Origin of the sequence: Cryobacterium sp. Hb1 (genome assembly GCF_004403585.1) — a bacterium.
Classification (GTDB): Bacteria; Actinomycetota; Actinomycetes; order Actinomycetales; family Microbacteriaceae; genus Cryobacterium; species Cryobacterium lyxosi.
In genome coordinates this window covers 1-114,050 of record NZ_SOHI01000008.1, presented here as the reverse complement: position 1 = coordinate 114,050, position 114,050 = coordinate 1, and the positions used below count along the sequence as shown (strand labels likewise).

At 64.3% G+C, this 114,050-nt stretch carries 106 protein-coding genes, 1 pseudogene and 1 riboswitch (1 of these 108 running past the window's edge); of the genes and pseudogenes, 61 read left to right on the top strand and 46 right to left on the bottom strand.

The genetic code is table 11. The features are described 5' to 3' along the window. The 4 genes from ribA to E3T38_RS02440 form a co-directional block, all read right to left on the bottom strand. Positions 1 to 792, bottom strand: the 5' portion of a protein-coding gene (ribA, locus tag E3T38_RS02455; protein WP_134545925.1) for a GTP cyclohydrolase II. The gene continues 468 nt to the left of window position 1, outside the view; the window shows 792 of its 1,260 coding nt (coding positions 1-792); its start codon is at positions 790 to 792; its stop codon lies beyond the left edge, outside the window. Beyond that, positions 789 to 1,448 (bottom strand): riboflavin synthase, encoded by a 660-nt coding sequence (locus E3T38_RS02450; protein WP_134545923.1) that lies wholly within the window; start codon positions 1,446 to 1,448, stop codon positions 789 to 791. The genes ribA and E3T38_RS02450 overlap by 4 nt, the downstream gene beginning before the upstream one ends. A gap of 8 nt (positions 1,449 to 1,456) precedes the next feature. Further along, entirely contained in the window at positions 1,457 to 2,500 is a 1,044-nt protein-coding gene (gene ribD, locus E3T38_RS02445) for a bifunctional diaminohydroxyphosphoribosylaminopyrimidine deaminase/5-amino-6-(5-phosphoribosylamino)uracil reductase RibD (protein WP_134545921.1), read from the bottom strand. A gap of 88 nt (positions 2,501 to 2,588) precedes the next feature. Beyond that, positions 2,589 to 2,730, bottom strand: a riboswitch (FMN riboswitch). A gap of 84 nt (positions 2,731 to 2,814) precedes the next feature. Further along, positions 2,815 to 3,702 (bottom strand): sugar-binding transcriptional regulator, encoded by an 888-nt coding sequence (locus tag E3T38_RS02440; protein ID WP_241984278.1) that lies wholly within the window; start codon positions 3,700 to 3,702, stop codon positions 2,815 to 2,817. A 209-nt stretch (positions 3,703 to 3,911) separates the two neighbouring features. Here E3T38_RS02440 and E3T38_RS02435 point away from each other — a divergent pair, with 209 nt between their 5' ends. The 4 genes from E3T38_RS02435 to E3T38_RS02420 all read left to right on the top strand — a co-directional run bounded on the left by E3T38_RS02435 (position 3,912) and on the right by E3T38_RS02420 (position 9,560). Further along, the gene (locus E3T38_RS02435) at positions 3,912 to 5,654 is read left to right on the top strand and encodes a glycerol-3-phosphate dehydrogenase/oxidase (protein WP_134545918.1); all 1,743 of its coding nucleotides are present in this window, start codon (positions 3,912 to 3,914) and stop codon (positions 5,652 to 5,654) included. 182 nt (positions 5,655 to 5,836) lie between these two features. After that, complete coding sequence (locus E3T38_RS02430; protein WP_104127485.1) at positions 5,837 to 6,571, top strand: MIP/aquaporin family protein; 735 nt, start codon at positions 5,837 to 5,839, stop codon at positions 6,569 to 6,571. A gap of 83 nt (positions 6,572 to 6,654) precedes the next feature. Continuing rightward, positions 6,655 to 8,169 (top strand): glycerol kinase GlpK, encoded by a 1,515-nt coding sequence (glpK, locus tag E3T38_RS02425; protein ID WP_134545916.1) that lies wholly within the window; start codon positions 6,655 to 6,657, stop codon positions 8,167 to 8,169. A gap of 467 nt (positions 8,170 to 8,636) precedes the next feature. Then, positions 8,637 to 9,560 carry an endonuclease domain-containing protein gene (locus E3T38_RS02420; protein WP_166805389.1) on the top strand — a complete coding sequence of 308 codons (924 nt, stop codon included), beginning with the start codon at positions 8,637 to 8,639 and terminating at the stop codon, positions 9,558 to 9,560. A gap of 79 nt (positions 9,561 to 9,639) precedes the next feature. On the opposite strand, the gene E3T38_RS02415 is transcribed toward E3T38_RS02420, so the two are convergent. The 9 genes from E3T38_RS02415 to E3T38_RS02375 form a co-directional block, all read right to left on the bottom strand. Beyond that, positions 9,640 to 10,461 carry an HAD family hydrolase gene (locus tag E3T38_RS02415; protein WP_194088088.1) on the bottom strand — a complete coding sequence of 274 codons (822 nt, stop codon included), beginning with the start codon at positions 10,459 to 10,461 and terminating at the stop codon, positions 9,640 to 9,642. Then, positions 10,458 to 11,063, bottom strand: coding sequence for a GNAT family N-acetyltransferase (locus E3T38_RS02410; protein ID WP_134545912.1), 606 nt, complete (start codon positions 11,061 to 11,063; stop codon positions 10,458 to 10,460). Before E3T38_RS02410 ends, E3T38_RS02415 begins: the two co-directional genes overlap by 4 nt. Further along, a complete protein-coding gene (gene trpS / locus E3T38_RS02405) occupies positions 11,063 to 12,067 on the bottom strand; it encodes a tryptophan--tRNA ligase (RefSeq protein ID WP_134545910.1) in 1,005 nt (334 codons plus the stop codon). Before trpS ends, E3T38_RS02410 begins: the two co-directional genes overlap by 1 nt. Continuing rightward, on the bottom strand, positions 12,064 to 12,921 hold the full coding sequence (locus tag E3T38_RS02400; protein WP_134545908.1) for an exodeoxyribonuclease III: 858 nt from the start codon (positions 12,919 to 12,921) through the stop codon (positions 12,064 to 12,066). The genes trpS and E3T38_RS02400 overlap by 4 nt, the downstream gene beginning before the upstream one ends. Positions 12,922 to 12,934: 13 nt before the next feature. After that, entirely contained in the window at positions 12,935 to 14,005 is a 1,071-nt protein-coding gene (locus E3T38_RS02395) for a YihY/virulence factor BrkB family protein (RefSeq protein ID WP_134545906.1), read from the bottom strand. A gap of 76 nt (positions 14,006 to 14,081) precedes the next feature. Beyond that, on the bottom strand, positions 14,082 to 15,749 hold the full coding sequence (locus E3T38_RS02390) for a glycoside hydrolase family 13 protein (RefSeq protein ID WP_134545904.1): 1,668 nt from the start codon (positions 15,747 to 15,749) through the stop codon (positions 14,082 to 14,084). Between the two features lie 33 nt (positions 15,750 to 15,782). Beyond that, complete coding sequence (locus E3T38_RS02385; protein WP_134545902.1) at positions 15,783 to 16,688, bottom strand: carbohydrate ABC transporter permease; 906 nt, start codon at positions 16,686 to 16,688, stop codon at positions 15,783 to 15,785. Next, positions 16,688 to 17,620 (bottom strand): carbohydrate ABC transporter permease, encoded by a 933-nt coding sequence (locus E3T38_RS02380; protein ID WP_134545900.1) that lies wholly within the window; start codon positions 17,618 to 17,620, stop codon positions 16,688 to 16,690. Before E3T38_RS02380 ends, E3T38_RS02385 begins: the two co-directional genes overlap by 1 nt. Positions 17,621 to 17,640: 20 nt before the next feature. Beyond that, positions 17,641 to 18,879: an ABC transporter substrate-binding protein gene (locus E3T38_RS02375; RefSeq protein ID WP_241984253.1), complete on the bottom strand. Its 1,239-nt coding sequence runs from the start codon at positions 18,877 to 18,879 to the stop codon at positions 17,641 to 17,643. Positions 18,880 to 19,043: 164 nt separating this feature from the next. On the opposite strand from E3T38_RS02375, the gene E3T38_RS02370 reads away from it, so the two are divergent. Further along, positions 19,044 to 20,246 carry an ROK family protein gene (locus E3T38_RS02370; RefSeq protein ID WP_134545896.1) on the top strand — a complete coding sequence of 401 codons (1,203 nt, stop codon included), beginning with the start codon at positions 19,044 to 19,046 and terminating at the stop codon, positions 20,244 to 20,246. Between the two features lie 77 nt (positions 20,247 to 20,323). On the opposite strand, the gene E3T38_RS02365 is transcribed toward E3T38_RS02370, so the two are convergent. The 5 genes from E3T38_RS02365 to E3T38_RS02345 form a co-directional block, all read right to left on the bottom strand. Next, a complete protein-coding gene (locus E3T38_RS02365; RefSeq protein ID WP_134545894.1) occupies positions 20,324 to 21,085 on the bottom strand; it encodes a succinate dehydrogenase iron-sulfur subunit in 762 nt (253 codons plus the stop codon). Beyond that, on the bottom strand, positions 21,085 to 22,911 hold the full coding sequence (gene sdhA / locus E3T38_RS02360) for a succinate dehydrogenase flavoprotein subunit (protein WP_134545892.1): 1,827 nt from the start codon (positions 22,909 to 22,911) through the stop codon (positions 21,085 to 21,087). The genes E3T38_RS02365 and sdhA overlap by 1 nt, the downstream gene beginning before the upstream one ends. 17 nt (positions 22,912 to 22,928) lie before the next feature. Then, positions 22,929 to 23,381, bottom strand: a complete 453-nt coding sequence (locus E3T38_RS02355; RefSeq protein WP_134545890.1) for a succinate dehydrogenase hydrophobic membrane anchor subunit — start codon at positions 23,379 to 23,381, stop codon at positions 22,929 to 22,931. An 11-nt stretch (positions 23,382 to 23,392) separates the two neighbouring features. After that, the gene (gene sdhC, locus E3T38_RS02350) at positions 23,393 to 23,806 is read right to left on the bottom strand and encodes a succinate dehydrogenase, cytochrome b556 subunit (RefSeq protein WP_104127400.1); all 414 of its coding nucleotides are present in this window, start codon (positions 23,804 to 23,806) and stop codon (positions 23,393 to 23,395) included. A 110-nt stretch (positions 23,807 to 23,916) separates the two neighbouring features. Beyond that, positions 23,917 to 25,101, bottom strand: coding sequence for a glycosyltransferase family 1 protein (locus E3T38_RS02345; RefSeq protein WP_134545888.1), 1,185 nt, complete (start codon positions 25,099 to 25,101; stop codon positions 23,917 to 23,919). Between the two features lie 96 nt (positions 25,102 to 25,197). On the opposite strand from E3T38_RS02345, the gene E3T38_RS02340 reads away from it, so the two are divergent. The 10 genes from E3T38_RS02340 (at position 25,198) to E3T38_RS02295 (ending at position 36,949) form a co-directional block, all read left to right on the top strand. After that, entirely contained in the window at positions 25,198 to 26,319 is a 1,122-nt protein-coding gene (locus tag E3T38_RS02340) for a mannose-1-phosphate guanylyltransferase (RefSeq protein ID WP_134545886.1), read from the top strand. 63 nt (positions 26,320 to 26,382) lie between these two features. After that, entirely contained in the window at positions 26,383 to 27,444 is a 1,062-nt protein-coding gene (locus tag E3T38_RS02335; RefSeq protein ID WP_134545884.1) for a BMP family protein, read from the top strand. Positions 27,445 to 27,586: 142 nt separating this feature from the next. Next, on the top strand, positions 27,587 to 28,687 hold the full coding sequence (locus tag E3T38_RS02330) for a BMP family protein (RefSeq protein WP_134545882.1): 1,101 nt from the start codon (positions 27,587 to 27,589) through the stop codon (positions 28,685 to 28,687). 161 nt (positions 28,688 to 28,848) lie between these two features. Beyond that, a complete protein-coding gene (locus E3T38_RS02325) occupies positions 28,849 to 30,411 on the top strand; it encodes an ABC transporter ATP-binding protein (RefSeq protein ID WP_134545880.1) in 1,563 nt (520 codons plus the stop codon). Continuing rightward, positions 30,408 to 31,703: an ABC transporter permease gene (locus E3T38_RS02320; protein ID WP_134545878.1), complete on the top strand. Its 1,296-nt coding sequence runs from the start codon at positions 30,408 to 30,410 to the stop codon at positions 31,701 to 31,703. The genes E3T38_RS02325 and E3T38_RS02320 overlap by 4 nt, the downstream gene beginning before the upstream one ends. Beyond that, on the top strand, positions 31,700 to 32,986 hold the full coding sequence (locus E3T38_RS02315; protein ID WP_134545876.1) for an ABC transporter permease: 1,287 nt from the start codon (positions 31,700 to 31,702) through the stop codon (positions 32,984 to 32,986). The genes E3T38_RS02320 and E3T38_RS02315 overlap by 4 nt, the downstream gene beginning before the upstream one ends. After that, on the top strand, positions 32,983 to 33,411 hold the full coding sequence (locus E3T38_RS02310) for a cytidine deaminase (protein WP_134545875.1): 429 nt from the start codon (positions 32,983 to 32,985) through the stop codon (positions 33,409 to 33,411). Before E3T38_RS02315 ends, E3T38_RS02310 begins: the two co-directional genes overlap by 4 nt. Next, a complete protein-coding gene (locus tag E3T38_RS02305; RefSeq protein WP_134545873.1) occupies positions 33,408 to 34,712 on the top strand; it encodes a thymidine phosphorylase in 1,305 nt (434 codons plus the stop codon). The genes E3T38_RS02310 and E3T38_RS02305 overlap by 4 nt, the downstream gene beginning before the upstream one ends. A gap of 301 nt (positions 34,713 to 35,013) precedes the next feature. After that, the gene (locus E3T38_RS02300) at positions 35,014 to 35,916 is read left to right on the top strand and encodes a hypothetical protein (protein WP_134545871.1); all 903 of its coding nucleotides are present in this window, start codon (positions 35,014 to 35,016) and stop codon (positions 35,914 to 35,916) included. Positions 35,917 to 35,962: 46 nt separating this feature from the next. Further along, complete coding sequence (locus tag E3T38_RS02295) at positions 35,963 to 36,949, top strand: aldo/keto reductase (protein WP_134545869.1); 987 nt, start codon at positions 35,963 to 35,965, stop codon at positions 36,947 to 36,949. Positions 36,950 to 37,359: 410 nt separating this feature from the next. On the opposite strand, the gene E3T38_RS02290 is transcribed toward E3T38_RS02295, so the two are convergent. Both E3T38_RS02290 and E3T38_RS02285 read right to left on the bottom strand, forming a co-directional pair. Continuing rightward, the gene (locus tag E3T38_RS02290) at positions 37,360 to 38,175 is read right to left on the bottom strand and encodes an aldo/keto reductase (RefSeq protein WP_134545867.1); all 816 of its coding nucleotides are present in this window, start codon (positions 38,173 to 38,175) and stop codon (positions 37,360 to 37,362) included. Positions 38,176 to 38,198: 23 nt separating this feature from the next. Continuing rightward, positions 38,199 to 39,407: an MFS transporter gene (locus E3T38_RS02285; protein WP_104198257.1), complete on the bottom strand. Its 1,209-nt coding sequence runs from the start codon at positions 39,405 to 39,407 to the stop codon at positions 38,199 to 38,201. A 150-nt stretch (positions 39,408 to 39,557) separates the two neighbouring features. Between E3T38_RS02285 and E3T38_RS02280 the strand changes: the two genes are divergently transcribed. The 8 genes from E3T38_RS02280 to E3T38_RS02245 all read left to right on the top strand — a co-directional run bounded on the left by E3T38_RS02280 (position 39,558) and on the right by E3T38_RS02245 (position 47,498). Beyond that, complete coding sequence (locus E3T38_RS02280; protein ID WP_134545865.1) at positions 39,558 to 40,535, top strand: siderophore-interacting protein; 978 nt, start codon at positions 39,558 to 39,560, stop codon at positions 40,533 to 40,535. Then, the gene (locus tag E3T38_RS02275; RefSeq protein ID WP_134545863.1) at positions 40,532 to 41,584 is read left to right on the top strand and encodes an iron ABC transporter permease; all 1,053 of its coding nucleotides are present in this window, start codon (positions 40,532 to 40,534) and stop codon (positions 41,582 to 41,584) included. Before E3T38_RS02280 ends, E3T38_RS02275 begins: the two co-directional genes overlap by 4 nt. Further along, the gene (locus tag E3T38_RS02270; protein ID WP_134546401.1) at positions 41,584 to 42,639 is read left to right on the top strand and encodes an iron chelate uptake ABC transporter family permease subunit; all 1,056 of its coding nucleotides are present in this window, start codon (positions 41,584 to 41,586) and stop codon (positions 42,637 to 42,639) included. Before E3T38_RS02275 ends, E3T38_RS02270 begins: the two co-directional genes overlap by 1 nt. Then, complete coding sequence (locus E3T38_RS02265; protein ID WP_134545861.1) at positions 42,639 to 43,493, top strand: ABC transporter ATP-binding protein; 855 nt, start codon at positions 42,639 to 42,641, stop codon at positions 43,491 to 43,493. The genes E3T38_RS02270 and E3T38_RS02265 overlap by 1 nt, the downstream gene beginning before the upstream one ends. A 63-nt stretch (positions 43,494 to 43,556) precedes the next feature. Beyond that, on the top strand, positions 43,557 to 44,558 hold the full coding sequence (locus E3T38_RS02260) for an iron-siderophore ABC transporter substrate-binding protein (RefSeq protein ID WP_134545859.1): 1,002 nt from the start codon (positions 43,557 to 43,559) through the stop codon (positions 44,556 to 44,558). Positions 44,559 to 44,832: 274 nt separating this feature from the next. Further along, positions 44,833 to 45,726, top strand: coding sequence for an ABC transporter substrate-binding protein (locus E3T38_RS02255; RefSeq protein ID WP_134545857.1), 894 nt, complete (start codon positions 44,833 to 44,835; stop codon positions 45,724 to 45,726). Positions 45,727 to 45,747: 21 nt separating this feature from the next. Then, positions 45,748 to 46,731 (top strand): amino acid ABC transporter permease, encoded by a 984-nt coding sequence (locus E3T38_RS02250; RefSeq protein WP_104127418.1) that lies wholly within the window; start codon positions 45,748 to 45,750, stop codon positions 46,729 to 46,731. Between the two features lie 14 nt (positions 46,732 to 46,745). Continuing rightward, positions 46,746 to 47,498, top strand: coding sequence for an amino acid ABC transporter ATP-binding protein (locus tag E3T38_RS02245; RefSeq protein ID WP_158252531.1), 753 nt, complete (start codon positions 46,746 to 46,748; stop codon positions 47,496 to 47,498). Between the two features lie 119 nt (positions 47,499 to 47,617). Here E3T38_RS02245 and hrpA read toward each other — a convergent pair whose 3' ends face one another. Continuing rightward, entirely contained in the window at positions 47,618 to 51,715 is a 4,098-nt protein-coding gene (gene hrpA / locus E3T38_RS16990) for an ATP-dependent RNA helicase HrpA (RefSeq protein ID WP_241984252.1), read from the bottom strand. A gap of 101 nt (positions 51,716 to 51,816) precedes the next feature. Here hrpA and E3T38_RS02230 point away from each other — a divergent pair, with 101 nt between their 5' ends. Further along, positions 51,817 to 52,650 (top strand): aldo/keto reductase, encoded by an 834-nt coding sequence (locus tag E3T38_RS02230; RefSeq protein ID WP_134545853.1) that lies wholly within the window; start codon positions 51,817 to 51,819, stop codon positions 52,648 to 52,650. Positions 52,651 to 52,813: 163 nt separating this feature from the next. Beyond that, positions 52,814 to 53,479: a nicotinamide riboside transporter PnuC gene (gene pnuC, locus E3T38_RS02225; RefSeq protein WP_134545851.1), complete on the top strand. Its 666-nt coding sequence runs from the start codon at positions 52,814 to 52,816 to the stop codon at positions 53,477 to 53,479. Here pnuC and E3T38_RS17265 read toward each other — a convergent pair. Further along, positions 53,463 to 53,594: a hypothetical protein gene (locus E3T38_RS17265; RefSeq protein WP_255452718.1), complete on the bottom strand. Its 132-nt coding sequence runs from the start codon at positions 53,592 to 53,594 to the stop codon at positions 53,463 to 53,465. The genes pnuC and E3T38_RS17265 overlap by 17 nt on opposite strands. 278 nt (positions 53,595 to 53,872) lie before the next feature. On the opposite strand from E3T38_RS17265, the gene E3T38_RS02220 reads away from it, so the two are divergent. The 3 genes from E3T38_RS02220 to E3T38_RS02215 all read left to right on the top strand — a co-directional run bounded on the left by E3T38_RS02220 (position 53,873) and on the right by E3T38_RS02215 (position 58,385). Continuing rightward, positions 53,873 to 56,113 carry a thioredoxin domain-containing protein gene (locus E3T38_RS02220; RefSeq protein WP_134545849.1) on the top strand — a complete coding sequence of 747 codons (2,241 nt, stop codon included), beginning with the start codon at positions 53,873 to 53,875 and terminating at the stop codon, positions 56,111 to 56,113. Between the two features lie 46 nt (positions 56,114 to 56,159). Next, positions 56,160 to 56,321 carry a hypothetical protein gene (locus E3T38_RS16565; protein ID WP_166805388.1) on the top strand — a complete coding sequence of 54 codons (162 nt, stop codon included), beginning with the start codon at positions 56,160 to 56,162 and terminating at the stop codon, positions 56,319 to 56,321. Positions 56,322 to 56,588: 267 nt separating this feature from the next. Continuing rightward, entirely contained in the window at positions 56,589 to 58,385 is a 1,797-nt protein-coding gene (locus E3T38_RS02215; RefSeq protein WP_134545848.1) for a stealth family protein, read from the top strand. Here E3T38_RS02215 and E3T38_RS02210 read toward each other — a convergent pair. Continuing rightward, complete coding sequence (locus E3T38_RS02210; protein ID WP_134545846.1) at positions 58,315 to 59,253, bottom strand: phosphodiesterase; 939 nt, start codon at positions 59,251 to 59,253, stop codon at positions 58,315 to 58,317. The two genes, E3T38_RS02215 and E3T38_RS02210, sit on opposite strands and share 71 nt — an antisense overlap. 438 nt (positions 59,254 to 59,691) lie before the next feature. On the opposite strand from E3T38_RS02210, the gene E3T38_RS02205 reads away from it, so the two are divergent. The 6 genes from E3T38_RS02205 (at position 59,692) to E3T38_RS02180 (ending at position 66,200) form a co-directional block, all read left to right on the top strand. Continuing rightward, positions 59,692 to 60,564: a phosphatase PAP2 family protein gene (locus E3T38_RS02205; RefSeq protein WP_241984277.1), complete on the top strand. Its 873-nt coding sequence runs from the start codon at positions 59,692 to 59,694 to the stop codon at positions 60,562 to 60,564. A 50-nt stretch (positions 60,565 to 60,614) separates the two neighbouring features. Further along, the gene (locus E3T38_RS02200) at positions 60,615 to 61,835 is read left to right on the top strand and encodes a type III polyketide synthase (RefSeq protein WP_134545842.1); all 1,221 of its coding nucleotides are present in this window, start codon (positions 60,615 to 60,617) and stop codon (positions 61,833 to 61,835) included. Continuing rightward, the gene (locus E3T38_RS02195; RefSeq protein ID WP_134545840.1) at positions 61,836 to 62,672 is read left to right on the top strand and encodes a class I SAM-dependent methyltransferase; all 837 of its coding nucleotides are present in this window, start codon (positions 61,836 to 61,838) and stop codon (positions 62,670 to 62,672) included. It abuts the gene before it with no gap. Further along, positions 62,665 to 63,852, top strand: a complete 1,188-nt coding sequence (locus E3T38_RS02190) for an NAD(P)/FAD-dependent oxidoreductase (protein WP_134545838.1) — start codon at positions 62,665 to 62,667, stop codon at positions 63,850 to 63,852. Before E3T38_RS02195 ends, E3T38_RS02190 begins: the two co-directional genes overlap by 8 nt. 40 nt (positions 63,853 to 63,892) lie before the next feature. Then, entirely contained in the window at positions 63,893 to 65,500 is a 1,608-nt protein-coding gene (locus E3T38_RS02185; RefSeq protein WP_134545836.1) for a methyltransferase, read from the top strand. Between the two features lie 220 nt (positions 65,501 to 65,720). After that, positions 65,721 to 66,200, top strand: a complete 480-nt coding sequence (locus E3T38_RS02180) for an SDR family oxidoreductase (RefSeq protein ID WP_134545834.1) — start codon at positions 65,721 to 65,723, stop codon at positions 66,198 to 66,200. On the opposite strand, the gene E3T38_RS02175 is transcribed toward E3T38_RS02180, so the two are convergent. The 3 genes from E3T38_RS02175 to E3T38_RS02165 are packed head-to-tail and all read right to left on the bottom strand — an operon-like array spanning position 66,197 to position 68,267. Next, entirely contained in the window at positions 66,197 to 66,979 is a 783-nt protein-coding gene (locus E3T38_RS02175) for a hypothetical protein (RefSeq protein ID WP_134545832.1), read from the bottom strand. The genes E3T38_RS02180 and E3T38_RS02175 overlap by 4 nt on opposite strands. Beyond that, a complete protein-coding gene (locus E3T38_RS02170; RefSeq protein ID WP_134545830.1) occupies positions 66,976 to 67,890 on the bottom strand; it encodes an ABC transporter ATP-binding protein in 915 nt (304 codons plus the stop codon). The genes E3T38_RS02175 and E3T38_RS02170 overlap by 4 nt, the downstream gene beginning before the upstream one ends. Next, positions 67,887 to 68,267 carry a GntR family transcriptional regulator gene (locus tag E3T38_RS02165; RefSeq protein ID WP_198417283.1) on the bottom strand — a complete coding sequence of 127 codons (381 nt, stop codon included), beginning with the start codon at positions 68,265 to 68,267 and terminating at the stop codon, positions 67,887 to 67,889. Before E3T38_RS02165 ends, E3T38_RS02170 begins: the two co-directional genes overlap by 4 nt. 201 nt (positions 68,268 to 68,468) lie before the next feature. Between E3T38_RS02165 and E3T38_RS02160 the strand changes: the two genes are divergently transcribed. Beyond that, positions 68,469 to 69,881: an NAD(P)/FAD-dependent oxidoreductase gene (locus E3T38_RS02160; protein WP_134545828.1), complete on the top strand. Its 1,413-nt coding sequence runs from the start codon at positions 68,469 to 68,471 to the stop codon at positions 69,879 to 69,881. A 59-nt stretch (positions 69,882 to 69,940) separates the two neighbouring features. Here the strand turns inward: E3T38_RS02160 and E3T38_RS02155 are convergent, their stop codons facing one another. Beyond that, on the bottom strand, positions 69,941 to 70,864 hold the full coding sequence (locus E3T38_RS02155; protein ID WP_134545826.1) for a Pr6Pr family membrane protein: 924 nt from the start codon (positions 70,862 to 70,864) through the stop codon (positions 69,941 to 69,943). 44 nt (positions 70,865 to 70,908) lie between these two features. Here E3T38_RS02155 and rraA point away from each other — a divergent pair, with 44 nt between their 5' ends. Next, on the top strand, positions 70,909 to 71,376 hold the full coding sequence (gene rraA / locus E3T38_RS02150) for a ribonuclease E activity regulator RraA (protein ID WP_134545824.1): 468 nt from the start codon (positions 70,909 to 70,911) through the stop codon (positions 71,374 to 71,376). A 59-nt stretch (positions 71,377 to 71,435) separates the two neighbouring features. Here the strand turns inward: rraA and E3T38_RS02145 are convergent, their stop codons facing one another. Together E3T38_RS02145 and E3T38_RS02140 are read right to left on the bottom strand one after the other, a co-directional pair. Further along, complete coding sequence (locus E3T38_RS02145) at positions 71,436 to 72,020, bottom strand: PepSY domain-containing protein (RefSeq protein ID WP_134545822.1); 585 nt, start codon at positions 72,018 to 72,020, stop codon at positions 71,436 to 71,438. A gap of 175 nt (positions 72,021 to 72,195) precedes the next feature. After that, a complete protein-coding gene (locus E3T38_RS02140; RefSeq protein WP_134545820.1) occupies positions 72,196 to 73,074 on the bottom strand; it encodes a hypothetical protein in 879 nt (292 codons plus the stop codon). A gap of 261 nt (positions 73,075 to 73,335) precedes the next feature. On the opposite strand from E3T38_RS02140, the gene E3T38_RS02135 reads away from it, so the two are divergent. Then, positions 73,336 to 74,136, top strand: coding sequence for a nuclease-related domain-containing protein (locus tag E3T38_RS02135; RefSeq protein ID WP_134545818.1), 801 nt, complete (start codon positions 73,336 to 73,338; stop codon positions 74,134 to 74,136). Positions 74,137 to 74,220: 84 nt separating this feature from the next. Here E3T38_RS02135 and E3T38_RS02130 read toward each other — a convergent pair whose 3' ends face one another. Beyond that, positions 74,221 to 75,195: a DUF1524 domain-containing protein gene (locus tag E3T38_RS02130; protein ID WP_134545816.1), complete on the bottom strand. Its 975-nt coding sequence runs from the start codon at positions 75,193 to 75,195 to the stop codon at positions 74,221 to 74,223. Positions 75,196 to 75,355: 160 nt separating this feature from the next. Here E3T38_RS02130 and E3T38_RS02125 point away from each other — a divergent pair, with 160 nt between their 5' ends. Beyond that, on the top strand, positions 75,356 to 76,117 hold the full coding sequence (locus E3T38_RS02125) for a hypothetical protein (RefSeq protein WP_134545814.1): 762 nt from the start codon (positions 75,356 to 75,358) through the stop codon (positions 76,115 to 76,117). Here E3T38_RS02125 and E3T38_RS02120 read toward each other — a convergent pair. Continuing rightward, positions 76,114 to 76,329, bottom strand: coding sequence for a hypothetical protein (locus E3T38_RS02120; RefSeq protein ID WP_134545812.1), 216 nt, complete (start codon positions 76,327 to 76,329; stop codon positions 76,114 to 76,116). The genes E3T38_RS02125 and E3T38_RS02120 overlap by 4 nt on opposite strands. A 334-nt stretch (positions 76,330 to 76,663) precedes the next feature. Between E3T38_RS02120 and E3T38_RS02115 the strand changes: the two genes are divergently transcribed. Further along, positions 76,664 to 77,467 carry a nuclease-related domain-containing protein gene (locus E3T38_RS02115; protein ID WP_166805387.1) on the top strand — a complete coding sequence of 268 codons (804 nt, stop codon included), beginning with the start codon at positions 76,664 to 76,666 and terminating at the stop codon, positions 77,465 to 77,467. A gap of 9 nt (positions 77,468 to 77,476) precedes the next feature. Here the strand turns inward: E3T38_RS02115 and E3T38_RS02110 are convergent, their stop codons facing one another. Both E3T38_RS02110 and E3T38_RS02105 read right to left on the bottom strand, forming a co-directional pair. Continuing rightward, positions 77,477 to 78,139, bottom strand: coding sequence for a hypothetical protein (locus E3T38_RS02110; RefSeq protein WP_134545808.1), 663 nt, complete (start codon positions 78,137 to 78,139; stop codon positions 77,477 to 77,479). Positions 78,140 to 78,274: 135 nt separating this feature from the next. Further along, entirely contained in the window at positions 78,275 to 78,745 is a 471-nt protein-coding gene (locus E3T38_RS02105; protein WP_134545806.1) for an L-lactate permease, read from the bottom strand. A 163-nt stretch (positions 78,746 to 78,908) separates the two neighbouring features. Between E3T38_RS02105 and E3T38_RS02100 the strand changes: the two genes are divergently transcribed. Next, positions 78,909 to 80,702 carry an L-lactate permease gene (locus E3T38_RS02100; RefSeq protein WP_134545805.1) on the top strand — a complete coding sequence of 598 codons (1,794 nt, stop codon included), beginning with the start codon at positions 78,909 to 78,911 and terminating at the stop codon, positions 80,700 to 80,702. Between the two features lie 154 nt (positions 80,703 to 80,856). Here the strand turns inward: E3T38_RS02100 and E3T38_RS02095 are convergent. The 4 genes and pseudogenes from E3T38_RS02095 to E3T38_RS02080 all read right to left on the bottom strand — a co-directional run bounded on the left by E3T38_RS02095 (position 80,857) and on the right by E3T38_RS02080 (position 87,368). Beyond that, positions 80,857 to 83,791, bottom strand: a pseudogene (locus tag E3T38_RS02095) (FAD-binding and (Fe-S)-binding domain-containing protein). 50 nt (positions 83,792 to 83,841) lie between these two features. Then, positions 83,842 to 85,620 carry a glyoxylate carboligase gene (gene gcl, locus E3T38_RS02090; RefSeq protein WP_134545803.1) on the bottom strand — a complete coding sequence of 593 codons (1,779 nt, stop codon included), beginning with the start codon at positions 85,618 to 85,620 and terminating at the stop codon, positions 83,842 to 83,844. A gap of 16 nt (positions 85,621 to 85,636) precedes the next feature. Beyond that, positions 85,637 to 86,536 carry a 2-hydroxy-3-oxopropionate reductase gene (locus E3T38_RS02085; protein WP_134545801.1) on the bottom strand — a complete coding sequence of 300 codons (900 nt, stop codon included), beginning with the start codon at positions 86,534 to 86,536 and terminating at the stop codon, positions 85,637 to 85,639. Positions 86,537 to 86,552: 16 nt separating this feature from the next. Next, complete coding sequence (locus E3T38_RS02080; protein ID WP_104127448.1) at positions 86,553 to 87,368, bottom strand: hydroxypyruvate isomerase family protein; 816 nt, start codon at positions 87,366 to 87,368, stop codon at positions 86,553 to 86,555. Between the two features lie 192 nt (positions 87,369 to 87,560). Between E3T38_RS02080 and E3T38_RS02075 the strand changes: the two genes are divergently transcribed. Further along, a complete protein-coding gene (locus tag E3T38_RS02075; RefSeq protein WP_134545799.1) occupies positions 87,561 to 88,322 on the top strand; it encodes an IclR family transcriptional regulator in 762 nt (253 codons plus the stop codon). A gap of 59 nt (positions 88,323 to 88,381) precedes the next feature. On the opposite strand, the gene E3T38_RS02070 is transcribed toward E3T38_RS02075, so the two are convergent. After that, entirely contained in the window at positions 88,382 to 89,698 is a 1,317-nt protein-coding gene (locus E3T38_RS02070) for a helix-turn-helix domain-containing protein (protein WP_134545797.1), read from the bottom strand. A 145-nt stretch (positions 89,699 to 89,843) separates the two neighbouring features. Between E3T38_RS02070 and E3T38_RS02065 the strand changes: the two genes are divergently transcribed. Then, positions 89,844 to 91,634 carry an NAD(P)/FAD-dependent oxidoreductase gene (locus E3T38_RS02065; RefSeq protein WP_104198220.1) on the top strand — a complete coding sequence of 597 codons (1,791 nt, stop codon included), beginning with the start codon at positions 89,844 to 89,846 and terminating at the stop codon, positions 91,632 to 91,634. A gap of 96 nt (positions 91,635 to 91,730) precedes the next feature. On the opposite strand, the gene E3T38_RS02060 is transcribed toward E3T38_RS02065, so the two are convergent. Both E3T38_RS02060 and E3T38_RS02055 read right to left on the bottom strand, forming a co-directional pair. Beyond that, complete coding sequence (locus E3T38_RS02060) at positions 91,731 to 92,708, bottom strand: NAD(P)H-quinone oxidoreductase (RefSeq protein ID WP_134545795.1); 978 nt, start codon at positions 92,706 to 92,708, stop codon at positions 91,731 to 91,733. Between the two features lie 24 nt (positions 92,709 to 92,732). Next, positions 92,733 to 92,927 carry a hypothetical protein gene (locus E3T38_RS02055; protein ID WP_134545793.1) on the bottom strand — a complete coding sequence of 65 codons (195 nt, stop codon included), beginning with the start codon at positions 92,925 to 92,927 and terminating at the stop codon, positions 92,733 to 92,735. Positions 92,928 to 93,043: 116 nt separating this feature from the next. Here E3T38_RS02055 and E3T38_RS17260 point away from each other — a divergent pair, with 116 nt between their 5' ends. Both E3T38_RS17260 and E3T38_RS02050 read left to right on the top strand, forming a co-directional pair. Beyond that, positions 93,044 to 93,166 carry a hypothetical protein gene (locus E3T38_RS17260; protein WP_255452717.1) on the top strand — a complete coding sequence of 41 codons (123 nt, stop codon included), beginning with the start codon at positions 93,044 to 93,046 and terminating at the stop codon, positions 93,164 to 93,166. A gap of 41 nt (positions 93,167 to 93,207) precedes the next feature. Then, positions 93,208 to 94,350, top strand: coding sequence for an MFS transporter (locus tag E3T38_RS02050; protein WP_166805386.1), 1,143 nt, complete (start codon positions 93,208 to 93,210; stop codon positions 94,348 to 94,350). A gap of 110 nt (positions 94,351 to 94,460) precedes the next feature. Here the strand turns inward: E3T38_RS02050 and E3T38_RS02045 are convergent, their stop codons facing one another. The 4 genes from E3T38_RS02045 to E3T38_RS02030 all read right to left on the bottom strand — a co-directional run bounded on the left by E3T38_RS02045 (position 94,461) and on the right by E3T38_RS02030 (position 97,257). Next, positions 94,461 to 94,955: a DNA alkylation repair protein gene (locus E3T38_RS02045; RefSeq protein WP_134545789.1), complete on the bottom strand. Its 495-nt coding sequence runs from the start codon at positions 94,953 to 94,955 to the stop codon at positions 94,461 to 94,463. Next, positions 94,952 to 95,476 carry a hypothetical protein gene (locus E3T38_RS02040; RefSeq protein ID WP_134545787.1) on the bottom strand — a complete coding sequence of 175 codons (525 nt, stop codon included), beginning with the start codon at positions 95,474 to 95,476 and terminating at the stop codon, positions 94,952 to 94,954. Before E3T38_RS02040 ends, E3T38_RS02045 begins: the two co-directional genes overlap by 4 nt. A 260-nt stretch (positions 95,477 to 95,736) precedes the next feature. Then, positions 95,737 to 96,360 carry a LysE family translocator gene (locus E3T38_RS02035; RefSeq protein WP_134545786.1) on the bottom strand — a complete coding sequence of 208 codons (624 nt, stop codon included), beginning with the start codon at positions 96,358 to 96,360 and terminating at the stop codon, positions 95,737 to 95,739. Positions 96,361 to 96,459: 99 nt separating this feature from the next. Then, on the bottom strand, positions 96,460 to 97,257 hold the full coding sequence (locus E3T38_RS02030) for a hypothetical protein (RefSeq protein WP_134545784.1): 798 nt from the start codon (positions 97,255 to 97,257) through the stop codon (positions 96,460 to 96,462). A gap of 344 nt (positions 97,258 to 97,601) precedes the next feature. Between E3T38_RS02030 and E3T38_RS02025 the strand changes: the two genes are divergently transcribed. From E3T38_RS02025 to E3T38_RS01960, 14 genes are all read left to right on the top strand, one after another. Beyond that, entirely contained in the window at positions 97,602 to 97,856 is a 255-nt protein-coding gene (locus E3T38_RS02025; protein WP_134545782.1) for an AbrB/MazE/SpoVT family DNA-binding domain-containing protein, read from the top strand. Then, complete coding sequence (locus E3T38_RS02020) at positions 97,853 to 98,248, top strand: PIN domain-containing protein (RefSeq protein WP_134545780.1); 396 nt, start codon at positions 97,853 to 97,855, stop codon at positions 98,246 to 98,248. Before E3T38_RS02025 ends, E3T38_RS02020 begins: the two co-directional genes overlap by 4 nt. Positions 98,249 to 98,330: 82 nt before the next feature. After that, positions 98,331 to 98,945 (top strand): uracil-DNA glycosylase, encoded by a 615-nt coding sequence (locus tag E3T38_RS02015; protein WP_134545778.1) that lies wholly within the window; start codon positions 98,331 to 98,333, stop codon positions 98,943 to 98,945. 133 nt (positions 98,946 to 99,078) lie between these two features. Then, positions 99,079 to 99,240 carry a hypothetical protein gene (locus E3T38_RS17395; protein ID WP_166805384.1) on the top strand — a complete coding sequence of 54 codons (162 nt, stop codon included), beginning with the start codon at positions 99,079 to 99,081 and terminating at the stop codon, positions 99,238 to 99,240. A 149-nt stretch (positions 99,241 to 99,389) separates the two neighbouring features. Further along, positions 99,390 to 100,484, top strand: a complete 1,095-nt coding sequence (locus tag E3T38_RS02005; RefSeq protein ID WP_134545776.1) for a thermonuclease family protein — start codon at positions 99,390 to 99,392, stop codon at positions 100,482 to 100,484. 97 nt (positions 100,485 to 100,581) lie between these two features. Then, positions 100,582 to 101,376, top strand: coding sequence for a nuclease-related domain-containing protein (locus E3T38_RS02000; RefSeq protein ID WP_166805383.1), 795 nt, complete (start codon positions 100,582 to 100,584; stop codon positions 101,374 to 101,376). Between the two features lie 85 nt (positions 101,377 to 101,461). Further along, complete coding sequence (locus E3T38_RS01995) at positions 101,462 to 101,860, top strand: (deoxy)nucleoside triphosphate pyrophosphohydrolase (protein ID WP_134545772.1); 399 nt, start codon at positions 101,462 to 101,464, stop codon at positions 101,858 to 101,860. Then, the gene (locus tag E3T38_RS01990; protein WP_166805382.1) at positions 101,857 to 104,748 is read left to right on the top strand and encodes a DUF3427 domain-containing protein; all 2,892 of its coding nucleotides are present in this window, start codon (positions 101,857 to 101,859) and stop codon (positions 104,746 to 104,748) included. Before E3T38_RS01995 ends, E3T38_RS01990 begins: the two co-directional genes overlap by 4 nt. A 320-nt stretch (positions 104,749 to 105,068) precedes the next feature. After that, the gene (locus tag E3T38_RS01985) at positions 105,069 to 107,852 is read left to right on the top strand and encodes a UvrD-helicase domain-containing protein (protein WP_134545770.1); all 2,784 of its coding nucleotides are present in this window, start codon (positions 105,069 to 105,071) and stop codon (positions 107,850 to 107,852) included. A 96-nt stretch (positions 107,853 to 107,948) separates the two neighbouring features. Beyond that, entirely contained in the window at positions 107,949 to 108,290 is a 342-nt protein-coding gene (locus E3T38_RS01980) for a hypothetical protein (RefSeq protein ID WP_134545768.1), read from the top strand. Positions 108,291 to 108,475: 185 nt separating this feature from the next. Continuing rightward, a complete protein-coding gene (locus E3T38_RS01975) occupies positions 108,476 to 108,811 on the top strand; it encodes a hypothetical protein (protein ID WP_134545767.1) in 336 nt (111 codons plus the stop codon). A gap of 324 nt (positions 108,812 to 109,135) precedes the next feature. After that, on the top strand, positions 109,136 to 109,429 hold the full coding sequence (locus tag E3T38_RS01970; RefSeq protein ID WP_134545765.1) for a type II toxin-antitoxin system RelE/ParE family toxin: 294 nt from the start codon (positions 109,136 to 109,138) through the stop codon (positions 109,427 to 109,429). Positions 109,430 to 109,454: 25 nt separating this feature from the next. Further along, entirely contained in the window at positions 109,455 to 109,730 is a 276-nt protein-coding gene (locus E3T38_RS01965; protein ID WP_134545764.1) for a HigA family addiction module antitoxin, read from the top strand. Positions 109,731 to 109,946: 216 nt separating this feature from the next. Then, positions 109,947 to 110,357, top strand: coding sequence for a DUF2256 and DUF3253 domain-containing protein (locus E3T38_RS01960; protein WP_134545763.1), 411 nt, complete (start codon positions 109,947 to 109,949; stop codon positions 110,355 to 110,357). A 52-nt stretch (positions 110,358 to 110,409) separates the two neighbouring features. Here the strand turns inward: E3T38_RS01960 and E3T38_RS01955 are convergent, their stop codons facing one another. Further along, on the bottom strand, positions 110,410 to 110,784 hold the full coding sequence (locus E3T38_RS01955) for a YccF domain-containing protein (protein WP_104127476.1): 375 nt from the start codon (positions 110,782 to 110,784) through the stop codon (positions 110,410 to 110,412). Positions 110,785 to 110,793: 9 nt separating this feature from the next. After that, the gene (locus E3T38_RS01950) at positions 110,794 to 111,120 is read right to left on the bottom strand and encodes a hypothetical protein (RefSeq protein WP_134545762.1); all 327 of its coding nucleotides are present in this window, start codon (positions 111,118 to 111,120) and stop codon (positions 110,794 to 110,796) included. Between the two features lie 170 nt (positions 111,121 to 111,290). Between E3T38_RS01950 and E3T38_RS01945 the strand changes: the two genes are divergently transcribed. The 3 genes from E3T38_RS01945 to E3T38_RS01935 form a co-directional block, all read left to right on the top strand. Beyond that, complete coding sequence (locus tag E3T38_RS01945) at positions 111,291 to 111,839, top strand: PadR family transcriptional regulator (protein ID WP_134545761.1); 549 nt, start codon at positions 111,291 to 111,293, stop codon at positions 111,837 to 111,839. A gap of 55 nt (positions 111,840 to 111,894) precedes the next feature. Beyond that, complete coding sequence (locus E3T38_RS01940) at positions 111,895 to 113,550, top strand: AarF/ABC1/UbiB kinase family protein (RefSeq protein WP_134546393.1); 1,656 nt, start codon at positions 111,895 to 111,897, stop codon at positions 113,548 to 113,550. A gap of 138 nt (positions 113,551 to 113,688) precedes the next feature. Further along, a partial coding sequence (locus tag E3T38_RS01935) for a hypothetical protein (RefSeq protein WP_134545760.1) occupies positions 113,689 to 114,050 on the top strand: 362 nt, incomplete at its 3' end.

Sequence of the window (114,050 nt, the reverse complement as noted above, 5' to 3'; positions counted from 1 at the left end):
CCGCACGATGGCGCCGTCGACCGGCGTGCCCGCCACGAGAGCGACGTGGTCAGCACCGGTCGAGCGGTCACGGTAGGCGCGTATCCGAAAAGTTCCGTGCCGGGTGGGCACCGTGGTCTCCACCTCGAAGTCGACCCGTGGCGCCTCGGTGAGCGGGGCGATTGTCGGTAGGGGTTCATTCGGGTGGAACTCATTGAGGTAGCTGATCAGGTCTTTGATCGTGATGACGAGCAGGCCCTCGCGCTCACCGAGTTCGAGCAGGCCGGGGAGGCGCATCATCTCACCGTCTTCGCCGACGATCTCGGCGATGGCCGCGACTGGAACCAGACCGGCCAGTTTCATCAGATCGACACCGGCTTCGGTATGGCCGCCACGCTCCCTCACGCCGCCGTCTTTGGCGCGCAGGGGCAGGATGTGGCCGGGGCGGTGCAGGCTCGCCGGTGCCGACGCGGGATCGGCGAGCACACGCAGGGTGTGGGCGCGGTCGGCAGCGCTGATCCCGGTCGACAGCCGGTCGGCGGCGTCGACGCTTACCGTGTAATTGGTGCCGAGCGGATCTTCGTTGTTCACGACCATCACCGGCAGATCGAGCTGGTCGGCGAGCTCGTTGGTCATCGGGGCACAGATGAAACCGGAGGAGTAACGCACGGTCCAGGCGATCCATTCCTGGGTGGCGAGCTGGGCCGAGATGATGACGTCGCCCTCGTTTTCGCGGCCCTCGTCGTCGGCGACGATGACCGGTCGGCCGAGGCGTAGGGCGTCCAGTGCGGCAGGAATGTCGGCGAGGTTCATGATGCGCTCCTTGGTGCGGTTGCGTGCTGGGGTTCTAGGGTTCTTGCGGCGGCACTGAGGGCCAGCATTCGCTCAACGTGACGGGCCAGGATGTCGGTCTCGATGTTGACCTGATCGCCGACCCGGAGCTCGCCGAGCGTTGTGGCGGCGAGGGTTTCGGGTATGAGGGACACCTCGAACCACTGGGTCGCGTCGGTGGCCGGGCTGATGTTGCTCACCGTCAGGGAGACGCCATCGATTGCGATCGAGCCCTTGTCGACGACGAGTTTGGCAAGCTGGAGACTGACGCTGAATCGCAGCACTCGCCAGGCTTCGCCCGGCGTGACGGCGAGCACGGTGCTCGTGCCGTCGATGTGGCCCTGCACGATGTGACCGCCGAGGCGCCCGCCGACGAGCGCTGCGCGTTCGAGGTTGACCGGGGAACCGACGCGGGCCTCGGACAGTGTCGACATGTGCAGGGTCTGCGCCATCACGTCGGCGGTGAAAGTCGAGGCGGTGCGCTCGACCACGGTGAGGCAGACCCCCGAGACGGCGATCGAGTCGCCGTGACCGGCGCCATCGACCACGAGCGGGCCGTGGATGGTGAAGCGGGCAGCATCCACTGTGGTCTCGATGCGCGCGATCTGGCCGAGTTCCTCGATTATTCCGGTGAACATGGGGTTCCTTAGGTAGTGAGGGGTCTGGCGACGATGAGAACATCGTCGCCAATCCGGTTGAGGGAATGGATGGAGAGGCGGCGCTGCTCGCCGATGGTGGTCACGCCGAAGTCGCCGAGAGCTAGCTGGGGGCCACCGAGGAGCGTTGGTGCGAGGTAGACGAGGTACTCGTCGACCAGCCCGGCGGCGACGAACGCGCTCGCCACGGTGGGCCCGCCCTCGATGAACACGGTGCGCACAGCCCGCTTGTGTAGGTCGGCCACCAGGCCAGGCAAGTCGAGGCCGTCGAAAAGTAGTGGCGGGTGCGGGTGTGCGTGGACCGCAGCGGATGCCGGCAGCGCTCGGCGGCCGACGACCACGGGAATGGGCTGTCGGGCGAGGAGGTCGCCGGCGAGGTCGCGGGCGGTCAGCGCCGGGTCGTCGGCGAGCACGGTACCGGTGCCGACCAGGATCGTGTCGCTGGCGGCGCGACGCCGGTGCACGTCGAGCCGCGCTGCCGCTCCCGTGATCCAACGGCTGGAGCCGTCGGCAGCGGCCGCGCGACCGTCGAGGCTGGAGGCCCACTTCAGCGTGATGAAGGGCCGGCCGAGGCGGGCGGCGACAAGCCAGTCGCCGAGAAGCGCTTCCCCGTCAGTGGCGAGCAGGCCGCCTTCTACCTTGATGCCGGCCATGCGCAGCCGCGAGGCACCGCCGCAGGAGTGCACACCCGGGTCGGTTACGGAATAGACGACGCGGTCGACGCCGGCGTCGATCAGAGCGACCGCGCACGGACCAGTCCGGCCGACATGGTTGCACGGTTCGAGCGTGACGACGACGGTACTGCCGCGGGACAAGCCGGGGGCGAGATGGGAGAGCGCGTCGACCTCGGCGTGCTGGCTGCCGGCACCGCGATGCCACCCCTCGGCGAGGGTGTCGCCGTTGGCGCTCAGGATGACGCAGCCGACCCGTGGGTTCACGCCGGTGGCCGGACCGCGGGCGGCGAGTTCGAGGGCGCGGCGCAGTGCGCTGGCCAGAACAGGGCTATCCAGGCCGACTGCCGCGTTGTTGGTCATCCCGCCCTCATCCATATGGGACGAGCTCCGGGGGGCATGGGGTGTGCAGCATGCACAAACCCGTCGGTCGACCATAGGGGCCAACCAACTCGTGCGCCTCCCGTCCGGACTTTGACCGTCGGTGCTGGAGTTTCACCAGCTCAACCGCTGGTCCCTCGATGGTGCTGGGGGACTAACGGGTCGCGGACTTTAACCGCCGGTTCGGAATTACACCGACCCCGGAGCACGTGTACTGCAAGTTCTTCTTCTAGTTATAGTGCAACAGCCTGCGTGACGTGTTATTCCCGGCGACAAGCGCTGTCATGATAACGACGTCAGGGGGCCTCGACCAACGCGCGGGCGGTGCTCTCATCGACGAAGAGGTCGGTGATGAGCGACGCGGCGAGGGCGCCGCGCAGACTAGCGAGCTTGGAACGGCCAGCCACGACGCAGATGCGGCGCGGCGTGCGGCGCAGCATGGTGAAGTCCGGGCCGGTGGACCGCTCGTTCAAAGCGATACCGTCGGCCGAGCCGTCGGCGCGGTAGAACACTGTCGCCACATCGCCGACCACGCCGGCTGCGCCGAGCGCATCGAATTCGGCCTGTTCAAGGTAGCCGCCTGCGTAGACGCGGCTGACCACTCCAGAGAAAGGAGAACCGAGGCCGAATAAGGCGATGTCCATGATGGCCTGCATCTCAAGCAGGCGACTGACGCTGCGCTCCCGCCACAATGCGTGCTTGGTCGCCGGGTCGTCGAAAAAGGCGGGCACCGGAAACTGCTGCACGTGCGCGCCGAACGCCGTGCCGAAACGGCCGAGAATTTCGCTCGCGTAACCCAGGCCGGTGGTGCGCATGTTTCCGGCACCGTTCAGCTGCACGATCTGCGAGTTGTGGGTCTGCTTCGGGGTGATGTGCCGGCTGATCACGTTCATGGTGGAACCCCAGGCGATGCCCATAGTCATGTTTGAGTCGAAGTATTGACCGAGAATCCGTGCAACCGAGAGGGCGACACGCTCGAGCCGATCGACGTCACTCGCGCTGTCCGGCACCGGAACGACGTGAGCGGTGATCTGAAATCGAGCCTCGATCTGCTGCTCGAGGTGACTCGGGGCATCCAGGGGAGACTTGATCTGAATATCGACCAGGCCGGTCTCGCGCGCGTGGCTGAGCAGGCGAGAGACCGAGGAACGGGAGGTGTGCAGCTCTTGGGCGATGGCATCCATCGTGAGGTCCTGAATGTAATACAGGTGCGCAGCGGTGAGGGCGTCGCGGCTGCGATCAGACTGTGCGGGATCGGTGTCGAAGATCTCGGGGCTCCTTGCACGTATGTTCAATCCAGTTGAGAAATTGTGTCGGACTGTCAGACTACATCTATTCATACGGTTTGCCCCGTGCAGATTATCGGGCAATCCCCGAGACAAAGGTGACAACAATGTCGTTCCTCAACTCACAGACTTCCACCGCAATCGCCGATCGCCCGAGCGCCCAGGTGCTCATCATCGGTGCCGGTATCAACGGCATCGCTACCTTTCGTGATCTAGCCCTGCAGGGCGTCGACGTGGTCATCGTTGAGAAGAACGATTACGTCTCCGGCGCCTCGTCGGCCAGCTCGCACATGATTCACGGCGGCGTGCGCTATCTCGAAAATGGCGAGTTTCGCCTGGTCAAGGAGTCGGTCGAGGAACGCAACGGCCTGCTCAAGATCGCGCCGCACTACGTGAAGCCATTGCAGACGACCATCCCCATCTTCTCGACCTTTTCGGGCGTGATGGCCGCACCGCTGCGTTTCCTCACTCACAAGCAGGGCGCCAAGCACGTCGAGCGCGGCGCGATGCTCATCAAAATCGGCATGATGATCTACGACGCCTTCTCCCGTGACGGCGGATCGGTACCCCGACACGAATTCAGAGGCCGTACCAAGGCACTCGCCGCCCTGCCGCTGCTGAACCCAGGCCTGAAGTACACGGCCACCTACTACGACGCCGCCATGCACGACCCCGAACGCCTCGCCCTCGACGTGCTGCGCGACGGCCTCGACGCCGGCCCGCACGCTCGCGCCGCCAACTATGTCGAAGCGGCCGGCATAACGGAAAACGGTGTGCTGCTTCGCAACAGCATCACTGGCGAAGAATTCTCCTTTCGAGCAGATATCATCGTCAACACGAGCGGGCCGTGGACCGACCTGACCAATGACGCTCTCGGCCAGCCGAGCACTTTCATGGGCGGCACCAAGGGTTCCCACGTCGTGCTCGACAATCCGCAACTACTCGCGGCGACGGGAGGCCGAGAGATCTTCTTCGAGCACGAAGACGGCCGCATCGTATTGATCTACCCGCTCAAGGGCCGCGTTCTCGTCGGCACCACCGACCTCGAGCACGACATCACCCAGCCCATTCGCTGCACCGAAGACGAGATCGATTACTTCTTCGATCTGGTCGCGCACGTTTTTCCAACGGTACCGGTCGATCGTTCGCACATTGTGTTCCGCTTCGCCGGCGTGCGTCCGCTACCGCGACACGACGATGAAACACCGGGTTTCGTCTCCCGTGACTACCGCATCGAGTCCCGTCCGCTGCCCCGCACCGACGCCGCTGATGGCACCCTGCTCAGCCTGATCGGCGGTAAGTGGACCACCTTCCGAGCCCTCGCTGAGAACCTGAGCACGGACATCCTGAAACTGCTCGGCCTGCCGCGCACGGTTTCTACCGAGGGGCTCGCTATTGGTGGCGGCCGCGACTGGCCGGCAACGGATGCCGCCCGCCTGGTTTGGGTCACAGCCCACGGCGACGAGGTGGGCACCGATCGCGCCGCAGCCCTGCTCGCCCGCTACGGTACCAGAGCGAGCGAGGTCATCGACTTTCTCATCGATCCGGTCGGTCCAACGGATGCCCCCCTCGCGCACGACACCGACTACACGCGGCGTGAAATCGAGTTCTTGGCCGGGTTCGAGGGCGTCGTGCGGCTGAGTGACGTGCTGTTGCGCCGCACCAGCATGGCCTTCGTCGGCGCCGTGACCACTCCTCTGATCGAGGAGATCGCCCGCGTTGTCGCCCCTGTTCTCGGCTGGAATGCCGCACGCCGCGCTGAAGAGATCGAGCTGGCCCGCACCACCCTGATGGACGTGCACGGGGTCGACCTCGCCCCGGTTGCCGAAGCCGGTGTTCTGATCGACTGACCCGCTCAGACTGACGATTATTGACAATCTGCACGAACGTGCACGAGAAACCTGCTCGCTCCGGCCCGGTCGCCGCTACGTTTTAGACATCACGCACGACAGCCGGACTCAACAACACTGTTGGGTGCGGTGAACAGCACTCCATCTGAAAGGTCAATGTGGACAATCTCGGTGTCGTCTTTATGTCAGAGGTCGTGGGAACGGCCATCCTCGTATTACTCGGCTGTGGCGTTGTGGCCAACGTCGCGCTCGCCAAGAACAAGGGCTTCGGCGGTGGCTTTCTCATGGTCACGATCGGCTGGGGCCTCGCGGTCTATGCCGGTGTGATCGCCGCGTACAACTCCGGTGCCCACCTGAACCCCGCCGTCACGCTCGGCCTTGTCGCGAGTGGGGCTGATACCTTCGGATCCGGCGTTCCGGTCAATGTCGCGTCGACGCTCGCCTATATTGGCGCGCAGATGATCGGCGCTATTCTCGGTGCCGTCGTGGTCTGGCTCGCTTACAAGCCGCACTTCGACCAGGAGCCGGACGCGGCAAACAAGCTCGGTGTCTTCGCGACCGGGCCGGCCATCCGCTCTTACGGGTGGAACCTCGTCACCGAGATCATCGGCACCTTCGTGCTCGTCTTCGTCGTCATCGGATTCGGCCGCAACGGCGATGCTGGCGGGCTCGCCGCGCTCGGCGCGCTGCCGGTGGCGCTGCTCGTGATCGCCATCGGTGCCTCGCTCGGTGGGCCGACCGGGTACGCTATCAACCCCGCACGTGACCTCGGTCCCCGCATCGCGCACTTCCTGCTGCCGATCAAGGGCAAGCGCGGCAGCGACTGGTCCTACTCGTGGGTTCCGGTTCTCGGACCTATCATCGGCGGTGTGCTCGCCGGAGCATCATCGGGCGTGCTGCTGCCGGTTTTGGGCTAAGCCTTCCGACGCAGTCTGCGGCATCCGCTTGCGTTATCGTTTCAACACCGTATTTCTTACCTGGAACAACAAAGGAGTTACACATGGCCAAGTACGTTCTCGCCATCGACCAGGGGACCACGAGCTCCCGCGCGATCATCTTCGACAAGGCCGGGTCGATTATTTCAACCGGTCAGCTTGAGCACGAACAGATCCTGCCGCAGGCCGGCTGGGTTGAGCATGACCCGAAGGAAATCTGGGACAACACCCGTGAGGCCATCGGGCAGGCGCTGTCGAAGGCGAATATCACCCGCCACGATATCGAAGCCGTCGGCATCACCAACCAGCGCGAAACCGCCGTCGTCTGGGACAAGACCACCGGCGTGCCCGTCTATAACGCCATCGTCTGGCAGGACACCCGTACCCAGCCGATCGTCGACCGGTTGGCAGCGGATGGCGGCGTCGATCGGTTCAAGTCGACCGTCGGCCTGCCGCTGGCCACGTACTTCTCCGGGACCAAGATCGTCTGGATCCTGGAAAACGTCGAGGGAGCACGCGCTAAAGCGGATGCCGGCGACCTTCTGTTCGGCACCACCGATTCCTGGGTGCTGTGGAACCTGACCGGCGGCACCGAGGGCGGCGTGCACGCGACCGACGTCACCAATGCGAGCCGCACCATGTTCATGGACCTCAAAACTCTGCAGTGGGATGACGAGATTCTCAGCATTTTCAATGTGCCGAAGTCGATGTTGCCCGAGATCAAATCGTCCTCCGAGGTGTACGGCACTGCAAGCGGACACAGCCTGCTGCGCGAGGTACCGATAGCCGGCATCCTCGGCGACCAGCAGGCCGCGACCTTCGGCCAGGCTGCTTTCGACCAGGGCGAAGCGAAGAACACCTACGGCACCGGAAACTTTCTGATCTTCAACACCGGCACCGAGATCATCCACTCGAAGAACGGCCTGCTCACCACCGTGGGGTACAAGCTCGGCGATGCCCCGGTGCACTACGCGCTCGAGGGTTCGATCGCGGTGACCGGCTCGCTCGTACAGTGGATGCGTGACCAGCTCGGCATCATCAAGGACGCCTCCGAGATCGAAGACCTCGCCAAGACAGTCGACGACAATGGTGGGGCCTACTTCGTGCCGGCCTTCTCGGGCCTGTTCGCGCCGTACTGGCGGTCGGACGCGCGCGGCGCGCTCGTTGGACTCACCCGCTACGTGAACAAGGGTCACATCGCCCGGGCGGCGCTCGAGGCCATCGCCTATCAGACGCGAGAGGTGCTCGACGCGGTCAACGCGGACTCCGGGGTGCCGCTGACCGAGCTCAAGGTCGACGGTGGTGCCACGGTCAACGACCTGCTCATGCAGTTCCAGGCCGACATCATCGGCGTGCCCGTCGTGCGCCCGGTCGTCGCCGAGACCACCGCGCTCGGCGCCGCCTACGCGGCCGGCCTCGCTGTGGGCTTCTGGAGCGACCTCGACGACCTGCGCTCCAACTGGCAGGAAGACGCCCGCTGGGAGCCATCCATGGAGCCAAAGGAAGCTGCTCGTCTCCTGCGCAACTGGAAGAAGGCCGTCACGAAGACCCTCGATTGGGTCGACGAGGACGTGAAGTAGTTCACACCTCTCTCCCAGCCCGGCCACTTCCCCTTTCCCGGGGCGCATAACTCCTGCAATTTGTCGCGTTAAATTTTCGGAGGTCCGTGTTTTCGCGGTCCGTAGAAACAGCGAGTGCAATCTGCAGGAGTTATGCCTCGGTGATTGCCGGTGATCCGTGATCGGTGATCGGTGATCGGTCAACACGGCTCGATCGCCCTTCTGGGTGATCGTTGTCACTCCGGGATAGCCCAATCGCGTAACTCCTGCAATTTGGTCTCTCCGTCCGGCCGACCCGAGTCCTTCCGGGTTAGATTGCGGACGAGTGCGGAGATTGCAGGAGTTATGCGCTTAGGCGAGAGGTACGACACGAAAGAGTAATCACGGAAAAGTAAGCACGGAAGAGTTATGCACAGGCGGCTGGATTGCTGTCCCCAGATTGCATGCGGGGTGGTCTTCGTGAGTGGAAAATGACGACGATCGTCTGCATGAACCCATTTCTGACCTCCTTCGCTGGCCAGTGCCGCATCGTCAGCCGACAAGACCTATTGAACAGCGGCATGCGAGCCAAACACATCACGGCTGCAGTGCGTAGCAATACGCTCATCCGAGTCCGCCGCGATCACTACGCTCTGCCGGGAACCGATCGCCACACCCTTGAGGCGGTTCGCATCGGTGGGCGCGAAGCCTGCGTTTCGGCGGCCCGGGAGATTGGCTTCTTTGCCTTCGACTCGCAATTCACCCACGTGCATATCCGGCGGGAGGGCTCCCGTCTGCGCAGTCCCCAAAGTCGTCACGTTCCGCTGGCGGCCGCCCCGCGGGACGGCGTCGAGCTGCACTGGTGGCCGCTCATCGACAGAACTGATGGCACCGAGTACTGCGTTGGGCCCCGCGACGCCCTCGCCCAGATCATCCAGTGTCAGGAACCTCGCTTCGCTCTCGCGGCGCTCGACACAGCCCTGCACGAGCATAAGATTCGGGAAGCTGATCTCGATGAGATCTTCGCCCATGTCCCCGATAAGCATGGCGGGCTGCGGTCTCGCATCGATGCGCGAGTGGATGCCGGCCAGGAGTCCGTTCTACGCGACCTGTTCCGGTCCGCCGGGTACCGCTGTGACATTCAGGTGCACATCGACCGGGTCGGCCGCGTCGATGTCCTGGTCGAGGGCTGTGTCGTCGTTGAGGCGGACAGCCAGAGTCATCACAAAGCCTGGGAGGAGCACATTCGCGACCGCACCCGAGACCGGTTGCTGGCAACCCTCGGCTATGTGACGCTCCGCGTGCTGTATCAGGACATCATGTTCGATCCGGAGGGCGTGCTTCGGGCAATTCAGAAGCTCGTCGACATTTGCCGGTATGGGAGCTCCCGAGTCTTCACTGCCGCCCAGACAAGCGGCATCCGCGGCGCATAACTCCTGCAAATTTCGAATGACTCAAGCAGAAGGCCCGCAATTTGAGGCCTTATCGAGCGCAGGCTGCAATTTGCAGGAGTTATGCGCCCGGGAGGGCGGCAAATAGGCCCGGCAGGCTGGCGAGAGTGTCGATGCGGAGAACTCCGAGGCGTGCGGCATCGTCTGTGTCGCCAACGCCAACGCCAACGCCATCGGCAACGCCAACGCCAACGCCAACGCCATCGGCAACACTAACGCCATCGGCAACGGCGGCAGCGGATGCGCCGGCGCGGTCCAGCCAGACCCCCGTCAGCCCCGCAGCGGCCGCGCCCAGGGCATCCGTGCGCAGCCGATCTCCCACGTAAACCGCCTCCTCGACGGGCACGCCAAACAGCGCGCAGGCGTGCTCGAAGATGCGCGTGTCGGGCTTGGCAAAGCTGAGCGCGCCCGAGGCGATGACATGCTCGAACCGGTCAGCCAGGCCGACGCGACGAATCTTCTCGCCCTGAAAAACCGGGTCGCCATTCGTGATGAGGCCAAAGCGCACCGCGGGAATCACCTCGGCCAGCGCATCGAAGCAGGGGAGCGCATCGTCGTGCAGCCGCCACCGGGACCGGTAGCTTTCGAAATATTCGTCAAACCATGCATCTGCTTCGGCGTCGGTCAGCACGATGTCGAACGAGGCCGTGAAATCCTGGGCGCGGGCGCGGCGCTGGCCGGCAAAGGTGAGAGCGCCTGCGAGGTAGGAGTGATAGTGCTCCTCCTCGAGCGCACTCCACAGCACCGTCGCTGCTTTCCGGTCGGCGGTCGCGAAGGCACCGCCGACCCGGTCGAGGTGTAGCAGAATACCGGCAGCGACCGCGTCCCGGTGAGCGAACAGGGTGTCGTCGAGGTCGAACAGTACGACGCGCGGCACGGTCATCGGGCGAGGGCCGGTGCTGGCCATCCGGGCTGCCGGCTGCGGTCATCGCCGGCTGCGAGGTGGCCGTGCCAGGAGTCAGGAAAGGTTCCGTCCCGGTAGGCGGTGACGGATGGGCCCGTGCCGGAATATCGAAATCCCGACTTCCATGCCGCTCGGGCCGACGCGACGTTTCCGACCATGCATTCCCAGTGCAGCACGTCGATGATTCCTGCCGCGAACGCCCAATCGGCGACGAGCCGCTGAGCTTCGAGTATGAGGCCGCGGCCCCGGTACGGGGCGCCCAGCCAGAAGCCGATGGAGCCCACCCGGTGAACGGATGCGTCCGCCGCGACGGATTCCCCGCTGAGGCGCAGGCAGATCACGCCTTGCAGTTCTGGCCCGGCCGGGTCCCGCAACGCCCAGGTATATTCGCGATCCGACATCCATCCGGAGGGGACATACTCAACGAGGAATCCTTCAGCGTGCTCCAGATTGTAGGGCCACGGAACGGTCAGGTAGCGTTCGAAGAGCGGGTCCTGGCAGTATTCGAAGACCCGGGCGGTGTCTCCCACGACAGGCGTATCAAGCAGTACCAGCGGGGAGGAGAGCGAGAACGGCTGCATTAGCGAGGGGGGAGAAAGCCGACGCGGTCGTAGACGGTGGCCAGGGTCTCATTGGCAACATCAGAGGCCCGGGTCGCGTTGGACGCGAGAACCCGGTCGAGCTCGGCCGGGTCATCCAGCAGCTCGGTCACGCGCTGGCGGATCGGATCGAAGGTACCCAGAACCACCTCGACGAGCCCCTTTTTCAGGTCGCCGTACCCGCGGCCAGCGTATTCGCTCTCGATCGACTCGATCGATTCGCCGGCGAGCACGGAGTAGATCGTGAGCAGGTTGGCCACACCCGGTTTGTTCTCGCGGTCGAAGACCACACCGCCGTCGGCATCCGTCACGGCCCGCATGATCTTCTTCTTGGTGACCCCTGGCTCATCGAGCAGCCAGATGACCCCGGCGTGCGACTCGGCCGACTTGCTCATCTTCGACGTGGGATTCTGCAGGTCGTAGATCTTCGCGGTCTCCTTCACGATGGCCACTTCGGGAATCGTGAAGGTGTCGCCGAACCGGGAGTTGAAGCGCAGGGCGAGGTCGCGGGTGAGCTCCACGTGCTGGCGCTGGTCTTCCCCGACCGGCACCACCTCGGTTTGGTACAGCAGGATATCCGCCGCCATCAGCGTCGGGTAGGCGAACAGGCCAACCGACGTCGCGTCGGCGCCGTGCCGCACGGACTTGTCCTTGAACTGCGTCATGCGACTCGCCTCACCGAACCCGGTGATGGTGTTGAGCACCCAGGCCAGCTGGGCGTGCGCGGCGACGTGCGACTGCACATACAGTGTTGACGCCGACGGGTCGATACCGGCCGCAATGTACTGGGCCGCTGTGCCACGCGTGTTCTCGCGTAGCTTGGCCGGCTCCTGGGCGACGGTGATGGCATGCAGGTCGACGATGGAGAAGAACGCGTCGTGCGTCTGCTGCAGCGACTTCCAGTTCAAAAGCGCGCCGATGTAGTTGCCGATCTGCAGGGACTCGGCCGAGGGCTGCATACCCGAATACAGGCGGGGTTTGGTCATGAGTGTGCTTCCTTCGCGAGGTCATAGTCGACGACGACGGGGGAGTGGTCGCTCCAGCGCTGGTCGTACGCAGCGGCCCGGTCGACCGCATAATTCAGAACGGATGCCGCCAGCTGCGGGCTGGCGAGCTGGTAGTCGAGGCGCCATCCGGTGTCGGTGTCGAAAGCCTTGCCACGCTGAGACCACCAGGTGTATGGCCCCTCGACCTCTCCGGCCCACCTACGTCCGACGTCGACCCAGCCCAGTCCGGCACCCGCGTTGTAGTGCGGGTCGCCTTCGCTTCCGAGAATACGGTCGAAGTACTCCCGCTCCTCCGGCAGGAAACCCGCGTGCTTCTTGTTGCCGCGCCAGTTCTTGATGTCGAGCGTGCGGTGGCCCACGTTGAGGTCACCCAGCACGAGCGCGAGCGGGCTGTGCTCGGTCAGCTCGGGCAGCCGGGCTAACATGGCGTCGAGAAACTTGTACTTCTCGATCTGCTTCGGGGTGTCGGTCTCGCCGGAGTGCACGTAGGTGCTCACGACGGTGATCATCTGGCCATCGACCTCGTAGTCGGCTTCGAGCCAGCGGCCGGCGCTGTCGAACTCTTCGGCGCCGAGAGCAACCCGGTGAATGGATGCGCCCGCCCGGCTGGCGAGGGCGACACCGGCCCGGCCCTTGGCGGTGGCGGCGTCGTGCAGAATATTCCAGTCCGGCCCGAGCAACCCCTCGAGGTCTTCGGTCGAGGCGCGCACCTCCTGGATGGCCAGAATGTCCACGTCGCGCTGGTTCAGCCAGTCGCCCATTCCCTTGCGGTACGCGGCTCGTACCCCGTTTGTGTTGATGCTGGCAATGCGGAGCGGTTTGGCAGAAGACATGGGTCAAGTCTAGTTAGGGCGCATCTGCCGAATCGGCCAGGGCGTACTCGGCCACCCGCGCTTTTGCCGCCTTCAGCCGACGGCCGGCGGCCCACCGGGCGTACCACGGCGACGCATCGAGGTCGGCCTTGGCTGCCGTGAGCTCGGCCTGCGCGGTCAACCGGAGGGCGTCGTGCATCCGTTTCTCCTGCCGGTCTGCGGCCTCATCGGCACTCAACGTGTGCGGCGGAATGCCCGCGTCGGCCATGCCGACCGCGATCCACGAGGCGGCGATGAGTGTCACGGAACTCACGAGGTTGAACCAGACCAGCAGACCGATGATCACGGCGAAGGTTGCCAGCAGCGGGTTGCGGCTGGCGCCACCGAGGAGCACTCCACCGAGAATTTTCAGGAGTCCGAGGGCGACACCGCCGAGCAGTGCCCCGGCGAACAGTCGTCGCACCGGAATGCGCACCCGCGACAGCACCCGGAACAGGCCGGCGAGGGTGAGCGTGTCGATGACGAGCACGACGGCCAGGCCGATGCCGCGAGCAGATGCCTCGTAGAAGAACGAATCCTGCGCAATCTGAAAGAGGCGAAACAGGGCGCCGAGCAGCGCGGTGCTCGCGAGGGAGACGAGCGCCGACACGACCAGGGCGAGCCCGAAGACCAGCCCCAGGCCGAGCTCGCGCAGTTTGACCCAGATGAAGAATGTGGTTTGTGGGGGCATTCCGAAGACGGTGCGCACCGCCTGTGCGGTGGTCGAGAGCCAGCCGAGGGCGGTGAGGAGCAGTCCCGCCAGGGCGATGGCGCCGGTCCAGGTGAGTACGCCAGCGGTGGCGAGTACCTTTGGATCGATGATGGCGTCGGTGCCGATCAGGCCCGGAACCGACTGGTTGATGATCGCGTACAGGGCGTTCAGCAGGCCCTGATTCGCGGTGAGAAACAGGCCGGCGATGGAGAACCCCACCCAGACTGCCGCGAAGATGGCGAAGATGGCCTGGTACGACATCCCGCCGGCGAGGATGCCGCCACCCACGTCGGTGAAGTGGGTGATCACCCGCACCGGACGCCACGCTTGGATGCGCGCCAGAAACTCTTTCACGAGCTTTAGCTTAACGACGAGGAAGCCTCGTTCACCAGCGAAGAGTGACTGACGCGCCCGGCAGTGCGTGGGTGTCCTACCGGAGAAGCCAAGCGGTCGCTGCGCCGGGAAGTAATCCAGCAGTCAGGGGCGAGCTGGTCAAAAGGACGGTGCCCTCTGGCAGCGCGACCGGTATGACGCCGAAGTTGGTCACGCTGGTCCACCCGTTTGGCCGGCTGAACGCCAAAACCTCGGGCAGCTCGGTGTCGAGCCACTCGAGACACTCGTCCGTCTGGAACTCGCGGCGCAGCTCGAGCGCTCGGCGGTACAGGGCCAGCGTTGAATTCGTGTCGTGTTCCTGTGCCTCCACGGACAGGCCGTGGAACCATGCCGGTTGGGGTAGGTGCGCGGCACCGGTACCGAATCCGAATGAGGGACCCGTCTTCGACCAGGGCAGCGGAACGCGGCATCCGTCGCGTCCGACATCGATACCCTGACTCCGAAAGAACACGGGGTCCTGGCGGTCTTTGGCTGGGATATCGGCGACCTCGGGCAAGCCGAGTTCTTCTCCTTGATACAGGTAGGAAGATCCCGGCAGCGCCAGTTCGAGCAGTGTGGCTGCTCGAGCTCGGCGAAGTCCGAGTTCGGCGTCGAGGGCCGGCGTTGTTCCGCCGCTGAGTAGCCATTCCGTGCCTTGTTTCACGGTACTTCCGGCACGGGGAGGTAGGCCATAACGCGTCGCGTGGCGGACGACGTCGTGATTGGAGAATACCCACGTCGTCGACGAGCCAGACTCTGCAGCCAGCTCGAGGTTGAATGTGATGACATCGCGGAACGCCGTGGCGTCGAAATCAGCTTCGAGGAGGTCGAAGTTGAAGGCCTGCCCGAGACCTTCTGCACTGGCATAGCGGGCGCGGCGGGAAGGGATGACCCACGCCTCCGCGACGGCGGTGCGAGGAGGATCATAGGAGTTGAACACCGTGCGCCACTCGGCATAGATATCGTGCACGTCGTCACGGTCCCACATGGGATGCGACCCAGCTTCGTGCGGGGCGTCGAGGTCGGCCTGTGACGGTAGCGACTGGGGGAGATCTTTCGCGAGACCGTGTGCAACATCGATACGGAAGCCGTCGACACCCCGATCCGACCAAAATCGCAGTGTGTGCACGAAATCTGCTCGCACCTCGCTGTTTTTCCAATTAAGGTCGGGTTGTTCCGGCGCGAAGTAGTGCAGGTACCACTGGCCGTCACCAACTGGTTCCCACGCCGGGCCGCCGAACGTGGACGTCCAATCGGCGGGTGGCTGAGTACCGTTTGTGCCGAGGCCGTCGCGGAAGATGTATCGAGCGCGGGCCGCTGATCCGCGGGGTGACGCCAGCGCCTCGCGGAACCATTCGTGTCGGTTTGACGTGTGGTTGGGCACGATATCGACGATGAGGCGCAACCCGGCGTCATGGAGGGCCGTGACCATGTCGTCGAAATCGGCGAGGGTTCCCAGTTTGGGGTCGACGTCGCGGTAGTCGTCGACGTCGTAGCCGCCGTCGGCGAGGGCGGATGGATAGAACGGACTGAGCCAGACCGCGTCCACGCCAAGGGTCTGAAGATAGGGAACCCGCGTCGTGATGCCGGGCAGATCGCCGATGGCGTCGCCGTTCGAATCCGCGAATGAGCGTGGGTAGATCTGGTAAACGGCCGCCTGTCGCCACCAGGCGGCGGCGCTGTTGGCATCGATCGTGTCGGGTTGGGCATCGAGGACGTTGGTCATGATTTCCTTTGTGAGGGGTGGTTGGTCAGGTCGTTATTTGATGGCACCTTGCGTGACTCCGGACATCACCCAGCGCTGCGTGAAGAGGTAGACGATGATTGCGGGAGCCAGTGCGAGGAGGTATGAGGCGAACGCAACGTTGTAGTTGTTGCTGAACTGCGTCTGGAAGATGCTTTGCAGAACGGGGAGAGTCTGTAGCGACGGATCGGACGTGATGAGCGATGGCATCATGAAGTCGTTCCACGACACGAGGAACGCGAAAATTCCGACGGTAGCGCTCATCGGTGCCAAAAGCGGAAACACGATTCTCCAAAAGACCTGCCCCGTCGTCGCCCCATCGAGCCGCGCGCTTTCTTCGAGCTCCTCGGGGAGTGACCGGAGGAAAGCCGTGAAGAGCAGGATGCTGAACGACAGCTGAAACATGACGTGCAGGATGGCCACGCCGATCGGGTTGTCCAGCCCGACGAGTCCGGTGAGGGTGACCTGGGACAGGGCGAGAACGGGGAAAGGCAGGAACATCGCTGCGAGGAGATAGTAGAACGACCAGCGAAAGAAGCGACGGTGCCAATTGCGCGAGATTGCATAGGAGGCGAGAGCGCTGAGCAGAATCGTGCCGAGCACTGTGATCGCGGTGACGAACACCGAGATGGCGAAGCCACGCGGAAAGTCGGTGAGACTCCAGGCGGCGAGGAATCCATCGACCGAAAATGGTGACGGAAGTGAGAATGCGTTCCCGTTGACGGCTTGTGCCGTCGTTTTGAAAGCCATCGACACGGTCACATAGAGCGGTGCGAGCACCGCGAGGGAACAGAGTACGAGCACGAGTGTGAGCGTGAGCCGCGGACGCTTTTTGCGGTTACGCCGACGCGGCCTGACCTGGTCGGAATCGGTGCTGCGCCAAACGGTCTCGGTGGGAGCAATCAGCAACTGGCTAGTCATCAGAAGGCCGCCTTTCCGCGGGTGAGGCGCACTTGGATGAGGGCAATCACGAGGGCGATCAGAAAGAAGATCGTGGCATTGGCCATCTGATACGCGTAGTCGCCGCTGGTGAATCCGGAAAAGATCACCATCGCGATGCTTCTCGTCGAGGTCCCTGGACCCCCGTTAGTCAGGCCGAAAATGATGTCATAGGCATTCAGAAAGTTCTTGAAGCCGATGACCAGATTAATGAGGACGTAGCCGGAAATGAGCGGAAGGGTGATCAATCGCAGTTGCGCCCACGCCGACGCCCCGTCGAGCGACGCTGCCTCGTGAACATCACCAGGAATCGACAGGACACCAGCGATGTAGATCAGCAGTGCCGACGGTATCGCCTGCCACGCGGTTACGAGCGCGATGGCGATCCACGCCAAGTCCGGGTCAGAGAGCATGCTGCCGACCAGGGGCGCGAATCCGATCGACTCAGCGAAGGCCGGCAGCGAGTTAGAGAACAAGAAATTGAAGACGAATGCAATGATGATGCCTGATACCACCATGGGCAAGACGAACACGGCGCGCAGGGCGACCGTGCCGCGGATGCGAGCGGTGAGGGCAATCGCGAGCAGGAATGCGATGATATTGACGAGTATCACCGTCACTAATGCCAGCCCGATCGTGAAACCGTAGGAGTTGAGTACGGCCGGATCGGAGAACAGGGCGACATAGTTCGTGAAGCCGGTGAAACTCCACTCCCCGAAGCCGATCGAGTCGGTGAAACTGAAGAAAATACCCATGAGTGCTGGCAGGGTGATCGCGAGCGTGAACAGCACCAGGGTCGGAAAAAGGAATAAGTGGAAAGTCGGGTCGACATGGTCGGCACGCGCCGACTTCGAGCCGGTGTGGGGGACCGCAGTGCCGGGGCTCTTCGCCCGGGCATGGAGTGAGATGGCCATGGGATGTCCTTCGTTGTCGGTCAGGAACGGAAGGCGAGTCGCGCCCAGTCGGCGTCGAGGGTGCGCAGCGTTGCGGCAGGATCGTCGCCGAGTACCATTGCCTGCGCATAATTTTGCACGGGGATGCTCTGGGGAACCAGCTGTGAAGCGCCCAGGGAGAACGCGGCGTCGTCATAGAACGGCTGTAAGTCGACCAGAGTGGGATGGGTGACGGGCGGGGCATCCGTTGTGACGCCGAAGGCGTTGTTGACGGCGTTATAGGCGTTGATAATTTCTGGTTGCATCAGGTACGCAAGAAACTCCCGCGCTGCGGCCTTCTTGGTAGATGCCTCCGGAATCCACAGGGCAAGGTCGACGTTAACTCGGATCTTGCGGTCGGCGGCCACTTCTGTCATCGGCAGAGGGAACGCCCCAACGGGCAGATCAGGAGCGGTTTTGGCGATCTCGCTCAGCGCCCAGGGTCCTTGAAAATACATGGCGGCCTCGCCGTTGGCGAAAGCGAGGTTGCCGTCGCCGTAACTGCGGCTGTTGGCATCTGCGTTCGCGTAGGCGGCAAGCTCAACCATGAGCTTCATCGGATGGGCCAGAGCCTTCTCAAACGACACGGATGATGACGGGCCAACGTTGGTCCCCAGCGATTCAAGTTCGTTGAACAACGATGCAACGTCGACGCTTCCGCCCACCGTGTAGTCGAAGAGCCCCTGTGACACGGTCCAAGGGTCCTTGAAGGTGCCGTAGATCGGAGTGATACCCGCTGCGGTGAGTGCGTCGCACACGGCGATGAACTCGCTCCACGTGGTGGGCACAGTGAGACCCTGTTCGGCAAAGATCTGCCGGTTGTAGAGCACACCCGCCGCCATGAAGGAGTAAGGAATAACGCTCGTACGCCCGGGATAGGTCGCGGTCTGTTCGATCAACGGCACAAGGTCGGCGTTGATCCGCTTCGCCTCGGGCAGGTCGGATAGGTCACTCAGCGCACCGTGCTCGACGTAACGCGCGATCTCGAAGTTGTAGTTCAGGCAGCCGAGGTCAGGTGGGTTGCTCCGCACGAAGCCGGCCGAAAGGTTGGACGAGAAATCGTGCACCACGCGAATGCGATTCTGGGCTGCGTGAAAATTCTCGATCACCTCGTCGAAGTAGCCGATGACCTCCGGCTTACTTTGGTGGAACGTTATCTCGGTAACACCGGATCCAAAACGGGCGGGTGTACACGCACTCAGGCCGAGGCTGACAGCTGCAGCGGCAGCACCACCAAGCACGGACCGTCTGCTGAGAGGTCGAGGGTTGAGAATTTGCGAGAACACGTCTTTGTCTCCTAGATGGATCGCAGCGCACCGGCCGATAAACAACCAGTACTAAATCTAGGATATAGATTTAGTTCGAAAAAACCAGTTTCGTTTCCAGGATCGGTAAAGTCACATCAATGGAGCAATCACTTGGCGCGGTGTCGACGCAATTGCTGCGACGTATTAACGCCGGACGAGTCGTGCAGTTTGCCTGGGACACGGGTGCCTTCACCGCGAGCGACGCAATCGTTGCCTCCGGGCTGACCAGGTCAACCGTTTTACGGGTATGTGACGAGCTCATCGTGAAGGGGTGGATTCACGAATTGAGTGACACCCGCGAGGCCGGGGCGTACAGCAAAGGCCGGCCAGCGAGGCGTTACGCTTTCCGCAGCAGCGCTGCCCACGTTGTCGCGGTCGACGCAGGCCAACATCATGTTTCGGCCTGGGTTACCGACCTGCAAGGTAGCGTGCTGGGTTCCTCGCCCGAGCCGATCACCCCTCGATCTGACAGCGCTCTCGAGCGGCGGCGCGCCGTGGAAAGGGCCGTGAATCTGGCCGTCGACGGCGCCGGCGCATCGGAGCGATCCGTGCTCGCCGCAGTCATCGGCGTTCCTGCACCCACGGATGAAAACGGGGTGTCACCGCGGGGAGATGACGGCTTCTGGGCACGGATGAATCCGGGTTTCGCAGAGCTGTTCGGCCAGCGTGGCTGGAGCGTCGTGGTGGAGAACGACGCCAACCTGGCGGCAATTGCAGAGGGCGCGATCGGGGCAGGAGTCGGGGTGTCCTCCTTTGTGAATCTACTCTCCGGAGCCCGGTTCGGTGCGGGGGTCATGGCGAACGGCGCTCTCGTGCGGGGCGCCCGGGGTGGAGTCGGCGAGCTTCACCTGCTCGACCTCGTCGATGGCGTTGGATCGGCCGATGGACTGGGTCGTCTCGCGGTGGCCTGGACTGACGCGGCACGGCTCAAGGGCACAATCCCGATCACGAGTCCGCTCGCCACGGGGCAGGTGGAAGCTTTGGACGTGTTCGCGGCCGCTCGAGCTGGCGATGCGACCGCAGTGGGTATCGTCGACCGGTTAGCAGCGCGTCTCGCCCGGGTGTGCGCGGTGCTTGGTGGCCTGTTGGACACAGAACGCATCATCATCGGCGGGGCCATTGCGCCGGCTGCGGACATACTGATTGAGCGGGCCGAGCCCATTCTGGCGGCGTTCATGCACGGTCAGGTTCCAACGCTCGTAGCTTCTCCGCTGGGCGCTCGCGCCGTCGGGCTGGGCGCAGTCCACCGCGGCCTCGAACTCATTCGCAGCGACCCCTTGCGCTTTTCCCTCAATACGTAGACTGAAAGTGACCGTCGGCCACGGTGTCACGATTGGGGTGAATGAGATCGAGGCCCGCCAGCGGGCCTCGATGACAGTTACGCCTTGCCGCGCATGATGGCCTGCTTGACCTCGGAGATGGCCTGGGTCACCTGGATGCCGCGGGGGCAGGCCTCCGTGCAGTTGAAGGTCGTGCGGCAACGCCACACGCCCTCCTTGTCGTTGAGAATGTCCAGGCGCACGGCCGCATTCTCATCGCGGGAGTCGAAGATGAAGCGGTGCGCATTGACGATCGCGGCCGGGCCGAAGTACTGGCCGTCGGTCCAGAAGACCGGGCAGCTCGACGTGCATGCTGCGCACAGAATGCACTTCGTGGTGTCGTCGAAACGGGCGCGCTGGGCGACCGTCTGGATGCGTTCCTTGCCCTTGACCGGGGTGACGCTGTTCATGAGGAACGGCTGCACCGCCTTGAACGAGTCGAAGAACGGCTCCATGTCGACGATGAGGTCCTTCTCCAACGGCAGGCCTTTGATGGCCTCCACGTAGATGGGCTTTGTGACGTCGAGGTCTTTCATGAGCGTTTTGCAGGCCAGACGGTTGCGGCCGTTGATGCGCATGGCGTCCGAGCCGCAGATGCCGTGTGCGCACGAGCGGCGGAAGGTCAGCGATCCGTCTTGTTCCCACTTGATCTTGTGCAGCGCGTCGAGCACGCGGTCGGTCGGGTACAGCTGCACATCGAAATCCTGCCAGTGCGGCTCGTCGTCGACCTCCGGGTTGAACCGACGAATAATGAGCGTCACCGTGAAGGACTTGATCTCCTCGGGAACGATGGGCTTCTGATCAATCGTGGCGGAACTCACTAGTACTTCCTCTCCATCGGCTGGTAACGGGTGATGACAACCGGTTTCCAGTCGAGTTTGATGTGGTCGGCGGCATCCGCGCTCATGGCGTCACCCTTGAGGTAGGCCATGGTGTGCTTGAGGTAGTTCTCGTCGTCGCGCACGAGGTAATCCTCACGCTGGTGTCCGCCGCGGCTTTCCTTGCGGTTGCGGGCGGAGTAGACGACAACCTCAGCGAGGTCGAGCAAGAAACCCAGTTCGACCGCCTCGAGCAGGTCGGTATTGAACCGTCGGCCTTTGTCTTGCACACCGATGTTCTTGTACCGCTCACGCAGCAGGTGGATGGTCTCGGTGACCTCGGCGAGGGACTCGTCGGTGCGGAACACCTGGGCCTTCTTATCCATCTCCTCCTGCAGAATCTTACGCAGCACGGCAATGCGTTCGGTTCCAGTCGATGAGCGGATGCCTTCCAGCAGTTCGCGCACCTCTTTGGCCGGGTCTTCCGGCAGGGGCGTGAACGAGGCCGTCTTGACGTACTCGACCGCGTTGTTGCCGGCACGCTTTCCGAACACGTTGATGTCCAGCAGCGAGTTGGTGCCGAGGCGGTTGGAGCCGTGCACCGAGACGCAGGCGCATTCGCCGGCGGCGTACAAGCCGGGAACGACCTCTTCGTTGTTGCGCCAGACTTCGGCCTTCACGTTGGTGGGGATTCCGCCCATCGCGTAGTGCGCGGTCGGCATGACCGGCACCGGTTCGGTGACCGGGTCAACGCCGAGGTAGGTGCGGGCGAACTCGGTGATGTCGGGCAGCTTGGTCTCGAGCAGTTCCTTGCCGAGGTGCGTGCAGTCGAGGTACAGGTAGTCCTTCTCCGGCCCGGCGCCGCGACCCTCAGCGACCTCTTTGAGCATGCAGCGCGAGACGATGTCACGCGGGGCGAGGTCCTTGATGGTCGGCGCGTAGCGTTCCATGAAGCGTTCACCGGAGGCGTTCCGCAAAATGGCGCCCTCACCGCGGGCTCCCTCGGTCAAGAGGATGCCCAGCCCGGCCAGGCCGGTCGGGTGGAACTGGAAGAACTCCATGTCCTCGAGCGGAAGGCCCTTGCGCCAGACGATACCGACGCCGTCACCGGTGAGGGTGTGCGCGTTCGAGGTGGTCTTGTAGATCTTGCCGAAACCGCCGGTGGCGAAGATGAACGCCTTGCCCTGGAAGACGTGCAACTCGCCGCTCGACAGGTCGAGGGCGACCACGGCCGATGGCTGGTCGACGCCGTCGACGTTGGTCATGACGAGGTCGAGCACGTAGTACTCGTTGAAGAAGTTGATGCCGCGCTTGACGCAGTTCTGGTAGAGCGTCTGCAGAATCATGTGACCGGTGCGGTCGGCGGCATAGCAGGAGCGGCGAACCGGGCTCTTACCGTGGTCGCGGGTGTGGCCGCCGAAACGACGCTGGTCGATCTTGCCCTCCGGCGTGCGGTTGAACGGCAGGCCCATGTTCTCGAGGTCGATGACCGCGTCGATGGCTTCCTTGGCCAGAATCTCGGCGGCGTCCTGGTCGACCAGGTAGTCACCGCCCTTGATCGTGTCGAAGGTGTGCCATTCCCAGTTGTCTTCCTCGACGTTGGCCAGGGCCGCAGCCATGCCGCCCTGAGCCGCACCGGTGTGCGAACGCGTCGGGTAGAGCTTGGAGATGACCGCTGTGCTGGCGTGGGGGCCGGCTTCGATGGCGGCACGCATACCTGCCCCACCCGCTCCCACAATGACGATGTCGTGCTGGTGGTAGTGCACGCCGTCTACGACGGTGGACTCCGGAGCCGGATTGGGAACGGCGGGTGAAGTGGAAGAAGTCATATGTGTGTGTGCAGCTCCTAGAGGGACTTACAGAACGAGGCGACGAGGTCGGCGGGCGCACCGGCGGGGCAGGGATCGAAGGTGAACACCACGAGGGTGCCGAGCACGATCAGCGAGACAACACTGACCAGAATGGCAACCTTGAGGATGCCGCGGCTGATTCGCGAGGTCGCGTAGTCATTGACCAGGGTGCGCATACCGTTGCCGCCGTGAATCAGGGCGAGCCAGAGCATGATGACGTCCCAGACCATCCAGAACGGGTTGGTCAGCTTGCCGGCCACGAACGCGAAGTTCAGGGCGCTGACGCCCTCACCGATCATGAGGTTGACGAACAGGTGGCCGAAGATGAGCACGACCAGCACGACGCCGGAGACACGCATGTAGATCCAGCCCCACTTTTCCCAGTTGACACCGCTCTTCTTGGTGGAGCGGCTGTATGGGCTGCGGGGAGCTTCGATTGTTGAAGTCATAATGTCGCCCCCTAGTGGCTGAAGACGTTGATGAGGTGGCGCGGCACGAAGCCCAGCATGGTGACGACCCACAGGCCGATGACGACGTAGAACAGCACCCGCTGGTACTTGGCGTTCCAGAAGTCGATCAAAATGATCCGCAGCCCGTTGAACGCGTGGAACACGATGGCTCCGACGAGTGCGACCTCACCGAGGCCCATGATCGGCGTCTGGTACTGCGCGATAACCGCGTTGTACGCTTCGGGACTGACCCGCACCAGCGCCGTGTCGAGAATATGAACGAGCAGAAAGAAGAAAATCGCGACGCCCGTGATGCGGTGCAATACCCACGACCACATCCCCGTGTTACCCCGATACAGGGTGCCGGCGGGGCGACGTGACGTCGTCTTCTGCTGAGAATCTAGGGTTCCTGCCGTCTGTGGCATGAACAACCCTCCCTGGCTGAATAATGGCTCTCTAATGAGACCGAGAATGCGCTATAAGCACATGCCATTATTCTACAAGCGCGCCGCCCGCTCGTGTCAGTTAGGTAGCCCTAACGTTGCATCGAGGGCGGGACGTGCGTGCCGGCGCGCACGGCCAGTCGCTCGTCGACGGCTTGCTCGTAGTACTCGACCAGTTCGGCGCAGACCGTCGGCCAGGAGCGCCCAAGCACTGCGCGACGCCCGGCTTCGCCCATGCGTGCCCGCAACATCGGGTCCCGTGCGAGCTGGCACACCCAGTGCCGCAGGTCGTGGTCGTCGTCCGGTCGAAACAGGTAGCCGTTCACGCCGTGCGTCACGAGGTCGATCGGTCCGCCAGCGTGCGGGGCCACCACGGGCAGGCCGGCGGCGTGCGCCTCCTGCAGCGTCTGACCAAAGGTTTCCTCGGTGCCCGCGTGCACGAACACGTCAAAGCTCGCGTAGGCAACGGCAAGTTCGCGGCCCGACAGGCGTCCCAGCCAGGTGACGGGCATGCCCGAGAGAGCGCGCCGAATGGACGGGACGCTTGGCCCGTCTCCGACGAGAACCAAACGGATGCCCGGCACCCCGCGCAGCGCACGCAGTCGCTCCACCTGCTTCTCCGGGGCCATGCGGCCGACATACCCGACAATCACGTCAGGCTCAGCGCCATAGCCCGTGGGTGCTTCGTGCTGCGGTGCAATTCGTTCCCGCAGGGCGGCGACCGCCGGGTCATTCTTCAGATTCGGGTGGAACCCGGCGAGATCGACTCCGCGAGTCCACATCGCCAGGCCGGGAACGCCGAGGCGCAACAGGGCAGCCATCGACGACGACGACGGAACGAGAGTGCGGGTGGCGCCCTCGTGCACCCACTTCACGAACCGCCAGGCCAGGGCCGTGGCGGGGCCGAGGTGGTTTCGGTGCGCGTAGCCGGCGACATCCGTCTGAAAGATCGCGACCGAGGGAATGTCGAGCCGGTTGGCGGCGCTGATGCCCTGGGCGCCGAGCAGAAACGGCGAGGCTGCGTGCAACACATCGGGGCGAAAGTCAGCGAGCAACTTCTGCACCTGCGGGCTCGGTATGCCGACCGGAAACTCACGGTAGTTGACCGCCGAGACGGTATGCACCGGAAAACCGGCGTACTCGACGGGGGCGCCGTGGGGGGCGATGACCATGGCCTCGTGACCGGCGGCGGCCAGGTGCTCGAGCACCCGGCAGACGCTCGTGGTCACACCGCTGACGGTGGGGAGAAAACTTTCGCTGATTACTGCGATCCGCATGGTTTGAGAGTAAACAACGAGCATTGCCGCCGAGTAACGGGCGCATGAACAGCGCTCTCGCGCCGTCGTAGTGCGGGCGCCGGATAGTCTGGGCGCATGATTACGTCCACTGAGCCCATCGACCGCTTGTACAGCGTGATTCCCGCCGGCGGCATCGGCTCCAGGCTGTGGCCGCTGTCGCGAGCGGATGCCCCCAAATTTCTGCACGACCTCACCGGGTCTGGACACACCCTGCTGCGCGACACCTGGGATCGCCTCGTTCCGCTTTCGAGCGAGCAGCGCATCATGGTCGTCACCGGGCGGGCGCACCGTGCTGCCGTTGAACAGCAGTTGCCCGAACTGACCGACCCGAACGTCATTCTCGAGAGCGAACCGCGCGACTCGACCGCCGCGATCGGCCTCGCTGCAGCCATTTTGGAGCTGCGTGAACCCGGCGTGATCATCGGGTCGTTCCCCGCCGACCATGTCATCAAGGGCGACGCGCTGTTTCGTTCGGCGGTGCTGGAGGCGGTTGTCGCAGCGGATGCCGGTTATATCGTCACGATCGGCATTCAGCCGACCGAACCCGCGATCGGCTTCGGTTACATCAAGAGCGCCGCTTCTCTGGCAATCGATGGGGCACCGAGCGCCCTGGCCGTTGACTCCTTCGTCGAAAAGCCCAGCCCCGATGTTGCTGAGCGCTACCTCGCCGACGGCCATCACTTGTGGAACGCCGGGATTTTCATTGCCCGTGCCGACCGCCTGCTGGCCGAGATTGAGGCGGCCGAGCCCGAGCTGTACGCCGGGCTTCTCGAACTGGCTGCCGCCTGGGATACCCCGGCCCGCGGCGCCGTCGTCGACCAAGTCTGGCCGCGCCTGAAGAAGATCGCCATCGACTACTCGGTGGCTGAACCGGCTGCCGCCGCCGGCAAGCTCGTGGTGATCCCCGGCCAGTTCGACTGGGACGACGTGGGCGACTTCGCGTCGATCGCCAAGCTGCACTCGGGCGGACGCAAGGCCAACCTGGCCATCCTCGGCGAGGGAGCCCGCGTGCTCGCCGACTCGTCGAGCGGCATCGTGGTCAGCCACACCGGCCGCATGATCGCGCTGATCGGCGTCGAAGACATTATCGTGATCGACACGCCTGACGCGTTGCTGGTCACCACGAGTGCGAACGCCCAGAAGGTCAAGGCGGTCGTCGACGCGCTAAAGCTCTCGGGTTCGAGCGACGTGCTCTAAACCTGTACCGGTGTTCGGCTCGCACTGACTAGAATTCCAGTTCATGCTTAAGGGAGTGTCTTTATGCGTCACTTGATTGCTGTTTCTGCCCTCGCGGCATCCGCTCTGCTGTTGGCCGGGTGCGGACAGGCGCCGACACCGACCGCGACAACGGATGCAACAGCGCCCGACTACTGCGCCCGCATGGTCACGAACTCGGGCGGTCTCGACGACCGGTCCTTCAACCAGTCCAGCTGGGAAGGGTTGCAGGAAGCGGCGACGAAGTACAGCATCGACACCGAGGCGATCGTGTCGACGTCGGAGACCGATCTGGCACCGAACGTGAGTCAGGCCGTCTCGACCGGATGCCAGTTCGTTCTCACCGTCGGCTTTGAACTCGCCGATGCCACGCTCGCCGAGGCGACGGCCAACCCCGACGTACACTTCGCGATCGTCGACGAGGTCGTCGATGCGCCCAACGTGAAACCGATCGTCTTCGACACCGCGCAGGCGTCCTTTCTGGCCGGCTACCTTGCGGCCGGCGTGAGCAAGACCGGCATTGTGGCCACCTTCGGTGGCGGCAACCAGCCGCCCGTCACCCTGTTCATGGACGGTTTCGTCGACGGCGTCGCCATGTACAACGATAAGCACACAGCTGCCGTGCAGGTGCTCGGCTGGAACAAGGACACCCAGGACGGCAGCTTCACCGGCGACTTCGAAGACGTCAACAAGGGCAAGGCCTTCGCCCAGGCGTTCATCGACCAGGGCGCCGACATCATTTTACCGGTGGCCGGGCAGGTCGGGCAGGGCGCCGCCGCCGCCGCCGTCGAAACACCGGGAGTCTCCATCATTTGGGTCGATAACGATGGCTATGTCACCCTGCCGGCACAATTCCAGTCCGTCGTACTCACGAGTGTGCTGAAGAACACCTCGGCCGCTGTCGTGGAAACCATCGGGTCCGACCTTGACGGCACCTTCGACAACACGGCTTTCGTGGGTACGTTGAAGAACGGCGGCGTCGAGATCGCCGACTTCCACGACCTGGCTTCGCTGGTCACGCCTGAACTGAGTGCCGAGCTCGACCAGATCAGAGCCGCGATTGTGGCCGGGATCATCGCCGTAGAGGGCCCCAGCACACCCCAATAGGGAAAGAATCGTCTCGGCAATGTCGCGGCTTGGTAACGACTCGCGCGCGCACCCATAATGCTCATCCGCGCACCGTCACATTGGGTAACGTGGATCGCACCACGCCCGTGCGATCTCGCTGGGCAGCACCCAGGAGGTCCTCTTGACAATTTCGACCCGTAAGACCGCACTTGCCGGTCTTGCAATGTTCGGTACCGTGGCGATGCTGGCCGCCTGTGCTCAGGCGCCCGCTACGACCGACAACAATTCCGCTGCGGCCAGCGACTTTCTTCCCTGCATCGTGTCCGACTTCGGCGGCTTCGACGACAAGTCGTTCAACCAGTCGAGCTTCGAGGGCATAAGCCAGGCCGCCGACGAAATCAGCGGGGAGTTCAAGCAGGCGGAGTCCAAGTCGGCCGACCAGTACGTGAGCAACGTGAGCAGCATGGTCGATCAGGGCTGCAACTTCATTCTCAACGTGGGGTTTGCGCTCTCCAACGCCACCCGCGATGCGGCCAAAGCCAACCCCGACGTGCAGTTTGCCCTGATCGACTCGGCGATCTCCAACGATGACTTCAGTCCGCTCGTGCTCGACAACGTGAAGCCGGTGCTCTATGACACCGCCCAGGCTGCCTACCTCGCGGGCTACCTCGCCGCCGGCACCACCAAGACCGGAACCGTCGGTACCTATGGCGGACAGCAGTTCCCCTCCGTCACCATCTTCATGGACGGCTTCGTCGACGGCGTCGCGCACTACAACGAGGTCAAGGGCGCAGACGTCAAGGTTCTCGGCTGGGACAAGGCCGCACAAGCGGGCTTGTTTGCGGGCAGCTTCGACGACATTGCTAAGGGCAAGACCATCAGCCAGGGCCTCATCGACGCGGGCGCCGACATCATCCTGCCCGTCGCCGGACCGCTCTTCCAGGGCACCGCGCAGGCCATCCAAGATTCCGGCAAGGACGTCGCCATCATCGGCGTCGACTCCGACCTCTTCGAGACTTCGCCCGAGTTCGCCTCCATGTATCTCACCTCGGTCATGAAGCAGATGACGGATGCCACCAAGAAGATCACCGTGGACGCCTCCAAGGGTGACTACACCTCGGAAGCCTACGTCGGCACTCTGGAGAACAAGGGAGTGCTCCTCGCGCCCCTTCATGAGTGGGAGTCCAAGGTCGACCCGGCAATCATGACCGAGATCGACGCCATTACCGCCGACATCATCAACGGCACGATCGTGATCGAGTCACCGGCCACACCGAAGTAAAACACCAACGACGCCGGGGAGGACAGCTCACGCTGGCCTCCCCGGCGTCGTTCCGCGTTCCCGACCGCGGGCGCCGGTGCGACAGAGTCTCCTCGTCACCGGGCCCCCGCTGAACTGAGTCGCCGCGTTGCTGGCGGCGTCCGCTCAATAGAATTGGACTTATGAAGCTCGAACTCCGCGGCATCACCAAGAGGTTCGGCGCCCTGGTTGCCAATGACCGAATCAGCCTCACCGTCGAGGCTGGTGAAATTCACGCGCTGCTCGGCGAGAACGGCGCCGGCAAATCCACCCTGATGAACGTGCTCTACGGCCTGTACCGGGCCGAAGAGGGCGAGATCCTGCTCGATGACGTAGCCCAGCACTTCAGTGGGCCCGGAGACGCCATGAACGCGGGCATCGGGATGGTGCACCAGCATTTCATGCTCATCCCCGTGTTTACCGTCGCCGAGAACGTGATGCTCGGACACGAGGAAACGCGCTCCGGCGGCCGCCTCGATCTTCCCGCCGCCCGCAAGCGCGTGCGTGAGATCTCGGACCGGTTCGGATTCGACGTTGACCCCGACGCGCTCGTGGAAGACCTGCCCGTTGGCGTGCAGCAGCGGGTAGAGATCATCAAGGCGCTTTCCCGGGACGCGAAGGTGCTCGTTTTCGACGAGCCCACTGCCGTGCTCACCCCGCAGGAGACCGACGAGCTCATGGCCATCATGCGCCAGTTGAAGAGCACGGGCACCTCTATCGTCTTCATCACGCACAAACTGCGGGAAGTTCGCGAAGTCGCCGACCGTATCACGGTCATCCGCCTCGGCGCGGTCGTGGGCGAAGCCAGCCCGACCGCGACCAACGAGGAACTGGCCACGCTGATGGTGGGCCGCGCGGTCGACCTCACCGTGGAGAAGACCGAGGCCGCGTCGGGTGAGGCGGCCTTGGTCGTGACCAACCTCACGGTGCACGATGCGCTGGGTCACGTCGTCGTCGACGATGTGAGTTTCACGGTCGCCGTCGGCGAGATCCTCGCCATTGCCGGGGTGCAGGGAAACGGCCAGACTGAACTGACCGAGGCCCTGATGGGGCTCCAGCCCCGGGTCACCGGCGGGATCACCCTCGACGGCGTAAGCCTGCGCGGCCGCACGGTACGCCAAGTGCTCGATGCCGGCGTCGGCTTCGTGCCGGAGGATCGAACCGAAGATGGCCTGGTCGGCGAGTTCACCATCGCCGAGAACCTCATGCTCGACCGTTCGCACACCGAGCCGTTCGTCAAGCGTTTCAACGTGCAGCTCGAGTACCTCTCCCGCTTCGCCACCGAAAAAGTCGCCGAGTTCGACGTGCGGTCGCAGGGAATCGACACCCCCGTCGCTCGACTCTCCGGCGGCAACCAGCAGAAGGTCGTGCTCGCGCGCGAGCTCAGCCGCTCCCTGCGCCTGTTCATCGCCGCCCAGCCCACCCGTGGGCTTGACGTGGGCTCCATCGAGTTCGTGCACGAGCGCATCGTTGCCACCCGGGATGCGGGCACGCCGGTCATCGTGATCTCCACCGAGCTCGACGAGGTGGCGGCACTGGCCGACCGCATCATGGTCATGTACCGCGGTCGCATCGTCGGTATCGTGCCCGGCCTGACCCCCCGTTCCGTGCTCGGGCTCATGATGGCCGGGGAAGTGCCCGATCCGGCTGGTCCCACGAATACGCCCGACACCGATACGCCACGTACAGAAGGAGCTGCCGCATGAGCGACAGTCAGACTCCCGCCCCGAGCACCCCAGCAGCAGGCACTCCCGACTCCGCGACGCGCGGCTCGGCTCCGCAAACGCCGGAACAGTCCCGCTGGCACAGCGCATTCCGGGAAATCACCACGGGAAGCGCCCTCATCTCGGTGCTCGCCGTCCTGCTCGCACTCGTGGTGGGCGCGGTGATGATCGCGTTCACCAATGAAGACGTGCAGGCCGCCTCCGGCTACTTTTTCTCACGCCCCGCTGATACCGTCTCCGCCATCTGGCAGGCCGTGAGCGGTGCGTATTCCGCCCTGTTCCAAGGGTCGATTTACAATTTCCGCCGCCCCGATTTCGCCGACGGCATCAAGCCCCTCACGGAGACGCTCACCTTCGCCACGCCGCTGATCGCGGCGGGGCTCGGCGTAGCTCTCGGCTTCCGGGTGGGCTTGTTCAACATCGGGGGGCGCGGGCAGATGCTCATCGCCGCGGCCATTGGCGGCTGGGTAGCTTTCGCCGTCGACCTGCCCTACGGCATCCACCTCGTTGCCGCGCTTGTGGCTGGCATCCTCGGCGGCGCGCTCTGGGGTGGTCTGGTGGGACTCTTGAAGGCCCGTACCGGCGCCCACGAAGTGATCACGACCATCATGCTCAACTACGTTGCCTTCTACCTCGTCAGCTACCTCCTGCGCGACGGGTTTCTCAAGACACCCGGCTCGAACAACCCGCAGAGCCCCGCCACTAAACCGACCGCTATCTTTCCCGACCTGCTCGGACCCAACTACAATCTGCACTTCGGCTTCGTGCTGGTGATCGGTGCGACGGTGTTCACCTGGTGGCTGCTCAGCCGCTCCAACATTGGCTTCCAGTTTCGCGCCGTGGGTGAGAACCCCAACGCCGCGCGGGTCGCGGGCATCAGCGTGCAGCGCATGTACGTCTACGCCATGTTGTTCTCCGGTGGCCTCGTCGGGCTGGCCGGAATCAACCAGGTGCTCGGTACCACGACGAGCGGTTTCGGCGCCGGAATCGACTCCGGAATCGGCTTCGACGCGATCACGGTCGCCCTGCTCGGTCGTTCCAAACCGTGGGGTGTCTTCGCCGCCGGCATCCTCTTCGGTGCCTTCAAGGCCGGTGGGTTCTCGATGCAGGCCGCCGAGGGCGTGCCGATTGACATTGTGCTCGTGGTGCAGTCCCTCATCGTGCTCTTCATCGCCGCGCCGCCGCTCGTGCGCACTATTTTCCGTCTGCCCACACCCGGCGCTCTTCCCCGCCGCCAACGGCCCATCATCACCAAAGAGGCGGCAGCTAAATGAGCGTCATTGCCCCCGGAGTTCCACGCACCCCGTCGGCCCTGAGCGGGGACACGACGCTGGTGAGCTGGAAAGCACCGATCGCCCTCGCGATCTTCACGGCCCTCGGCATCGTGCTGCTCGTCGTTTTCGCGAGGGACGGGATAAGCACCATGCGTCTCTCGACCTCGACCGACCTCCTCCAGCTGCCCGAGGTCGAGCTGCCGACCCGCGCCACCGGCATCGTCGTCACCCTCCTCCTCGCCCTGATCACCGGCTGGAGCTCGTGGCTCGTGCGCTCGTCGAAGAAGACGCCGATCTGGTTGATCAGTGTGTTCGCGTTCCTCTTCCTGGTCGGCTTTTTGGCCTGGGCATCAGCAGGAAACACCATCCCGGTTCCCGGCCTGTTGTTCGGCTCGCTCAGCCTCGCCGTTCCGCTGATCTTCGGCGCCCTCGGCGGAGTCATTTCTGAGCGCGTCGGCGTGGTCAATGTCGCTATCGAGGGCCAGCTGCTCGCCGGTGCTTTCACGTCAGCACTCGTGGCCTCGCTCACCGGTTCGGCCATCGCCGGCCTGTTCGCCGCCATGGCCGCCGGTATGCTCGTCTCATTCGTGCTCGCTGCGTTCTCCATCAAATATTTCGTCGACCAGGTTATCGTCGGTGTCGTGCTCAATGTGCTCGTCACGGGCATCACCGGCTTTCTGTTCTCGCAGCTTCTAGCCCCGAACGCGGACCGGCTCAACCAGCCTCCGCGCTTCGACCGCATCAACATCCCGCTGCTCAGTGAAATCCCTGTTATCGGACCGGTGTTCTTTCGCCAGACGCTCATCGTGTACATCATGTACGTGGCCGTTGCGGCGGTGTATTACGGCATTTTCCACACCAAGTGGGGCCTGCGCCTTCGCGCCGTGGGGGAACATCCGCAGGCCGCCGATACCGTCGGCATCAACGTGGCGGCCACCCGCTTCTGGAACGTGTCGCTGGCCGGCGCCATCGCGGGTCTCGGTGGTGCCTACTTCACCCTGGGCTCGGTGGGAGCGTTTGGCAAAGAGATGACGGCTGGAGCCGGGTTCATCGCCCTCGCCGCGGTGATCTTCGGCCGCTGGGATCCCATTCGCGCCACCCTCGCCGCTTTGTTGTTCGGCTTCGCGAGCAATCTGCAGAACGTGCTCAGTATTATCGGCTCGCCCGTGCCGAGCGAGTTCATGCTCATGCTGCCCTACCTCGTGACGATATTTGCCGTGGCTGGCCTCGTCGGCAAATCGCGGGGCCCGGCAGCATCCGGCAAACCGTATATAAAATCATGACCCGGGCCGACTTGGTCGACTGGACCGCCCTGCGTGAGGTTGCCCTCGCCGCCATGAAGACGGCCTACGTGCCGTACTCGAAGTTTCCGGTCGGTGTTGCCGCGCTCGTCACAGACGGGCGGGTCATCAGCGGATGCAACGTGGAGAACGCCTCCTACGGCCTCACCCTCTGCGCCGAGTGCGGTCTGGTCTCGGCGCTGCACCGCAGCGGCGGTGGCCAGCTCGTCGCGTTCACCTGCGTCGACGGTAACGGCAACATCCTCATGCCGTGCGGCCGCTGCCGGCAGCTGCTCTACGAACACTCCGCGCCGGGCATGTTGCTCGAAACCGTGTCGGGGGTCAAAACCATCGACGAGGTGCTTCCGGATGCGTTCGGGCCTCGCCAACTCGCCGACTACCGCGCTGCCAAGGATTTTACGCCATGACCACCATCGAAGCGTTTGACGCCGTCGACCTCATTCACACCAAGCGCGATCGCGGTGAGCTCAGCGAGCCGCAGATCAACTGGCTGATCGACGCCTACACGCGTGGTTTTGTCGGTGATGAGCAGATGGCCGCCATGACTATGGCCATCTTTCTGAACGGCATGAGCCGTCACGAGATTCGCGCCCTCACCATGGCCATGCTCGCGAGCGGTGAACGCATGAGCTTCGATGGCCTCGGCAAGCCGACCACCGACAAGCACTCCACCGGCGGTGTCGGCGACAAGATCACCCTGCCGCTGATGCCGCTCGTCGCGGTGTTCGGCGCGGCCGTTCCGCAGCTCTCCGGCCGTGGCCTCGGCCACACCGGCGGCACCCTCGACAAGCTCGAGTCCATTCCAGGATGGCGGGCCAACCTCACCAACACCGAGATGCTCACGCAGTTGCAGGAGATCGGCGGCGTGGTGTGCGCGGCCGGCAGCGGCCTGGCCCCGGCCGACGGCAAGCTCTACGCCCTGCGCGACATCACCGGCACGGTCGAGTCGATTCCGCTGATCGCATCGTCGATCATGTCGAAGAAGATCGCCGAGGGCACCCGTGCGCTCGTGCTTGACGTGAAGTTCGGCTCCGGCGCCTTTCTCAAGGACATCGAGCGGTCGCGGGAACTGGCCCGCACGATGGTCGAGCTCGGCGAAGATGCCGGGGTGGCGACATCCGCTCTGCTGACCAACATGAACGTGCCACTCGGTTTTGCCATCGGAAACGCCAATGAGGTGCGCGAGTCGGTCGAGGTGCTCGCCGGCGGCGGACCTTCCGACGTGGTCGAGCTCACGGTGGCTCTCGCCGAAGAGATGCTGTCCCTGGCCGGAATCACCGGCGTCGACGTGGGCGCAGCCCTCACGGACGGCCGGGCCATGGATAAGTGGCGTGCGGTGATTCGGGCGCAGGGCGGCGACCCGGATGCCGCACTGCCGGTCGCCCGCGAAACCCACGTCGTGCTCGCCGAGAGGAGCGGCGTGCTGGTCGAACAGCAGGCACTGCCTTTCGGCATCGGCGCCTGGCGGCTCGGGGCTGGCCGGGCGCGCAAGCAGGATCCCGTGCAGCATGCCGCCGGAATCGACCTGCACGCCAAGCCCGGTGACACCGTCGTGGCCGGCCAGCCGCTCTTCACCCTCAGCGCCGACGAGCCGGCTCGGTTCGCCCGGGCGCTCGAGGCCGTTGCTGGTGCCTGGCGCATCGGTGATCCAGGGGAGCCCGTGCAGGATGGTGGACCGCTGATCGCGGAACGCATCGGGAGTCGCTAGCGCGGCGCCCGCTTGCGCCCCAGTAGTGGCGTGAGATGCCAACTTTGGCCCCTTCATCTTGGTGAGGTGCCACTTTTGGCCCCTTGACGAGCTTTCATGGGGTTGAAGGTGGCATCTCGCCTGGGTCGGGAGGTGCTCTTGGGGCTAAAGGTGGCATCTCGCCTGGGTCGGGCAGTGCTCGTCGGGCTAAAAGTGGCACCTCGCGTGGCTCACGCGACGTTGCCGGGCGAGATCGCATAAGACTGCCTGCAACCCTGTGGATAACTGCCGGGCCGGTCCCCGACCGTGGCACTCTCAGGCCATGCACATCCAAACTTCCCTCCCTCCCGGCTTCGAGTCCGGAGCGTTCACCTGTGCCGAGGCGCTGGCAGCGGGCATCTCGGCTAAGCGCCTGCGGTCGCGCGATGTTGATCATCCGTTCTGGGGAATCTGCGTTGCGGCTGGCAGCGTTCAGAACCTGCAAGACCGTTGCCGGGCATTTCAACAACGGATGCCTGCAGGCGCCTTTTTCAGCCATGCCACTGCTGCCCGCCTGTACGGGGTACCTCTGCCAGCAGGACTCGAGGCTGACCTGCGTATGCACGTGACAGTGGTGCACCCGGATCGGGCTCCGCGAGCAGCGGTGGTCATTGGACATCATGTGGCGAATCTTCCTGGAGTGGGCACCGTCGCCGGAATTTCGGTGCTCGCGCCGATTTCGGCGTGGTGCCAGTTGGCATCCGTTCTGGAATTGAACGATCTGGTGGCCGCTGGAGATCATCTACTGCGCGCCGAGCTCGGACTTGCGACGGCCGTGGAGATTGCCGCGCGGGTTGTGCAGTACGCGGGGCATGGGGGCGCCCTGCGATTGCGCGCGGCTGAGGCACTGATTCGGCCTCGCGTTGAATCCAGGCGGGAAACTTTCCTGCGCCTGTTTCTTCTGATGTGTGAGTTTCCTGAACCGGAAACAAACATGGATATTCCGCTGCCGCTCGGTAAGCGATGCGTGCGCGGTGACCTCGTCTATTTTCGCTACAAGGTTTTGGTGGAATACGACGGGGAACAGCACCGCACCGACGACGTGCAGTACAACCGCGATGCCGAACGCCTGCACGATCTGCGTGAAGCGGGCTGGCTGGTGATCACGGTGCGGAAGGGGTCGTCAAAGGAATGGGGGCGTGATGCCGTTGATGCGGCGCTGCGGTCGCGAGGGTGGCGCCCATAGCTTCGTCGCCGTCATAAACCGGGGCGCCTGTGCCTAAGCTGGGGGCATGCAAAAACGAATCCTCGGAAGAACCGGCCGCACTGTTTCCGTGGTCGGTCTCGGAACCTGGCAGCTCGGGGGCGACTGGGGCGCCGTGACTGACGCCGATGGGGCTGCTGTGCTGGCGGCATCCGTAGATGCCGGCGTCACGTTCTTCGACACAGCGGATGTCTATGGTGACGGCCGCAGCGAGCGTTTGATCGGGCAGTTTCTTGCGAACGACGCTTCAGGTGCTGAAATCACCGTCGCCACCAAAATGGGTCGCCGGGCCGAACAGCTGCCGGAGAATTTCGTGCTGGCCAATTTTCGCGAGTGGACCGACCGGTCGCGGACCAACCTCGGCATGGACACCCTCGACCTCGTGCAACTGCACTGCCCGCCTGGCGCGGTCTTTGAATCCGGCGAGGTCTACGACGCGCTTGACACCCTCGTCAGCGAGGGCGTCATCAAAAATTATGGTGTGAGCGTGGAGACCTGCGACCAGGCGCTCGCCGCGATCAGCCGCCCGGGCGTCGCCACGGTGCAGATCATCCTGAACGCTTTTCGGCTCAAGCCGCTCGACGAGGTGCTGCCGACTGCGCGCGCCGCCGGAGTCGGTATCATCGCCCGGGTTCCGCTGGCCAGCGGGCTGCTGACCGGCAAATATTCCCACGAGACCGTATTCGCCGAAAGCGACCACCGCAACTTCAACCGCGACGGCAGCCACTTCGACGTCGGCGAAACCTTCTCCGGCGTCGACTTCGAGGTCGGCCTGCAGGCCGCCACCGAATTCGCTGCCCTGGCTCCGGCCGGCCTCACCCCGACCCAGGCCGCACTGGCTTGGGTCGCCCAGATCGACGGCGTGAGCGCTGTGATTCCGGGAGCCCGCTCGGTTGCACAAGCTCAGGCCAATGCCGCGGCCGGCGTGGCCGAGCCGCTGGGCGTCGCCTTCAACGAGGGCGTTCAGGACATCTACGACCGGCTCCTGCGGGAGCAGATCCACCCGCGCTGGTGAATGCGACCGGCCTCGGTTGAGGCCCGGGATCAGCTGGTCACTCCAATGCGTCAGAGTCGCGGCGGCTGTCGACAGGCTGGCTTCGGAGCGATCGCGCCTGCAGGCACGCAGCTCGCAGGCCGCGGAGTCAGCTGGTGGGCCACCGGCAGGATCATGGCCGCAGTCGCCGCGCATGACGTGATTCGGCAGAGCGGCGGGAGAACCACTGCCGTGATGACCAAACCTTGCAATTCACTATGAACGGAGGGCAGTCCGTCTACGGGTTTTGGTTCATTGTGTATCTCGTTTGGCTAAGGCCCGTTGTGCAGACCGGGAACCCCGTCACTGGTTCGATGCCGGTTGAAACATGGATTGATGAGCGGTCGGGCCTGCGACCACCTCCCGCGGTTCCGGGTTCGGCCCGCGGCCGCTCAGTCGAGGTCGTCGGGGTCCTTGCCGGTGCGCTCGCCGCTGTCGAGTGCCGCAATCGCCGCAAGATCCTGCGGGTCGAGCACAATGTCGAACACGTCAATGTTGGCGCGAATGCGCGCCGGTGTGACCGACTTGGGAATGACAATGTTGCCGAGCGACAGGTGCCAGGCGATCACGATCTGCGCCGCCGACTTGCCGTGCCTGGCGCCGATCGCGTCGAGGATCGGGTTGCCGATCGCGCGCCCTCTTGCCAGGGGTGACCACGCTTCGGTACGGATGCCGCGGGCCGCGTCATACACGCGCACCTTGGTTTGCGGCAACCACGGGTGCAACTCCACTTGGTTGAGCACGGGCACGACCTCGGTCTCGGCCAGGAGACGGTCGAGGTGGTGCGGGTGAAAATTGGAAACGCCGATCGAGCGGGCCCGGCCCGTGGCGCGGATCGCTTCGAGGGCGCGATAGGTGTCGACATAGCGGTTCTGCTTCGGGGCCGGCCAGTGGATCAGGTACAGGTCGACGTAGTCCAGGCCCAGCTTGGCGAGGCTCTCGTCGAAGGCTTTCAAAGTTTCGGCGTAGCCATGGCGGTCATTCCAGACCTTGGTCGTCACGAACACGTCTTCCCGAGGCACGCCGGAACGCGTGAGTCCCTGCCCGACGCCGACCTCGTTCTCGTAGAGCGCGGCGGTGTCGACGTGACGGTACCCGGCGTCGAGCGCGACCTGCACGGTCTCGGCGGCGAGGTCATCCGCTACCTTGTACACCCCGAGACCGAGCTGGGGAATCAGGTGGCCGTCGTTGAGGGTGAGTGAGTTCATCCCTTCATGCTAGGAGAACTGGGCTAGGAAACCTGCACCTGAATGGGCTCGGTATCGGGGATGGGGCTGATGTCCCGGCCACGCAGGTCGGGGTGCCAGCGACGACCGAGTGCGGGAATGATGCAGCCGAGCGCGGCGAAGCCCGCTGCGACATAGATCGCGGAGACCGGTCCGGAGTGGTCGATGGAAAAGCCAGCGATGGCCGACCCCATGGCGGCGCCGATCAACTGGCCGGTACCGACCCAGCCGTAGGCCTCGGCGGTGTCGCTGAACTTCACGCTCGCCGAGACGATGCCGAACAAGACCGCGAAGGCGGGAGCGATGCCGACCCCCGCCACGAGCAAGGCCAGGGACAGCCACCAGAAGGTGAGCCACAGGCTCGCCAGGGCCAGCCCGATGGTGACGATGAGCATGCGGGCGGCGAGGGCCCACGGGCCGATCGGGGAATGGCCGAGCGCGAGGCCACCGATGAGGGAGCCGATCGCGAAGATGCCCAGCACCCAGCCAGCGTCGGCGCTGCCGTGCCCGAACACCGCGACCACTCCGGCTTCGACGGCGGCGCAGGCGGCTACGAGGGTGAACCCGACGATGGTGCTGAGCAGCACTGCGGGCTTTTTCAGCACCACACCGAGCTTGCGGCGGCTGCGCGGAATGCGCACCCGTCCCACCTCCGGCAGGGAGACGAACCAGATTCCGCCGGCGACCAGAAAGAATGCGGCGAGCAGGATGCCCGCGGTCGTCGAAACCTGCAGCGCCACGAAGGTCGCGATGACGGGGCCGAGTACCCAGATGATCTCCTGCGCCGAGGCGTCGAGTGAGAATAGCGGGGTGAGCTGGCGAGAGTTGACGATTTTGGGATAAATGGTGCGCACGGCGGGCTGAATCGGCGGCGTTGACAGGCCGGCCACGAATCCGATGAGCATGAGGCTCAGCACCGACAGCGGAACCAGCGCCATAACGACGATCGACACCGCGCAGATGAACATGGTCGCGATGATTACCGGGCGCATGCCGAGCTGTCCCATCAGACGGCTGGTGAGGGGCCCCGCGATGGCCTGGCCGATGCTCATTGCGCCAAGAACCAGCCCGGCAGCGCCATAGGAATCAAAGATCTGCTCAATGTGAATGAGAAAGGCGAGTGAGAGCATACCGAACGGAAAACGGGCCGTCAGCTGCGCGCCAATCAGGCGGGACACGCCGGGTGTGCGCAGGAGCGTCCAGTAACTTTTCACAATGATTTCAGTCTAGGGTCGTGCGCGTCGAAAACCGGGGCGTCGAAAACCGGGGCGATCAGACTGGGCAGTGAAACCGGGGGAGACGGGTGGCCATGCTGGGTCCTCATGCAAAGCCCACTGTGAGGCAAGGCATGCCATACTTAGGTAATGCTTACCTTACCGATTCGAACCGGCTTGGGAGCCCGGGCGGTCACTGACCGACCGGCTTACCGGCCCTACCGGGTCACCGTGGTCGGCATCCGCTTGCTGAGTGATCATTTCACCCGGGTGACGTTTTTCGGTGCGCAGTTCGATACCTTCGGCACGGCGGGGCTCGACCAGCGCATCAAAATAGTGTTGCCGCTGCCCGGCTGCGGCCTCTTTGATATCGGCGAAGATGATGATCGCGTCGGCGCCGACGGCACCTGGTACGACCGCTGGCGTGCGTTGCCCGGCGCCGACCGTAACCCCCTTCGCACCTACACGATTCGAGCAGTGCGCCCCGAACAGCGCGAAATCGATGTGGATTTCGTGACCCACGCCGGCCACGGCGCCCTCGGGCCGGCCGCGCGCTGGCTGCAGGCTGCGTCCATCGGGAGTGACGTTGTCATCATCGGCCCCGACGAACGCAGCCCGGAGCGCGCGATCGGCCTCGACTGGCACCCGGCTCACGCGACCGACCTGCTGCTGGCCGGTGATGAAACCGCCGCCCCCGCTATCTGCAGCATCCTCGAGAGCCTGCCCGCTGGCCGCCGTGCCCGCGCTTTCATCGAAGTGCCTGTCGAAGCGGATGCACTACCCCTCGTGTTACCGACCGGTTGCGAGATCACGTGGCTGGCCCGCGACACAGCGCCGCACGGAGAACGCCTGGATGAAGCCGTGCGCGACTGGGTCGCCGACAACGGCACGCTCATCAATCTGGCGGTCGCCGCACACGCTCAGCCGCTCGCCGAGGTCGACGTGGATTGCGACCCGCTCTGGGAATCACCGAACGACGAGAGCGGCACCGGTTTCTACGCCTGGCTTGCAGGCGAATCCGGCATGATCAAATTGCTTCGACGTTTTCTGGTGAGCGAGACCGGCATCGACCGTTCACGGGTGGCTTTCATGGGTTACTGGCGGCTGGGCCGGTCCGCAGCTCAATGACCCTGGCTCTCGAACGACCTGCACCCGCTGCACCGGCGCCGGCCCGCGTTCACTCGCGTCGCGTCGTCATCGGCTTTATCATGGCCCTCGTACTGCTGGGGCTCAGCATCGCCGCGTCACTCCTCGTCGGCACCCGCGAGATCTCCCCGGTCACCGTGTGGAGCGCGCTGTTCAACCCGGACCGCACCCTGACCGACCACACCGTCATCCTCGACCTGCGCGTGCCGCGCACGGTCGTGGGCCTACTGGCCGGCCTCGCCCTCGGCCTGGCCGGCGCCCTCATGCAGGGCGTCACCCGCAACCCGCTCGCTGACCCCGGCCTACTCGGCGTCAATGCCGGAGCCTCCCTGTTCGTCGTTGCCGGCATCGCCTGGTTCGGCGTGACTTCCTCGCTCGGCTATGTCTGGTTCGCCTTCGCCGGCGCCGCCGTTGCGGCAACGATCGTCTACCTGATCGGATCGCTCGGCCGTGAAGGCGCGACGCCGGTGAAGCTCGCCCTCGCCGGAACCGCGCTGACGGCAGCGTTCACCTCGCTCATCACGATCGTGTTACTGGCCGACTCCGAGGCTTTCGACCGCTACCGATTCTGGGCGGCCGGCTCTCTCGTCGCCCGCGGCCTCGACGCCGCCCTGCCGCTGGCCCCGTTCATCCTGGTGGGGACGATGCTCGCCATCGGGGCCGCCCGCATGCTCAATACCCTCGCCCTCGGCGACGATCTCGCCCGTGGTCTCGGCCAGAACCTGGTCACCGCCCGCATCGTCTGCGCCGTCGCGATCGTGCTGCTGTGTGGCTCGGCGACCGCGATGGCCGGTCCGATCGTGTTCGTCGGCCTCGCAGTGCCGCACGTGGCCCGCTGGATCACCGGCCCCGACTACCGGCTCATCATCGCGTTCTCCGCTTTCTTCGGGCCCACCCTGCTCGTCACGGCGGACGTACTCGGCCGCATCATCGCCCAGCCGGGGGAGATCGAGGCCGGCCTCGTCGTCGCGTTCCTCGGGGCACCGGTACTCATCGCCCTTGTGCGCCGCGTGAAGCTGGCCGGTCTGTGATGACCACCCGCAGCGAGGTGAAAACGGATGTCGCGCCCCTCAGCCACGCGCGCGCCCGGCAGAGCAGGCGCGAGCACCGGCTCGTGCTCGCGCTGCTCGGTGCCCTCGTTCTCGTGGCCGCCTTCAGCCTCGCGGTCGGCGCGTACTCCCTGGGCGTGCCCGACCTGCTAAGCACCCTCACTGGTCAGGGCACCCAGAGCGAGAACTTCATCGTGCTCTCGCTGCGCCTACCCCGGCTGACCCTCGCCGTGCTGGTCGGGGTAGCGTTCGCGATCTCTGGCGCACTGTTCCAGACCGTGCTGCGCAATCCGCTCGCGAGCCCCGACATCATCGGGGTCACCGGGGGAGCGAGCGCCGCCGCGGTGTTCGGCATGCTCATCCTCGGTTTTGGAAGCGTCGCCACCTCCCTCGCTGCGTTTGCCGGCGCCAGCATCGTTGCCTGCGCCATCTACCTGCTGGCGCGCCGCGGCGGCGTGGTCGGCTACCGCTTCGTGCTTATCGGCGTTGGCGTCGCGTTCATGGTGCAGGGCCTGCTCGGCTACTTATTGTCCCGCGCCGATCTCAACGACGCCCAGGGCGCTCTGCTCTGGCTGGTCGGCAGCGTCAACGGCGCCGGATGGCAAGAGATCGCGGTCGTGGCCGTCGTGCTACTCGCGCTGCTGCCCGTCGTTCGTGTTCTCAGCGGCCGCCTGCGCGTACTGCAACTCGGCGATGACCTCGCCACGAGCCTCGGCGTCGGTGCCGAACGCACCAGGCTCGTGCTGCTCGTAGTCGCTGTCGCGCTCGCCGCGACGGCGACCGCCGCCGTCGGACCGCTCGCCTTCGTGGCGTTCGTGGCAGCACCGATCGCCCGGCGCCTGCTCGGCACCGGCGGTCTGGCCCTGACTCCCACGGCGCTTATCGGAGCGCTCATCACGACCGTCGCCGACTTCACCGCCCAGCACCTGCTGCCCGGGCAGCTCGAACTGCCTGCCGGAATCATCACGGGAGCCATCGGCGCCCCATACCTGCTCTGGCTGCTCGCCACCGGCAATACAACCGGAAAGAGCGCCTGATGACCCACCTACTGCGCGCCGAGAGTGTCAGTCTCGGCTATGACCACACTGCCATCATTGAAAACCTCGACCTTGAAATCGTTCAGGGTGCCGTCACGGTCATCGTCGGAGCCAACGCCTCGGGCAAGTCCACCCTGCTCAAAGGCCTCGCGCGCCTGCTGAAACCGGATACCGGCCAGGTCACCCTGGACGGGCGCAACATCGCCGCGCTCCCCGCAAAAAAGGTCGCGACCATCGTGGGCCTGCTGCCGCAACAGCCCATCGCACCCGACGGCATCACCGTGGCAGACCTCATCAGCCGCGGCCGCTACCCGCACCAGGGGTGGTTTCGGCAGTGGTCGAGCACCGACGACGCGATCGTCGCCGCAGCAATGGCCGCCACCAACACCCACGAACTCGCCGCGCGCCGCCTCGAAGACCTCTCCGGCGGACAGCGCCAGCGCGTCTGGATCGCCATGGCGCTCGCGCAGGACCCCGAGATTCTGCTGCTCGACGAACCGACTACGTTTCTCGACGTGACCCACCAGATCGAGGTGCTCGACCTTCTGCTCGAGCGCAACCGTGAGCGCGGCACGACCGTCGTGATGGTGCTGCACGACCTCAACCTGGCCGCCCGCTACGCCGACCACCTCGTCGTCATGTGCGCCGGACGCATCGTGGCCAACGGAACGCCCGCAGAGACGCTCAACGCCGACATCGTGCGTAAGGCCTTCGACCTCGACGCCACGATTGTGTCCGACCCGGTCTGCGGCGCGCCCATGGTCGTGCCGATCGGCCGGTTCCACGGACTTGTTCCGCCGGGCTCACCGAGGCTGAACGTCCCTGCCCTTGAGCATTCGCACATCAGAAATTAGGTTAGGCTAACCTTATATCAGCGGGGTACCCTGTCGCCCGCGCCCGACGAACTGGAGAACTTCGTGACCCGACGCCTGACCCTCACGTTTGTTGCCGCAGCGAGCATCCTTGCCCTGGGCCTGAGTGGTTGCACGGCCGCCAACGATACGGCTGACCCTGCCGACGCCGCGGCATCCGGCAGCTTTCCCGTCACCATCGAGCATGCCTTCGGTGAAACCACGATCGACTCGCAGCCCGCCCGCGTGGTGGCCTGGGGATGGGGCAGCGCCGACGACGCGATCGCGCTCGGCGTGATCCCGGTGGCTATCCCGTTCCAGAGTTACGGTGGCGACGAGAACGGCGTGCTGCCGTGGATCGCCGAGGCCCTCACGGGGGAAAAGATGCCCGTCGTGCTGCCCGATACCCAGGAGCCGCCCTACGAAGACATCGCAGCAGCAGGCCCCGACGTGATTCTCGCCGCCTACTCCGGCATCACCGAGCAGGAATACGACCTGCTCAGCAAGATCGCCCCCGTTGTCGCCTACCCGGGCGACGCCTGGGCCACCCCGTGGCGCGATCTGATCGAGATCACCGGAACCGCGCTCGGCAAGACCGACGAAGCGAGCGCCCTGCTCACGTCGATCGACACCGAAATCGCCGACCAGGCCGCCGCGCATCCCGAATTCGCCGGCAAGACCATTGCCCTCACGAGCGACAGCGCCGGCAGCTTCTACGTCTACAAGAAGCACGACCCGCGCGTCGATTTCACCCTCGACCTCGGCTTCGTCAGCGCGCCCGCCGTCGATGAGCTCGCAACCGACGAGGCGAGCTTCTATTACACGCTCAGCTACGAACAGCTCGACCAGCTCGGCAGCGACCTGCTGGTGAACTTCGGTTCCACCCAGGAGGAATCCGACGCGTTCCTTGCCGCGAGCTACGCGCAGGCTATGCCGCAGGTGCAGGCCGGCACGGTCGCATCCCCGGTCGGCGCATCCTTCATCGCCTCGGTTTCCCCGCCCACGGGACTGTCGTTGTCCTGGGGCCTAAAAGACTACGTCGCCCTGCTCGCAGCCGCAGTCGAGTAGGACTGTTTTCGAAAAGCATGCCGCAGCGCCGGCTTGCTGTGGCATCCGTTGGCCTCGGCTTCGACCAGCGACCCGGTGACGTGTACAAAATGTTCGCTCTGCGGTTGGGCACGTTTCGTGCGATAGATCCGCCGCATCCGCTCGTCAAAATTTCACCGTGGGGTAAACGCTCGAATTTGCCGCGCCGCGCGTGCACTAAGCTCGATAGGTCTTACCCGCGTGTGGGTTCATCGGCGAACTCGCGCATTTTCGACCATCTAGAGAAGGAAGTGCCATGCGCGCACGATATTTTATTCCAGCATTCGCTGCCGTCGCCGTAGTGCTGCTGACCGGCTGTGTCGACAACTCCACTCCTGCAGCCACGACGACGCCCGATGCTGTAAGCACCATTGAAGCGGATCCCGCCGCGGTCGCACTGCTCCCCGCGGACATTAAAAGTGCAGGGGTGCTCGTCGTCGGAACGGACGCGGCCTACCCGCCGAACGAGTTCAAGGACCCGTCCGGTGCACCGATCGGCTGGGGTATCGAGCTCGCCGACGGTATCGCCGCCAAGCTCGGCCTCACCACCAAGTATCAGATCGCGTCGTTCGACACCATCATCCCGAGCATCACCGGTGGCACCGTCGACATTGGCGAATCCTCCTTCACCGACAACCTCGAGCGCGAGAAACAGGTTGACTTCGTCAACTACTACAACGCTGGAATTCTCTGGGCCGCGCCCGTTGGCCACACCGTCGACCCCGACAATGCCTGCGGTCTGACCGTCGCCGTGCAGGACAACACGGTTGAAGAGACCGACGAGCTGCCCGCCAAGAACGCGGCCTGCGTCGCCGCCGGCAAGGAGCCCATCGATGTGCTGCCCTACGGCTCCCAGGACGAAGCGACCAATGCGGTCGTGCTCGGCAAGGCCGATGCCCTCAGCGCCGACTCGCCCGTCACCCTCTACGCCATCAGCAAGGCCGACGGCGAGCTGGAGCCCGCCGGCGAGAGCTTCGACACGGCGCCGTACGGAATCACCGTCGACAAGGGGTCCGAGCTGACGGCGGCCGTGCAGGCCGCCCTGCAGTCCATGGTCGATGACGGCTCCTACGGCAAGATCCTTGACGCCTGGGGTGTCACCGACGGTGGCATCGACACCATCACCATCAACGTCGCCTCCAAAGGCTAGAAAGAGTAAGCGACCCACATCATGACTCACACGACCGCGACCGGCGTCGAGACCGAGCCCGGTATCAAGGCCATCCGCCTGCGCCACCCCTGGCGCAACATCTTCGCGGTCGTGTTACTGATCATCGTTGCGCTGTTCATCACCGATGCGGCGATGCGCCCCGCCTACGACTGGCCGGCGGTCGGCAAGTACCTGTTCGACCAGCGCATCTCGCAGGCGGCGTTCATCACCCTGCAACTCACGGTCTACTCCATGGTCATCGCGATCATCCTCGGAGTGACCCTCGCCATCATGCGGCTCTCACCCAACACGGTCGTCAGCAGCATCGCCTGGGTCTACCTCTGGATCTTCCGTGGTACCCCGGTGTACGTTCAACTCGCATTCTGGGGCCTGATCGGCACGATCTACCAGACCATCGACATCGGGTTGCCCTTCACCGAACCGTGGGTGTCTTTTCCGACCCGCGTCGCGCTGAGCGCGTTCATTCTCGCCATCGTGGGACTGGCCCTGAACGAGGCCGCCTATATGGCCGAGATTGTGCGCGCCGGCCTGCTCTCGGTCGACAGCGGGCAGGAAGAAGCGGCGACCGCGCTGGGTATGAGCTGGTTCCAGACCATGGTGCGCATCATCGTTCCCCAGTCGATGCGGGTGATCATTCCGCCGGCCGGCAACGAGGTCATCTCGATGCTCAAGACCACCTCGCTGGTGACGGCCATTCCGTTCACCCTCGAGCTCTACACACGTTCCCGCGACATCGCCGCAGTGACCTTCGAAACAGTGCCGATGCTCATCGTCGCGTCGATCTGGTACCTGTTCTTCACGTCTATTCTCATGGTCGGCCAGTACTTCCTCGAAAAGCGGTTCGCCCGCGGTATTGGCGACCGTCGCCCAGACAAGAAAGCGGATGACGCGGCCGCGTCGCTCACGGGGGCCACCCCGGTCGTTGGCAGCGGCCAACCCACCGTGGTGCTGCCCCCCACCGACCCGCCCCAGGGAGATCGCTGATGCACGACACACCCATGGTCGTCGCCGACCGCGTCTCCAAGAGCTTCGGCTCCAACGAGGTGCTCAAGAGCATTTCGCTCGAGGTCAAGCGCGGCGAGGTCATGTGCCTGGTCGGCCCCAGCGGTTCGGGCAAGTCCACCTTTCTGCGTTGCATCAACCATCTCGAAGTCGTCTCGTCCGGGCGGCTCAGCGTCGACGGAGAGCTCATCGGCTACCGCGAGACCAATGACAAGCTCTACGAGATGCACCCGAGGGAAGCGGCCCGGCAGCGCCGGGACATCGGCATGGTGTTCCAGCGGTTCAACCTGTTTCCACACATGACCGCGCTGCAGAACGTGATGGAGGCACCCATCCGGGTCAAGGGCCTGTCGAAGGCCGGGGTCGAGGCCAACGCCCGGACTCTACTGGCGCGGGTCGGTCTCGCCGAACGCGCTGACTACTACCCGGCGCATCTCTCCGGCGGCCAGCAGCAGCGGGTCGCGATCGCCCGCGCCCTGGCGATGGAGCCCAAGCTCATGCTGTTCGACGAGCCCACCAGCGCGCTCGACCCCGAGCTCGTCGGCGAGGTGCTCGACGTCATGCAGGGCCTGGCCCGCGACGGCATGACCATGATCGTGGTCACCCACGAGATGGGTTTCGCCCGTGAGGTCGCCGATTCGCTGGTCTTCATGGACGGCGGAGTCGTCGTCGAGAGCGGCGTGCCTACCGAGGTGCTCGCCAACCCGCAGCACCACCGCACCCAGGCCTTCCTTTCCAAGGTGCTCTAGCCCCACCCCCACCCCCGTCCCCGCACCCGCACTTGCACCACCGGACGGGGCCCGGGCCCCATCCGCGGGCCCAGTTTATAGACTGGGCCCGGGTTCATAAGGTGGGCCTGGAGCGCGAACTATCCGGCGAGCGCCTTCTGAATGCGTTGCAGTGAGACGGGCTCCGCCGCCCTGAGCTCCTGCGCGAACAGGCTGATGCGCAGCTCCTCGATCATCCAGCGGGCGCGCAGAACGGATGCCGCGGCATCCGCTTGGAGCGGCATGGTACCGCCAGCGTTCTCGAACCGGGTGGTGGCGGCCTGGGTTTCGTTCATCCAGACCCGGTCGCGGCTCGGGTTGTCGACGAGTTTGGGTACCCGGGCGGTGATGCCACCGAGGTAGCGCGGCAGGTGGCGCAGCTGGGCGAGACCGGTTTCGCTGACGAAGCCGGGATAGACCAGGGCGGTGAGCTGTTGGCGGGCATCGCTGATTCCCGGCAGCAGCGCCATGCTGGTTGCGGCCTTGAGCGCCTTATCAGCCAGGCGCTGAGCGGTGAGGATGCGGGCGACCAATCCGACCGTTTCGAACATGGAATCCATTACCACCCCGGATACCCGATCACGGATGGTGTCGAACTCCGCCTTCATGAACACCTGCCCGTCGGGGCGCACCCGAAACAATACGTCGTCGACCGCGGCGGCTAGGCAATCCTCGAACAGGGCCTGCGTGGTTTTGTATGGGCTCGTCGCGAGGCTGAGCTTTTCGGCGGCGGTGAGGTGCTGCTGTACGTACGCGGCGGGTGACGGCGTCGCGAGCAGCAGTAGCCGGCGCACGCCGCGGGGCAGAGCGCGGGCCTGCTCCAGCTCGGTGCTCATCATGCGAATAGAAACGGATGCCCCATCATCGACGAGCGTCGGATACCCGCGAATCGTATTGTCACCCTGCTTGGTGTCCAGAAAGCGGGGGAGTTCACCGAGGTCCCAGGTCGTGAGGCCGCCGCGCTCGATCGCGTTGCTCGGTGCAGCGGCGCTCGTCGCCTTCGCGACGCTCTCGCGCACCCGGGTGCCGAGCCGGCGTTGCAGGTCGGCGAGGTCCTTGTCGGCGGCGACCGTGCGACCGCGCTCGTCGGTGACGACGAAGGTCATGCGCAGGTGCGCGGGAATTCGGTCGAGCTCGAAATCGCGCATGCTCACCGGTACGTAGGTGAGTTTCTGAATCAGCACCGCGAGCGTCTCGGCGAACGATGCTTCGGGCACCGCTGTCGGCAAGGCCTCGACGATGCCGGGCTCGCCGGGTAGTTCGCCCAGCAGCCGAGCGGCCCAGTCGGCAGCGGGGACGACATTACGCCGGATACTTTTCGGCAGCGACTTGATCATGGCAGTGACGAGTTCGGCGCGGAGGCCGGGCACCTGCCAGTCGAAACCGTTCGGTGACAGGCGGGCCAGTAACGCGAGCGGAATACGCACGGTCACTCCGTCATCCTCTTCGCCGGGCTCGAAGCGGTAACCAAGGTTCAGGCGCTGGTCGCCCTGCTGCCAGCTCGGCGGAAAGAGTCCTTCGTCGATCTCGGGGGAGTCCTCGGCTACGAGGGCGTCGGCGGTCATCGTGAGCAGGTCGGGGGTGTCGAACCTGGCCGTACGCCACCAGCCCTCGAAGCTCTTGGTCGACGACACCTCGGCTGGAATACGACGCTGGTAGAAGTCGAAGACGGCTTCGTCATCAAAGAGGATGTCCCGGCGCCGGGTGCGTTCCTCCAGCTCGGCCAGTTCCTCCCGCAGCCGTGCATTGGCGCGTTCAAACGCCCACATGCCGGGGTCTCCCGCTTGGCCGGGCCGTCCGCCACGGCTCGCGCTCGAGCCGACGGCGGGCGCGCCATCTGATCGGCCGGAACCGCGCCCACTCGACGCTGTGCCGCCGTCGACCGAGATGCCGACGCGTTCGTTGCGCGACGGCCCGCGACCGCCGCGATCCGCTTCCTTCTCCGCCGCAGGCGATTGCGGCCCCGAGGCCCGGTCCCACTCCCCGGCGACCAGCGCGTGCCGGATGAACAGCTCGCGGGCATAGGCCGCGTCGATCCGCGAGAACTGCACCCGACGGCGCGCCACGATCGGCACGCCGTACAGCGTCACACGTTCGTAGACCACGGCGGCGCCCTGCTTCATCTCCCAGTGCGGTTCGGAGTAGCTGCGCTTGCACAGGTTGCCGGCGAGCGGTTCCGCCCAGGCTGGGTCGACGACCGCGTTCATGCGGGCGAACAGCCGGCTGGTCTCGACCAGTTCGGCGCTCATGACCGCGTTCGGCTGCTTTTTGGCCAGGGTCGATCCGGGAAAGAGCACAAAGCGCTGCGCTCGAGCGCCGACATAGTCCTTCTTCGCGACGTCTTTCAGGCCGATGTGCGAGAGCAGCCCAGCGAGCAGCGAACGGTGGACGCCGTCGGGGTTCGCGCTCGGCTCACCGAGGTGCAAGCCGAGCGGCTTGGCCAGCTGGCGCAACTGCCGCAGCACGTCCTGCCACTCGCGCACCCGCAGGTAGTTGAGGTATTCGTTCTTGCACAGGCGTCGAAAGGCGCTCGAACCCAGTTCGGACTGCTGCTTCTCGAGGTAGTTCCAGAGATTGAGCAGGCTGAGAAAGTCGCTCGTGGGATCGGCGAACCGGGCATGGAACTGGTCAGCCTGGGCGCGACGCTCGAGCGGGCGCTCCCGGGGGTCCTGGATGGTGAGTCCGGCCACGATCGCCATGACCTCCCGGCTGGTGCCCTGCGTCTTCGATTCGATCACCATGCGGCCAAAGCGCGGGTCGATCGGCAGTTGCGCGAGTTGCTGGCCGATGCGAGTGAGGCGCGGGGTGGCCGGGCCGGTGGTGACGGCCGGCGCCGCGGCATCCGTTTCACCGTGGGCAGCGCCGCGACCGCTCTTGGTGCGCCCAGCCCCCCCGGCTTCGATGGCGCCGAGTTCGGCGAGCAGGTCGAGGCCGTCCTTGATATTGCGGCTGTCCGGCGGGGTCAGGAACGGGAACGAGGCGATGTCGCCGAGGCCGAGCGAGATCATCTGCAAAATGACGGCGGCGAGGTTCGTGCGCAAAATCTCGGGCTCGGTATATTCCGGGCGGCGCATATAGTCCTCTTCGGAGTACAGCCGAATCGCGATGCCGTCGCTGGTGCGCCCACTGCGGCCGCTGCGCTGGTTGCCGGAGGCCTGTGAGATCGCTTCGATCGGCAGTCGCTGCACCTTGGAGCGCACGCTGTACCGGCTGATGCGCGCGGTTCCGGCGTCGATGACATAGCGGATGCCCGGCACGGTCAGGCTGGTTTCGGCCACGTTGGTCGCGAGCACGATGCGTCGTTTGACCCCCGCCACGGTCGACGGCTGGAACACCCGGTGCTGGTCGGCCGACGACAGTCGACCGTAAAGCGGCAGCACCTCGGTGGGGTTTCGGCTGGCCGAGGAGGCGTACTTGCCCTGCAGGGCGTCGGCGGCGTCGCGAATCTCGGTCTCGCCGGAGAGAAAGACGAGCACGTCGCCGTTGGACTCCCGTTCAAGCTCGTCGAGAGCCGCGGTGATGCCCTCGATGTAGTCGCGGTCGACCGGGGGAGCGGAGTCGGTCGTGTCGTCATCGTCGTCGAGTCCCGGCTCGGCGACGAGTGGTCGGTAGCGAATTTCGACCGGAAAGGTGCGGCCAGACACTTCGACGACCGGTGCCGGGGTGCCGTCGGCGGCGGCGAAGTGCTTCGCGAAACTGGCCGGGTCGATGGTGGCCGAGGTGATGATGAGCTTGAGATCGGGGCGTTTGGGCAGCAACTGCCGCAGGTAGCCGAGTAGAAAGTCGATGTTGAGGCTGCGTTCGTGCGCCTCGTCAATGATGATCGTGTCGTACTTGCGTAACATACGGTCGCGGTGGATCTCATTCAAGAGGATGCCGTCGGTCATCAGCTTGATGCGGGTGTCGGCGCCGACCTTGTCGGTGAACCGCACCTGGTAGCCGACCAGTTGCCCGACTTCCTGCCCGAGCTCCTCGGCGATCCGTTCGGCGATGGTGCGCGCGGCGAGCCGGCGCGGCTGGGTGTGGCCGATGTTCTTGCGGCCGAGCTCCAGACAGATCTTGGGCAACTGGGTGGTCTTGCCCGACCCGGTCGACCCGGCGACGATCACGACCTGGTTATCGCGAATCGCGCGGGCGATGTCGTCCCGACGCTGGCTGACCGGCAGTTCGGGCGGGAAGGTGATATTCAGCGTTTCCATGAAGACTTAATATTACGTCGACTGCATCGCTGCTTTCGCGGCGAGTGAACATTAGGTGTTCGCGGGGGTTGATGCAGAACACCAGCCAATAGGCTGATGGGATGACGAAATCTGTTCCCACCATCACCCTCAACGACGGCCACACGATTCCGCAGCTCGGTTTCGGCGTGTTCAAGGTCGAACCCGACGAAACCACCCGCATCGTGGCCGACGCACTCTCGGTCGGCTACCGTCACATCGACACCGCCGCCATCTACGGCAACGAGGAGGGCGTGGGCAAGGCCCTTGCTTCCTCCGGCATCGACCGCTCCGAACTGTTCATCACCACCAAGCTCTGGAACGACCGTCAGGGCACCCAGTCGGCCTTCGATGCGTTCGAGGAGAGTCTCGAGAAGCTCGGCCTCGATTACGTCGACCTCTACCTGATCCACTGGCCGGCCCCGGCCAACGACAAATTCGTCGAGAGCTGGAGAGCTCTCGAGAAGATTCAGGAGTCCGGCCGGGCCCGCTCCATCGGTGTCTCGAACTTTCTGGTGCCACACCTTGACCGCCTGCTGCATGAGACGAGCATCGTGCCGGCCATCAACCAGATCGAGCTGCACCCGGCGCACCAGCAACCAGAGGTCACTGCTTTCGCCCGCGAGAACGGCATCAACATCGAAGCCTGGGGCCCACTCGGCCAGGGCAAGTACCCTCTGTTCGAGGAACAAGTGATAGCGGATGCTGCCGACGCGCACGGCAAGTCGCCCGCACAGGTCGTCATTCGTTGGCACCTGCAGGTCGGCAACATTCTGTTCCCCAAGTCGAACCGGGTGGAGCGCATGACCGAGAACTTCAACGTCTTCGACTTCGAACTCACCCACACCGAGGTCGCCATGATCTCCGCTCTGGAGCGCGCCGGCCGGGTCTCAGCGCACCCCAACGAGGTGAACTAGCACGCAGCATGCATGTGAGGCCGTGGCCCCGCCGACTCATGGTCGGTGGGGCCACGGCCGTGTGCCCGGCCGGATTCGACCGGCCAGCGGCGTACATTGGGATGCGTTGCGTTTTTTATGAGGCGCGGGTGCGCGCGTGTGCGCCGATAGGCAGAAAGATCCCATGAATCCGATTGAATGGCTGTTCGACGCCCAGTTGCAGATCGGCACCCAGACCATTCTCTGGCGCGAGGTCGTCGGCAACGCTTTTGGAATCGCGAGCGCGGTCGGCGGCATGCGCCGCAAGATCTGGGCCTGGCCGGTGGGCATTATCGGCAATGCGCTGCTGTTCACCGTGTTTCTCGGCGCTGTTTTCGGCACGCCCAACCCGGTGAACCTGCTCGGGCAGGCTGGCCGCCAGATCATGTTCATCGTTGTGTCGATCTTTGGCTGGGTGCAGTGGCGACGCAGCCGCGACTCCACGGTGCAGATGGCCGTTGTGCCGCACTGGGCCAGCAATCGCACGCGTGTCCTGCTGGGCCTCGGCCTCGTCGCTGGCACGCTGGTGCTCACCCCGATCTTTCGTGCGCTCGGCTCCTTCGAGCCGGTCTGGGCGGATGCCTGGATCTTCACCGGCTCCCTGCTGGCGACCTACGGCATGGCCAAGGGCTGGACCGAATTCTGGCTCATCTGGGTGGCCGTCGATATCGTCGGGGTGCCGCTATTGATCAGCGCCGGCTACTACGCCTCCGCCGTGCTGTACCTGTTCTACGGGGCGTTCACTGTCATCGGGTTCATCGTCTGGGTGCGGGTGCATCGCCGCGCCCAAGCGCTCACGCTACGTCGTTGAGCGTCTTCTCCATCGCCTTGAGCCGGCTCTCAATCAGTCGCAACTGTTCTGTAACGTCGCGTTGGGCGGTAATGCCCTCCCGCATCAATTGCAGGGTCTCCTGGGTCGTTGCCACGCTCGCGCCATGTCGTCCCTCATACTCCAATCCACACAAGAACCACGGCGCATCCGGGGATAGCCTGCCCGAACAAAGTTTTGATTGTCAAATAAACATTTAATGTCGATTTTTTCTAGATGAAATCGTCCGACGGTTTATTTTGCGAGCACATGATTGGATTTCTGATTCATCACCAGAACATTTTTCGCTACAGCGTGCTAATTTATTGTCACGTTTGCTGAGGTAGCGACCGAGCGCGGGTACCCTAATCCGCGCGGTCGGAGCACAATGGAAGAATGCCCAACCACCTAGTTGATGCCGTCAGTCCGTACCTGCGTTCCCACTCAGAAAACCCGGTGCACTGGCACAGCTGGGGCATCGAAGCCTTTGTCGAGGCAAAAAAACATGACCTGCCCGTTCTCGTATCGATTGGATACTCGACCTGCCACTGGTGCCACGTGATGGCCAGGGAAAGCTTCAGCGATCCAGACATCGCCGACTATCTCAACGAGCACTTCGTGAGCATCAAGGTGGACCGCGAGGAACACCCCGATGTCGACGCGAGCTACCTCGCGGCCGCGAGCGCCTTCGTGCAGGGCCTTGGCTGGCCACTCAACGTGTTCGTCACGCCCGACGGGCAGGCCTTCCATGCCGGAACGTATTTTCCCCCGGTCGGTCAGCCGGGACATCCATCATTTCGCGACGTACTGTCCGCGGTGACGGATGCCTGGCTCACCCGCCGCGAGGAGGTGACGGCGGGCGCAGCTCGCGTAGCGGAAGTGCTCGCCGAGTCGGCTCGGCAGCTTGCCGCGGGGTCGGAGTCGGTGGGAGGGGACAGTTCCGCGGATGACGCCCGACCCAGCGCGGAAGAACTCGACCACGCCGTTGCGGAGCTCGTCGGCTTCGAAGACACCCTTTTCGGCGGCTTCGGCGGCGCGCCGAAGTTTCCGGCGTCGCCGACGCTCTCCTTTCTGCTCGGGCACGGCAGGGTGTCCGCGCACGGTACCGAGGACGCCCCCGAGTCCGAGCCCGACGCCGCGCCGAGCCGCGCGGCCCTAAGCGACGGCACCGACCTTGCGCTGCGCACGCTCAAGATCATGGGTGCATCCCCGCTGAGGGACCCGATCGAGGGTGGCTTCTTTCGCTACGCGGTCAACCGGGATTGGAGCGATCCGCACTACGAACGTATGCTCTACGACAACGCTCAACTGCTCGGCCTCTACACCCGCGCCTGGATGCTCACCGGCGGGGCGTGGGCTCGCCACGTGGCCGAGGGCGTCGCAGGTTTTCTCACTGATGTGATGCAGCTCCCGAGCGGCGGGTTCGCCAGCGCGCAAGACTCTGAGAGCACGGTTGATGGCGTGCGGGTCGAGGGTGGCTACTACGCGCTCGAGGCGAGTGAGCGCCAGCGGCAAATTCCTCCCGCACTGGATGAGAAGGTGCTGACTGGCTGGAACGGCCTCGCCATCCAGGCCCTGGCCCGGGCCGGTTTCGTCTTCGACCGCCCCGACCTCATCAGCGCCGCCCGTCGTGCCGCTGATTACCTGCACGAGCAACACGAGCGCGCCGACGGTACCCTCGTGCGCGCCTCTGTTGCCGGTGTAGACGCAGCCCGGGTCCAAGCGCACCGCACCGCCCGCGACGGTACTGCTGCCGACGCCACTGCTGCCGGTCGGGCTATCTCCGGCCGCACATCAGCGGCCAAAGCCACGCTGGAGGACTACGGCATGTACTCACGCGGGCTCCTCGAACTCGCACTCGTCAGCGGCGACGTGACCTACGCCAGCCGGGCTCGCCTCCTGCTCGACAGCACGATCTCAAACGCCCCTTCCGCCGCCGAATCGTCGCAATCAGCGGCTCGGGCCGGAGCCAGTGGCACGCACCAATCCGCCATTTTCCGCCCGCCACACGGCGCGGATCCGGTGCTCAGGGCGCAAGGGCTGGTCAGCGCCGTCGATCCCTCCGAAGGTGCCTACCCGTCCGGGCTGTCCGCTAGCGCCGACGCCGCCCTGCTGCTGTACCGCCTCACCGGCGATGATCGCTATCGCCGGGCCGCGCAGGCTGGCCTCAGTCTGGTCGCCTCACTCGCGCCAAAGCAACCGCTCGCCTTCGGCGGCGCACTGCACCTGTTCGACGAACTGAGCACCCCGATTGAGCAACTCGTTATCGTCTCGCCCGACCGAAGCGACGAAAACCAGCAGACCGTCACACCGCACCCCGTCACACCGCACCCCGTCACACCGCACCCCGTCACACCGCACCCCGTCACTCTCGACGACCTCGCGCGGCGGCACCCGGCGCACGTCGTCGCATCCGTTTCAGAGGCGCAGGCCCAGGCCTTCGCCGCCGCCGGCTTTGCCTTGTTCGACCAGCGCACCGCACCGAGCGGCCTGCCCACCGCGTATCTCTGCCGCGATTTCGTCTGCCAGCTGCCGGTGACCGACCCGGGCGAGCTACCAGTACCGGCCGCGACGACCGACCTGATCGCTCGCATTATGGCCGAACGACAACACCCCGGTTCGGCGCCCACGCACTGACGGGGGGGAACCCGTCCCATATCCGGGAAACCGCCGAAAAAAAATCATGGTTTCCGAAATCAACATCTGGGCCGGATTCACCGCAGCCCGCAAGGTCACGCGCGACGCGTTCGGCCGTCGCCCGGCCAGCCTCACCCTCGCCCACGAACGGGTGACGATCTTGTTGATGGCCCTGATCAAGGGCCTCTTCGGTATCGCCGCGCTCTGACCCCGCTAAACCGGCCGAACGGGTGCCACAGCATCCGTTCATGCGCGGCCGGTCGCGGCAACGAATTACCAACGTCAAGACGTACACTGAGTACAAATGCCACCGCGTTTCACAAAACGCCAGTCGCTCATCGAGAACCTCGTCGCTTCTCGAGAAGATCGTCGCTGCGAAACACCCTGAATCATTCATGCCGGCAATTTCGATGCACTCCTCGGTGTCAGCCCTGGCTGGTCCACGATCGAGTGCACCACTTTCTCAAGGAGGACCATGGCGACACGCGATATCCCCGAGGCACAACCCGAGACTTCCAACCAGGGCTATGCCGATACTTTCGACGGTGACATCTTTGACACCGACGCCTTTCGCCCCGACTCCGTCGGATTCGACTCGAGCGACCCTGAACCCCCCACCAACACCGGGCTGATTCCGACCCTGTCCCTCAGCAGTGAACCCGAGTTGGTGTTGATAACACCGGATGCCCGCACCCGTCGCTTCGACCGTGACGATCTCGTCGTGCGCAAGGGCGAGATAGCCCTCATCAACGGCCACTACACGCCGCACGAGTCCATGGTGAAGGACCTCGTGGCCGTGTACGACGCCCTCACCGCTGCTGGCATCGACTTTCTGCTTGTGCGCGGCGACCACAACCGGCCGGTCATCGCCGTCGACCGCAAACGACGCAAGGAAATCACCAAGGTATTGAGCCGGGCGTTCGCCAACGAGCCCTTTTATGCCAAGCCGCTCGACGGCAACGTCAGCCAGCAATTTCTGCTCGCCGACGGCGCTCTCATGACGCTGCGCAAATCCTCCGTGTTTCGCGTCTACCGGCCGCGCATCGAACCGATCGGCCGCCTGCGTTACGGCGCCCAGACCGCGTTCCAGCTGGAACTGTGGCGCTTCGGCGAAGACGAAATAATCGCCCCCGTGGAAAACGCCCTCATGCGCACCCGGCTGCCGCGCTCTGAAGCCCGTGAAACGACGATCGACTTGTATGGGCGCTCCTGGCTGACCCTGCAGAACATGTTCGACGACCTCGCGAGCGACGTTTCTTTCGACATCGACCTTGTGTTCAGCTGGGTCGACGGGTCGAGCGACGAATTTCAGCGGGAACGTGCCAAGCGTATGAAGGCCTACGTCATCGGCGAGGGTGACGATTCCGACGCCCGTTTTCGCCAGATCGACGAGCTCAAGTATGCGCTGCGGAGCGTGTACATGTTCGCCCCGTGGATTCGACGTATCTTCATCGCGACCGATTCGCCCGCGCCGGATTGGCTGGCCGAGCATCCGCGTGTCACGATCATGCGCAGTGAAGACTTCTTCGTTGACACGAGCGTGCTGCCCATTCATAATTCGCACGCCGTGGAAAGCCAGCTGCACCACATTCCGGGCCTGGCCGAACACTTTCTGTACTCGAATGACGACATGTTCTTCGGTCGCCCGGTCGGTCCAGAGCTGTTCTTCTCGCCGGGCGGAGTGACCAAATTCGTCGAAGCAGCCACTCGTATCGGTCTAGGCGAGAACGACCCGACCCGCAGTGGGTTCGAGAACGCCGCTCGGGTGAATCGGGCGCTGTTGCGCGGGCGCTTTGGCAAAGTCACCACTCGGCACCTCGAACACACGCCGGCACCCATGCGCAGGAGCGTGTTGCTTGAGCTGGAACAGGAGTTTCCCGAGGACTTCAGCCGCACAGCCGCCAGCCGGTTCCGCTCGGCGACAGACATCTCGGTCACCAACTCGCTCTATCACTACTACGCCTTGATGACGGGTCGCGCGGTCGCGCAGACGCAGGTGCGCTCCCTTTATATCGAAACGACGCTGCGCATCGCCCTGCGACAGATGAATCACCTGCGCAAGCATCGCGATCAGGACATGTTCTGCCTGAACGACGGCAGTCGCCCGGAAATCTCTACCGAGGTGCGCCGCGCCGCTGTGACCGAATTTCTGGAACTGTACTTTCCGATCGTGGCACCGTGGGAACGGGCCAGCCCGGCGACTAGCGCAGAACCGGGATCGGCCTGGTCATTGGGGGCTCGCGCAGTGCGGGCAGAGTTGCCGACGGCGTAGTCTCGACGCCGGAAGCGTGCAGGCGACGCGCGCTTTCGGCGGCATCGACGTATTCCAGCGTTGGATGCTGGCCGAGTGGCACCACGGAGTGCAGCACGGTGCCCGGGAAGACGTGCACCAGGTTGAATGCGCGAGCGCCGTCCCTGCCGAGGGTGCCGCCGACAGGAACGTTGAGGTCCTGGGTGTAGCAGGTCGCTGATGAAACCGACACGGGGATGCCCGCGAACATCGCCATCGACGAGTAATGCAGGTGACCGGCGATGATGCTGCGCACGTCGGAACCGCGCAGCACCTCGGCCAGGCGCTCCTGATCGCGCAACTCGACGGCGGTGGCCAGGTCGAGCACGCTCGGAATCGGCGGGTGGTGCATGGCGAGAATGGTGCCGTCGGGCGCGGGCACGCGCAGTTCCTCGGCGAGCCAGAGCAGCTGCTGGTTGGTCACGGCGCCGTGGTGGTGGCCCGGAACAGACGTATCAAGGGTGATAATTCGCAAACCATTGAGGTCATAGGACCGGTCGATGGGCGATTCACTGGGCAGTTGGTCGAGCAGTTCAGCGCGAAACGCCGAGCGATTGTCGTGGTTGCCCATCACCCAGATAACACGGGCGCCAAGACGTTCAGCGGCTGGCTCGACGATTGCACGTAGCAGTTCGTAAGCGCCTGGTTCGCCCTTGTCGGCTAGATCACCGGTGAAGACGATGGCCTCGGGGCGGGCACCAGAGGCCTCGACCTCGGCGAAAAGGTCGGCCAGATGGATTTCAGCATTGACGCTGCCATAAAGCTTCGAGCCGCCCGCCAGCAGGTGGGTGTCGCTCAGGTGTAACAGAAAGTGGTCCGGCCGGGGGAATTCAGCCGTTCGAATGCTCACAGAGCGTCCATTCGTTTGTCGCGGGCGTGCTCAATCTGGCGCGTCGTCACGATTGTTTCTACTATTCGATCAGAAGTTCTTGAACAACGGGTGTACGCCACACATCAATCGAACATCGCTGGGGTAAATGGGCAAAAAGTTTGTTTAATCAGTGAAGGTGCTGCGCTGGCGGCCCGGCTGCACCGCGCTACGAGGCGGTTTCGCCCGGCGGCAACGGCAACGATTTCAACGGTGTCGTCGACGCGACGCGCATCCTCACGAAGCCGGCCGCGATCACCGCCATGCAGGCAGGGGGTCTCGACCTTGCGGGACGTGCAGCCGGGGCTAGTGTTGCGGCCCCGACCTGATCGCAGGCGACACCATACCTCCCCGAAACACGTGGCATGCTTGACCGTGCGCAATTGGTTACCTCGAAGCTCCCTCCGGCAGGGATCGGTGATGTACCTCGTCGGGGCGTCGTTGACCGCGTTCGCCTTCTTTGGCCTCTACCTGTTCTTCGTGCGCAGCCACGCCGGCCAGGAGGCCGACCAGCTCGCGTATGACGGCGCCGAATTCGGTCGCCTCGGCATCACGCCGTTCACCGGCCGGGTGCTCGACTCCGTGCCGGATATCGCCGTGGTATTCGGGGTGGTCCTGACTGCGATCATCGCGCGGGTGCGCCGCAACTGGCGCACCCTGATCGTTGCCCTGGTCGCGGCGGCGGCGGCCACGGCGTCGGCCCAACTGCTGAAATACGGGATCCTGGCCCGCCCCGACCTTGCGGTCGAGGGGTATGCCGGAAATTCATTCCCGTCGGGGCATACGACGGTGGCGGCGGCATCCGCTCTCGTGGTATTCCTGGTCGCGAGCCCGCGCCTGCGCCCGATGGTCGCCGGCTGGGGCACAGCCTTCGCCGTGCTGGCCGGTGTGGCAACGCTCGCCAACCAGTGGCATCGACCGAGTGATGTCATCGCAGCCCTGCTCTGGGTCGCCCTATGGGGGTGCCTCGCCGGGGCGGTTCTGGCCTGGCCGCGCCCGGGCATCGTGGCGCGAGCCGGTACTGCGACCCCGGCCCCGGCCCCGACAGCCCGGCGCCGGGCATTCACCGGGCTGCGCCGCTCGACGGTTCGCGTTGTTCGGTGGGTATCGATTGGCTGTGGGGCGTTCTCTGCCGTGGCGTTGATCGCGACCCTCGTGCTGGACAGCAGCCTGTTCGAGCGCGTCGGCACGCTTGGAACCGTCATTGCTTACCTGGGCGGAGTGGCGGCCATCGTGACGGCCGGTCTGCTGCTCGCGCTCAGCGGAACCCGGCTGTTTGCCCGCCTGCACTAGATTCATTGCCGAGGGGTGTACTCAATCAGAGCCACGTGCGACACTGGCTCATGGCCGTCACGCTGAGAGCGCTCCAGACTGTAGTTCCCCCGACGATTCTGATTCAAGAGCAGGTGCGCGATATCTTCGCCGCCCAGCCGGGGCTGAGCCGACTAGCTCAACGGCTGGTCAGCACGAGTTTCAACGTGTCGGGCATCGAGACCCGACACACCGTCATCGCCGAACTCACCATCGACAACGATGCGGCCGAACCACGTTTCTTCGATGCGCGCCAGCAGCTTCTGCTGGTGCCGAGCACCAAAGTGCGCAACGAGCTCTACATCACCGAGGCCACCAAACTCTTCGTTGAGGCTGGCCGCCGGGCGCTCGCCGCCTGCCCCGACATTCGGCCCGACGATGTGACCCATGTCGTCACCGTCTCCTGCACCGGATTTTACGCGCCCGGCCCCGACTACATGCTGGTGCGGGAGCTCGGGCTGAAGGCCAGCACCCAGCGTTACCACCTGGGGTTCATGGGCTGCTACGCAGCAATGCCGGCCCTTCGCACCGCGAAGCAGTTCGTCGAGGCCGACCCGAACGCGGTCGTGCTCGTGGTGAGCGCGGAACTCTGCTCATTGCACCTGCGCACCTCGAACGACCCGGACACCATCGTTGCCTCCTCGCTATTTTCTGACGGTGCCGCCGCCGGCATCGTTAGCGCCAGAGCCCCGCTGCCCGGCGAGAAAGCCCTCGGCCTCGACCTGTTCGAAACGGTGATCACCCCGGTCGGCGAAGGCGACATGGCGTGGAAGATCGGCGATGAGGGCTTCGAGATGATTTTGAGCACGTATGTGCCGCATATCATCGACGAGCACATCGAGGGAGCCCTCGCCCCGCTGTTCGCCCGCGATGCGTCAATTACCGCGCAGCTCGCCGCTCCGCTCCGCGAGGAAACGAGCGAATCAGCTGTCGGAGGTAGCGAGGCCGCCCATGTTCTCACCCTCGCGCCCCCGGCCTCGCTCAGCTCGGTGATCGAGCACTGGGCAATCCACCCCGGCGGCCGAAGCATTCTCGACAAGACCGAAGCAAAGCTCGAACTGCGCACCGACCAGCTGAGTCCATCGCGAGAGACTCTGCGCACCAACGGCAATATGAGCAGCGCGACCATTCTGTTCGTGATGAAGTCCATTCTCGACGGCGCGGCCACCGCCGATGGCGAACGAGTCTGCGCCATGGCGTTCGGTCCCGGCCTCACCGTGGAGTCCGGCCTGATGACTGTGATCGAGGGCTGAATGGCCCTTCCCTCGCTCCGCGTGCGGGCGCACAGGGCCGTGGAACTCATGGATTCTCCGCTGTGCGACCCGGCCATGCTCACCCGCACCTATCAGGATTTTCGCGTGGTCAATGCAGTCGTGTCTGGCTGGTGGAAGATCTATCGCCGCAGCATCCGCCCCGCTCTGTCGACGACGACCGAGATGACGCTGCTCGACGTTGGCTCCGGGGGCGGCGACGTGTCGCGGGCGCTGGCTCGTTGGGCCGTGCGCGACGGCCTGCGGCTCAAGGTGACCGGCATCGATCCGGATGCCCGCGCGCACGTGTTCGCGACCAGTCAGCCGAAAATCGTCGGGCTGTCATTTCAGCGGGCACTGAGCTCTGACCTCGTAGCGGACGGCGAGCACTTCGACTTCGTGGTCTCGAATCACGTGCTGCACCACTTGAGCGTCGACGAGCTGAAAGGGTTGCTCTTGGATTCGGAGGCGCTCGCCCGTCGCCGGGTGCTGCACGCCGACCTCGAGCGGTCGAATTTCGCCTACCTCGGGTTCGCGGCGGCGACGTCGCCGTTCTTTCGGCACTCCTACATACGCCCCGACGGGCTCACCTCGATTCAACGCAGCTATACCGCCGAAGAATTGCGGGCGGTTGTGCCCGCCGAGTGGACCGTGTCGCGCGGCCTCCCCTCTCGGTTGGAGCTGCGCTGGGAAGCTCCGACGCAGCCGGCAACGACCGAGGCTGAGTCCGCGCTGCATGTCGCGCCAGATGCGCCACTTGCGCCAGAGGCGCCAGGGCCTGCGGGCAAACGATCAGGGCCTGATTCGGCGTCAGAGGCGGAGAGCACATCGGATGCGTGACGTGCTTATCGTCGGTGGGGGACCGGTGGGCACGATGCTCGCCTGCGTCCTCGCCGTCGGCGGGCTCGACGTTGAGGTGCTCGAGCAGCGTGCGCAGCCGTCGCTGCGCTCGCGGGCGATCGGCATTCACCCGCCGTCGCTGCGGGCACTAGCCGCAATCGGCGTCGCTGACGCCCTTCTTGAGCGAGCCGTGCGCATCCGCGCGGGGGAGGTGCGCTCCGACGGCCATAGGCTTGGGAAGCTGTCGTTTGAGCGGGCAGCGCCGGGATATCCGTTCGTGGTCGCCCTGCCGCAGTACGAGACGGAGGCCCTGTTGCGCGCGCGGTTCGACGAGCTCCGGCCCGGACGATATCGAAGCGGCGTGACGATGACCGGGGTGCGCGACTGCGGCGACGCCGTCTCGGTGTCCACCGATTCCGGCCCGATCGAGGCTCGCTATGTGATCGGGGCCGACGGAGCGCGCAGCCGGGTGCGCGAGGCGGCGGGCATCCCGTGGCGGCAGCTCGGGCGCAGCGAAACCTATCTCATGGGCGACTTCGTCGACACTGACCCGACGAGCACGCATCCGGGCGACGCCGGTGCGGTGCTCTATTTCGAGCGCGGTGGCGTGGTCGAGTCGTTTCCGCTGCCCGATGGTCGTCGACGTTGGGTGGCGATGACCGATTTTCTCGCAACGGATGCCGACAGCGCCGACCTGGCCGCGCTCATTCGTCATCGAACGGGGGTGCGTGTGGTCGAACCCCTCGGAGCCGCCAGCGCGTTTGCCGTCCAGCAGAGGCTGGCCCGGCGCATGCATTCGAAATCGCTGCGCGTTCCGGGTGGGTCGATCTCCGGTCCCCGGGCTGTGGGTCGTATCGTGCTGGTTGGGGACGCGGCGCACGAGATCAGTCCGATCGGCGGGCAGGGCATGAATCTCGGCTGGCTCGACGCCGTTGCACTCGCGCCGGCGCTGCAGCGGGCGTTGCTCGATCCGGCGGCGGCAGCATCCGTTTTGGAAAAATATGACCGCACCCGTCGCAGTGCAGGGCGTCGCGCTGCCCTGCAGGCCGGGTTCAACATGAATATGGGCCGCCCCGCCCACGGTGTGCGGCTGCGCGCCCGCAACGCCGTCGTGCGCTTACTCACGTTGCCGCCGGCCAACGAGGTCGTTGCCCGCGCGTTCACCATGCGCTGGCTGTGACTGGTGCGGGCGCCGGCCGCGCATCGAGTTGAATAGGTGGGTGACTTCTGCAACTCTCATACCTCGCCTGCGCACCGACCTCGCTGCCGCCCACTTCTCGGTTCCCGGCCTGACCGGCCTGTGGGGGATCGAAGCGGATGCCGCGCTGCGCCGCAACCAGCGGGTTCCGGCCCGGCGGGCGCTCGCCGCCCTTGCTGTCAAACTCGGCCGAAACGAGCCCGCCGCGACCCTGGCCCGGCTATTCCTGCTCGGTGACCCGGTTTCGGTCGCTGACCTCGACGCCGCGCTGCCGTCGCTCGGGGCTGCCGGCGCTCGGGAGCTGAGTCTTGTGGCCACCGACGATGACGCGCGCGTGCGCCCGCTCGTCGACCTGCGCCCGTATAGCTTCATCGACGCCCACGGCGCCGACAGCTGGTGGATCGTGAGCGATCTCGGGGAGCTGGCGCTTGGGCATGCGCTCGGCGAAACCCATGTTCTCGGCATCGGCGGGGCGTCCCTCACCCTGAGCGGACTCATGATGCCAACCCCGGTGGAGCGCGCGCTCGACATCGGCACCGGCTGTGGAATCCAGGCCATGCACGCCTCCCGGAACGCCGAGCATGTCGTTGCGACCGATATCTCGTTGCGGGCTCTCGAGCTCGCGGCGCTGAACGCGACGCTCAACGAGATCGACAATATCGAGTTTCGGTTCGGCAGCCTGTTTGAGCCGGTGGTGGGGGAGAAGTTCGGTCACATCATCTCGAATCCGCCGTTCGTGATCACACCGCGGGCTGAGGGCGTGCCGAACTACGAATATCGCGACGGCGGAATGGTCGGTGACGCGTTGGTCGAGGCCGTCGTGCGCGGTGCCGCCGACCATCTCACGCCCGGCGGCGTCGTGCAGCTGCTCGGTAATTGGGAATACCACGGCGAAATGGATGCCTTCGAGCGGCTCGAGCGCTGGCTCGCGCCCGCGACGCTCCCGGGGGCCGGCGCGCCCGCGACATTCCCGGCGGCCGCACCAGCGGCATCCTCGCCGGCACTCGACGCATGGATCATCGAACGCGAAGTGCAATCGCTTGGCCAATACGCCGAAACCTGGATTCGCGACGGCGGCACCCGGCCCGGCCCCGACTTCGACCGGCTGTACGACGCCTGGTTACAAGACTTCGACGCGCGCGGCGTGCGCCGGGTCGGGTTCGGCTACCTGCTGCTGCGGCTGCCTCATGCGGGTCTTGCCGCCCCCACCCTGCGTCGCCTCGAACGGATGCCCGATGCCCTCGGCCACAACCCGGCCGGCCTCGGCGCGCACCTCGCCGAGTGCCTCGCCGCCCACGACTGGCAGGCCCAAACAGAGGATGCGCGCCTGTTGCGCACGCAGCTCACCGTGGCCTCCGACGTCACCGAGGAACGCCACTACTGGCCCGGTCAGCAGGATCCGACGCTCATGACCCTGCATCAGGGCAGCGGATTCGGCCGTTCGATTCCCCTCGACACGGCCCTGGCCGGTTTGGTCGGCGCCTGCGACGGAGACCTCGCCGTAGGCGCCATCATTGGCGCTCTCGCCCAGCTGCTCGACGCGGACGAGGCAGCGCTCACCGCCGAACTCCTGCCGAAGGTGCGCGAGCTGCTCGTCGACGGCTTCCTGTTGTTGCCCGAGCCCGCCTAGCGCAGCGGCCCCGCCCCGCCCGGCCCGCCCCGACCCGGCCCCGCCCCGCCCGGCCCGCCCCCGCCCATAACTCCTGCAATCTGCACACGCTCCAAAAAATGCGGCCGGAATTCCGGGCATCCGCCTGGCACCGGCCCCAAATTGCAGGAGTTATGCGCCGGGCGCGGGGGCACGGGGCTGGGCGCGCAGGCGCTAAACTGTCACCGTCGGCGACGCTGAGATGGGCTACGGCGACATTCTGACCAGCCCCGCTCGAGTGGGATCGGGGCCTTGCCCTCAACCTGTCCACGGCCTTTCACGCCACGCGCGCCGTGACCAGTTTCTTGCGCGCGGCCGGCTGGGCCGCCTTGTGACGGTGTCGAGCGTGAGCGGAACGATCAGGGCGAGTTGCGGCGATGTCGCCTACGCCGCGGCGAAGGCTGACTTGGTGGGGCTGACCCGAGCCCTCGCCGTCGACGAAGCCGGTGCCGGCATCACCTCCAACGCCCTCGCCCCCGGCTGGATCGCGACCGGCTCCGAACTCACGAGCGAAGCTCTGGAGGGTGCGCTTGTACCGGCTGGTCGCAGCATTACACCGGGACAAGTCGCATCCGTCATTGTATTTCTCGCCTCACCCGGAGCCGCCCACGTCACCGGGCAGGTGATCGTCGTCGACGGGGAAAACTCCGTGGCTGAGCCAGTCGCCCGGCCTGACCCCTAGTTTTTCGGGGTGGCCCGGCGCAGGGCCAGGAAACCGCCGATACCCGCGATAGCGGCCGGGAGCAGCAGCCAGGCGAAGATACCCGCGATGCCCTGCGCGCCGTACCAGAGGCCGACGTCAGGCCAGCTGCTCGTGAATGTGATGATCGTGACGGTACCGACCACGGCCAGGGCCAGCGAGCTCCAGAACACGAGCATGCCGGGCATGCGCCAGCGCATGTAGACGGTCGCGATCGACGCGCCGATGAAGAACACGAGCAGTTGCATGACGAAGAAGGAGAACAGATCGACCCAGAACCCGTCGAGCCCGAGCCAGAGCGCGTTGAACATATAGGTGTCAATCCACCAGCCGTCGGTGAGCTGTTCAATCTGCGTCAGCACGGCGAAAGCCAGTGCGTTCGCGGCCGAGATCAGCACGAACAGCAACGCGGTCCCGAGATAGAAGTCCCGGCGGGTCACACCGAAGCCGAGCGCGAGCGGAAACCCGAACGAGATGGCCTGCACTCCGACGATGACGAGATACCACTGCGGCGAGAGAACGGCCCAGCTGTAGCGCTGACCCTCGATCGCGTCGGGGGTGCCCAGGCCGCCGGTAGTGAAACCGACGATCTGGGCGACGAAAATAGTGACCACGAAAGCCATACCGACGATCAGCCAGGGGATGCCGATATAGGTGCGGCGGTCTACAAGGTGCAGCCGCACCACGTTCCAGATGCGCTCCGGGGCGCTTCGCGGGTGCACGGATGTCGCTGTGTCGGTCACGAAATCGATGGCAGTCATGCGCGTGCACTCCAGGCGTCGGTCTTGATCTCGGGTTCTTGGGTAATACTCGTTGTGCGCTGCACGATCAGCTGCTGCAGCGACACGGGGGAGAGCTCGAGCCCGGCGGCGCGGGCGGCGGCTCGTTCGGCCTCATTGAGGCCCGCGACGGTCACCGAAGCCAGCCCGCCGATACCATCTCGAGAAATGATGTCGCGGCCAGCGACGAAAGCATCGACATCTGTTTTCTTGCCCACGACGGTACTCGCGGAGCCGCGCAGCAGCTCGGCGTCCTGGTCCATGAGAATGCGGCCCTCGTCGATCACGAGAACATGCTCGAGCAGGTTGCTGACCTCATCAATGAGGTGCGTGGACAGAATAATGGTGCGCGGATGCTCGACGTAGTCCTCGAGCAGGCGATCGTAGAAGATCTGCCGGGCGACCGCATCGAGCCCGAGGTAGGGCTCATCAAAGAAGGTGAGCGGGGCGCGGGAGGCGAGCCCCACGATCACTCCGATCGCCGAGAGTTGCCCGCGGGAGAGTTTCTTGATCGGGCGCATCAGCGGCAAGCGAAAGTCGTCGACCAGGCGGTCCGCCAAGGCCGCGTCCCAGTTGGCGAAGAACCACGGCGCGCTCGCTAGTACGTGTTCCGGCCGAAAGCTGTCTGGATACTTCTGGCTCTCCTTGATGAAACACAGCGACTGCAATACCCGCGCGTTTTCGACCGGGGAGGCACCGAATACTTCGAGAGAGCCGCTCGTGGCGAACTGTTGTCCGGAGAGCAGCTGCATCAGGGTGGTCTTGCCGGCACCGTTGCGGCCGAGCAAACCGTAGATCTTGTTGCGTTCGACCGTGAAACTCATATCGTCGATGGCGGTGAAAGCGCCGAACTTCTTGGTGAGGCCGGTGACGCGCACGGCGGTGTCAGTCATGAATTGCTACCCTTTCGTTCGGTACTGGATTCGGTGCGGATCATGCCGGACACCTGCTCGGGGGTGATGCCGAGCTTGGCGGCCTCGCTCAACAACGGTCCGACGAAGTTGGCCCGAAACTGCTCGGTGCGAGCGCCAATGAGTCGCTGCCTGGCTCCGGTTGCTACAAACATTCCTATTCCTCGCCTCTTGTAGAGAATGCCGTCTTCCACCAGACGGTTGACGCCCTTACCAGCGGTGGCCGGGTTGATGCGATGAAAGGCCGCGAATTCGTTGGTCGATGGCACGGGTGTTTCCTCTTCGATGACTCCATCGATAATGTCGTTCTCGATCTGTTCCGCGATCTGCATGAAGATCGGCTTGCCCGCTTCGATCAAGGACTGCCTGCTTTCATTGAGTGGATGCCGCCCGCACGACCACTACCCGGTTCACTGGTTAGTCGGTCATGTAACTAACTAACTACCTTCAGGATAAAATGTCAACCCGCACGGTCTGCGGTAGTTTGGACTCATGACTGGCGCCGTACTGAACAACCACGGGCGCGCGCCCGAGATCAGCCGTTCTGAAACAGACCGATCGTGAATCGGCGCACTTTTCTGCTCGGCACGGCGTCGGGATTTTCGGTCTTGGCGCTCGCAGCGTGCGTGACGCCGCAGCCGGTGCCGTCACCGTCCGTCACACCATCCACGCTGACACCGTCGATCGTGCCCCAGCCGCTCACGGTCTCCCGCACTAACTGGTCGACCGACCCCTTCTCCCGCGGATCCTTCAGTTACGCCGCCGTCGGAGCCACTCCCGAGCACCGTGTGGACCTCGGTCAGTCCGTCGACGCCCGCTTGTTCTTCGCCGGTGAAGCTACCGCGGCTGAGGAGCCCGGAACCGTGCAGGGCGCGCGTGCCTCTGGCCTGCTGGCGGCCAGCCAGGTACAGGACGTCGCGGCCCCGGGAGAACGCATCACCATCATTGGTGCCGGAATTGCCGGCATCACGGCGGCTCGCCAACTCGTCGACGACGGCTTCAGCGTGGTCGTCATCGAGGCGCGGGACCGCATCGGCGGGCGTATCGACACCGTCAGTGGCGACTGGCCGTTTCCGATCGAACGGGGTCCCTCGTTCGTGCATCGCACGTCGGTGGATTTTCTGGACGACGAACTGACCGCCCTCGGGGTGAGGCTCTTACCGTTCGCGCGCACGCCAGAGGTGCGCACCCGGGCCGGGGCTGTCGTGGACGTGTCGCCGCTGGGTACTCAAGCCGTCGCCGGCGCCCTCAGCTGGGCGGCCAGTCAGCAGCAGGATGTCTCGGTCGAACGCGCCCTGATTGATTCGGGCGAAGCAAGCCTGTCGAAGACCCCGGACGCCGAAGGCCTCTCCGATGCCGACTGGCTCGAGTACGAGATCGCTACGAAACTCAAGGTCGAATCCGGGGCCACCCCAAGCCAGCAATCGGCCTGGTACGCAACCGACATTGCGAGTCGCGACGACGATCAAATCGTGATCGGCGGATACTCGACCCTGCTCACCAGCGATGCGGAAGGCCTCGAACTGTTGCTCTCCAAGGTGGTCAACCGTGTGGCCCACGACAACAACGGCGTGAGCCTGCGCCTCGGCACCGGCGAGTCGTTGTCCGCCGATCGAGTCATCGTGACCGTGCCGCTTGGCGTGCTGAAGGATGCGGCGATCGAATTCTCGCCGGCGCTGCCGTTTTCTCACCGAGGTGCGATCGCCGCCCTCGGTATGGGCGTGGTCGATAAGATCTGGCTGCGCTTCGACGTGCCGTTCTGGGACACGTCGGCCAGGCTCTGGACCATCGTGGGCGAAGACGCCGACTTTCCGGTTTGGATCAACATGATGCCGCTCACCGGCGAACCCGTTCTGATGGGCCTGGTCGCCGCCGAAAACGCGACGAGGCTATCCGGGCTCGATGATGACGCCTTCCTCGCGGCAGCGCTCACCGGCCTCGAGCCGTTCCTCGCGGTGCCTGACGCGAAGTAGCCGAACTTCAAGTAGCCGAACTTCAAGCAGCCACACTCCAAGCAGCCGAAGCGGAAGGCTCAGGCGGAGTCGCGCCACGGCGGAAGAAGATGCCGCGGCATCCGCTTCAGCCGGGTGATCCCGGTGAGCAGCGCCGCAATTCCAGTGATGATCATCACGATGATCAAGCAGTACAACACGGTCTCGCCGGGGCCGCTCACCTGCCGGGCGTCGAGAAAAAAGTAGGGGTACCAGCCCACGACTGGCCCACGAATGAGCGTGAAGACCAGCCAGAACACGGGAAAAACGATAGCCCAACCGAGATATTTCCACGGCAGGCGGGCCTTATACGGGTCGACGATCCAGTCGATGAGGGCGAATACCGGAATCACGAAGTGCAGAAACTGGCTCGACCACGGCACCTCGATGGAGTAGTTCGCACTGGAGGACTGCCAGACAATGATGCCGTAGACCACGCCCGAAACCAGAATATAGGTCGTGACCATGGCCCGAAGCATGTCGAGCCAAGCCGGGTCGGTCGGCCGTCGCAGCGCGACAACGGCGGCCGACATAAAGACGAAAATCGATACGATGGCGCTCTGCACCGTGAAATAGCTGAAGAAATTCGCGATCGCGAACGTGGACACGCCGAGCGTGTACTGAAAGTATCCGATGAGGGCAACGAGTCCCGTCGCGGTCAATCCCAGGCGCGCCACACCGAACGCGGTCCGCGCTCTCATTCCCGTACCCCGGCAGGGCTCGTGCGCGCGATCATGCACTAACGCTACGCCAGCGCCGGGGAGCGACCATCCGCAGGAGATGATCTCAAACTCGCCCTCGACGGTGGCAGCGGCATCACTCACCTTGAGGGCGGTCACGGCGGCGCAGCACGGTGCGGTTTTCAGCCAGGGCAGCATGCGCGTAACGGATGCTTTCCGCCCCTCGATCTCGACACTGCCTTCGGGTTGCTGACGAGCGCAGGCGTGCAGGGTGACGGCAGGCACGAGGCCGGGCCCTACTCTGGAAGCACCGAAACCTTGGAGGAACAATGACCGTTTTGACCGCCGATTTGTATGATGAGCGCGGCGACGAGCTGCAATCCGTACCCCTGCAGTTTCAGACGATCGGCGGACGAGCCCGGTTCAGCGGCCCCATCCGCACCGTCACCTGTTTCGAGGACAACGCGTTGCTCAAGTCGATCCTGTCCACGCCCGGTAACGGGGCGGTGCTCGTCATCGATGGCGGCGGCTCACTCAACACGGCGCTCATGGGTGACATGATCGCCGACCTCGCCGTAGCGAACGGCTGGTCCGGCGCGATCATCAACGGTGCCGTGCGTGACCGCATCGCTATCGGAGCCCTCGACCTTGGGGTGAAAGCCCTCGGTAGCAACCCGCGTAAGAGTTCCAAGACCGGGGCCGGTATAGCGGATGCCGTCGTCGAGATCGCTGGCGTCGTCTTCACGCCCGGACGCACCGTCTACTGCGACGAAGACGGCATCCTGGTCGAGCGCTAACGACGTTGAACCGTGTGGCGCTGAGCGAATTCGCTCAGCGCCACACGCGAAAACGGGTCTTACTGCTGCACGTCGTCGATGCTGACGACGACGAAGTTGGCGTCGAGGTCGACGTCGCGGTCGGTGCCGTCGTCGACGGTGACCTCAACCTCGTAGAGGTGGTTCCAGTCGTCGTCCCGGTCGAAGTCGGTCACCCGGCCGCTGCCGATCGCAGCGAGAGCTGCGGCCTCAGCGCTCGCTCGCTCGCTCGCCGCCTGGTCGATGGCACTCGTGTCGGCTTCGGCGCTAGGGGTGGCATCGGGTGTGGATGAGCTGCTGCTGGTGCTTGAATTGTTGGAGTCGTCAGTGTCGAAATCGCCAACCCACACCACATCGAATGCATCGTTGAGCTCAACGTCGACGGTCCTGCCGTCGTCGAGGCGCAACTCAAGGTCATAGGCGCTTCCGCCGTCATCATTGCGTTCGGCCTTGGTCACGGTGCCGGGGCCGACCCCGGCCATGGCTGCATTGCTCGCGCGGTCTAGGGTCTCGCCGGTGAGTGGGCCATCATTGTCGTTGGCGCTCACGGCCAGGGCAGTGCCGGCGCCGGCGAGTAGTAGAACTACGCCTGCGGCGGCAGCGATGAGAATATTCTTCTTATTCATGGTGCAAGTGCCTTACGTCGGTGCCCCCAGAAGCCAGAGACCGAACGGCCGTGCCCAAGTTGCTTGGTTCAGCATAAGCGAAGGAATGTACGCCCCCTTATATGCCGGTGCAAACCTCAGCCAATTCCCGGGAAGATCATGCAGGCGCCGTCGACCTGCCAGCGCGGCCGGCCGGTCAGAGGCGGTTCAACGCATCCGTTGCGGCGAACTGTTCGAGCACGGCCCGCACCTGAATAGACGCCTCGGTGCGCCCCGATCGTACGTCCGGGATGCGCAGGGCCGGAAGCTCGCTCGGCGTCGGAAAATTCGTGTAGGCATCGCGCATGAATCGGTCGAGGCGCTCACCCACCTTGGGATCCTCGGTCCACGTCCGCGGAAGTCGGGCCGGCTGGCTGAGCGGATCAAAACCGAGCAGGGCTACCCGCGTAACGGATGCCGCTGTTGCGCTTGCGTCGTCCAGGGGCAGTGGGCGAGCCATGCGCACTCCGGCGAAGACCACTCCGGTGCCGAGCAGTAGCCAGGCGATGGGAAGGATCGCCTGCATGCTGACTTGACCGCCGGTGACCAGGACAAAGAAGTAGGCGAAGACCCAAACCACCGGGGACAGCAGCATAAGTGCGATACCACCTCGACGAATGGATCGCGAGCGCTGTGATCGAGACGCGGTCGTGCCCAGCTGACTCGTGGTGAAGGCTTCGCGCTGTGCCGACGAGATGACCTGGCTGGTATCGAACCGCCAGGCGGCGACGATGGCTTCATCGCGGGCGGCGATCGCCTGGCTCAGCAGGGCGGCTCGGGGGGCCCAATCACAGTATTTCTGACCATCGAGCGACTGCACCCAAAACCGATAGTTGATGTGCCGCTGCTCGCTGACTCCTTGCTGGGTGGCGTAGGACGTCGCCGAAGCAGCAGCGGTCGCCCGGGCGTTCGTCGTGAACGAGGTTTGCTGGCCCCCCGGTAGCTCCGGTGACGTGCTCGCATTGAACGCGACCACGGCGGCCGCCGCTGCGGCCTGCGTGTTTGTGACAGCGCGCGACAGATCATTGTCGATCATGGACTTCCCCTGGACATTTTTACGACTGGCGGCAACATGCCTTGCTGGTCGTGCCATGGGGTTGCTGTCGAACAACCGGGCCCTGTCATCGTGGCACACCCCTTGGGGTGGCACGCTATCGGGGCCGATGCCTCCCCCCGTACTGGGTGTACGAAGCTCTCGGAACGCGGTAGTTCAGGCACCTGATGCGCGCACCGCCCGATCGGGGGCTGCTCCAACTGGCTGCCGGGCGGTTATATTCAAACACCGAACAGGAGAACCGTGACAATCGATGCGCCCATAATGCGACTGCGGTGCCCCGCGCAGTCGATCATAGAAGTGCTCCTGCTGGAGCAACGGCTGGTTGCCCCCCGCCGGAAGCTGGAGCGACTGGTCGGTCGGTCGCCGCTCGGCGCCGACAGCGTGCGTTGCCTCGACGCCGCCCGGGCGGAAATCGCCGTGGGGCTCGCGCTGGCCGAGCTGCCTCGGGGATGGATCGTCTTCCATTCCCTGCCGGTGGGCGACAGCGGCGCCGACGTCGACCACCTCGTGATCGGACCCGGCGGCGTATTCGCCCTCCATTCTGACCGTCAGGCGCGCAAATCTGTACTGGTCGCCGGACGCAGCGTGCTCGTCGGCGCCCGAAAGATTCCGTATATAAGGGAGGCCGAATTCGAGGCGGTCAGCCTCACCACCCTGCTTTCCAAGCGGATGCCGAGCACAGTATCGGTACGGGGTGTCGTCGTACTCGTCGATACCAAACGTGTGACCGTGCAGACGCAGCCGTCGCGGGTAAAAATCATCGAGGCCTCCGACCTGTGTGCCTGGTTGCAGGGGCTCCCCTCCGTACTAGCTCCCCTCGACCGGTTGGAAATTACCCGATTCGTCGAGAACCCCGCGCTCTGGCAGGCGCTCACAGCACTGAAGCCGGCTGAGATTCTGCAGCGTTTTAGCGAGCTCGAGGCAGAAGTGGCCCGCGCGCGATACACCCGCCTGCGATGGATGACGCTCGGAATAGTTCTCAGCACACTCGGTGCCCTGCACGTGCTACTGCTGCTTCCGCAGATTGCCAGCGCTCGGTAGCCGCGCCGGAACCAAAGGGTCGAGCCTTGCTGAAGTGGCGCGGCACTACGCGGGTGCACGGCGCAAAGCGGCTTCTGCGCGGGACTATTCGCAGCCGGCGCCGTCGCCGTCGCGATCGAGATGGCCGCCGTAGCCGGGGTCACCGACGTGAACCGGGGCCGCACCGGACTCACGGGCCGCGGTGCAGTTGTGAAAATAGACATCGCGCGGAGTCTCGGCGACCGGCGCCGACGTGGGCGCGACGACGGCGTTCGTCGTCGGGGTCGTCGTCGTCGCGAGTTCGTTGGGGCAGTTGGACAGGATGCGCGTCATCGCATCGTGTTCGGCGGCGGTCACCCACAGCGCATAGGTCGCCTTCACCGAAACCTGCCGTGCTACGTAGGCGCAACGGAAGCTTTTCAGCGGCGGCAACCAGGTGGCCGTGTCACCGTCACCCTTGCGTGAATTGGTCACGCCGTCAACGGCGAGCAGATTGAGGGGATCATTGGCGAGCGCCACCCGCTGTTCCTGCGACAGCTGCTGCGCTCCGGTCTGCCAGGCATTGGACAGTGCCACGAGGTGGTCGATCTGCACGAGCGACGAGGTCGCCCGCCCGCGCACGAAGGTGATGGTCAGGCCGGTGTACGGTCCGAGCAGGGTGCCGCCCTGCACCTCGCAGCCGCCGTCAACCACGAGGGCGCTCAGGTCGCGGGCCAGGATGTCGTTGCGGGTGTCGCATCCGTTCTGGTCCACGTCTTGCCAGGCCGATCCGAAGCTTTCCTCGCGGTCGTAGCCGGTCTGGGGCGCGCGCCCCTTCACCGGCAGGGTCTCCAGCACGGAAAGGGCCGCGGTGTCGGGCGTGGCCGTCACTTCGGCGGTCGAATCGGGCGTCGAATCGGGCCTCGAATCGGGCGTCAGTGCGGGTGCGGCTGTCGCTGATGGCAGCGCGCTGGTTGTCGGGACGGCCAGGTTCGACGGAACGGATGATCCCGCCACCGCGGTTCCCACCAGGATCGCCCCGAGCACACCCACGACCAACCCCATCGCTAGAAATGATCGGGTCGAGCGTCGAACGGTCATGATGCTCCTTCTGGCCGCACGGCACGACTCTCCGAATATACGTGGTGTGGCGCGGGCGCCTCGAAACAGGGCAGCATCCATTTCGTGAAACGTCCCCCATTCTGGGGGTCTTGCGGCAGGGATGGCACTGGCAAGATATAAAACCCGGCGAGGAGCACTGATGATTCACATACTCTCCACGTGGCGGCGTCCTTCGACGCCCCCGGAACCACTCGAATCGAATCGCACCGCAACGCCGCGATCATTGGTAGGGCCAGCCTGGCTGCCCGGCTATGCGCCCCGCCCTGCGGTCCCGCCGATCGACCTGGCGTTGGCCAGAGCTCGCAGTGAATCGGCCATCGACACGCTGCTCGCGACGCTTCCCGAAAACTGGGCCGCATTCACGTTGCCCAGGTTCGGCGGTGATGGCGCGGGCGTGATGCGCCTGCTGGTGGGTCCCGGCGGGGTTCTTGCCCTGCATGCACGACTGTTCGACGGCCAGATCGCCTGGGTGCACCGACAGACTGTGCTCGTTGCCGGGCAGCGCTCGCCGGATCTCACGGTGGCCACAGCCGGCGCCAACCGCCTCACGGTGCTCCTGCGCGGTCGACTGCCGCTGCGCACCGCGGTGCAGCCCGCACTCGTTCTACTGGGCACCCGCGCGCTATGGATCACCGGCCGTTCGGGGTGGGTCAAGTCGGGTTTGGGGAAGGCGGGGCCGACCAAAATGGCCTCTGGCCGGACACCATCGGTGCCGGTGCCGGTGCCGGTGCCGGTGCCGGTGCCGGTGCTCGGTGCTGCAGCGCTCGGCGACTGGCTGGTCGCACGCCCACAGGTGCTACGCCCGATCGAACGAATGGAACTCGCCGCCGTGATCGACAACCCGCTGACCTGGGGTATTCGTCCGACGATCCTGCCCCAGCCCGGTAGCGTGGGGGTCTAGCGCACGCGCTTGGCCGGGCCGTGACCCTTGGCCGACAGCAGTCGCGCGCGCACCGAGAACGCGCCACCGACGACGAGCGAGACCACGGCGGCCGGTAGGATCACGTCGACGAACTGGTTGCCCGAGAGCAGGTTGGCCAGCAGCAGAAGCACGGCCAAGCCGCTGAAGGCGAGTCCCGCAATCGCGCAAACATTGAAAGTCAGGTGTTTCACGAGTGAATCCAATCGGTGGGGTGATTTCAGGCTAGTCGACGTTGCCCTACTTAGTGGGGGAGGCCCCGGCAGGGGGCGCCACCTTATATTGACAGCGGATGCTTTGCGCAAGCCTCGGGGGTCGCCTCGGAGCGTGAATGAGCATTACTTACGATTTGCTAACCAAAGCTGTGACGCAGCCGATTGTTAGGACGGAATCGGCAGGTGTCGGTGGCACCCTCATACGATCGAACTCGTAGTAAGGCAAGTGAACGTGGCTATGACAACTCTTGGTACTGGAAGGCAGGCTCATGATCACGAGCCGGCAGTCTCTGTGGCGCGCAACAGGCCCCCGGTGTCCATCGCCCCCGGCCGGTTCGCCGGTCAATCCGTTATCGAGGAACTGCTGCGCCAGCACGAAGACCGGCCGCCGCAGTCCTGGCTGGCACGCACCCTGGGTGTCGCGCCGCTCGATGCGAATGGACTGGGCTGGCTCCGCGCTGCGCAGGCCGAGATGATTGTCGGCGATATTCTCACACGGCTGCCTGATGGCTACACCGTCTATCATTCTCTGCCCATTCGCAGTACGGCGTTCTGGGTCGACCACCTCGTCGTCGGTCCGGGAGGAGTCTTCTCGATCAACGCGAAAACTCACTGGGACCGCGACCTGACCGGGTCGCCGCGCTCCATTCCCATCGGCGCCCACGCCATGCCGTACCTGCGTGACGCTCGGTTTGAATCGGCCCAGATCACCGCGTTGTTGGCGGCGGTGATGCCGGCAGCGAGCGTTGTTGAACCCATGATCGTGCTGGTCAACCCGCACAAAATTCTGCTCGACCGCAAACCCAATGCCGTCACGGTCATTGATTCGCCTCGACTGCGCCGGTGGCTCGTGGCGCGCCCGCGAACGCTCACCCCGGAACAGCAGGCCGCGGTCACCGCGCTCATCGACGACCCCGCGACCTGGCGAGCAGCTCCCCAGCTGATTGCGCCAGCGCACCTGCACGCCCGGTTCACCGCGCTCGAACAGCAGGTCGCGGCCGCCCGAACGCGGCGTACCACGTTCACGGTACTCGCCGCAGCGGCGGCCGCGACCCTGCTTGCCGCCTTCACATCGCCCCTCATCGTCGCTGCCGTGGAGTACCTCGCCGTGCGCTGAGCCAATGGGTCAGGCGAGACGCTCGAGAACCGTGCCCTCGCGCATCCGCTCGACGCGTACGACGTGGTCGCGCAGGTCGCGCACCCCGCGCGCGATGGCGAGTTCGGCGATGTCCTGTCCCTTGGTCACCGCGTGAGAACGGGTGGGGTGCCGGTAGTCTTCGATCGATTCGAAGGTGCCCCGCCCGCGCGGCTCCTTGCTGTGCCGCTGAGCGAAGCCGGAGTTGATGGCACTCAGCTCGATCTCGTCTTCGTGGGCAGCGACCAGGCTCCTGGTGTTCACGGTGATCACCGTGTGGGCATCGTCGCGATAGGAGCGGGCATTCAGCAGGTCGCGCAGCAGCCGTGGCTGCAGGTGAAAGAAGACGCGATCGTTCAGCGCCGCGTACCATTCGGCCAGTGTCATGTCTTCGAGGGCGTCTTCCAGCGACGGCTCATGGATGGCCTTCTGATGACGAATGACCGCGGTGCCGAATTGGGCATGCTCCAGCACGCGCGACTCGCCTCGGCGCTTGCCCAGAATGGCAGCCTGAGGGGCTCCCTGCTTGACACCCCATCGGGTGACGAGTGCGGCTGGACTGAGCAGCCCGTGCCGCCAGATGGAGGGCCAGCTTCCATCGGCGGCCACGTGGTAGAGCTCGGGGTATAGCCGAATCAGATCGCGAGACAACACATTTCGAGCGTACTCGCCGCCGGAGCGGCCCCGAGCCAGCCCGAAAGTTCACCGTCAGTGCTGTCAGCGCAGGCGGCGCAGTCAGCCGGGGCAGTCGGGGCAGTCGGGGCAGGTCGAGCGTCGTGAGCGCCGTCGTCAGGGCACCATCCAGCCGAGCACGGGGGTCGAATGCAGCCAGATCAAGAGGGTCATCAGCACGAGGAGGCCCAGACTCCAACCGATCAGCTTGCGGAGGAGCGCGCTCTCCGCCCCGGCGAGCCTGACAGCGCTAATCCAGCGCAGCTGCATCAGGGTTTCCCGGTAGACCCGCAGTCCCTGGCGGGGCGTGATCTTGTATAAGGCCATCAGGACCGCACCGGAGATCAGCACGGATGTGCCCGCTGCCTTGAGATGGTCCAGTTTGAAGAGCTGAGCGACAACGGGATTGCCAGCCGGGTCGATCACATTCTGCCCCGGCCACCGGAACGTCACGCTGCCGAAAGCGGTTAGCCAGGCCTTGACTATCGGCACTTGGGCAATCGAGAAGATCACGATGATGATCAGGTAGGGGGCAATAGCCGTCCAGACCTGGCGCGCGGCAGGCCGCGTCTCTGGTGCACCGAACATCGTGATGCGCTGGCTCTAGACCGTGGGTGCGGCCTTGTCAGTCATCCCCTGAGCCTAAAGACGGCACATCCGTTGACCCTGAATGAAGCGACGCTCTAGGATGACATCCACAACACAATATTAAAATTTCACCATACGAAAATTGGTCAGAGAGGACCTAATCGTGGACAATCTCGCTGTGCTGAGCCTTCTGGCGCTGGCACCAATTCTGGTGGTGGGCATTTTGCTCGCCGGATTTCGATGGCCCGCCAAGTACGCCATGCCAGTGGGCTACATCGCGACCGTGATCGTAGCCCTCGTGGTGTGGAAGATGGACTCTCGCGGAGTCATCGCCGCTTCGCTCGAGGGAGTGATCATCGCGGCAACCCTGCTGTACATCGTGTTCGGTGCCCTCCTGCTGCTGTCGACGCTGACGGTCGGAGGGGCGATGTCCAGGATCCGTGCCGGGTTCAACAACATCTCGCCCGACCGGCGCATCCAGGCGGTCATCATCGGGTGGCTGTTCGGAAGTTTCATCGAGGGCGCTTCGGGCTTCGGTACTCCCGCCGCGGTCGTCGCGCCGCTGCTGCTGGCGATGGGCTTCCCGGCGATGGCCGCCGTTATGGTGGGCCTCATCATCCAGAGCACGCCGGTGAGCTTCGGTGCGGTCGGCACCCCCATCATTGTGGGCGTCGGCGGCGGACTCGGCGGCGATCCCGCGGTGGCCGAACGCCTCTCCGTACTTGGTGTCACGATGCCTGAGTTCGTGGCCTCGATTGGATTCCAGGTGGCGTTGATCCACGCGATCGTGGGACTGCTCATTCCGCTGATTCTCGTCTGCATGCTCACGGGCTTCTTCGGCCCCGAGCGCCGTTTCCGTGACGGGCTCGCGATCTGGCCGTTCGCGCTATACGCCTCGGTCGCCATGACCATCCCCTCGGTTCTCGTGGCCCGTTTCCTCGGCCCGGAATTCCCCTCGCTTTTCGGCGGCCTCTTCGGACTCATCCTGGTGATGTTCACCTCAAGCAAGGGCTTCTTGATGCCGAAGAAGACCTTTGACTTCGGTCCGCGCGCCACGTGGAGCCCGCGCTGGATGGGCACTATGGAGCCGGCGGCGGCACCCGCCGCATCCGCTCGCCCCATAAGTATCGTGAGTGCCTGGGCGCCCTACGTGCTGATGGCTGTGCTCCTCGTGGGCAGCCGAATAATCGTCCCGGCCAAGGAATTTCTCACCGGCATCACCATCCCCTTCAACAACATTCTGGGCACCGACATCTCCACCGCCGTGCAGCCGTTCTACTCGCCAGCCTTCCTGCTCATTCTGGCGTCACTGTCCGCCTATGCACTTCACCGCATGAACGGCAGACAGATTCGCGAGACCTGGGCTGTCTCCGGCAAGCAACTCGCTGGAACCGCCGTGGCCCTGCTGTTCGCCGTGCCGCTCGTGCGCGTGCTGATCCAATCTGGGCCGGACCTCAACGCGTCCGGTCTCTCGAGCATGCCTGTGACTCTTGCCGAAGGTGCCGCGGCCGTCTCGGGCAGTTCCTGGCCGTTCATCGCCCCGTTCATCGGAGCGCTCGGAGCGTTCGTCGCCGGTTCCAATACCGTGTCGAATCTCACGTTCTCCCAGTTCCAGTTCTCCACCGGTAACGCCATCGGAGTGAACCCCGAGCAGGTAGTGGTCGCACAGGCTGTAGGAGGCGCCGGCGGAAATCCGATCGCCATCCACAACATCGTGGCAGCCTCGGCGACGGTGGGACTGCTCGGCCGAGAGGGAGACCTGCTGCGCAAGACGATCCTGGTCACGCTGTACTACTGCATAGCAGCCGGCTCGATCTCGTTCATTTTCATCTACGGCCTCGGCTTCAACCTCGGCTCAATCATGCTCGTGCTGCTCATGACGACGCTCGGGCTGATCGTGCGCTGGATGTTGCGCCAGAAGGCAGCCGTGCTGGCCCCCGAACCAACACACGTTTAGTACCGTCACCCGAAGAGCGGGCGGCAGCGGAGGCATCCGTTGTCGCCCGCTGTGTTGTTCCGGGCACGCACAAAAAACCGGAGAATGTGAGACACACGAAGCGGGTTGGTTCACCGCGGTATGTCTCACAAACCCCGGTTTCAGGGACGTGGGCCTACGGCCGGGTGACCTCCTCCAGGATCTCGAGTACGTGACGATATGGTTTGCCGGTGGCACGCGTCATTCCGAGTTCGCAGGTGCGGTTGCAGGAGGCGTGGGCGGTGGCGCCCATGGCGACGACGTCCGCGGCCTGAGCGCGGGTTGCGGATGCGGTGAGTTCAGGATGGAGCATTCCTCGGTCGCCGGCGAACGCGCAACACCCCCAATTCTCCGGGATCTCAACACGTTCGGCGATGGCGTCTGCGATGGTGTCGAGGGCCGGGTTGATGCCCAGGCGGGTCGAGGAGCAGGTGGGGTGCAGCGCGAGTGACTCGATTTTTTGATACCCCGGCAGGCTCGGCAGGATGTGGATGGCTGCGAACTCCACCGCGTCGATGACGGTCAGGGGCCGCGCGCTGGTATCGCCCTCGATGATGTGGCGAAGGCCCTCGGTGCAGGAGGAGGCATCACAGACGACGGGCAGGGCGCCCTCATTGGTGGCGGCACGCAGTACGGCAAGGGTTTTGTGGCTCATGGTGGCGAGCCCGTCAGCCATGCCCTTGGACGACCATGGTGTGCCGCAGCACAGCGCGTCGATTCCGGCCGGAACGAGAAGGGTGATGCCGGCGCGTTCGCACAACTGCTCGAAGCCGACCTGCACGCCGCAAGTTCCCGTGGTGGCCGGACCGAACATTGTTTGCACGCAAGCGGGAAAATAGACGGCCTGCGGCGCATTTGTTGGCTGGGTACGCTGCCGGGTGGTTTCCGACGGTGGATTACGCATGTCTGGTTTCGCTTTCTTCGACTGTGATGGACGGGCGTGCCTTGGGCGCAGTCGTCACCGCCCGATGTTTGCGGCTGGCGCCGCCACCGGGCAGTTCGGGGGAATAGAGGGGGACGGCGTCGGTGCCGAGCACGGCGCGGGCCAGCTTGTTGGGCGCGAGGATGACGCCGACGGGTACCGTGCGAACCACATTCAAGGCCACGCCGGCAACCCGGGTCACGGCGCCCCAATTCTTCGCGGCAACATTCCAGATGGCCTTCTCGACCGGATTGGCGTCATCTCGGCGCAGGCGCTTCATGAGGTCGCCGGTGTTGATCGTCACCGGGCAGGCTGTCTGGCACATGCCGTCGGCGGCGCAGGTCTGCACGGCGTCGTACTCGTAGTCCTTCTCCAGCTCGGCCACCAGGGCGAGATTGCCATCGAGCCGGGCCTGTTCGATTGCACGCAGCGACACGATGCGCTGCCGGGGGGTGAGCGTCACATTGCGGCTCGGGCATACCGGTTCGCACCAGCCACACTCGGTGCAGCGATCTACTTCACTTGCCACGGCAGGGATGGCCTTGAGATCTTTGAGGTGCGCGTTCGGGTCGTCATTGATGAGCACACCCGGGTTGAGCAGGCCGGCCGGGTCGAACAACACCTTGATGCGCCGCATGACGTCATAGAGCTCGTCGCCGTATTGGCGTTGCACGTAGGGTGCCATGACGCGCCCAGTGCCGTGCTCGGCTTTGAGCGAACCACCCTCGCCGAGTACGAGGTCGACGAGGTCTTCGGTGAACTGGCTGAACCGTTCCAGCCCGGTCGGGCTGCCGAAATCGTCGGTGAGCATGAAGTGCACGTTGCCGTCTTTGGCATGACCGAAAATCATCGAGTTCTCGTACTCGTACTTGGCGAATAGTCGCATGAGCTCCATGCAGGTGCGGGCGAGCGCCGGCACGGGAACCACGATGTCTTCGAGCAGGGCGCTCGTACCCTGCGGCCGGGTGCCGCCCACGGCTGGGATGATCCCCTTGCGCAGGTACCACAGTTGGCCGCGAATGCCCGCATCGGTCGTGAAATCGGCCGGCAGGGTGAGATCCAGCGTGTTGACGGTCTGCATGCCGGTCTCGAGCAGCTGCGCCAGCTTCTCGGACGACTCGGCGTGGTATTCCACGAGGAGGGCAGCGTGCTCCTGAACAACGAGGTCGAGCACGATGGCCGGGGCACCGGGCATCTGCTGCCCCACAGTCAGCGATAACGCGTCCATCAGTTCCAGGGTGGCCGCGCCGGTCGCCACAAGGGCCGGCAGCGCGGCTGTGGCGGCCTCGAGCCCAGGAAACACGAGCAGCGCCGTCGTCACGTGCGGCAGTTTGGGCACGGTACGAAAAACCGTCTCGGCCACGAACCCCAGCGTGCCCTCGCTGCCCACAATCAGGTGCGCGAGCATGTCCACCGGCCGGTCGAAGTCCAGAAGAGAGTTCACGCCATAACCCATGGTGTTCTTCATCGAGAATTGCTGCCGAATGGTGGCGACGGAGGCCGGATTGCTCCGGGTGCGCCGTGCCAGTTCGAGCAGGCCGTTATATAAAACCGGCTCCCGCCGGAGAAGCTGATCGTCGGCATCCGCTGCACCGGTGTCGACGACGGTGCCGCTAGGCAGCACCACGACGACCGATTCGAGGGTCTGGTAGGTGTTATCAACGGTGCCGCACGCCATCCCGGAGGAATTGTTTGCCACGACGCCGCCGATGGTAGCGGCGGACTCGCTGGCCGGGTCTGGCCCGAACTTGCGGCCGTACTTGGCCAGCCGGGTGTTCACGGCCCGCACGGTGGCGCCCGGCTGCACCCGCACCCGGAGCCCCCCGTCGAGCACCTCGATGTTTTTGAAGTTGCGACGCACATCGACCAGTACCCCGTCGGTGATGGCCTGCCCGCTCAGGCTGGTGCCTCCCGACCGGAACGTGAGGTGTACGCCCTGCGCGGCAGCAACGCGCAGGAGCGCGCCGACCTCCGCAGCGTCCGTGGCTACCACGACCGCCTGCGGGATCAGCAGGAAGTGCGAGGCATCGTGGGCATTGGCGTAGAGGTCGATGGCCCGGGTTTTCACCCGGGCCGGATCGGTCACGGCCGCGCGGAGGGCTCCGAATACGGTACTGCCGGTCTGGGCACTAACGGTTGTTGTACTCACAAGAACTCCTTTGTTCGTGAATTGCACGTGCACTAAGTCAATGGGGCGAGTCAGGCCATAAAAGAAAGCGCGGTGGGCACATCGGCCGCTGTCTCAGCCAGGGCTTCGAACTCGGTCACGGCGTCGATCTCGGCGGCGGCCATGGAGATATTCGTGACTCGCTCGAGGATGACCTCGACGACCACGGGTACCCGGAACTCGGCCATCCATTCCCGAGCCTGGGCGAACGCTGCCTGCAGATCATCGGCTTCGCGCACCCGGATGGCCTTGCAGCCGAGGCCCTCGGCCACCTTGACGTGGTCGACGCCGTACCCCTCGAGTTCGGGCGAATTGATGTTCTCGAAGGCGAGCGACACCTGATAATCCATGTCGAACCGCCGCTGCGCCTGCCGGATCAGGCCGAGATAGGAGTTGTTCACGACGACATGGATGTACGGGATGTGGAATTGGGCGCCCACCGCCAGTTCTTCGATCATGAACTGAAAGTCGTAGTCGCCGCTGAGCCCGACGACCGTTTTCGTCGGATCGGCCACGGCTACACCGAGGGCGGCGGGCAGCGTCCAGCCGAGGGGACCGGCCTGGCCGCAATTGATCCAGTGCCGCGGGTGGAACACGTTCAGAAACTGTGCCCCGGCAATCTGAGAGAGCCCGATCGTGGTCACATAGCGGGTCTCGGTGCCGAACGCCCGATTCATCTCCTCATACACGCGCTGCGGCTTCATCGGTAGGTTGTCGAAGTGGGTCTTGCGCTGCATCGTGTTCTTGCGGTGCACGCAGCTCTCGACCCAGCTCTCCCAATCGGGCAGTCCGCCTTCGGCCTTGCATTCCCGTGCCAGTTCAACCAGACCGCGAAGAGCCGCCCCGGCATCGGAGACGATGCCGAAGTCGGGCGAGAAGATACGCCCGATCTGGGTGGGCTCGATGTCAATATGAATGAACGTACGGCCCTTCGTGTACGTGTCGAGGCCGCCAGTATGCCGGTTGGCCCACCGGTTGCCGATGCCGAGAACGAAATCCGATTCGAGCATGGTCGCATTCCCGTAGCGGTGCGAGGTCATCAATCCCACCATACCGGCTGCGAGCCGATGGTCGTCAGGAATGCTGCCCCAGCCCATCAGCGTGGGAATCACCGGAATATTCAACACCTCGGCGAGCTGCACCAGCTCCTGTGCGGCATCCGCGTTGATCACGCCGCCGCCGGCGATGATCACTGGGCGCTTGGCCAGCAGCAGCATCGCCAGTGCCTTCTTCAACTGGGCAGCCGATGCCGCGGGCCTGGCCACCGCCAGTGGCTCATAGGTGTCGATGTCGAACTCGATTTCCGTAAGCTGCACATCGATGGGCAAGTCGATCAGCACCGGGCCCGGGCGGCCGGAGCGCATCAGATAGAACGCTTTCTGGAAGACGCCGGGAACCTGCCCCGCCTCGAGCACGGTGACGGCCATTTTGGTGACGGGGGCCGCAATAGAGGCGATGTCGACGCCCTGGAAGTCTTCCTTGTGCAGCTTGCTCACCGGCGCCTGGCCGGTGATGCAGAGGATGGCCGTGGAGTCGGCCCACGCGGAGTAGAGCCCGGTCATCATGTCGGTGCCGGCCGGTCCGGAGGTGCCGATGCACACGCCGATGTTGCCGGCTTTGGTGCGGGTGAATCCCTCGGCCATGTGCGAAGCGCCCTCGACGTGGCGGGCCAGGATGTGGTCGATGCCGCCATGGGCGCGCATGGCGGAGTAGAACGGGTTGATGGCAGCGCCCGGAACGCCGAAGGTTTGGGTGGCTCCCTCTTTCTCGAGGATGGCGACGGCAACGTCGACTGCACGCATTTTAGACATGTGGTTCTCCTTGGAGCTAAATAGTTGGTGTGTCGACGGGTGAGCGGCCGGACATCTGCTCGACCAGCAACAGCAGAGCCGAGTGATCGAGCGAACCGTGGCCTTCGGCGCGCAGGGCGCCCATCAGCTGGGCCACCACCGCACCCAGCGGAATGGCGACGCCGGCGGCGCGGGCGGCGGCGGTGACGATGCCCAGGTCCTTGTGGTGCAGGTCGACCCGGAAACCCGGTTCGAAGCGGCGTTCCAGCATCGAGGCGGCCTTGCGGTCCAGGATGCGATTGCCGGCCAGCCCGCCGGCTAGAACCGTGACGGCGGCCTGGGTGTCAACCGAGTGTGCCTCCAGAAAAACGAGCGCTTCGGCGACGAGCTGGATGGTACCGGCGACGATGAGCTGGTTGGCGGCCTTGACCGTCTGGCCGGACCCGGCCGGACCGACGTGTACGACGGTGCTGCCCATCGCGTCGAGCACGCCGCGAATGGCCTCGACGTCGGCGGCATCCCCGCCGACCATGATCGACAGGGTGCCCTCGATCGCACCGGCCTCACCGCCGGAGACGGGGGCGTCGACGGCTTTGAGGCCGGCCTCCCGTGCGGCGGTGGCGAGGCGAACGGTGACGTCGGGACGGATGGTGCTGGTGTCAATCCAGGTGGCGTCGGCGGGGGTGTTGGCGAAGACGCCGTCCGGGCCGCCGACGACGTCCTCGACATCGGGCGAGTCGGGCAGCATCGTGATCACCACATCGGCTTCCCGCACGGCTTCGATGATGTTGGCCGCGCCGCGGCCGCCCGCGGCCACCAATTGATCGATCCGTGCCGGACTGCGGTTGAAGCCGATGACGTTATGGCCGGCCTTGACGAGATTGATCGCCATGGGAAGGCCCATGATTCCCAGGCCGATGACGGCAACATTGGTCATTTTCGTTGTCCTTTTCTCACTGGTGGTGGATGCTTGTGGCCGGTTGGACAGCGTCGAGCCAGGCAAACGGATTCGCTGCGGCCGTCTTGTACTCCAGCCCGATGACGCCCTGGTAGCCGAGCCCCTGACTGTGCGCGAGCCACTCCTGAATGGGCAACGTGCCCGTTCCTGGTTCGCCGCGGCCCGGTGCATCGGCAATCTGGATATGGCCGAATTCGTGGGCGTGCTCGATGATCACAGCGTCGACGTCGTCGCCGTTGACGGCCAGGTGGTAGAAGTCGGCGAGCAATTTGATGTTCGTGTCGCCGGTCTCGGCGCGTACCCGGTCGATGACGGCCAGCACGTCGGCCGCCGTTCGCAGGGGATACCTCGGTGCGCCGCTCACCGGCTCCAGCAGCACGGTGCCACCGATCGGGGCGACGGATCGCGCGGCGAGAGAGAGGTTTTCGACAGCCAGCTCGTCTTGTTCCTCGGCGGTGACGCCGTCGATGCGGTTTCCGTAGAGGGCATTGAAGGACGTGCAGCCGAGGCGCCCGCCGATACCGGCCGCGACCGCCAGGTTGTCGCGGAACTCGTGGGAACGGGCGGGCCAGGAGACCAGGCCCCGGTCTCCGGCCGGCATGTCCCCGGCCGCGAAATTCAAACCGGTCAGCCGAACATCGGCATCCGTGATCGCGTTTTCAAAGTCGGCAATGTCCGATTCGGTGGGAACCGCGGCGGCAAAGGGCCACCAGAACTCGACCGCGTCGAAGCCGGCGGCCTTGGCGGCGGCCGGGCGCTGGAGCAACGGCAGCTCGGTCAGCAGGATGGAGCAGTTTACGGTGTACGGCATGGGCGTCCTTGCTCGAGTCGACAAATCAACGACTTCGTTCCAGATGATTTCGTATCATGGAAGTTAGTTTCTGTTATACGAAAAGAATAGGGTCGGTGCGGCCCCGCGTCAACTGCTGTGTACTCTGAAGAACCCGGCGACGATTTTCGCAGTGCAGAAATCTGTTGTCACACACGGTCTGGAGGATGGCAGATGGCGGAACGCGGCGCTGGTAGCGGTGTGCAGTCGGTGGAACGGGTTTTCGAGCTCCTGGAGCTGATCACGGCTGCCGGTGGAGAGGTGATGCTGAGTGAGCTCGCGGCCTCTACCGACCTGCCGCTGCCCACCATCCATCGGCTGCTGCGCACGCTGATGGCCAAGGGGTACATCCGCCAGCTCGCCAATCGGCGGTACGCCCTGGGCCCCGGACTCATTCGTCTTGGAACGGCAGCAAGCCAGCAGCTTGGCGTTCTCGCCGGCCTGCAACTTCGGTCGCTGGTCGATCAGCTCGGGGAGACGGCGAACATGGCCGTTCTCGATGCCGACATGGCGCTGTACATCGCCCAGGCTCCGTCCAAACACTCCATGCGCATGTTCACGGAGGTCGGCCGACGCGCGCACACTCACGCCACCGGGGTCGGCAAGGCGATCCTGGCGCAGCTGGGCGATGACGCCGTGCGCGCCATTATGGCCAGGACAGGCATGCCGAGGCCCACGACCATGAGCATCGGAACGGTGGATGATCTGCTGGTGGACCTGGCTCGGATCCGGGAACGCGGTTACTCCATCGACGATGGCGAGCAGGAACTCGGTGTGCGCTGCTTCGCGATGGGGGTTCCGAATGCGCCGACGCCCACCGCCATCAGCGTGTCCGGGCCGGTGTCGCGGGTCGATGATGCGTTTGCGCAGCGTGCCATTCCCGCTCTGCGTGCCGCTGCGGACTCCATTTCTCTGGACCTGAACCCCGCAGCCTAAGTGGCCTCGGGAGCGGGGCAGCACCGCACTTCCGCTCGGACGCACCCATTCCTGTCGCTCTAGCCGCCGAGCTCGAGGTCGATGCGGCTGAGGCGGGCGAGCGACGCCAGATAGGCGGCATCGGCGAAACCGACCAGTTGGCCGAGGACCGGCACGGCAGCGCGGTCGTCGCTGCCCATCTCGGTTCCGCACCAGAGACGCAGCAGCTCGGCGTTTCCACTGGCGCGAACGGATGCCCCCACCGCGCTCGTGAGCTCGGCGCGCAGCGGTTCGATGGCCCGGGAGGTCGACCGGGCCAGTAGCGGGGCGGTGTACGCCGCGAGGGCAGCAGCCACCTGCCCGCCGCGCACCAGTCGTAACACCCGCGCCGAGTCAGACGAGCCGCGCAGACTGGGTGCGAGGCGATAGGGCGCAGATTCCAGCGCGTCGCCGAGTACCCGGCGAATACGGTGCATCTCGATGCGGATGGCCGCGGCGGAACCGGTCTCGCCATGAACGGCATAGGCGAGTTCGTCGGCGCTCCAGCCGCGCTCCCGCGACTCGAGCAGGGCCAGAATCTCCGCGCGGCGCAGCGACAACGGCATCCGACTGCCGTCGGCGCCGAGTACCGACGGGCTCTCACCAAGCAGCTCGAGCGAGAGGACAGATGAAATCATCAATGATCGCCCGGCAGCTACCGCCCCGGCCCCCCGCGCCGGTTCTCGTCGCGCCGCCCGCAACAACTCCTCGGCCAGCCGCACCCCGCACTTGACCATTCTCATGCTGTCGGTCGTGACCGTGTTGAGTGGCCCGGACACGTTCAAAACCCCGATCACCACGCCACTATCCGGGTCCCGAATGGGTGAGGCCGTACAAGCCCACTCGTGGTGCGTGCGCACGAGGTGTTCGGCCGAAAACAACTGCGCGGCGCGCCCGCTCAGCACCACTTCGCTGATGGCATTGGTGCCCACGCCGGCCTCGGACCAGTCGGCACCCTCCACGAATTCAAGCCCGTCGGCCTGCCGCATGGCCGAGCGACTGCCGACCCGCCACAGTACTTCGCCGCGAGCGTCAGCGAGCACGAGCAAGTGCTGCCCATCCGTGCTCTCATCGGCCAGAAGTTCGCGAAGCGCCGGCATCACGGTCTCCAGCGGATGCCCGCGGCGCAGCGCCACGACGTCGGCCACCTCGTGCAGATGCCGAGGCAGGTGCCGGTCGGGGTCGATGCCCGCGGCCAGGGAACGTTGCCAGGATTCCCACACGGCGGCGGTGATCGCGGGCGGTGGCGCACCGGCGTGAACGCGTTCGTGGGCCGCGCGGAGCATCCGTTCGTATTCTTCGGGGCAGGAAAATCGCAGGCCAGATGCGAGAACCGGGGTACTCGGCCGGTAGGGCATGCGCTGTCTCCTCCATTGGATCCGACGATGGCGCCAATCAGGAACACCGGGTGTAACGCCGGTGTAACCCCTGTGGCCGTGTACTTGAACATACAGGTCGCGTCCGACGAGGGGCTGACCTTCCGCTGGCTCACAAAGGAGTGACATGCCCGATTCACCGACCACCGTGGTCGACAACTGGCTCGCCCGGTTCGACACGGCCCTACAGAACCGAGATATCGACGGCGCCGTGGCGCTGTTCGCCGACGACTGCTACTGGCGCGATTTCGTGTCCTTCACCTGGAACCTGAAGACCCTCGAAGGCAAAGCCGACATCAAACGGATGCTCGCTGCCACCCTCGACGAGGTGCGCCCGCACAACTGGGCGCTCGCCGAACCCGCGACCGGGGATGCCGGTGCTGCCGAAGCGTGGGTGACCTTCGAAACCGGCCAGGCCCGCGGGTACGCCCACCTGCGCCTGCACGATGGCCGGTGCTACACCCTGCTCACCACAATGCAGGAACTCAAGGGTTTCGAAGAAAAGAAGGGTCGTAACCGCGAGCAGGGCGTCTCCCACGAAATTGCGAAGGGTCGCACCTCGTGGCTCGAGGAGAAAACCGCCCAGGAGGCGCGGCTCGGCTACGAGGAACAGCCGTACTGCGTGATCGTGGGCGGCGGGCAGGGCGGCATCGGCTTGGCTGCGCGCATGCGCCGGCTCGGTGTTCCCACGATCGTGATCGAGAAGAACGCCAGGGCCGGGGATTCGTGGCGTAATCGGTACAAGTCGCTGCACCTGCATGACCCGGTATGGTACGACCACCTGCCCTACCTGAAGTTTCCCGAAGACTGGCCGGTCTTCGCCTCGAAAGACAAGATCGGTGACTGGCTCGAGCATTACACGAGCATCATGGAACTCAACTACTGGTCGAGCACCGAATGCACGAAGGCAACCTTCGACGAGGATTCCCAGGAGTGGGTGGTGCAGGTGGTACGTGACGGCACGCCGGTCACGCTGCGCCCCAAGCAGCTGGTCTTCGCGCTTGGCGTCTCGGGGTATCCGAACACGCCGGTCTTTGCGGGTGCCCGGTCTTTCACAGGTGAACAACACCATTCCTCGAAGCACCCCGGCGGGGGCGACTACACCGGCAGGAAGGCCGTCGTGATCGGGTCGAACAACTCGGCCCACGATATCTGCGCCGACCTGTGGGAGCATGGCGCTGACGTCACCATGGTGCAGCGCTCGTCGACACACATCTCCCGCAGCGACTCGCTCATGGACCTCGCGCTCGGCGGACTCTACTCCGAGGAGGCGCTGGCCAACGGAGTGACCACCGAGAAGGCCGACCTGCTCTTTGCTTCGTTGCCGTACCGCATTCTGCCGTCCGCGCAGATCCCCGTCTTCGAGCAGATGGCACAGCGTGACGCTGACTTCTACTCGAAGCTCAGCGACGTTGGTTTCGATTTGGATTTTGGAACGGATGGCTCGGGCCTGTTCCTGAAATACCTGCGCCGCGGGTCGGGCTATTACATCGACGTGGGCGCATCGCAGCTGCTCATCGACGGCCGGGTCGCCGTGAAATCGGGCCAGCTCGATCACATCACGCCCACCTCCGTGGTGCTCGCCGACGGCACCGAGCTAGACGCAGACCTGATCGTGTACGCCACCGGGTACGGCTCCATGAACGAATGGCTGGCCGACCTGGTGTCACCGGAGGTCGCCGACCAGGTGGGCCGTTGCTGGGGCTACGGCTCCGACACCCCAAAGGATCCGGGGCCGTGGGAGGGGGAGCTCCGTAACATGTGGAAGCCCACGAACGTGCCGCAACTCTGGATTCACGGCGGCAACCTGCATCAGAGCCGGCACTACTCCAACTACCTCGCCCTGCAGATCAAGGCACGCATGGAGGGGCTCGACACCCCGGTGTACGAGGTGCAGGAGTCCCACTACACCCGCTGAATCGCTCGCGCGCTGCACCGGAACTCTCCAAGCTCGGTGCTCGGTGCTCGGTGCTCGGTGGTGTCGTGCTGGTGCCCACGGACAGCCTCGTCGAGGTCAGGGCACCAGCACGATCTTGCCCACGTGAGCGGATGCTTCCAACCGGCGGTGCGCATCCGCTGCATTCGCGAATGAGAATCGATCGTCGATCACCGGTCGAAACTCGCCCGAGGCGATCCACGGCCAGACCGCCGACTCGAGCGAACGCATGATGGCGACCTTTTCGGCGTGCGACCGCGCGCGCAGGGTGGTGCCCCAGTAGCGGGCGCGCTTTTGCATGAGGCGAAACGGGTCGAACGTGGCCGGTTCACCGCTCTGGTTGGCGAGCACCATGATGCGCCCGTTCACCGCGACCGCCTCGATGTTGCGTGCCGCATAGGAGCCGCCCATGATGTCGAGGATCACGTCGGCGCCCCGCCCGTCGGTCGCGGCGGTGATCTCGGCGACGAAGTCCTGCTCCCGATAGTTGATCAGGACTTCTGCCCCGAGGCTCTCACACACGGCGAGTTTCTCGGCTGATCCGGCCGTCACGGCCACGCGCGCATCGAGGAGCCGGGCGAGCTGAATGGTAGTCGTGCCGATTCCGCTTCCGCCGCCGTGCACGAGCAACGTTTCCCCGGGCTGGAGCTCAGCGGCCATGAACACGTTCGACCACACGGTGGCCAGGGCTTCCGGCAGGGCTGCGGCGTCGATGAGGTCCATCGACAGTGGCACCAGCAACGCCAGGTCTTCGTGCACCACAGCTTCGGTGGCGTAACCGCCGCCAGCGAGGAGCGCGCAGACGCGATCGCCGATGCCGAACCGAGTCACGTCGTCGCCCGCCTCGATCACCACGCCAGACACCTCCAGCCCCGGCCACTGGGGCGCGCCGGCGGGCGAGGGGTAGTGGCCCCGCCGCTGCATGATATCCGCTCGGTTCACGCCCGCCGCAGCGACCTCCACTCGAATATCGTGGGCCCCGAGGTCCAGGTCGGGCAGGGTCGAGAGGGTGAGGGCATCCGGCCCGCCGGGGGAGCTTACGATGATTGCGCGCATATGCGCAGCCTACGCGCGAGCAACTCAGGACCTGGGCATGCCGACCGCCGAGTACCCCACTGCGCTCGTGCACACCCCGTAATCGTCAACGTTGGTTCCCCGCCCAGCCCCTACCGAGGCGCCATAGAACTGAAGCGTACCGGCCTGCGCCTCGGCCGCCCGCTCCCGGGTGGCCTCGTACGGCAGCGTGCGATCCGCGAAGTTGCTGGCGTCGCTCATCCGCTTATTCTGCCCCGCGCACCGTGCCAGGGCTGCGCATGGATCATTCACCGGATGCCCCGACCTCGCCGGTCGTGTGGCCCGGACGATGCTGTCCTCCGGCCTACGATGGAAGAATGTGGCTAGAAGTGGTGCCCGCCGACGCGGTCGATTCAGCGAATGGCACCCCGCTGCACAGTCAGGTGGGGGCGAGCATCCGTTCTGGCAGCGCCGACACGCGAGCGCTCGTGCGCAAGTGATGTTCCGGCGCCAGTCGGGCACTCGCGCGGTGGTTCTCGCAATGGGCGCCACCATCACGGGCGGGCTCCCGGTGTTTTTGCTCGGCGCCCTGTTCGTGCGGATCCAGCTCGATATTCCGGCGCCGCAATGGGTGCTGGGCGCGGCCGTGGCCAGTTATTGGGCCGCCGCCGCGATGATGTCAGTGCTCGCCGGGCGCGTAGTGTCCTGGTTGGGAATTCGTTCCACAACGTTGTTCGGGGTGGCGGTCGGCGCGCTGAGCCTGATTGGATCGGCTTTTCTGGTGCCGTCCTGGGCTTGGCTGCTGGTGTGGGCCGCGGTTGGTGGTGTGTGCAACGGCATCAGCCATCCCGCCGCGAATCAGCTGATCAACCTGCGGGTGCGGCGCGGAATGCTCGCGACCGCGTTCGGCATCAAGCAGTCGGCGATTCCGTTTGCCGCGTTCCTGGCCGGGCTGGCGGTGCCGGCGCTCGCGCTCACCTTGGGCTGGCACTGGGGGTTCGGCCTCGCCGGCCTCTTCGCGCTCGCCGTAGGGGGCCTGTTCTGGTGGTCTGTGCCGCGGGGGGAGCTCGCGCGTCCCCGGCTCGGCGGTTCGCACGTGCCGCTGACCCCGCCGCTGATGAAATACCTGCTGCTGATGGCCAGCGTCACCACGCTCTCGGCGGCTGCCACCGGTGCCGTGACTGCGTATGCGGTGATCACAGGCATCGAGCGCGGGCTGCCGTTGGCCGGGGCCGGCATTCTGTTGAGCGTCGCCGGGCTGCTCAGCGTCGTCGTGCGCGTTATCGTCGGCCGAATCGCCGACCGGGCCAACAGCACGTTCGCGCTCGCCACCGTGGCCGCCATGATGTTCATCGGCGGTGCCGGAGTATTGCTCATGGCGGTGGACACCCAGTGGACGTTCGTGGCGGGCATGCTGCTGGCCCTCGGTATCGGCTGGGGCTGGCCGGGGCTCACGCACTTCGTGGTGTCCCGGGTGGCGGGTCCGGCCACCCCGAGCGCGACCGGCGTCGTGCAGATCGGTACCTATGTCGGCAGCGGCACCGGCCCGCTCGCCTTCGGACTGCTCTACGCGGCTCTACCGCAGACGACGTTGTGGATCATCGTCGGCGCGGTGCAGATCATAGCCGGGTACATCGCGTTCGTGCTCGCCCGAAAGACGCCGCCCGCTGTGCCCGTCAGCTAGGGACGATTCACAGCCTCAGTAAAACCCATCCAGGCACTGCCGTTCCGGGGCTTTCTCACGGATCTCGGCGCACCTCAACCCCGATGAGGAGTTCCCCGTGATATCGGTAGTCACACCCGAGCGATTTTCGTGTTGACGCCGTGGGCCGCGCGGAGCAGCCACGGGTCACCATCGCCAGCCCACCGCGCCAGGGAGGCATTTGCTCGGGCACGATTCGCGCCGGTCAGCGCCTGCACCAGGGGCAGCACCACGTCGAAGGTGAGCGGATCCGCGAGTTCTGGCAGCCTCGCTCCGCGCAGAAACCCTTCAATGCGGGTGAGGTCGGTGTTGTCGAGCCGGGTCACGTTCGATTGCAGCAGCACGATCGCGGCGAGGCGGCGCTCGAACACCGGCACGTTCCAGAGCTCGGAACTGAGTGCGGTCACCTCGTCGTGGCTCATGTTCTTATGCCGGCGGGCCAGGTCGCGGATGGTTCCCCGCACGGCGCCCACCGAGGCGCCGTAGAACTCGAGCTCGTTCCCGTACCGGGCCTCTGCCTCAGCCGCCCGCTCCCAGGTTGCTTCGTACTGCAGCGTGCGGTCCACAAAGTCGCCGGCATCGCTCATCCATCTATTCTGCCTCGGTTGGTGTCTCGGGCGGCAGCCGTGCGCGCGGCGCCAATGATCAGCACGATCAAGGTGAGCAGGGCGGCAGCACTGATCAGGTACAGCACGACACCCCACGGGGCGTGATCCCCGCCCGAAATCATGAACGTGTCGGCGATCGACATGCCGGGCCCGAAAGCCACGAAGAAGTGCCCGGGAGCCGCGAACACGAGCAGAACGAGATAGGCCGCGACAACCGGCCCGACCGCACTCACATGTCGCACGATCGTCACCACGAGGACCACGGCGGCGAGCATCAGTCCAATCACCGCCCAGATGACGACGCCGTTCGCGTTGAGCGGTTCATTCGCGAGGGTCATATTTGTACGAATTTGCCCGAGCGTCGCGCCCGGCACCGCCGCCAGCGGATTCCACACCAGTATCTGCAGGGCCCCGGCGACCGCATAGGCCGCAACGACGGTGAAGCCCACGGCCGCCGATAGGACGGCGCGGCGCGGTTGTCGCGTGTCGGTTTTGCTCATCTTGCCAGCGTACCGACCGACCCGCTTACTTCGCAGCGGATCCCGCCCAGCGGCTCGACGCCGCGACCGTATTGCTTTCTCATCGAGCACAGGCCTGGCCGACGTCGAAGACGTCATTACAGAACTGCGCGATAAGACCACGCGCAACCGTTGCACGGTGCACGCTCGCCAGCCCGGCCGGTCAGACGATCTGTTCGCCGCGCGTAAAGCGGCAAGTATGGCCGCGATTCCTGAAAGCGAATGGTGCGGCCGATGGGCGCTCAGTGCACGAGTGCCAGCAGCAGGGCGACGGTCACGAAGAGTCCGCCGAAGGTGCGGTTGAGAATGAGCTGCCCGCGGGCGGTGTTGGTGAAGCGCTGGAACGATTTGGCCGCCACCGCGAAGAAGAACCACATCACGACGATGTCGATCAGTACCACGGTGACGGTGAGTACCAGGTATTGGGGGAGCAGCGGCTGCTCCGGCCGAATGAATTGCGGCATGAACGCGAGAAAGAAGACGAGTGCTTTGGGGTTGAGCAGGTTCACCCAGAAGCCGCGGCGAAACATCGACCTGGCTGGCTCCCGGGTCACCGGCATGGTCGGGTCCCGTTGGGAGCCGGGCTTCTGCAGAATCAAGCGGATGCCCAGATACACCAGGTAGGCGGCACCGGCATAGCGAATGACGTTGAACAGCACGGGGGAACCCGCGACGAGTACCCCCACGCCGAGCGCGACCACGATGATGTGCACGATGAGCGCAGCCTGCTGCCCGAGGATTCCCCAGATCGAGCGCCGAAATCCGCTGGTCAGCGAGTTGTTCATGGTGTTGATCGCGCCGGCGCCCGGGGTGAAGCTGATCAGTACGCCGGCACCCGCAAGGGCCAGCCAGAGGGAAAGTTGCACACGCCAGCGTAGCGCGGGCGGGTCGTGCCGATGGCACAACGGCACCGGCCTCCGCCTTCGCAAGTCGCCCGGTGAGGACGCCACCTTCGGTGGTGCTGTTTATTCGCGGTTAAAAAAATTGCCGAGTGCCGAGAGACCGGGGATCTCAAAGTTCGACCCCAGATCGGACACCTGCTCGCCGAGGCCGGTCGCATACTCGCCCGCTCCGTCGGCGACGCCCTGGGTGACTCCTTCGAGACCACCGGTGACGCCCTCGAGTCCGCCGGCAAGGCCTTCGAAATCGACGCCCAATCCCGCCGCTTGTTCCAGAAGGGGGCCAGCCACATTGCTGAGCACCGCTCCACCGGCGACGGCAGCGAGTAACCCGCCAGCACCGAGCCCGAGGGCGGCGACACCCGCTCCGGCAAGGGCGCCGCCGGTTCCTCGGCCGGACGGCCTGGCGAACAGTTTCTTCAGTAGGCCGGGCTTCTGAGCTTCGCCGCGGGTGGCCGACCGGGCCAGGTCCTCGGGGCTGGTCGATGCCGGGTATTCGTTGGCGGGCAGCTCGGTGCGCAGCTGGGCGTCGACCTCGTCGCGTTGCGCCGGCGTGAGTCGCGCGAACGCATCTCGGTGCACCTGTTCAAGCTGCTGGGGCTCTGCGGTCTGCAGCAGGTAATCGTAGCGGGCGATGGCCGCGCGGTCGTCCGCGCTCACCGCCGACGACGTGCTCGACCCAGAACGGGGAACTGCACTCCGCTGCACGTTGCTCGCCGGGGGCCTGCCGTCTCCGGTGACCTTGTCGGCTGCGGTGCGCACCCTCTCGCGCCAATCCGTCTTGCCCAACCCGCCGGAAGACGGCTGCCCCTTCTGCTCGAGGGCCTTCGATGCCATGCGCAGAATGCGTTGGAGGTTGCTCATTGGGGGCCTTTCTGTTTGATTGGGTCCTCAAGTGTGCCTAGCGCGCCTGAGTAAAGGCTCCCAGTCGCCCCGCCATGCGGTACCGAGCGTCGCGGTGCAGAGCGGGCAGCCAGAGTGACAGGTGCACACGGCAGCGCAGCGCGGATGCACGTGCACGCAGTAATACAGCGGATGCATCGGTTGCGGCAGCAGAACTGGCCGTGGTGTCGCGCCTACGGCAACAACGGAACCTCCGTCGCTAACCAAGGTCATCGACGCAGCTGAGACGCGAGCGCGCTTGCTCTTACCCACGCCTGCACGACAGACCGTAGCCATATCGACTTACGCGTCATACACTGTAAGTCATGAAGGCCGTCGTAACGTTGAGCAGCAAGGGGCAGCTAACGCTTCCCGCGGCCGTGCGCAAGGCCCTGCGACTCGAACAGGGTGATCGATTTGAAATCTCGATCGACGAAAAGACCGGCACGATGAATATCGCACCGGTTGCAGGCATCGAAGCGCTCAGCGCGCTAATTTCTAGCTACGCGACCATCATCGAGCCCGTGACAGACGTCGACGCCTATTACCAAGAACATCGGAACGGCGAGCGCGCAAATTGAGCGCATCCTTGGATGCAAATGTAGTTCTCCGATTGCTACTCAACGATGTGCCCGAGCAACATGACGCCGCTGTGGTCCTGCTTCAGACGGGCGGCACGTTTTTCGTATCGGACATCGCACTCGTCGAGACAATCTTCGTGTTGGGCCGCGCTTACGGGCTGAATCGAGAGCAGCAGCAAGAAGCTATTCATGGCCTCGTGCATCTGCCGCAGATCGTCGCCAACGCTTCACTGTTTGATCGCGCGCTGACCCTGTATGTCGCCCATCCCAAATTGTCCTTCGAAGACTGCTATCTCGTTACGGCGGCAGACGTGACGTCGAACCAGCCGCTGTATACATTTGACCGCAAACTGGCCAGCCAAACGGATGCTCGCCTGCTGGCGACGGGCTAGGAACTCACGCGTCGGACTAGCGTCCCGCTAACGATCGCCCGGGAACCCTCGACAACCGCAGCAACCCGGGTACGTTCACCCCATGAGCCGACGCATGAAAGAAGCTGACTATCGCGCTCTGCAGTGGCAGCATCGTTGCGATCCGCACATCAAGCCGATCAACGACTACGTCGACGAGATCAGCACGCCCGACCTCTGGGTGCCCTACGTCGCACCCATCCACGGCGGCATCAACGCTCGCGTACTCTCAGTGCTGCGCGATCCGGGCCCGGCCACGCAGAAAGACACAGGCAGCGGGTTCATCAGCATCGAAAACGATGACCCCACCGCCGAACGGCAGTGCAATCGCTTCGAGTCCGTCGGCCTGAGTGCGTACGACATTCTGCCGTGGAACGCCTACCCCTGGTACATCAGCCGTGCCCCCCAGGCCGCTGAGTTAGAGGCTGGCGTCGACACTATCCTCGAAATGCTCCGCTTGGCCCCAGCAGTCCAGGTTGTGCTGCTCCAAGGTGGAGATGCCCGCAAATCGTGGCGTCGAGTGCTGCGGCGCTCGCCGAATCTCGCCGAAGACCTCACGGTAATCCCGACCTATCACCCAGGCCAGCAAGCGCTCTGGCACAAAGAGCCCGCCGAGCGCATCCGCCGTATCGACCACCAAGCGGATGCGTACCAGCAAGTCGCCGCGGCGCTCGCGTGAGCGGTTCTGCCGGGCTAAAGTCCTTGAGTGCCCCAGCGCTAGCAGTAGGGCGACGGTCACGAAGAGCGCGCGGAACGTGCGGTTGAGAATGAATTGTCCGCGGGCGGTGTGCGCGACAACGATGATGTACTCGATGAGCGCAGCCTGCTGCCCGAAAATTTCCCAGATCGAGCGCCGAAATCCACTGGTCAGCGAGTTGTTCATGGTGTCGATCGCGCCAGCGCCTGAGGTGAATCTGATCAGCACGCCGGGCCGCAAGAGCCAGCCAGAAGGAAAGTTGCTCACGCTGGCGTAGCGTGGGCACCGTCGTGCTAACGGCGACATAAACTCCGGCATAATCAGGATCACTGCAGAGTTCGGCACCGCACGGCGATCGTTCTTGTCTGCAGTCGTATTGGGGGCACCGTGTCATTCGTATCGTCGAGCTCAAATAGCCGCCGTTGGTTGTCTGCCACGGCCTCAGCCGCCGCTACCGTGTTGATGGTCATCGCTGGAATCACGTTCACTGCTGCGCCAGCTAATGCCGCCAAAGACGATCGCGCGGTCGTGGTTCGTGTGATTGACGGCGACACAGTGGTGCTGAAAATTGCATCCAAAGAGACGCGGGTTCGCCTGTTGAACATAGACACCCCCGAGACGAAAGACCCCAACGAGCCGGTGCAATGTGGGGGCCCGGAAGCCTCGATTTACCTCACCGAACTGCTCCCTGTTGGCGCCAAGGTGACGCTGAAATATGACCGCGAGCGACTCGACCGCTACGGTCGCACTCTGGCGGCCGTCTACACCGCCAACGACAAGTTCGTCAGTGCGGAAATCGCACGACAGGGCTTGGGAATGGCGGTCACCTTCGGCGTCAATGATAAGAATTTCAAAACCGTGCAGGCCGCCCAGAAAGTAGCTCAGACGAAGTTTCGGGGGCTCTATTCAAAAACCGCCGACTGCACCATTCGCACCCAGGTCAAGGCCTTGAAAGCCGAGACGCAGCAACTCGCGGCGGTCGACAGCGCGACCGCTCCATCCGGCGAGGTGACAGCGCTGGTCGCGCGGGCCGCTGCACTCATGGCCGGCATCGCGGCACTGCAACGCCTTGCCGATCTAGATCAGCCGTCTATCGCCATGTCCATCCTGCTGGCCACGCCCAAGATCGGCTACGGCAAGGGCTTGAGAAACATGGACACCAAGGCGAGTTCGATACACAAGAAGCTTGTAACGGCTGAGACCGGCGCAGTGGCGCGCGAGGCGGCGGCCGCAGAACAGGCGGCCGCAGACGCCGCAGCCGCAGCCGCAGCGAAAGCCGCTGCCGACGCACGGGCCGCTGCCGACGCACAAGCTGCCGCTGACGCGCGGGCCGCTGCCGACGCGAGAGCTCTTGCCGCCCAGCGGGCTGCCGACCAACCGTATGTCGCTCCTTACGTTGAACCGTACGTTGCGCCCGCGGTTCCCAGCGTCGACACGTACACCGGATGTCGCGCCTACGGCAACAACGGAACCTCCGTCGACGACAAGGGTCGCCGGTACACGAAGATCCCCTGCCCGTAGGGTTAGGCGGCGGCCGACTCCACTCTTGGTGACGACGCCATGCCCGCTAGATAGGCACTCAACCATCGCGGGATACATGACAACACAGGCACCGGGTATGCGCGATCAGATCGCCGGCCAATCGGTCATCGAAGAGTTGCTCCACCTGCAGCAAGCTATGCCGCCACGCTCTGGCTTCGCTCGATTTTGGGGATACTCCCCACTGGCCGCGGAGAGCGTCGCCTGGTATCGCGGCGCCCAGGGCGAGATCGAGGTCGGCAGGATTCTCGGTCGCCTTCCACCGGAGTGGAGAGTTTTCCACGCTCTTCCGATCGGCAAAGCCAGCGCCGATATTGACCATCTCGTACTCGGCCCGGGCGGAATCTTCACGATCAGCACCAAACACCATCGCGGCAAGAAGATCTGGATCGCCGAACGGTCGATAATGGTCAATGGCCAGAAGCAGCCCTACCTCCGTAACTCGAAATTCGAGGCCACTCGCGTCACGAAAATGCTTCGAGAGCGGATGCCGCAGCTTCCGCCAGCGCAGGCTGTGATCGCGCTGGTCAGCCCCGGGCAGATCACGATCAAGAAGACGCCCGACGCGGTCAATGTTCTGGATGCGGTCAGTCTGCGCCGTTGGCTTTTAAAACAACCAGGTTCTCTCGTCGAAGTCGATCTGGTCGAGCTTGAAGCGATAGTTGACGCGCCAGAGACCTGGACTGCACTCGCATCGCTACCGAATCCGAGTTTGATGGCGAAATTCGCTGTGATCGACAGCGATGTAAAAACAGCGCGCGTGCGGCGAGTCTCGTGGACCCTGCTCAGTTTCGCGACAGTTGCGACACTCGGAGTCTTCGTGGGCTTGCCTCTCTTCAACAAGTTGGTCCTCGGAATCATCGGCGGTCTTTAAAGCCCCTGCGACTGCTTTGATCATCAGCGCACCGCGCTGGCTAAGCTGGCGATACGGATTGACGGCTAGGCATCGGAGTTCACCTGTGAAAAAGAGAATCAATGTCGTCGGCGCCGTCCTCACGCGGGGCCAGACAATTCTCGCGGCACGTCGTAGTTCGACAATGTCCCTGCCCGATAAGTGGGAGTTTCCCGGGGGCAAGATAGAAATGAACGAATCACCCGAGCAGGCTTTGCTCCGCGAACTCGAAGAAGAGTTGCTCTGTACAGCGGAGATCGGCGCGCGCATCGAAACCACCGAGCACGAGTACGACTTCGGGACCGTTATCCTGACGACTTATTACTGCTCCCTAACGGGCGAAGAGCCCCGACTTACCGAGCACTCAGAAATTCGGTGGGTTCAGGCCGCAGAGCTCGACCAGCTCGATTGGGCACCTGCTGACATTCCCGCAGTGGTTCAGGTCATGAAAGACTTTCACGAGTGAGTGCGACTCGCCGCCAGCTGACCTTCGACAACAACTTCGGATTTCTCAACTCGCAAGTCAAGGCCGATCAAGTCTTTAACCCGACACTCGTATCAAATACTGACGGCAACACCATGCTCCGAGCGATTCGTGAAGAGCTAAAGCGCTCGCGTCGCTTCGTGTTCTCTGTCGCCTTCGTTACACCGAGCGCGATAGCCCTGCTGAAGCAGGCAATTATTGACTTTCAAGGGTCGGGCACAATAATCACATCCACGTACTTGGGATTCAACTCGCCCGCGGCCTTTCGGGAACTCCTCAATCTCGATGGAATCAACGTTTATGTGCATCCAGATTCCGCCGCTGGGTTTCATGCAAAGGGATACGTTTTCGAGCAGGAAGCGAGTATAACCGCGATAGTAGGAAGCTCAAACCTGACGGACCGTGCGCTTCTAAACAACCACGAGTGGAATCTACGCTTTTCGGCTCTCCCGGATGGGGACATAGTCCAACAGCTTAATCGCGCTGCGCAGGCTCATATTGATGCTTCGATTCCCCTCACCAAAGACTGGATCGACGCCTACGCGCTGACGTGGATCGCACCCTCATCTTCACCCGCGATCGACTCGATCGAGCCGGTGACTGATCTGCCGGTCAGTGGAGTCATTCAGCCCAACGAGATGCAGGTCGAGGCGCTCGCTGAGATTGCGGCATTGCGCGACATTGGGGAGAAACGCGCGGTCGTTATTTCTGCGACAGGAACTGGAAAGACCATCCTCTCGGCGCTCGACGTGCGGGCATGTGCACCGAACCGGATGTTGTTCGTGGTGCATCGTGAGCAGATCTTGGACCGTGCCATATTTGAATTCAAGCGTGTCTTAGGAGCCCCAGACAGTGACTTTGGCAAATTTGTGGGAACGAAAAGGGAGCTTGATCGTCGTTATGTTTTCGCCTCGATTCAATCACTATCAAGGCCGGCGAATCTCGCTGGGATCGAGCCTGATGCATTTGACTACGTTCTGATCGACGAGGTCCACCGGGCGGGCGCCGAGAGCTACCGGAGTGTGATCGAACACCTCCAGCCGAAATTTCTGCTCGGAATGACAGCGACGCCCGAGCGAACCGACGATTTCAACGTCTTTGAGCTGTTCGATTTTAATGTGCCATACGAAATCCGATTGCAAAAGGCCCTAGAGGCAGACATGCTGGCACCCTTTCACTACTACGGCGTGACCGATTACGTCAAAGACGGTGAGGTAATAGACAAGCTCTCGGACCTTAAGCACCTTGTTGCCTCTGAACGCGTTGACTACCTCGTAGCCACGATCAAAAAGTATGGACACGCAGGCGCACCGGTACGCGGGCTGATCTTCTGCAGCAGGAACGATGAGGCGATGGACCTTTCGGCACTTCTCAACCTGCGCGAGGTTCATGGGAAGCATCTCCGAACACGCGCGCTGAGTGGGTCCGACTCGGTGGACGAACGAGAGGCGGTCGTGCAGATGCTCGAGCGGGGCGAGCTTGACTACATAGCCACTGTCGACATTTTCAATGAGGGGATCGACATTCCCTCAGTCAATCAAGTCGTTATGCTGCGTCAGACACAATCGAGTATCGTGTTTACCCAACAGCTCGGACGGGGACTTCGTAAGGCCGCGGGCAAAGAGCACCTAGTAGTTATCGACTTCATCGGCAACTATGAGAATAACTATTTGATTCCCATAGCGCTCTTCGGAGACAGCAGCCTAAACAAGGATTCGATCCGCAAGAAAATCATCGACGCACAAGAGGCCGGTGCCATAGCCGGCCTTTCCAGCGTGAACTTTGATGCTATTGCAAGAGAGCGAATTTTTGCATCCCTTGCAACGACGACTCTCGACAGCATGTCGAACCTTAAGAAGTCTTTCCTCGAGTTGCAGAACCGCCTCGGCCGAGCCCCTTTACTAATCGACTTTGCGCGCTTCGACTTAGTGGATCCCGCAGTCGTTGCAACAAAGGCAAAGAATTATCGGCGATTTCTCCAAAAGGTCGGTGCCTTCAACGTTCCGGCCGGAGAGTACGCAGACAGAGTTTTGACCTTTCTTTCCGGCGAATTACTGAATGGGAAGCGGCCTCATGAGCTGCTGCTGCTCAAAGAGCTTTTGTCCAGCGCGAACGGTCTAGAGGTCCAAGACTTCACGCGACTGCTTGATAAAAGTGCTCTGGCAACCGATCCGGCGACACTTGCCTCCGTACTGGGCGTCTTGAGTTTAGAATTCTTTACCGCAGCAGAAGCCACAAAATACGGCGGTGCACCGGTCGTCACTTTTAGTGACGGCGTGTACAACCTCAACGAAAAGTTCGTCGTGGCTTGGAACGTCGATCTTATGTTCCAAGAGCACGTTAACGACGTTGTAGAGACCGGGCTATACCTCGCGCGCCATCGACACAATTGGACCGGACGTCTGGAGGTGGGCCAGCGCTATTCCCGCAAGGACGCTTGCCGTCTTCTGAATTGGAAATCGAACGAACAAAGCACGATATACGGCTATAAGGTCGATTTTGTCTCAAACACCTGCCCAATATTCGTCACGTACCACAAGGGGTCTGAGGTGTCCGAAAGCACCAATTATGGAGACGAGTTTCTCAACCCTTCGACATTGACCTGGTTCACCCGAAGCAGGCGCACCCTTGTGAGCGGTGAGGTGAAAGCGATTGTTGAGAACAGTCTTCCCCTTCATGTTTTCGCAAAGAAGGATGACGCAGAAGGAACCGATTTCTACTATCTCGGACGAGCGACATCTCAGGATGCCCGTCAGACAAAGATGTCGGGAGCCGGTGGCCATGATGTGGTGTCAATGACGCTGGGTCTCGCGACTCCTATTGAATCGAGTCTTTACGAGTACTTCGCGACACGCGCACTAGAGTCCTAGCGCGATCGAACCATCACAGCTCACTGCCGGCGTTTCGGCGGAGTGGTCGATCATGCCTCGCGTTCTCGTCTCTTAATTATTGCCGGATCGCCTTCTACGCTCGGTATATCGGCCCACTGTCCGCACGAACGCCCCGTCCGAGGGCCGCGTGCGTTGCCGATGTGTCGCTACACAGCGATGTATACACTGGTGTCGAGCGCGCGCGGTTTGCTTTATGGGAACGCGGATTCGATGAGGCGTACTTCATAGCTACGTGTCCATCTGCTTTTACGGGATGACATAACCGGGGGACCAACCATGAGTTCAAGAAGCACTTTTTGATGACCAGACACGCTCTCGCAACTTGGCACCCCTCGGCTTGGGGCAGAGTCCTCACCGGCTCCGGCGACTGGAAACTTGCCCTCCACGACGACATCGTCACGGTCACCATTGGCGGTGCTGCTGTCGCGACCGCGATTGAGGACATCGCGACTGTAAAAGTCACCCGCGGTGTGTTCTGGAGTCAGATCGAGTTACAGGGGCGCGAGCTGGCGAGCCTGCTCCGCGGTATCCGCTCAAAAGACGCTGTCGCCTTTGAACACGCCTTCACTGCGTCGCGGCAATCGTTGGAGCTGCGGCAGCTCACTGCGGAGTTTGATGCGGCAGCCCGCCAGGCCACGCTCTGGCTGAAAAGCTTCACAGCCGCGCTCACCGCACACCTGCAAGCTACGGGGTGGATTACCACCGAGTTCGGCACAGATTGGGCCGTCCGCAAGGCTGCCGTGGGCTTCAGCCATCTGCTCGACGACGAAGCCTTGCGCTCCTATATCGCCGCCCAGCCAGCAGACATCGCGGACACGATTGCCTACTGGTCGGAAGACGTGCACGTCGTTATTGCGCGAGAAAACCAGAACTACCTCGAGCGCGAAACGGATGAGTGCCGCGAATTTTTCGACAACGTGGAATCCTCTCCGCTGACCCCAGAGCAGACCCGCGCCGTGATCTGCTTCGACAACCGCATGCTCGTCGTCGCGTCAGCCGGCTCCGGTAAGACCTCCACGATGGTGGCCAAGGCCGGCTACGCGCTACACCGCAACCTCATTCCCGCGGACAAGATACTCATGCTCGCCTTCAACTCGGCGGCGGCCAAACAATTACAGCAGCGCACCCGCGACCGTCTGACCCCTCTCGGTCTCAACGCCGACCAAGTCGTTGCCCGCACCTTTCACGCCTTCGGTCTCGAAATAATTGGTCAGGCCACCGGCAAGAAGCCGTCGTTGGCACCTTGGCTCGAGGGCGGTAAAGATCTTGAACAACTCGGCCTGATCGTCGACCGGCTGCGCGCCACCGATGTCATGTTCCGCTCGGAATGGGACTTCTTTCGCGCTGTGCTGGCCCGTGATTACCCTGACGACAACGGCGAGAAATCCGACGCTAGTGAGGAGTTTCAGACGTTGCAAGGCGTACCCGTCAGGAGCCCTGCTGAGCGCATAATCGCGGACTGGCTGTTCTACAACGGGGTCGACTACATCTACGAGAAACGCTATGAGATTGAGACAGCCGACGCCGAGCACGGGCAGTATCGGCCGGATTTCTACTATCCAGACATCAACGCGTATCACGAGCACTGGGCGATTGATGCAGATGGCTCGTCTCCCTTTAAAGGGTATCTAGACGATGTCGTGTGGAAGCGCGAAGTGCACCGCGCCAACGGAACCACGCTCTTCGAGACAACGAGAGGCGAGCTGTATGGCGGTACGGCGCTTACCGCGCTCGCAAAACAGCTGTCCCAGCGCGGCATCTCACTCCAGCCTGACGCCGACCGGCTCGCCGTCGGCCAGAAACCGGTCGAGAATGCACTCTTGCTGGGCACCTTTCGCACGTTTCTTATCCACGCGAAGAGCAATTGCCTCACCGATGAGCAGCTGAGCGTTCGCCTCGCAGAATTCGCTCACGGCCCGGTGCGTTATCGCGACGCCTCGTTTCTGAGACTGTTCGCGGCCATCCGTCGTGAATGGGACGAGAAACTGGCAGCGGATGACTGCATCGACTTCGAGGACATGCTCACGCTCTCGGCGCAACATCTTGAAAACGGAGACTGGGTCAGCCCGTACGACCTCGTGATGGTCGACGAATTCCAGGACGCCAGCTTCGCCCGCGCCCGCCTCGCGCGGGCGCTTGTGGCTAAACCAGGACGCTACCTATTCGCGGTCGGCGACGACTGGCAGAGCATCAACCGCTTCGCCGGTGCCGATGTGTCAGTCATGACGGGCTTTGAAGGCTGGTTCGGCCCGAGCGACATCATGCGCCTCGAACGAACATTTCGTTTTCCGCAATCAATAGCGGATGTCTCCAGCACCTTCGTTATGCAGAACCCCGTGCAGATCGCCAAAAGCGTAGTCTCTTCGACGGCCGAGTATGCGCCGACCGTGGGGATCATGACGGTTGCAGCCGATAATGCCGTGGCAGCAGGCATCCGTCATCGTTTGACCACTTTGCACAGCTACGTCGCGAGCGGCGCGATTCCCAGTGTGCCTGGTCGTAAATTGTCGGTGCTCGTGCTCGGTCGGTATCGGCACCAGAGTAGCTATCTGGACGGCTGCACACACCTTCGGGATCTGCTCGACATCTCGTTCATGACCATTCACGAATCGAAAGGCGGCGAGGCCGACTACATTGTCATTCCTGGCTTGGTGTCGGGAAAATGGGGGTTCCCGAGCACCATCCCGAACGACCACGTGTTGCGCCTCGCCATGCCGGCAGCTGAAGAATTTCCGAAGGCCGAAGAGCGTCGCCTGTTCTACGTAGCGCTGACCCGCGCGCGGCGCAGCGTGCTGCTGGTCACTATCGACAAGCGCGAATCGCGCTTCGTCATGGAACTCATTCGCGACCATGGCGTGGTGCGCACGAACGCCATCGGCGAAGCGCTGCACTCGATCGTCTGCCTGCGGTGCAGCCGCGGATTCATGGTCGAGCGCACCAGCAAGCGCGGCCCGTTTCTCGGTTGCGGCCGCTACCCGCGCTGCAAGGCGACGCTTTCTATCGACGGCAGCCCGTCGGTGCCGGTCGTGAAGCCGGTTGTTGGGTACCGCAAACCGTTCTCGCCGTACCGCCGCAACCGCTGACGCACTCTTAATCGACGCTGCCGGCCGATTATCTGGTGCGCGCGCCCGGAATTCGCGGCCGAGCAGACGGCATCCGCTTTTCTGGCTCGCATCACCGTGCGACTGCCCGAAGTCACCGGCCCGGCCGAACACCAGGACTACCTCGCTTTGCTCGACCGCTGCCTGCTCGACCGGCAGCTTTCCGCGCACGAAGCGCAGGCGCTCGTGCAGTTCGCCGAGGAGCTCGGCCTCAGCCGTGGCGGACATCCGCTCACATGCATCGACCCGTCACTCTGTATCGCGACTATGCCCTCAACTCATCCTGGTTTCGCTGAGAATCGCAAAAGTCGACGACGGTCGCGACCGCGACCGGAAGTCGATACCTCAATGGGCGGCCAGGCGGGTCAAGCGTTCTACTTTTCACCTTTCACGGCGGCGATCAAGGCCGTGGCGCTCTGATTCGCCAGAACCTCCCTAAATCAGCCCTGTCCGAGGGCCGCGGGCCGGCTACGTCTTCACTAGAGTGCGAAGTGCGGGCTGAAACCCGCCTCGCGTACTCAGGACGGTTACTGGAATGCACGGCCATTCGGCCGTGGGCCCTGCAACCGGATCGAACTCGCCGAGCTAGCGAGAGGACAGCCAGCATGCCGCCGACTTGGCAGCCATCCGCCTGGGGCAAAGCCCTCACCAGCTCCGGCGACTGGAAACTCGCACTCCACGGCGACTCCGTCACGGTCACCCTGGCTGGCGTCGCTATTGTGACCGCCATTGAGGACGTTGAGGCTGTAGTCGTCACCCGTGGCCTGTTCTGGAGTCATATCCGGATCGAGGTGGGGGAGTGGGTGAGTCGGCTCTACGGCATCCGCTCGCAGGACGCTGCCGCGTTCGAACGAGCCTTCGCCGCGTCCCTTAGGGCGCTGCAACTTCGGCAGCGCAGCGCGGAGTTCGATGCGGCGGCCCACCGAGCGGGCCTTGACTGAACGGCTTCACTGTCGCGCTCGCGAAACACCTGCAGATCAAAGGGTGGATCACCGCCTGATTCAGCGCCGAATAAGCGGCCCGCAAGGCTGCCGTCGGGTTCAGCCAATTGCTCGACGACGAGGTTGTGCGCCCCTATATTGACGCCAGACCGACGACATCGCCGATACGATCGCGCCTCGCCTAGGCCGACGGCATCTTCACCACGGATGACATGGCCGACCTCGTCAATGTCACACGATGGGAAAGGAGCCCTGTAGGGCCAGGCGAGACGGGCCCGCGTGTATGGTCTTGCTATACGTATAGTGCGCAGGTACGCTCAGAATGTGATCAAGTCATTTCGACACAAGGGACTCGCGCGGTTTTACGCGTCGGGCAGCAAGGCGGGAATCCGCCCGGATCACGCTGCAAGGCTACAACGGCAACTCGCCGTTCTCGACAACGCCGTGTCGGTTGACGACATACCGCGCTCATGGCGGCCGCACGTGCTTCATGGAGAAAGCGAATCGGGTCACGACGTGCACGGGCACCTCGCGATTTGGGTTTCGGGGAATTGGCGCCTGACCTTTTTGTTTGAGGGCGCCGACGTCGTGCTCCTCGACTATGTCGACTACCACTGAATCAAATCGAAATGAAGGAACGAAGATGACTGGAATGTACAACCCGCCTCACCCGGGCCTGCTCTTCGAGGACTATCTCGGGGACGTCAGTCTGGCCGAGGCCGCACGGCGCCTCGGAGTGACGCGGGCGACGCTGTCACGCATTCGCCATGGCCATTCCGCTGTGACTGCGGACATGGCAGTGCGACTGGGCTTGCTTCTGGGGACGAGCGCGGAACTCTGGCTGGGAATGCAGACAGCCTACGACCTATGGAACGAAAAGCAGAAGCCACGGCCGGAGGTTCTCCCGCTCGCAGGTTAGGCGCTACCCCCGCGCGGAGCGGAAAGCTTTGTTGGCCGTGGAATTCTGGCGGATTAGGCGACGGCCTCGAGAGGGACCACGACGTCGTGCTTAACCGAAACCACGATGCGGGGATCGGTCGCGCCGGTTGCCAGCAAATAGTTGCGTGCGGCAGAGAGGAGCATTTATGCGGAAATCTGTGTCGACTATCTGCGGTCTCCCGGCAAGATAGAAAGTATGGCACACCGTCAACGAACACCCTCCGATGCTGACCCCCCAGCTGCCCGGGCGGAGAAGACGTGCGCCTCGTGTGGGCGTCGCATCGAGTGGCGCGCGAAGTGGGCCAAGAACTGGGAATCGGTGAAGTACTGCTCGGCAGCGTGCCGGTCACACGGCGTCAACGCAACCGACCTGCAGCTCGAAGCGACCATCACCACGCTGCTCCAGGCGCGGGCGCACGATTCCACGATCTGCCCCTCCGACGCGGCGCGAGCCATCGGCGGCGAGGAATGGCGCGACTTGATGGAGCCGGCCCGCCGAGCCGCACGCCGCATGGTCGCCCGCGACGAACTGCAGATCACGCAGGGCGGAGTCGTGGTCGATCCGTCGACTGCGAAGGGGGCGATCCGGTTGCGAACGCCGCGATAGAGCGTTACGGAAGGTGCGGGTTGGGTGATTGCCGCCGTGCTACCGGTGAATCCTAGGGCGTGTCGACGATCTGCTTGCCGAGCGGCATGAGCGCGACCGGGATCAACTTGAAATTGGCGATTCCGAAGGGGATACCGATGATGGTGATGCAGAGAGCGATGCCTGAGAGCAGATGCTCCAGGGCGATCCACCAGCCGGCCAGAATGACCCAGACGACGTTGCCGAGGAGCGACGCGACGCCGGCGTTCGGCGTCTCAACCACGGTCTTGCCAAACGGCCAGAGGGCGTAGACGCCGATGCGTGCCGCCGCGATCCCCCAGGGGATGGTCACGATGAGAATGCACATGATGAGAGCCGCGACCATGTAGCCGAGGAACAGCCAGAAGCCTGAGAGCACGAGCCAGATGATGTTGAGGAGGGTCTTCATTGTGGTTGTCTACCCGATCAGGGTGAGCATCAGTCGTGATTCTTCGAGCGCTTCGACCTCGTGCTCGAGGTTGGCATCGAGGCGAAGCAGGGCGCCGGGAACGAGGTCGGTGACCTGCCCGCCGGCCGTGACTCGCAGGCGTCCATCGAGGGCCTGCACGAGCAGAATTTTGGGCGCTGAATACTTCTTGAGCGCGAAACCGGCTTCGAAGGTGAGCACGACCACGCGCACCCCGGGGGAGGAGAGAACCGTGCTGTGACCGAGCCGACCGGGTTCAACCGCGGCGTCGGCCCGAATGTCCGCGATGTGCGTGAGGGGCAGCGTTGTGTGTTCCATGATTCAACGCTAGACCCGTGCACGCCTTTCTTGTGATCGACGGTGATTGCTAAAATGAGGCTGTCTGGGAGCCGGCCCTGAGCATCGGTGTGAGTGTGTCGCTCGAAGGCATCGCTGGGTATCGTTAACCTATCGCTGTATATCGTTCGCAATACTTACAGGAGGAAATCATGGGCAATTCATTTCCAACAAGCGGGTTCAACGCTGGCAACATGGATGGCATCTGGCAGGCGATGGAGCAGTTTCGTTCGCGGTTCGAAAAGCAGAGCGGTACCCGCGCCGGCCGTGGTGAGGTGCGCACGGCGGTGCTCGCGCTGCTCGCTGAGCAGTCGATGCACGGCTACCAGATCATTCACGAAATCGAAGAGCGCAGTGGTGGCAGCTGGAAACCCAGCGCCGGCTCGGTCTACCCGACCCTGCAGCTGTTGGCCGACGAGGGCCTCATTAGCGCCGAGGAGTCCAATGGTCGCAAGATCTACTCCCTGACCGATGAGGGCCGCGCCGCTGTCGCTGACGCCGACATGAGCGCACCGTGGGAGACTACGGCGTCGACTTCCGGCCACGGGCATGGCCATGCGGCATTGCCGAAAGCGGGGATCGAGCTCGCCCAGGCAGCGGCGCAGGTTGGTCGCACCGGTTCGCCGGAGCAGGTCAAGCAGGCCGTCATGGTGCTCGACGACGCACGTCGCAAGCTCTACTCGATCCTCGCTCAGGACTGACGGGGTGCCACTGGTTCGTCGAGGTAGCTACGATTCGAACTCGGGCGCGGGAAACATGCGCGCCCGCTACCGCCGCATTCTGCGTTTCGCCAGCTGGTATCTGGCCATAACGTGGTGGTTCGAGTTGTTCCTGCCCCGCATCGGGCTGGTGAAAATCGCCGAGCGCACGCGCTCTAAGCGGATGCAACGCTTCGCCAAGGGTTTTTACGTGCTCGCGTCCGACCTCGGTGGCCTCATGATCAAGGTCGGGCAATTCATGTCGTCGCGCCTCGACGTGCTGCCGCCCGAGATCACCAAAGAACTCGAGGGCCTGCAAGACGAGGTCGCGCCGGTGCCGTTCGCGGCTATTCGCGCAGCCGTCGAGGCAGAGCTGGGCATGCCGCTCGAGCGGGCCTTTACGTCGGTCGACGAGACGCCGGTGGCCGCGGCATCCCTCGGGCAGGCGCATCGGGCGCGACTGACCGCGCTCGATGCTGCTGACACGGGGCTCGACGGGGTCATCATCAAAGTGCAGCGGCCGGGGATCGACGAGATCATCGACGTCGACCTGGCCGCCCTGCGCAAAGTGGGCGGGTGGCTCAGTCATGTGAAACTCGTCTCCAATCGAGTCGATATGCCGGCGTTGGTCGAGGAATTCGCCCAGACCAGCCTCGAAGAAATCGACTACCTGCACGAGGCAGCCAGCTCTGAACGTTTCGCGGCGGCCTTTCCCGACGACGACCGGGTGAGCGTACCCGTCGTTGCCTGGGAGCGCACCACCCGCCGCGTACTCACCCTCGAAGACGTCACGGCGATCAAGATCACCGACGTCGATGCCCTGGTCAAGGCCGGCATCGACCCCGTCCAGGTGGCGCCCGTCTTCGCTGAAGTCATGTTCGACCAGATGTTCACCATGGGGTACTTCCACGCTGACCCGCACCCCGGCAACATCTTCGTCACCCCGCACGCCGACAGCGAGCGTGGCTGGAAGCTGACATTCATCGATTTCGGCATGATGGGTGAGGTTCCCAAAAGCACGCGCACCGGGCTGCGCAAAATGCTGATCGCCGCCGCCTCGCGGGACGGACGCGGACTGGTCAACGCCATGAACGACGTGGGAGTGCTGCTCCCCTCGGCCGAAACGACCGAACTCGAGCGCGCAATGACACAGCTGTTCGCCCGGTTCGGCGGAATGGGATTCGCCGAACTGCGCGAGGTCGACCCGCGTGAGTTCCGCGAGTTCGCCGTGCAATTCGGTGACGTCGTGCGCTCGTTGCCGTTTCAGCTCCCTGAGAACTTTTTGCTCATCATTCGCGCCATGTCCCTCACTTCCGGAGTCTCGAGCGCGCTCAACCCCGCATTCAACCTGTGGGACTCGGTCGAGCCCTACGCAGCGCAGCTGCTGCGCGATGAGGGCGGCAACCTGGTGCAGGACTTCGCCAAACAGGCGTTGGAGACCGCCGGTCTCGCGTTTCGCCTGCCGAAGCGACTTGACGGGTTGATCACCCGCATCGGAGACGGCACCGTAGCGGTCGCCAGCCCGGTCCTCGAAAAAAGAGTCGCGCGCCTCGAACGCACCGTGCGGCAGGCGGTCTCGGCGCTCGTTTTCGGCGCAGTGCTCATCGCCGGCGTCCTTCTGCGAGCGGATGACGCGGTGCTCGGCACCGTACTGATGATCGCGTCGATCGCCCCCCTGCTGCACGCCCTGTTCTCGGGGCGCCGCGGGTTCTAAACGAGGGGCGTGACAGCCGTCGCCGCGAACGCGACCCGATCGAAGAGACTTCTGATCTGGCATCACTTTTATGCTGAGACTTACTCGCTTTAGTGGTCGATTCGGGTTATAATTGTGGGTGAAGGAGGCACTGACGCCATGACCCTCACCGCCCCGCCCGCTGCATCCGGCTCCGTGCCGGAACCTGAGGGTTCTCGGGTTTTCGTCATCGGTCAGGCTGGTGCATTGCTGGGCTCTGTTCTGGATGAAACACGGTTTGGTCACCTGGACGATGCTGAAGCCATCGCGGTACTGGCGGCGTTGGAAGAACTCGGTCGCAAGGTTGATGGTGCCAGGCTACGAGCCACCACCGACATCGGCGTGCGCGCTGAGACCGACCGTGGCAACGGGTCCCTCGCCCACCAGAACGGATGCCGTAACCGGGTCGAATTCATCAGCCAACTTGCCGGCATCTCCAGCCGCGAAGCGAAACGCCGTCTGAAGCTGGGCGAAACCGTCGT

Coding starts and splice junctions, on each gene's coding strand:
- E3T38_RS02380 (WP_134545900.1), bottom strand. CDS start 17,620: ATGGCCATCTCACTCCATGCCCGGGCGAAGAGCCCCGGCACTGCGGTC.
- E3T38_RS02080 (WP_104127448.1), bottom strand. CDS start 87,368: ATGCCGTACACCGTAAACTGCTCCATCCTGCTGACCGAGCTGCCGTTG.
- E3T38_RS17260 (WP_255452717.1), top strand. CDS start 93,044: ATGTGGCTAGAAGTGGTGCCCGCCGACGCGGTCGATTCAGCGAATGGC.
- E3T38_RS01950 (WP_134545762.1), bottom strand. CDS start 111,120: ATGGAACACACAACGCTGCCCCTCACGCACATCGCGGACATTCGGGCC.
- E3T38_RS02450 (WP_134545923.1), bottom strand. CDS start 1,448: ATGTTCACCGGAATAATCGAGGAACTCGGCCAGATCGCGCGCATCGAG.
- E3T38_RS01985 (WP_134545770.1), top strand. CDS start 105,069: ATGACCAGACACGCTCTCGCAACTTGGCACCCCTCGGCTTGGGGCAGA.
- E3T38_RS02325 (WP_134545880.1), top strand. CDS start 28,849: ATGAAGCTCGAACTCCGCGGCATCACCAAGAGGTTCGGCGCCCTGGTT.
- ribD (WP_134545921.1), bottom strand. CDS start 2,500: ATGACCAACAACGCGGCAGTCGGCCTGGATAGCCCTGTTCTGGCCAGC.
- gcl (WP_134545803.1), bottom strand. CDS start 85,620: ATGTCTAAAATGCGTGCAGTCGACGTTGCCGTCGCCATCCTCGAGAAA.
- E3T38_RS01975 (WP_134545767.1), top strand. CDS start 108,476: ATGCCGCCGACTTGGCAGCCATCCGCCTGGGGCAAAGCCCTCACCAGC.
- E3T38_RS02205 (WP_241984277.1), top strand. CDS start 59,692: ATGTACCTCGTCGGGGCGTCGTTGACCGCGTTCGCCTTCTTTGGCCTC.
- E3T38_RS02130 (WP_134545816.1), bottom strand. CDS start 75,195: ATGACCGTTCGACGCTCGACCCGATCATTTCTAGCGATGGGGTTGGTC.
- E3T38_RS02305 (WP_134545873.1), top strand. CDS start 33,408: ATGACCACCATCGAAGCGTTTGACGCCGTCGACCTCATTCACACCAAG.
- E3T38_RS02300 (WP_134545871.1), top strand. CDS start 35,014: ATGCACATCCAAACTTCCCTCCCTCCCGGCTTCGAGTCCGGAGCGTTC.
- E3T38_RS02045 (WP_134545789.1), bottom strand. CDS start 94,955: ATGAGCGATGCCGGCGACTTTGTGGACCGCACGCTGCAGTACGAAGCA.
- E3T38_RS02025 (WP_134545782.1), top strand. CDS start 97,602: ATGAAGGCCGTCGTAACGTTGAGCAGCAAGGGGCAGCTAACGCTTCCC.
- E3T38_RS02195 (WP_134545840.1), top strand. CDS start 61,836: ATGGCCCTTCCCTCGCTCCGCGTGCGGGCGCACAGGGCCGTGGAACTC.
- E3T38_RS02370 (WP_134545896.1), top strand. CDS start 19,044: ATGGAGCAATCACTTGGCGCGGTGTCGACGCAATTGCTGCGACGTATT.
- E3T38_RS02055 (WP_134545793.1), bottom strand. CDS start 92,927: ATGAGCGACGCCAGCAACTTCGCGGATCGCACGCTGCCGTACGAGGCC.
- E3T38_RS02220 (WP_134545849.1), top strand. CDS start 53,873: ATGCCCAACCACCTAGTTGATGCCGTCAGTCCGTACCTGCGTTCCCAC.
- E3T38_RS02355 (WP_134545890.1), bottom strand. CDS start 23,381: ATGACTTCAACAATCGAAGCTCCCCGCAGCCCATACAGCCGCTCCACC.
- glpK (WP_134545916.1), top strand. CDS start 6,655: ATGGCCAAGTACGTTCTCGCCATCGACCAGGGGACCACGAGCTCCCGC.
- E3T38_RS02030 (WP_134545784.1), bottom strand. CDS start 97,257: ATGAGCAACCTCCAACGCATTCTGCGCATGGCATCGAAGGCCCTCGAG.
- E3T38_RS02170 (WP_134545830.1), bottom strand. CDS start 67,890: ATGACTGACACCGCCGTGCGCGTCACCGGCCTCACCAAGAAGTTCGGC.
- E3T38_RS02290 (WP_134545867.1), bottom strand. CDS start 38,175: ATGAACTCACTCACCCTCAACGACGGCCACCTGATTCCCCAGCTCGGT.
- E3T38_RS02250 (WP_104127418.1), top strand. CDS start 45,748: ATGACTCACACGACCGCGACCGGCGTCGAGACCGAGCCCGGTATCAAG.
- E3T38_RS02070 (WP_134545797.1), bottom strand. CDS start 89,698: ATGCCCTACCGGCCGAGTACCCCGGTTCTCGCATCTGGCCTGCGATTT.
- E3T38_RS02340 (WP_134545886.1), top strand. CDS start 25,198: ATGATTACGTCCACTGAGCCCATCGACCGCTTGTACAGCGTGATTCCC.
- E3T38_RS02310 (WP_134545875.1), top strand. CDS start 32,983: ATGACCCGGGCCGACTTGGTCGACTGGACCGCCCTGCGTGAGGTTGCC.
- E3T38_RS02385 (WP_134545902.1), bottom strand. CDS start 16,688: ATGACTAGCCAGTTGCTGATTGCTCCCACCGAGACCGTTTGGCGCAGC.
- E3T38_RS02040 (WP_134545787.1), bottom strand. CDS start 95,476: ATGAGCAAAACCGACACGCGACAACCGCGCCGCGCCGTCCTATCGGCG.
- E3T38_RS02320 (WP_134545878.1), top strand. CDS start 30,408: ATGAGCGACAGTCAGACTCCCGCCCCGAGCACCCCAGCAGCAGGCACT.
- E3T38_RS02085 (WP_134545801.1), bottom strand. CDS start 86,536: ATGACCAATGTTGCCGTCATCGGCCTGGGAATCATGGGCCTTCCCATG.
- E3T38_RS02215 (WP_134545848.1), top strand. CDS start 56,589: ATGGCGACACGCGATATCCCCGAGGCACAACCCGAGACTTCCAACCAG.
- E3T38_RS17395 (WP_166805384.1), top strand. CDS start 99,079: ATGAGCGCAGCCTGCTGCCCGAAAATTTCCCAGATCGAGCGCCGAAAT.
- E3T38_RS02270 (WP_134546401.1), top strand. CDS start 41,584: ATGACCACCCGCAGCGAGGTGAAAACGGATGTCGCGCCCCTCAGCCAC.
- sdhC (WP_104127400.1), bottom strand. CDS start 23,806: ATGCCACAGACGGCAGGAACCCTAGATTCTCAGCAGAAGACGACGTCA.
- E3T38_RS02245 (WP_158252531.1), top strand. CDS start 46,746: ATGGTCGTCGCCGACCGCGTCTCCAAGAGCTTCGGCTCCAACGAGGTG.
- E3T38_RS02275 (WP_134545863.1), top strand. CDS start 40,532: ATGACCCTGGCTCTCGAACGACCTGCACCCGCTGCACCGGCGCCGGCC.
- E3T38_RS02125 (WP_134545814.1), top strand. CDS start 75,356: ATGATTCACATACTCTCCACGTGGCGGCGTCCTTCGACGCCCCCGGAA.
- E3T38_RS01945 (WP_134545761.1), top strand. CDS start 111,291: ATGGGCAATTCATTTCCAACAAGCGGGTTCAACGCTGGCAACATGGAT.
- E3T38_RS02050 (WP_166805386.1), top strand. CDS start 93,208: ATGGGCGCCACCATCACGGGCGGGCTCCCGGTGTTTTTGCTCGGCGCC.
- E3T38_RS02295 (WP_134545869.1), top strand. CDS start 35,963: ATGCAAAAACGAATCCTCGGAAGAACCGGCCGCACTGTTTCCGTGGTC.
- E3T38_RS02390 (WP_134545904.1), bottom strand. CDS start 15,749: ATGACCAACGTCCTCGATGCCCAACCCGACACGATCGATGCCAACAGC.
- E3T38_RS16565 (WP_166805388.1), top strand. CDS start 56,160: ATGGTTTCCGAAATCAACATCTGGGCCGGATTCACCGCAGCCCGCAAG.
- E3T38_RS02430 (WP_104127485.1), top strand. CDS start 5,837: ATGTCAGAGGTCGTGGGAACGGCCATCCTCGTATTACTCGGCTGTGGC.
- E3T38_RS02410 (WP_134545912.1), bottom strand. CDS start 11,063: ATGCAGCCGTTCTCGCTCTCCTCCCCGCTGGTACTGCTTGATACGCCT.
- E3T38_RS02345 (WP_134545888.1), bottom strand. CDS start 25,101: ATGCGGATCGCAGTAATCAGCGAAAGTTTTCTCCCCACCGTCAGCGGT.
- E3T38_RS01940 (WP_134546393.1), top strand. CDS start 111,895: ATGCGCGCCCGCTACCGCCGCATTCTGCGTTTCGCCAGCTGGTATCTG.
- E3T38_RS02255 (WP_134545857.1), top strand. CDS start 44,833: ATGCGCGCACGATATTTTATTCCAGCATTCGCTGCCGTCGCCGTAGTG.
- pnuC (WP_134545851.1), top strand. CDS start 52,814: ATGAATCCGATTGAATGGCTGTTCGACGCCCAGTTGCAGATCGGCACC.
- sdhA (WP_134545892.1), bottom strand. CDS start 22,911: ATGACTTCTTCCACTTCACCCGCCGTTCCCAATCCGGCTCCGGAGTCC.
- E3T38_RS02190 (WP_134545838.1), top strand. CDS start 62,665: ATGCGTGACGTGCTTATCGTCGGTGGGGGACCGGTGGGCACGATGCTC.
- E3T38_RS02175 (WP_134545832.1), bottom strand. CDS start 66,979: ATGACTGCCATCGATTTCGTGACCGACACAGCGACATCCGTGCACCCG.
- hrpA (WP_241984252.1), bottom strand. CDS start 51,715: ATGGAAACGCTGAATATCACCTTCCCGCCCGAACTGCCGGTCAGCCAG.
- rraA (WP_134545824.1), top strand. CDS start 70,909: ATGACCGTTTTGACCGCCGATTTGTATGATGAGCGCGGCGACGAGCTG.
- E3T38_RS02200 (WP_134545842.1), top strand. CDS start 60,615: ATGGCCGTCACGCTGAGAGCGCTCCAGACTGTAGTTCCCCCGACGATT.
- E3T38_RS01960 (WP_134545763.1), top strand. CDS start 109,947: ATGGCACACCGTCAACGAACACCCTCCGATGCTGACCCCCCAGCTGCC.
- E3T38_RS02435 (WP_134545918.1), top strand. CDS start 3,912: ATGTCGTTCCTCAACTCACAGACTTCCACCGCAATCGCCGATCGCCCG.
- E3T38_RS02075 (WP_134545799.1), top strand. CDS start 87,561: ATGGCGGAACGCGGCGCTGGTAGCGGTGTGCAGTCGGTGGAACGGGTT.
- E3T38_RS02335 (WP_134545884.1), top strand. CDS start 26,383: ATGCGTCACTTGATTGCTGTTTCTGCCCTCGCGGCATCCGCTCTGCTG.
- E3T38_RS01965 (WP_134545764.1), top strand. CDS start 109,455: ATGACTGGAATGTACAACCCGCCTCACCCGGGCCTGCTCTTCGAGGAC.
- E3T38_RS02180 (WP_134545834.1), top strand. CDS start 65,721: ATGGGCTACGGCGACATTCTGACCAGCCCCGCTCGAGTGGGATCGGGG.
- E3T38_RS02420 (WP_166805389.1), top strand. CDS start 8,637: ATGAACCCATTTCTGACCTCCTTCGCTGGCCAGTGCCGCATCGTCAGC.
- E3T38_RS02280 (WP_134545865.1), top strand. CDS start 39,558: ATGCTTACCTTACCGATTCGAACCGGCTTGGGAGCCCGGGCGGTCACT.
- trpS (WP_134545910.1), bottom strand. CDS start 12,067: ATGACCAAACCCCGCCTGTATTCGGGTATGCAGCCCTCGGCCGAGTCC.
- E3T38_RS02065 (WP_104198220.1), top strand. CDS start 89,844: ATGCCCGATTCACCGACCACCGTGGTCGACAACTGGCTCGCCCGGTTC.
- E3T38_RS02265 (WP_134545861.1), top strand. CDS start 42,639: ATGACCCACCTACTGCGCGCCGAGAGTGTCAGTCTCGGCTATGACCAC.
- E3T38_RS02230 (WP_134545853.1), top strand. CDS start 51,817: ATGACGAAATCTGTTCCCACCATCACCCTCAACGACGGCCACACGATT.
- E3T38_RS02140 (WP_134545820.1), bottom strand. CDS start 73,074: ATGATCGACAATGATCTGTCGCGCGCTGTCACAAACACGCAGGCCGCA.
- E3T38_RS02000 (WP_166805383.1), top strand. CDS start 100,582: ATGCGCGATCAGATCGCCGGCCAATCGGTCATCGAAGAGTTGCTCCAC.
- E3T38_RS02015 (WP_134545778.1), top strand. CDS start 98,331: ATGAGCCGACGCATGAAAGAAGCTGACTATCGCGCTCTGCAGTGGCAG.
- E3T38_RS02400 (WP_134545908.1), bottom strand. CDS start 12,921: ATGTCTTCTGCCAAACCGCTCCGCATTGCCAGCATCAACACAAACGGG.
- E3T38_RS02315 (WP_134545876.1), top strand. CDS start 31,700: ATGAGCGTCATTGCCCCCGGAGTTCCACGCACCCCGTCGGCCCTGAGC.
- E3T38_RS02105 (WP_134545806.1), bottom strand. CDS start 78,745: ATGTTCGGTGCACCAGAGACGCGGCCTGCCGCGCGCCAGGTCTGGACG.
- E3T38_RS02415 (WP_194088088.1), bottom strand. CDS start 10,461: ATGACCGTGCCGCGCGTCGTACTGTTCGACCTCGACGACACCCTGTTC.
- E3T38_RS02440 (WP_241984278.1), bottom strand. CDS start 3,702: ATGGATGCCATCGCCCAAGAGCTGCACACCTCCCGTTCCTCGGTCTCT.
- E3T38_RS01955 (WP_104127476.1), bottom strand. CDS start 110,784: ATGAAGACCCTCCTCAACATCATCTGGCTCGTGCTCTCAGGCTTCTGG.
- E3T38_RS02060 (WP_134545795.1), bottom strand. CDS start 92,708: ATGCGCGCAATCATCGTAAGCTCCCCCGGCGGGCCGGATGCCCTCACC.
- E3T38_RS02145 (WP_134545822.1), bottom strand. CDS start 72,020: ATGAATAAGAAGAATATTCTCATCGCTGCCGCCGCAGGCGTAGTTCTA.